Annotated in this window: 103 protein-coding genes and 1 tRNA gene (1 of these 104 cut by a window edge); 51 read left to right on the top strand and 53 right to left on the bottom strand. The window is 71.3% G+C overall.

The genetic code is table 11. The features are described from left to right. The first annotated feature begins 53 nt into the window (after positions 1-53). On the top strand, positions 54-188 hold the full coding sequence (locus ELR47_RS19105) for a hypothetical protein (RefSeq protein WP_268234449.1): 135 nt from the start codon (positions 54-56) through the stop codon (positions 186-188). Between the two features lie 176 nt (positions 189-364). Here ELR47_RS19105 and ELR47_RS08155 read toward each other — a convergent pair. The 3 genes from ELR47_RS08155 to rsgA all read right to left on the bottom strand — a co-directional run bounded on the left by ELR47_RS08155 (position 365) and on the right by rsgA (position 1,927). Next, a tRNA-Cys gene (locus tag ELR47_RS08155) sits at positions 365-435 on the bottom strand. A gap of 32 nt (positions 436-467) precedes the next feature. After that, complete coding sequence (locus tag ELR47_RS08150) at positions 468-893, bottom strand: hypothetical protein (protein WP_130649447.1); 426 nt, start codon at positions 891-893, stop codon at positions 468-470. A 38-nt stretch (positions 894-931) separates the two neighbouring features. After that, positions 932-1,927, bottom strand: coding sequence for a ribosome small subunit-dependent GTPase A (gene rsgA, locus ELR47_RS08145; protein ID WP_165403945.1), 996 nt, complete (start codon positions 1,925-1,927; stop codon positions 932-934). A 202-nt stretch (positions 1,928-2,129) separates the two neighbouring features. On the opposite strand from rsgA, the gene ELR47_RS08140 reads away from it, so the two are divergent. From ELR47_RS08140 to ELR47_RS08110, 7 genes are all read left to right on the top strand, one after another. Continuing rightward, positions 2,130-3,569 (top strand): TldD/PmbA family protein, encoded by a 1,440-nt coding sequence (locus tag ELR47_RS08140; protein WP_130651277.1) that lies wholly within the window; start codon positions 2,130-2,132, stop codon positions 3,567-3,569. Between the two features lie 4 nt (positions 3,570-3,573). Next, on the top strand, positions 3,574-4,956 hold the full coding sequence (locus ELR47_RS08135; RefSeq protein WP_130649445.1) for a TldD/PmbA family protein: 1,383 nt from the start codon (positions 3,574-3,576) through the stop codon (positions 4,954-4,956). Then, on the top strand, positions 4,953-5,759 hold the full coding sequence (locus ELR47_RS08130; RefSeq protein ID WP_130649444.1) for an SDR family NAD(P)-dependent oxidoreductase: 807 nt from the start codon (positions 4,953-4,955) through the stop codon (positions 5,757-5,759). The genes ELR47_RS08135 and ELR47_RS08130 overlap by 4 nt, the downstream gene beginning before the upstream one ends. A 126-nt stretch (positions 5,760-5,885) precedes the next feature. Further along, positions 5,886-7,841, top strand: a complete 1,956-nt coding sequence (gene acs / locus ELR47_RS08125) for an acetate--CoA ligase (protein ID WP_130649443.1) — start codon at positions 5,886-5,888, stop codon at positions 7,839-7,841. Positions 7,842-7,927: 86 nt separating this feature from the next. Beyond that, positions 7,928-8,317: a four-helix bundle copper-binding protein gene (locus ELR47_RS08120; protein ID WP_130649442.1), complete on the top strand. Its 390-nt coding sequence runs from the start codon at positions 7,928-7,930 to the stop codon at positions 8,315-8,317. 3 nt (positions 8,318-8,320) lie between these two features. Further along, entirely contained in the window at positions 8,321-8,872 is a 552-nt protein-coding gene (locus tag ELR47_RS08115; RefSeq protein WP_205745513.1) for a DUF421 domain-containing protein, read from the top strand. A gap of 162 nt (positions 8,873-9,034) precedes the next feature. Continuing rightward, positions 9,035-10,213 carry an MFS transporter gene (locus tag ELR47_RS08110; protein WP_130649441.1) on the top strand — a complete coding sequence of 393 codons (1,179 nt, stop codon included), beginning with the start codon at positions 9,035-9,037 and terminating at the stop codon, positions 10,211-10,213. Here ELR47_RS08110 and ELR47_RS08105 read toward each other — a convergent pair. Continuing rightward, the gene (locus ELR47_RS08105; protein ID WP_205745512.1) at positions 10,210-10,752 is read right to left on the bottom strand and encodes a hemerythrin domain-containing protein; all 543 of its coding nucleotides are present in this window, start codon (positions 10,750-10,752) and stop codon (positions 10,210-10,212) included. The two genes, ELR47_RS08110 and ELR47_RS08105, sit on opposite strands and share 4 nt — an antisense overlap. A gap of 256 nt (positions 10,753-11,008) precedes the next feature. On the opposite strand from ELR47_RS08105, the gene mbhE reads away from it, so the two are divergent. The 16 genes from mbhE (at position 11,009) to ELR47_RS08025 (ending at position 24,924) form a co-directional block, all read left to right on the top strand. Then, positions 11,009-13,954, top strand: coding sequence for a hydrogen gas-evolving membrane-bound hydrogenase subunit E (mbhE, locus tag ELR47_RS08100; protein ID WP_130649439.1), 2,946 nt, complete (start codon positions 11,009-11,011; stop codon positions 13,952-13,954). After that, positions 13,951-14,331, top strand: a complete 381-nt coding sequence (locus tag ELR47_RS08095) for a sodium:proton antiporter (RefSeq protein ID WP_130649438.1) — start codon at positions 13,951-13,953, stop codon at positions 14,329-14,331. Before mbhE ends, ELR47_RS08095 begins: the two co-directional genes overlap by 4 nt. After that, positions 14,328-15,875, top strand: a complete 1,548-nt coding sequence (locus ELR47_RS08090) for a monovalent cation/H+ antiporter subunit D family protein (protein WP_130649437.1) — start codon at positions 14,328-14,330, stop codon at positions 15,873-15,875. The genes ELR47_RS08095 and ELR47_RS08090 overlap by 4 nt, the downstream gene beginning before the upstream one ends. Then, complete coding sequence (locus tag ELR47_RS18280) at positions 15,872-16,216, top strand: Na+/H+ antiporter subunit E (protein ID WP_165403944.1); 345 nt, start codon at positions 15,872-15,874, stop codon at positions 16,214-16,216. The genes ELR47_RS08090 and ELR47_RS18280 overlap by 4 nt, the downstream gene beginning before the upstream one ends. Then, positions 16,213-16,470, top strand: a complete 258-nt coding sequence (locus ELR47_RS08080; RefSeq protein ID WP_130649436.1) for an MrpF/PhaF family protein — start codon at positions 16,213-16,215, stop codon at positions 16,468-16,470. Before ELR47_RS18280 ends, ELR47_RS08080 begins: the two co-directional genes overlap by 4 nt. After that, complete coding sequence (gene mnhG / locus ELR47_RS08075; protein ID WP_165403943.1) at positions 16,467-16,820, top strand: monovalent cation/H(+) antiporter subunit G; 354 nt, start codon at positions 16,467-16,469, stop codon at positions 16,818-16,820. The genes ELR47_RS08080 and mnhG (ELR47_RS08075) overlap by 4 nt, the downstream gene beginning before the upstream one ends. Positions 16,821-17,084: 264 nt before the next feature. Next, complete coding sequence (locus ELR47_RS08070) at positions 17,085-18,575, top strand: complex I subunit 5 family protein (protein ID WP_130649434.1); 1,491 nt, start codon at positions 17,085-17,087, stop codon at positions 18,573-18,575. After that, entirely contained in the window at positions 18,572-18,925 is a 354-nt protein-coding gene (locus ELR47_RS08065; RefSeq protein ID WP_130649433.1) for a hypothetical protein, read from the top strand. Before ELR47_RS08070 ends, ELR47_RS08065 begins: the two co-directional genes overlap by 4 nt. Continuing rightward, positions 18,918-20,654, top strand: a complete 1,737-nt coding sequence (locus ELR47_RS08060) for a Na(+)/H(+) antiporter subunit D (protein WP_130649432.1) — start codon at positions 18,918-18,920, stop codon at positions 20,652-20,654. Before ELR47_RS08065 ends, ELR47_RS08060 begins: the two co-directional genes overlap by 8 nt. After that, complete coding sequence (locus ELR47_RS08055; protein WP_130649431.1) at positions 20,651-21,247, top strand: Na+/H+ antiporter subunit E; 597 nt, start codon at positions 20,651-20,653, stop codon at positions 21,245-21,247. Before ELR47_RS08060 ends, ELR47_RS08055 begins: the two co-directional genes overlap by 4 nt. Further along, a complete protein-coding gene (locus ELR47_RS08050) occupies positions 21,247-21,543 on the top strand; it encodes a monovalent cation/H+ antiporter complex subunit F (protein WP_130649430.1) in 297 nt (98 codons plus the stop codon). The genes ELR47_RS08055 and ELR47_RS08050 overlap by 1 nt, the downstream gene beginning before the upstream one ends. Then, entirely contained in the window at positions 21,540-21,941 is a 402-nt protein-coding gene (mnhG, locus tag ELR47_RS08045) for a monovalent cation/H(+) antiporter subunit G (protein WP_205745511.1), read from the top strand. The genes ELR47_RS08050 and mnhG (ELR47_RS08045) overlap by 4 nt, the downstream gene beginning before the upstream one ends. After that, a complete protein-coding gene (locus ELR47_RS08040; protein ID WP_130649429.1) occupies positions 21,938-22,588 on the top strand; it encodes a DUF4040 domain-containing protein in 651 nt (216 codons plus the stop codon). Before mnhG (ELR47_RS08045) ends, ELR47_RS08040 begins: the two co-directional genes overlap by 4 nt. After that, the gene (locus ELR47_RS08035; protein ID WP_130649428.1) at positions 22,585-23,022 is read left to right on the top strand and encodes an MnhB domain-containing protein; all 438 of its coding nucleotides are present in this window, start codon (positions 22,585-22,587) and stop codon (positions 23,020-23,022) included. The genes ELR47_RS08040 and ELR47_RS08035 overlap by 4 nt, the downstream gene beginning before the upstream one ends. After that, positions 23,019-23,447, top strand: a complete 429-nt coding sequence (locus tag ELR47_RS08030) for a cation:proton antiporter subunit C (protein WP_130649427.1) — start codon at positions 23,019-23,021, stop codon at positions 23,445-23,447. The genes ELR47_RS08035 and ELR47_RS08030 overlap by 4 nt, the downstream gene beginning before the upstream one ends. Position 23,448: 1 nt before the next feature. Then, the gene (locus tag ELR47_RS08025) at positions 23,449-24,924 is read left to right on the top strand and encodes a complex I subunit 5 family protein (protein WP_130649426.1); all 1,476 of its coding nucleotides are present in this window, start codon (positions 23,449-23,451) and stop codon (positions 24,922-24,924) included. A gap of 213 nt (positions 24,925-25,137) precedes the next feature. Here ELR47_RS08025 and ELR47_RS08020 read toward each other — a convergent pair whose 3' ends face one another. From ELR47_RS08020 to ELR47_RS08010, 3 genes are all read right to left on the bottom strand, one after another. Further along, entirely contained in the window at positions 25,138-27,339 is a 2,202-nt protein-coding gene (locus tag ELR47_RS08020) for an acetyl/propionyl/methylcrotonyl-CoA carboxylase subunit alpha (protein WP_130649425.1), read from the bottom strand. Positions 27,340-27,346: 7 nt separating this feature from the next. Continuing rightward, on the bottom strand, positions 27,347-28,948 hold the full coding sequence (locus tag ELR47_RS08015; protein WP_188584378.1) for an acyl-CoA carboxylase subunit beta: 1,602 nt from the start codon (positions 28,946-28,948) through the stop codon (positions 27,347-27,349). A gap of 132 nt (positions 28,949-29,080) precedes the next feature. Beyond that, positions 29,081-30,013 carry a right-handed parallel beta-helix repeat-containing protein gene (locus ELR47_RS08010; RefSeq protein WP_130649424.1) on the bottom strand — a complete coding sequence of 311 codons (933 nt, stop codon included), beginning with the start codon at positions 30,011-30,013 and terminating at the stop codon, positions 29,081-29,083. A gap of 316 nt (positions 30,014-30,329) precedes the next feature. Here ELR47_RS08010 and ELR47_RS08005 point away from each other — a divergent pair, with 316 nt between their 5' ends. After that, positions 30,330-31,205, top strand: coding sequence for a glycosyltransferase family 2 protein (locus tag ELR47_RS08005; protein WP_165403942.1), 876 nt, complete (start codon positions 30,330-30,332; stop codon positions 31,203-31,205). A gap of 235 nt (positions 31,206-31,440) precedes the next feature. Next, entirely contained in the window at positions 31,441-33,552 is a 2,112-nt protein-coding gene (galE, locus tag ELR47_RS08000) for a UDP-glucose 4-epimerase GalE (RefSeq protein ID WP_130649422.1), read from the top strand. On the opposite strand, the gene ELR47_RS07995 is transcribed toward galE, so the two are convergent. Beyond that, positions 33,524-35,332, bottom strand: a complete 1,809-nt coding sequence (locus ELR47_RS07995; RefSeq protein WP_130649421.1) for an ABC transporter ATP-binding protein — start codon at positions 35,330-35,332, stop codon at positions 33,524-33,526. The genes galE and ELR47_RS07995 overlap by 29 nt on opposite strands. Before the next feature lie 153 nt (positions 35,333-35,485). Further along, on the bottom strand, positions 35,486-36,685 hold the full coding sequence (locus ELR47_RS18650; RefSeq protein WP_188584379.1) for a right-handed parallel beta-helix repeat-containing protein: 1,200 nt from the start codon (positions 36,683-36,685) through the stop codon (positions 35,486-35,488). A gap of 249 nt (positions 36,686-36,934) precedes the next feature. Between ELR47_RS18650 and ELR47_RS07985 the strand changes: the two genes are divergently transcribed. Continuing rightward, positions 36,935-37,882: a glycosyltransferase family 2 protein gene (locus tag ELR47_RS07985; RefSeq protein WP_165403941.1), complete on the top strand. Its 948-nt coding sequence runs from the start codon at positions 36,935-36,937 to the stop codon at positions 37,880-37,882. On the opposite strand, the gene ELR47_RS07980 is transcribed toward ELR47_RS07985, so the two are convergent. After that, positions 37,873-39,891, bottom strand: a complete 2,019-nt coding sequence (locus ELR47_RS07980) for a hypothetical protein (RefSeq protein WP_130649419.1) — start codon at positions 39,889-39,891, stop codon at positions 37,873-37,875. The genes ELR47_RS07985 and ELR47_RS07980 overlap by 10 nt on opposite strands. A gap of 125 nt (positions 39,892-40,016) precedes the next feature. Between ELR47_RS07980 and ELR47_RS07975 the strand changes: the two genes are divergently transcribed. Both ELR47_RS07975 and ELR47_RS07970 read left to right on the top strand, forming a co-directional pair. After that, positions 40,017-41,516, top strand: a complete 1,500-nt coding sequence (locus ELR47_RS07975) for an oligosaccharide flippase family protein (protein ID WP_130649418.1) — start codon at positions 40,017-40,019, stop codon at positions 41,514-41,516. Between the two features lie 7 nt (positions 41,517-41,523). Further along, positions 41,524-42,699, top strand: coding sequence for a right-handed parallel beta-helix repeat-containing protein (locus ELR47_RS07970; RefSeq protein WP_130649417.1), 1,176 nt, complete (start codon positions 41,524-41,526; stop codon positions 42,697-42,699). A gap of 28 nt (positions 42,700-42,727) precedes the next feature. Here the strand turns inward: ELR47_RS07970 and ELR47_RS07965 are convergent, their stop codons facing one another. The 6 genes from ELR47_RS07965 to ELR47_RS07945 all read right to left on the bottom strand — a co-directional run bounded on the left by ELR47_RS07965 (position 42,728) and on the right by ELR47_RS07945 (position 49,252). Then, complete coding sequence (locus ELR47_RS07965) at positions 42,728-43,639, bottom strand: glycosyltransferase (RefSeq protein WP_165403939.1); 912 nt, start codon at positions 43,637-43,639, stop codon at positions 42,728-42,730. Next, positions 43,632-44,957 (bottom strand): DUF2218 domain-containing protein, encoded by a 1,326-nt coding sequence (locus tag ELR47_RS18270; protein ID WP_165403938.1) that lies wholly within the window; start codon positions 44,955-44,957, stop codon positions 43,632-43,634. Before ELR47_RS18270 ends, ELR47_RS07965 begins: the two co-directional genes overlap by 8 nt. Positions 44,958-45,026: 69 nt before the next feature. Then, positions 45,027-46,475: an O-antigen ligase family protein gene (locus ELR47_RS07960; protein WP_130649415.1), complete on the bottom strand. Its 1,449-nt coding sequence runs from the start codon at positions 46,473-46,475 to the stop codon at positions 45,027-45,029. Continuing rightward, positions 46,472-47,182, bottom strand: a complete 711-nt coding sequence (locus tag ELR47_RS07955; protein WP_130649414.1) for a hypothetical protein — start codon at positions 47,180-47,182, stop codon at positions 46,472-46,474. The genes ELR47_RS07960 and ELR47_RS07955 overlap by 4 nt, the downstream gene beginning before the upstream one ends. Before the next feature lie 67 nt (positions 47,183-47,249). Next, entirely contained in the window at positions 47,250-48,188 is a 939-nt protein-coding gene (locus tag ELR47_RS07950; protein ID WP_130649413.1) for a glycosyltransferase, read from the bottom strand. Further along, positions 48,185-49,252 (bottom strand): glycosyltransferase, encoded by a 1,068-nt coding sequence (locus ELR47_RS07945; protein ID WP_165403937.1) that lies wholly within the window; start codon positions 49,250-49,252, stop codon positions 48,185-48,187. The genes ELR47_RS07950 and ELR47_RS07945 overlap by 4 nt, the downstream gene beginning before the upstream one ends. A 189-nt stretch (positions 49,253-49,441) precedes the next feature. Between ELR47_RS07945 and ELR47_RS07940 the strand changes: the two genes are divergently transcribed. Then, entirely contained in the window at positions 49,442-50,425 is a 984-nt protein-coding gene (locus ELR47_RS07940; RefSeq protein ID WP_165403936.1) for a glycosyltransferase family 2 protein, read from the top strand. Beyond that, positions 50,422-51,297, top strand: a complete 876-nt coding sequence (locus tag ELR47_RS07935) for a glycosyltransferase family 2 protein (RefSeq protein WP_130649410.1) — start codon at positions 50,422-50,424, stop codon at positions 51,295-51,297. Before ELR47_RS07940 ends, ELR47_RS07935 begins: the two co-directional genes overlap by 4 nt. 22 nt (positions 51,298-51,319) lie before the next feature. Here ELR47_RS07935 and ELR47_RS07930 read toward each other — a convergent pair whose 3' ends face one another. Then, entirely contained in the window at positions 51,320-52,999 is a 1,680-nt protein-coding gene (locus ELR47_RS07930) for an S-layer homology domain-containing protein (RefSeq protein WP_130649409.1), read from the bottom strand. 284 nt (positions 53,000-53,283) lie between these two features. On the opposite strand from ELR47_RS07930, the gene ELR47_RS07925 reads away from it, so the two are divergent. Next, positions 53,284-53,787, top strand: coding sequence for a VanZ family protein (locus ELR47_RS07925; protein WP_165403935.1), 504 nt, complete (start codon positions 53,284-53,286; stop codon positions 53,785-53,787). A gap of 19 nt (positions 53,788-53,806) precedes the next feature. Here the strand turns inward: ELR47_RS07925 and ELR47_RS07920 are convergent, their stop codons facing one another. Then, complete coding sequence (locus ELR47_RS07920) at positions 53,807-54,769, bottom strand: mechanosensitive ion channel family protein (protein ID WP_165403934.1); 963 nt, start codon at positions 54,767-54,769, stop codon at positions 53,807-53,809. 237 nt (positions 54,770-55,006) lie between these two features. Beyond that, entirely contained in the window at positions 55,007-55,873 is an 867-nt protein-coding gene (locus ELR47_RS07915) for a hypothetical protein (protein ID WP_130649406.1), read from the bottom strand. Positions 55,874-56,306: 433 nt separating this feature from the next. Between ELR47_RS07915 and ELR47_RS07910 the strand changes: the two genes are divergently transcribed. Next, the gene (locus ELR47_RS07910) at positions 56,307-57,176 is read left to right on the top strand and encodes a glycosyltransferase family 2 protein (RefSeq protein WP_130649405.1); all 870 of its coding nucleotides are present in this window, start codon (positions 56,307-56,309) and stop codon (positions 57,174-57,176) included. Between the two features lie 41 nt (positions 57,177-57,217). Here the strand turns inward: ELR47_RS07910 and ELR47_RS07905 are convergent, their stop codons facing one another. The 3 genes from ELR47_RS07905 to ELR47_RS18265 form a co-directional block, all read right to left on the bottom strand. Then, on the bottom strand, positions 57,218-58,006 hold the full coding sequence (locus ELR47_RS07905; protein ID WP_165403933.1) for a glycosyltransferase family 2 protein: 789 nt from the start codon (positions 58,004-58,006) through the stop codon (positions 57,218-57,220). A gap of 910 nt (positions 58,007-58,916) precedes the next feature. After that, positions 58,917-61,514 (bottom strand): right-handed parallel beta-helix repeat-containing protein, encoded by a 2,598-nt coding sequence (locus ELR47_RS07900; protein WP_130649403.1) that lies wholly within the window; start codon positions 61,512-61,514, stop codon positions 58,917-58,919. Between the two features lie 256 nt (positions 61,515-61,770). Beyond that, complete coding sequence (locus tag ELR47_RS18265; RefSeq protein WP_165403932.1) at positions 61,771-62,094, bottom strand: hypothetical protein; 324 nt, start codon at positions 62,092-62,094, stop codon at positions 61,771-61,773. Positions 62,095-62,204: 110 nt separating this feature from the next. Here ELR47_RS18265 and ELR47_RS18260 point away from each other — a divergent pair, with 110 nt between their 5' ends. Further along, entirely contained in the window at positions 62,205-62,738 is a 534-nt protein-coding gene (locus ELR47_RS18260; RefSeq protein WP_165403931.1) for a YdcF family protein, read from the top strand. Positions 62,739-62,750: 12 nt separating this feature from the next. Here ELR47_RS18260 and ELR47_RS07890 read toward each other — a convergent pair whose 3' ends face one another. The 8 genes from ELR47_RS07890 to ELR47_RS07855 all read right to left on the bottom strand — a co-directional run bounded on the left by ELR47_RS07890 (position 62,751) and on the right by ELR47_RS07855 (position 71,085). Continuing rightward, positions 62,751-63,575, bottom strand: coding sequence for a polysaccharide deacetylase family protein (locus tag ELR47_RS07890; RefSeq protein ID WP_130649401.1), 825 nt, complete (start codon positions 63,573-63,575; stop codon positions 62,751-62,753). A gap of 18 nt (positions 63,576-63,593) precedes the next feature. Beyond that, a complete protein-coding gene (locus ELR47_RS07885; protein WP_130649400.1) occupies positions 63,594-64,553 on the bottom strand; it encodes a GNAT family N-acetyltransferase in 960 nt (319 codons plus the stop codon). Beyond that, on the bottom strand, positions 64,546-65,199 hold the full coding sequence (locus ELR47_RS07880; RefSeq protein WP_276319920.1) for a sugar transferase: 654 nt from the start codon (positions 65,197-65,199) through the stop codon (positions 64,546-64,548). The genes ELR47_RS07885 and ELR47_RS07880 overlap by 8 nt, the downstream gene beginning before the upstream one ends. A 1-nt stretch (position 65,200) precedes the next feature. After that, a complete protein-coding gene (locus ELR47_RS07875) occupies positions 65,201-65,842 on the bottom strand; it encodes a NeuD/PglB/VioB family sugar acetyltransferase (RefSeq protein ID WP_130649399.1) in 642 nt (213 codons plus the stop codon). Beyond that, a complete protein-coding gene (locus ELR47_RS07870; RefSeq protein WP_205745510.1) occupies positions 65,839-67,005 on the bottom strand; it encodes a glycosyltransferase family 4 protein in 1,167 nt (388 codons plus the stop codon). The genes ELR47_RS07875 and ELR47_RS07870 overlap by 4 nt, the downstream gene beginning before the upstream one ends. Continuing rightward, positions 67,002-68,054 carry a glycosyltransferase family 4 protein gene (locus ELR47_RS07865; protein WP_165403930.1) on the bottom strand — a complete coding sequence of 351 codons (1,053 nt, stop codon included), beginning with the start codon at positions 68,052-68,054 and terminating at the stop codon, positions 67,002-67,004. Before ELR47_RS07865 ends, ELR47_RS07870 begins: the two co-directional genes overlap by 4 nt. Beyond that, entirely contained in the window at positions 68,051-69,298 is a 1,248-nt protein-coding gene (locus ELR47_RS07860) for a glycosyltransferase (RefSeq protein ID WP_165403929.1), read from the bottom strand. Before ELR47_RS07860 ends, ELR47_RS07865 begins: the two co-directional genes overlap by 4 nt. A gap of 83 nt (positions 69,299-69,381) precedes the next feature. Then, positions 69,382-71,085, bottom strand: a complete 1,704-nt coding sequence (locus tag ELR47_RS07855) for an ABC transporter ATP-binding protein (protein WP_276319923.1) — start codon at positions 71,083-71,085, stop codon at positions 69,382-69,384. A gap of 232 nt (positions 71,086-71,317) precedes the next feature. On the opposite strand from ELR47_RS07855, the gene ELR47_RS07850 reads away from it, so the two are divergent. Continuing rightward, the gene (locus tag ELR47_RS07850; RefSeq protein WP_130649395.1) at positions 71,318-72,634 is read left to right on the top strand and encodes a hypothetical protein; all 1,317 of its coding nucleotides are present in this window, start codon (positions 71,318-71,320) and stop codon (positions 72,632-72,634) included. A 125-nt stretch (positions 72,635-72,759) separates the two neighbouring features. On the opposite strand, the gene ELR47_RS07845 is transcribed toward ELR47_RS07850, so the two are convergent. The 8 genes from ELR47_RS07845 to ELR47_RS07810 all read right to left on the bottom strand — a co-directional run bounded on the left by ELR47_RS07845 (position 72,760) and on the right by ELR47_RS07810 (position 80,955). Then, positions 72,760-73,869, bottom strand: a complete 1,110-nt coding sequence (locus tag ELR47_RS07845; protein WP_165403928.1) for a glycosyltransferase — start codon at positions 73,867-73,869, stop codon at positions 72,760-72,762. A gap of 107 nt (positions 73,870-73,976) precedes the next feature. Then, positions 73,977-75,008, bottom strand: coding sequence for a nucleotidyltransferase family protein (locus tag ELR47_RS07840; protein ID WP_420811107.1), 1,032 nt, complete (start codon positions 75,006-75,008; stop codon positions 73,977-73,979). A 53-nt stretch (positions 75,009-75,061) separates the two neighbouring features. Then, positions 75,062-75,331 (bottom strand): PqqD family protein, encoded by a 270-nt coding sequence (locus ELR47_RS07835; RefSeq protein ID WP_130649392.1) that lies wholly within the window; start codon positions 75,329-75,331, stop codon positions 75,062-75,064. Further along, positions 75,328-76,995 (bottom strand): tyrosine-protein kinase family protein, encoded by a 1,668-nt coding sequence (locus ELR47_RS07830; RefSeq protein WP_130649391.1) that lies wholly within the window; start codon positions 76,993-76,995, stop codon positions 75,328-75,330. Before ELR47_RS07830 ends, ELR47_RS07835 begins: the two co-directional genes overlap by 4 nt. Positions 76,996-77,002: 7 nt before the next feature. After that, complete coding sequence (locus tag ELR47_RS07825) at positions 77,003-78,811, bottom strand: nucleoside-diphosphate sugar epimerase/dehydratase (RefSeq protein ID WP_165403926.1); 1,809 nt, start codon at positions 78,809-78,811, stop codon at positions 77,003-77,005. Between the two features lie 83 nt (positions 78,812-78,894). Further along, a complete protein-coding gene (locus ELR47_RS07820; RefSeq protein ID WP_130649389.1) occupies positions 78,895-79,221 on the bottom strand; it encodes a PqqD family protein in 327 nt (108 codons plus the stop codon). Then, positions 79,218-80,231, bottom strand: coding sequence for a response regulator transcription factor (locus ELR47_RS19100; protein ID WP_268234450.1), 1,014 nt, complete (start codon positions 80,229-80,231; stop codon positions 79,218-79,220). The genes ELR47_RS07820 and ELR47_RS19100 overlap by 4 nt, the downstream gene beginning before the upstream one ends. A gap of 364 nt (positions 80,232-80,595) precedes the next feature. Next, positions 80,596-80,955, bottom strand: a complete 360-nt coding sequence (locus ELR47_RS07810) for a PqqD family protein (RefSeq protein WP_165403925.1) — start codon at positions 80,953-80,955, stop codon at positions 80,596-80,598. Positions 80,956-81,134: 179 nt separating this feature from the next. Here ELR47_RS07810 and ELR47_RS07805 point away from each other — a divergent pair, with 179 nt between their 5' ends. Further along, on the top strand, positions 81,135-82,064 hold the full coding sequence (locus ELR47_RS07805) for a hypothetical protein (RefSeq protein WP_165403924.1): 930 nt from the start codon (positions 81,135-81,137) through the stop codon (positions 82,062-82,064). Between the two features lie 50 nt (positions 82,065-82,114). On the opposite strand, the gene ELR47_RS07800 is transcribed toward ELR47_RS07805, so the two are convergent. From ELR47_RS07800 to ELR47_RS07790, 3 genes are all read right to left on the bottom strand, one after another. Then, a complete protein-coding gene (locus ELR47_RS07800; RefSeq protein ID WP_130649386.1) occupies positions 82,115-82,630 on the bottom strand; it encodes a twin-arginine translocation signal domain-containing protein in 516 nt (171 codons plus the stop codon). A gap of 136 nt (positions 82,631-82,766) precedes the next feature. Continuing rightward, on the bottom strand, positions 82,767-83,909 hold the full coding sequence (locus ELR47_RS07795; RefSeq protein WP_229730533.1) for a DegT/DnrJ/EryC1/StrS family aminotransferase: 1,143 nt from the start codon (positions 83,907-83,909) through the stop codon (positions 82,767-82,769). A gap of 1 nt (position 83,910) precedes the next feature. Next, complete coding sequence (locus ELR47_RS07790) at positions 83,911-84,894, bottom strand: NAD-dependent epimerase/dehydratase family protein (protein ID WP_130649385.1); 984 nt, start codon at positions 84,892-84,894, stop codon at positions 83,911-83,913. 265 nt (positions 84,895-85,159) lie between these two features. On the opposite strand from ELR47_RS07790, the gene ELR47_RS18255 reads away from it, so the two are divergent. Then, positions 85,160-85,600, top strand: a complete 441-nt coding sequence (locus ELR47_RS18255) for a twin-arginine translocase TatA/TatE family subunit (protein WP_165403923.1) — start codon at positions 85,160-85,162, stop codon at positions 85,598-85,600. 15 nt (positions 85,601-85,615) lie between these two features. Here ELR47_RS18255 and rfbF read toward each other — a convergent pair whose 3' ends face one another. Both rfbF and rfbC read right to left on the bottom strand, forming a co-directional pair. Continuing rightward, positions 85,616-86,419, bottom strand: a complete 804-nt coding sequence (rfbF, locus tag ELR47_RS07780; RefSeq protein WP_130649383.1) for a glucose-1-phosphate cytidylyltransferase — start codon at positions 86,417-86,419, stop codon at positions 85,616-85,618. A gap of 78 nt (positions 86,420-86,497) precedes the next feature. Next, the gene (gene rfbC / locus ELR47_RS07775; RefSeq protein ID WP_130649382.1) at positions 86,498-87,043 is read right to left on the bottom strand and encodes a dTDP-4-dehydrorhamnose 3,5-epimerase; all 546 of its coding nucleotides are present in this window, start codon (positions 87,041-87,043) and stop codon (positions 86,498-86,500) included. Positions 87,044-87,099: 56 nt separating this feature from the next. Here rfbC and ELR47_RS07770 point away from each other — a divergent pair, with 56 nt between their 5' ends. The 3 genes from ELR47_RS07770 to ELR47_RS07760 all read left to right on the top strand — a co-directional run bounded on the left by ELR47_RS07770 (position 87,100) and on the right by ELR47_RS07760 (position 90,407). Continuing rightward, a complete protein-coding gene (locus ELR47_RS07770) occupies positions 87,100-87,900 on the top strand; it encodes an IspD/TarI family cytidylyltransferase (protein ID WP_130649381.1) in 801 nt (266 codons plus the stop codon). Positions 87,901-87,972: 72 nt separating this feature from the next. Then, entirely contained in the window at positions 87,973-89,073 is a 1,101-nt protein-coding gene (locus ELR47_RS07765; RefSeq protein ID WP_205745509.1) for an NAD-dependent epimerase/dehydratase family protein, read from the top strand. Between the two features lie 2 nt (positions 89,074-89,075). Beyond that, a complete protein-coding gene (locus tag ELR47_RS07760; RefSeq protein ID WP_130649379.1) occupies positions 89,076-90,407 on the top strand; it encodes a UDP-glucose dehydrogenase family protein in 1,332 nt (443 codons plus the stop codon). Here ELR47_RS07760 and ELR47_RS07755 read toward each other — a convergent pair. Beyond that, entirely contained in the window at positions 90,392-91,642 is a 1,251-nt protein-coding gene (locus ELR47_RS07755) for a saccharopine dehydrogenase NADP-binding domain-containing protein (protein ID WP_130649378.1), read from the bottom strand. The genes ELR47_RS07760 and ELR47_RS07755 overlap by 16 nt on opposite strands. 233 nt (positions 91,643-91,875) lie before the next feature. Between ELR47_RS07755 and ELR47_RS07750 the strand changes: the two genes are divergently transcribed. Together ELR47_RS07750 and ELR47_RS07745 are read left to right on the top strand one after the other, a co-directional pair. Then, positions 91,876-93,792 (top strand): DNA gyrase/topoisomerase IV subunit B, encoded by a 1,917-nt coding sequence (locus ELR47_RS07750; protein ID WP_130649377.1) that lies wholly within the window; start codon positions 91,876-91,878, stop codon positions 93,790-93,792. A gap of 54 nt (positions 93,793-93,846) precedes the next feature. Next, a complete protein-coding gene (locus ELR47_RS07745) occupies positions 93,847-94,920 on the top strand; it encodes a glycosyltransferase family 2 protein (RefSeq protein WP_130649376.1) in 1,074 nt (357 codons plus the stop codon). An 18-nt stretch (positions 94,921-94,938) separates the two neighbouring features. Here ELR47_RS07745 and ELR47_RS07740 read toward each other — a convergent pair whose 3' ends face one another. The 4 genes from ELR47_RS07740 to gmd form a co-directional block, all read right to left on the bottom strand. Continuing rightward, positions 94,939-95,139, bottom strand: a complete 201-nt coding sequence (locus tag ELR47_RS07740) for a hypothetical protein (protein ID WP_130649375.1) — start codon at positions 95,137-95,139, stop codon at positions 94,939-94,941. 15 nt (positions 95,140-95,154) lie between these two features. Further along, the gene (locus ELR47_RS07735; protein WP_130649374.1) at positions 95,155-95,538 is read right to left on the bottom strand and encodes a phosphomannose isomerase type II C-terminal cupin domain; all 384 of its coding nucleotides are present in this window, start codon (positions 95,536-95,538) and stop codon (positions 95,155-95,157) included. Between the two features lie 160 nt (positions 95,539-95,698). Next, the gene (locus ELR47_RS07730; protein ID WP_130649373.1) at positions 95,699-96,652 is read right to left on the bottom strand and encodes a GDP-L-fucose synthase family protein; all 954 of its coding nucleotides are present in this window, start codon (positions 96,650-96,652) and stop codon (positions 95,699-95,701) included. After that, positions 96,649-97,683: a GDP-mannose 4,6-dehydratase gene (gene gmd, locus ELR47_RS07725; RefSeq protein ID WP_130649372.1), complete on the bottom strand. Its 1,035-nt coding sequence runs from the start codon at positions 97,681-97,683 to the stop codon at positions 96,649-96,651. Before gmd ends, ELR47_RS07730 begins: the two co-directional genes overlap by 4 nt. A 134-nt stretch (positions 97,684-97,817) precedes the next feature. Here gmd and ELR47_RS07720 point away from each other — a divergent pair, with 134 nt between their 5' ends. The 5 genes from ELR47_RS07720 (at position 97,818) to ELR47_RS07700 (ending at position 104,603) form a co-directional block, all read left to right on the top strand. Continuing rightward, positions 97,818-99,431, top strand: a complete 1,614-nt coding sequence (locus tag ELR47_RS07720; RefSeq protein ID WP_130649371.1) for a polysaccharide biosynthesis tyrosine autokinase — start codon at positions 97,818-97,820, stop codon at positions 99,429-99,431. A 72-nt stretch (positions 99,432-99,503) separates the two neighbouring features. Next, positions 99,504-101,123, top strand: coding sequence for a polysaccharide biosynthesis tyrosine autokinase (locus ELR47_RS07715; RefSeq protein ID WP_130649370.1), 1,620 nt, complete (start codon positions 99,504-99,506; stop codon positions 101,121-101,123). After that, the gene (locus ELR47_RS07710) at positions 101,120-101,914 is read left to right on the top strand and encodes a WecB/TagA/CpsF family glycosyltransferase (protein ID WP_130649369.1); all 795 of its coding nucleotides are present in this window, start codon (positions 101,120-101,122) and stop codon (positions 101,912-101,914) included. The genes ELR47_RS07715 and ELR47_RS07710 overlap by 4 nt, the downstream gene beginning before the upstream one ends. Then, a complete protein-coding gene (locus ELR47_RS07705) occupies positions 101,911-103,422 on the top strand; it encodes a lipopolysaccharide biosynthesis protein (protein WP_130649368.1) in 1,512 nt (503 codons plus the stop codon). Before ELR47_RS07710 ends, ELR47_RS07705 begins: the two co-directional genes overlap by 4 nt. Further along, a complete protein-coding gene (locus tag ELR47_RS07700) occupies positions 103,419-104,603 on the top strand; it encodes a glycosyltransferase family 4 protein (protein ID WP_130649367.1) in 1,185 nt (394 codons plus the stop codon). The genes ELR47_RS07705 and ELR47_RS07700 overlap by 4 nt, the downstream gene beginning before the upstream one ends. Positions 104,604-104,759: 156 nt before the next feature. On the opposite strand, the gene ELR47_RS07695 is transcribed toward ELR47_RS07700, so the two are convergent. Continuing rightward, positions 104,760-105,866: a glycosyltransferase gene (locus tag ELR47_RS07695; RefSeq protein WP_130649366.1), complete on the bottom strand. Its 1,107-nt coding sequence runs from the start codon at positions 105,864-105,866 to the stop codon at positions 104,760-104,762. 102 nt (positions 105,867-105,968) lie between these two features. Next, complete coding sequence (locus tag ELR47_RS07690; protein WP_130649365.1) at positions 105,969-108,143, bottom strand: S-layer homology domain-containing protein; 2,175 nt, start codon at positions 108,141-108,143, stop codon at positions 105,969-105,971. Positions 108,144-108,302: 159 nt separating this feature from the next. On the opposite strand from ELR47_RS07690, the gene ELR47_RS07685 reads away from it, so the two are divergent. Continuing rightward, positions 108,303-109,460, top strand: coding sequence for a glycosyltransferase family 4 protein (locus tag ELR47_RS07685; protein ID WP_130649364.1), 1,158 nt, complete (start codon positions 108,303-108,305; stop codon positions 109,458-109,460). On the opposite strand, the gene ELR47_RS07680 is transcribed toward ELR47_RS07685, so the two are convergent. Together ELR47_RS07680 and ELR47_RS07675 are read right to left on the bottom strand one after the other, a co-directional pair. Continuing rightward, complete coding sequence (locus tag ELR47_RS07680; RefSeq protein ID WP_130649363.1) at positions 109,461-110,453, bottom strand: glycosyltransferase family 2 protein; 993 nt, start codon at positions 110,451-110,453, stop codon at positions 109,461-109,463. It lies immediately after the preceding gene. Between the two features lie 27 nt (positions 110,454-110,480). Beyond that, positions 110,481-111,362: a hypothetical protein gene (locus tag ELR47_RS07675; RefSeq protein WP_130649362.1), complete on the bottom strand. Its 882-nt coding sequence runs from the start codon at positions 111,360-111,362 to the stop codon at positions 110,481-110,483. A 181-nt stretch (positions 111,363-111,543) separates the two neighbouring features. On the opposite strand from ELR47_RS07675, the gene ELR47_RS07670 reads away from it, so the two are divergent. From ELR47_RS07670 to ELR47_RS07660, 3 genes are read left to right on the top strand one after another with little or no spacing between them, the layout of a single operon-like run. After that, positions 111,544-113,334, top strand: a complete 1,791-nt coding sequence (locus ELR47_RS07670) for an ABC transporter ATP-binding protein (RefSeq protein WP_165403922.1) — start codon at positions 111,544-111,546, stop codon at positions 113,332-113,334. Further along, positions 113,331-114,380: a glycosyltransferase family 2 protein gene (locus ELR47_RS07665; protein ID WP_130649360.1), complete on the top strand. Its 1,050-nt coding sequence runs from the start codon at positions 113,331-113,333 to the stop codon at positions 114,378-114,380. The genes ELR47_RS07670 and ELR47_RS07665 overlap by 4 nt, the downstream gene beginning before the upstream one ends. Continuing rightward, positions 114,373-115,134: a hypothetical protein gene (locus ELR47_RS07660; protein WP_130649359.1), complete on the top strand. Its 762-nt coding sequence runs from the start codon at positions 114,373-114,375 to the stop codon at positions 115,132-115,134. The genes ELR47_RS07665 and ELR47_RS07660 overlap by 8 nt, the downstream gene beginning before the upstream one ends. Here ELR47_RS07660 and ELR47_RS07655 read toward each other — a convergent pair. Continuing rightward, a protein-coding gene (locus ELR47_RS07655; protein WP_205745508.1) for a glycosyltransferase family 4 protein crosses the window boundary here: on the bottom strand, positions 115,067-115,343 show its end. Its footprint extends 1,052 nt past the window's final position; the window shows 277 of its 1,329 coding nt (coding positions 1,053-1,329); its start codon lies beyond the right edge, outside the window; its stop codon occupies positions 115,067-115,069. The two genes, ELR47_RS07660 and ELR47_RS07655, sit on opposite strands and share 68 nt — an antisense overlap.

The raw sequence follows: 115,343 nt of genomic DNA, 5'->3' as shown, positions 1-115,343 counted from the left end.
GGGTAAGCGGACGACAAGACGTACGGTACAGGCTGCCACGCAAGAGCGACCCGATGCTGGGTGGCCGCCCTCCTGGCCGCCCCCACCTGCCTGACGCCGCGCTCGGTGAGACGATCACCACCCTGGCCGAGGGCTGGACCGGCACCGCCGAGGAGCTGATCGAGGCGGCCCAGCCGCTTGCCTGCTGACGGCCGTAGGTGATCCCGTGCCGAGCTGGTCCCGCGCACGCTGACGGTCGTTGACGCAGCGTGACCAACTGACCGCCATCGGGCACTTGATCGGAACACGCCTGGAACGCAGAGAACCGGCCGCCAAGGGCCGGTTCTCTGGTGTTCGCTTGTGTCAGTCGCTGTCAGACTGGCAGAGGCGGGGACGGGAATCGAACCCGTGATAAGGGATTTGCAGTCCCCTGCCTTACCACTTGGCTACCCCGCCGGGGGCGGGCGCAGGGTAGCGGCCACCGGGCCTCACGACACATCGGCGGTGCGCGCGCCGGTCAGACCCGGTCGAAGCCCCCCGCGCCAACCGGGGTCCTCGCTGGCCAGCACGGCCAGCGTCCCACGCCCCCGACTCGAGCCGATCCACCACGACACGCCCACCGCCGCGCCCCACACGAGCAGTCCCAGCGCCGGGCCCGGCCGGCTCCAGGCCTCGTCGACCTGGCGCGGGTCCACGTGCCGCCACGGGCCGGGCCGGCCGACCTCGATCGTCGTGCGGCTGTCGAGCCGCTTCGCACGCCCGTCGACGACCTGCCGCCAGTCGGGATCGACCGCCCAGGTGGCGGGCAGGACGCTGGTGTCCTCGCGGGCCGCCCGGACGCTGGGACTGCTGAGCGCCCGCCACACGCCGCGACGGGTGTACCGCCACGAGCTGCGCCTCCAACCGACCGCCACCGGTGCCTCCTCGTCGCATCCCGGCGCTGCGGACGGTCTCAGGCCGCCTCGCGCAGCGCCGCGAGCAGCCGACGATAGCTCTCCAGCCGTGCCGGGTGGAGCGTCGTGTCGCGGAGCACGCAGCCGGGCTCGCCCTCGTGCAGGCAGTCGTCGAGTCCGCAGTCGAGCGCCGCCAGCTCCGGGAAGTGGTCGGCCAGCTCCTCGGGGCGCAGCGTCCCCAGGCCGAACGAGCGCACGCCGGGCGTGTCGACCAGCCAGGCGTCCAGGGCCGGGATCAGCATGGCGCGCGCCGACACGGTGGTGTGGCGCCCGCCGAAGCGCCCGATCTCGCCCACCGCGCGGCCCGCCTCTGGCACGAGCCGGTTGAACAGCGAGGTCTTGCCCACCCCGGAGTGGCCCGTGAACGTGGTCCAGCACCCGGTGAGGACCTGCGCCAACGCGTCGAGGCCTTCGCCGGTCTCGGCCGAGGTGACCTCCACCCGGACCCCCATCGCCTCGTAGCGCGCGGCCACCTCGGCGACGGTGCTGCGGTCCTCGACCAGGTCGACCTTGTTGATGCACAGCACCGTGTCCATGCCGCCGACCGACGCCGCGACCATCACGCGGTCCAGAAACCGGGTGCCGACGTCGAGGTAGTCGGCGGCGAGCACGACCGCGACGGTGTCGGCGTTGGCCACCACGACCCGCTCGTCGTCGAGCGCGTCGTCGGCGGTCCGCAACAGGACGGTCTCGCGCGCCAGCAGTTCGACGATGCGGGCCTCGTCGGTCTCGTGCCGCGGCGGGCGGACGCGAACGCGGTCACCGACGACGAGCTTGGTGCCGCGCATCGCGCCGGAGAAGCGGGCGGGCAGGATCTCCCCCTCGAACAGCACCCGGACCTGGCCCTTGTCGACCGCGACGATGCGACCCTCGTCGTAGTCCTCGATCCGGTCCTTGGCGGCCTGCGACAGCGGGTCGGAACGACGGCGCTGGGAGAGGAGGTGGTGGTCCTCCTCCCATTCGTCCTCGAGGGATTCGATGTCGATGCGTGGCATGGGCTGCATCCTGCCACCTGCCGCTCCCCCGGCCCACTTCGCGCGCGTCCCCACCACGCCGGCCGACGGTGCTGACCGCACCATCGGCCAGGCCCCCCGACCCAGGGCCGGAGGAACGCGACACGACGCGAACACGGTAGCGTCCGGCGCGACGTCGACCTGGAGGTCGTAGCAGGTGCCCAACGCCAGCGCCGGGGACGAGATGTTCGACTACGCACGGGCCGCGGTCGAGGCCGCCCTGGCCGCCGGTGCGACCTACGCCGACGCGCGGGTGGTGATCCGCCGCCAGGAGCGCATCGCCGCGCACAACGGCGAGGTGGAGTCGGTCACCCACGCCGAGGACGCCGGTGTCGGCGTGCGGGCGCTGATCGGATCGTCGTGGGGATTCGCGGCGACCGGGGAGCTGACCGACGTGGCGGCGAAGAAGGCCGGCGCCGAGGCGACCGCCACGGCGAAGGCGTCGGCGCTGGTGCCCGGCGCGGCGATCGAGCTCGCGGACGTGCCGGTGGCGCAGGACGTCTACGAGACCCCGCACGCGGAGAACCCGTTCGACGTGCCGCTCGGGGACAAGGTCGATCTGGTCGTCGGTGTGACCCGCACGATGTCGGAGGTCGAGGGCATCGCGGTCGCGACCGCCCATCTCGGCTTCTGGGACACCGACAAGTGGTTCGTGTCCTCGCAGGGCCACCGCATCCACCAGCACCTGGTCGAGGCCGGCGGCGGCATGGACGCGACCGCGGTCGGCGAGTCGGAGACCCAGCGGCGCAGCTACCCGCAGTCGTTCGGGCACTACGAGACCGGCGGTTACGAGGTGATCCGCCGGTTCGACCTGCCGGGCAACGCGGCACGCATCGCCGAGGAGGCGGTCCAGCTGCTGAGCGCACCGGACTGCCCGGCCGGCGAGATGGACCTGGTGCTCGAGTCGAGCCAACTGGCGCTGCAGATCCACGAGTCGGTCGGCCACGCGATCGAGCTCGACCGCATCCTGGGCTGGGAGGCCGCGTTCGCCGGCACCAGCTTCCTCGACCTCGAACAGCTCGGGAGCCTGCAGTACGGCTCGGAGCTGATGAACATCACCGCCGACGCGACCATCCCGGGTGCGCTGGCGACCTTCGGCTACGACGACGAGGGAACGCCCGCCAGGGCGGTCGACATCGTCCGCGAGGGCACCTGGGTCGGGGTGCTCTCGGGCCGCGACACCGCACACCTCGCCGGGCTCGAGCCGGGCGGGATGGTGCGCGCGGACGGCTTCAACCGGCTGCCGATGGTGCGCATGACCAACGTCGGGCTCAAGCCGGGCGAGGGCAGCCTGGACGAGATCATCGCGGACACCAGGCGCGGCGTGTACCTGGCCACCAACCGGTCGTGGTCGATCGACGACCGACGGCTCAACTTCCAGTTCGGCTGCGAGATCGGTTGGGAGATCGTCGACGGCAAGCTGGGTCGGATGGTGAAGAACCCGACCTACACCGGGATCACGCCGCGGTTCTGGGCGTCGCTGGACCGGCTCGCCGGCGAGGACGAGTGGGTCCCGTGGGGCGTGCCCAACTGCGGCAAGGGCCAGCCGATGCAGGTCGGTCACACCGGCCATCCCGCCTCCCCCGGGCGGTTCACGAACGTCCGTGTCGGCGTGAAGGGTTGAGACGATGACGACCGACGAGCACCCCGTCCGTGACCTGACCGATCTGCAGGCACTCGCCGACCGCGTGGTCGAGCTGGTGCGGACGAGCCCGCGCGCGCAGCACGCGACGGTCGAGGCCAACGTCCTGGTCGGCCGCACCCGCCACGGCCTGACCCGGTTCGCGAACTCGTTCGTGCACCAGCACGTCGGCGAGGACACGGTCTCGGTCGCGCTGACGTTGGCGGTGGACGGACGCACCGCGACGGCGGCGACGACCGACACCCGCGACGACGCCCTGCGCTCGCTGATCGCCTCGACGCTGGACTCGGCCTCGTTGCAGCCGGTCGACCCGCACTGGCCGGGGGCGACGCCGCCGGCGCCGGTCACCCGGGAGGGCAACTTCGACGCGGCGACGGCCGACGCGCGTCCCGAGGAGCGCGCCGAGCGGGTCAAGGCGTTCGTGGACGCCGACCGCGACCTGCGGGCCGCGGGCTACCTCGACACGGAGGCGACCTGGGCCGCGTTCGCTTCGACGGCCGGGCAGCGCGTCGTCGGGCGTACGTCGCGCGCGACGGTCGACGGCATCCACCAGACGGGGTCGTCGGCGGGCTCGGCGCACCAGACCTCGCAGCGGTTGACCGAGCTGGACGCGGCGGCGGCCGGTGCGCTGGCGGCCGACCGTGGCCGACGCTCGGCCGAGTTCGTCGACGTCGACCCCGGGATCTACGAGGTGGTGCTCGGCCCGGAGGCGGTGGCGACGATCCTGACGTTCCTGGGCGTGTACGGCTTCAACGCCAAGATGCACCTCGAGGGGGGTTCGTACGCCAAGATCGGCGAACAGCAGCTCGACGCGCAGCTGACGATCCTCGAGGACCCGGACGACCCGCGCTCGGTGGCACTGCCCTTCGACAACGAGGGCACCCCGCGCCGGACCTACCCGCTGGTCGAGGCGGGCGTCACCCGCAACCTCGCCCACGACCGCCGCACGGCCAGGCGCGCCGGGACACAGACGACGGGCAGCGCGGTCCCGGGCGGCGCCGGGTTCGGCGCGGTGCCGACGACGATGCGCCTGGTGGCGGGCACCCCACCGGCCGAGCAGCTGGTCGCCGACGTCGGGCGCGGTCTGCTGGTAACCCAGTTCCACTACTGCCGGGTGCTCGACCCGAAGACGTTGGTGGTGACGGGGCTGACCCGCAACGGCACGTTTCTGGTCGAGGACGGTGAGGTGGTCGGCGCGGTCGGCAACCTGCGGTTCACGCAGTCGTTCGTGCAGGCCCTGGCGCAGGGGCAGGTCGCCGCGATCGGCAACGACGACCGCTACGCCGACGCGGAGTTCGGTCCGGGCGCGGTGATCGCGCCGTCGCTGCGACTCAAGGCGTGGAACTTCACCGGCGGTGCACGCGGATGACGCTGCGGCGGTTCTCCCGGGCGCTGGTCACCGGCGCGTCGTCGGGCATCGGCACCGAGTTGGCCCGACAGCTCGCGGCGCGCAACGTCGCCACCGTCCTGGTCGCCCGCGACGAGCAGGCCCTGACGGCGCTGGCCGACGAACTGCGCGCCTCGGCGCCCGACGGTCCCGGCCGGGACGTCGAGGTGCTGGCCGCCGACCTGACCGACGAGACGGACCTGCGCCGGGTGTGCACGCGTCTGCAGGACCGTGACGCGCCGATCGACCTGCTCGTCAACGACGCCGGCACGGGACAGGTGGGACCCTTCGCCGAGCTCGACGTCGACGAGGCCGAGCAGTCGGTCCGCCTCAACGTGCTCGCGCCACTACGGCTGACCCACGCGGCGTTGCCGTTGCTGCGCGAGCGGCAGGGGGCGGTGCTCAACGTGGCGTCGGTCGCGGCGTTCGAGCCGGTCGCGAACATGGCCACCTACGCCGCCACCAAGGCGTTCGTCTCGAGCTGGTCGCAGGCGCTGCACGAGGAGCTGCGTTCCACCGGGGTGACGGTCACCGCCCTCGCCCCGGGCTTCACCCGGTCCGGCTTCGTCGACGCCGCCGACGCCAACGAAATCGCCGCGCGCATCCCCGGCTTCGTGTGGGACCGGCCGGGCGACGTCGCCCGGGCCGGCCTCGACGGCGTGGCCCGCGGACGCGCCCTGGTGCTACCGAGCTGGTGGTACCGGGTCGGGGTGACCGCGACGACGCTGACCCCCACCCGGCTCACCCGACGCATCGTCGGCGAGGTCACCCGCCGGCTGCGCTGAGCCGGCCCCGCGGTCGGGAGCACGCCTTCGTCGGTCCGCGGGTGGGCGGTCCGACCGGCGCGCCCGGGCACGGCAGGGACTAGCGTCGACCTCGACCTCGACCGCCAGACGTGGGAGCACGAGATCATGGGAGCCGATGCGATCGAAGGCCTGCTCGACGAGTCGCGCACCTTTCCCCCACCGCCGGAGTTCCAGGCGAACGCGCTGGTCACCGGCGCGGAGATCTACGACGACGCCAACGCCGACTTCGAGGGGTTCTGGGCCCGCGAGGCCGCCCAGCTGGACTGGTCCCGGGAGTGGGACACGATCCTCGACTGGCAGCCGCCGCACGCGAAGTGGTTCGTCGGCGGCCAGCTCAACGTCGCGCACAACTGCCTGGACCGCCACGTCGAGGCCGGTCACGGCGAGCAGGTCGCCTACCACTGGGAGGGTGAGCCGGGCGACACCCGCACGATCACCTACCAGCAGCTGCTCGACGACGTCCAACGCACCGCGAACGCCCTGAAGGAGCTCGGTGTCGGCAAGGGCGACCGGGTCGCGATCTACCTGCCGATGATCCCCGAGCTGCCGACGATCATGCTCGCCTGCGCCCGCATCGGCGCGATCCACTCGGTGGTCTTCGCCGGCTTCTCCTCGGCCGCGCTGCGCGACCGCATCAACGACTCGTCGTGCAAGCTGCTCGTCACCGCCGACGGATCGTGGCGACGCGGCAACGTGTTCCCGCTCAAGGACAACGCCGACGAGGCGCTGGCCGAGACCGACTCGATCGAGCACGTCCTGGTCGTGCGCCGGACCGAGAACGACGTCGCGATGACCGAGGGCCGCGACGTGTGGTGGCACGAGCTCGTGCCCGGGCAGTCCACCGAGTGCCCGCCCGAGCCGATGGACGCCGAGGACCTGCTCTACCTGCTCTACACCTCGGGAACGACCGGCAAGCCCAAGGGGATCATGCACACGACGGGCGGGTACCTGACGCAGGTCGCGTTCACCCACCGGTACGTGTTCGACCTCGAGCCGGACACCGACGTCTACTGGTGCGCCGCCGACATCGGCTGGGTGACCGGTCACAGCTACATCGTGTACGGCCCGCTCGCCAACCGCGCCACGAGCGTGATGTACGAGGGCACGCCCAACCACCCGGCCGAGGACCGGTTCTGGGAGATCGTCGAGAAGTACGGCGTCACGCAGCTCTACACCGCCCCCACGGCGATCCGCTCGTTCATGAAGTGGGGCGACGAGCACCCGGCGCGACACGACCTGTCGAGCCTGCGCCTGCTCGGCACCGTCGGTGAGCCGATCAATCCCGAGGCGTGGATGTGGTACCGCGAACAGATCGGTGGCGGTCGCTGCCCGATCGTGGACACCTGGTGGCAGACCGAGACCGGCGCGATCATGATCGCCCCGCTGCCGGGGGCCACGACCACCAAGCCCGGTTCGGCCACGTTCCCGCTGCCGGGCATCTCGGCCACGATCTACGACGACCGCGGCAACGAGGTCGGCGTTCCCGGCGGTGGCTACCTCGTGCTCGACCGTCCGTGGCCGTCGATGCTGCGGGGCATCTGGGGCGACGAGCAGCGGTTCGCCGACACGTACTGGTCGCGCTTCGGCGGCGGGATCTACTTCGCCGGGGACGGGGCCAAGCGCGACACGGACGGCTACTTCTGGCTGCTCGGTCGGGTCGACGACGTCATGAACGTCTCCGGCCACCGGATCTCGACCACCGAGGTCGAGTCGGCCCTGGTGAGCCACCCCTCGGTCGCCGAGGCCGCGGTCGTCGGCCGTGCCGACGCACAGACCGGGCAGGCCATCGCCGCGTTCGTCACGCCGCGCGGCAACGTCGAGGGCGACGAGGCACTGGCGAAGGAGTTACGTGAGCACGTGGCGAAGATGATCTCGCCGATCGCCAAGCCCGCGTCGCTGCTGTTCACCGCGGACCTGCCCAAGACCCGGTCGGGGAAGATCATGCGGCGCCTGCTCAAGGACATCGCCGAGGACAAGGAACTCGGCGACACCACGACGCTGGCCGACGCCGGGGTGGTCGACACCATCAAGGGCCGCTACCTCGACCAGCCCAAGGACTGACGCCGTTCGGTCGGGGCGCCCCCGCCCCGACCGGCCGCTCCCCCGGTTGGGTGTGTCCTTCCACACCCGACGAAGGGAGCACGGACATGGCGATCAGCGAAGTGCTGCGCGACCACGGCGACGACCTGCGTGTCGACCTGCTCGCGAAGGTGGTCGAGGCCGCACTGGACTGTGCCGGTCACTGCACGGCCTGCGCCGACGCCTGCCTCGAGGAGGGCGACCCGGGCCTGGTGCGCTGCGTACGTTCCGACCTCGACTGCGCCGACATCTGCGCGGCCACGGCGAAGGTCGTCGCCCGCGCCGGCGCGTCCGGGGCGCCGTGGTTGGAGCTCGTGCGGGTCTGCGCCGAGGCCTGCCGTGCCTGCGCCGAGGAGTGCGAGCAGCACGCCGAGCACCACGACCACTGCCGCGCGTGCGCCGAGGCCTGCCGCCGGTGCGAACAGGCCTGTCGGGACCTGCTCGACGCCGTCGCCTGACCGGTGGCGGACATCTGGCGCTCCCTGACCGCGCAGCTCGGTGCCGGCGCGGGCGAGCTGGTGGCGGTGCTGGTCTCGGTCCTGGCGATCTACGCCTGGGTCGTGCTCGCCAACCGGCTGCTCGGCCTGCGCAGCTTCGCGAAGCTGTCGGCGTTCGACTTCGCGATGACCGTCGCGGTCGGCTCCATCATCGCCGGCGTCGCGCTCGGCAACGCCCCGGTGGCGTCCGGGCTGGTCGCGGTCGCGGTGCTGTTCTTCTCGCAGTGGGCGATCGCCAAGCTGCGGCAGCAGAGCCGGTTCGACCGCACGGTCGACAACGAGCCGCTGCTGCTGATGCACGAAGGACAGGTGATGCACGAGGCGCTGGCCGCCGCCCGCCTGACGCCCGACGACCTCACCGCCAAGCTGCGGGCCGCCAACGTCCTCGACCCGGCCGAGGTCCATGCCGTGGTCTTCGAGACGACCGGGGACATGACGGTGCTGCACGGCAAACAGCCCCTGGACCCGTCGCTGCTGAACGGTGTCCGCCGCGCCTCCGAGCATCCCCGGACGTGATCCCGTCCCCGCCTGCCCCCGTGGTGCCCTGACGTCGTGTCGGCCCCGACGTGGACATGCCTCGGCTCCCGCGACCGCGCGCGTCGCGGCGGGACGTATCCTCCCGCGGCTCGGTCCTGCCCGGGACCGCCTCGCTGATCGTCGGAACCGTGCAGGGCCGCCATGACCGTTCCCGCCGCGCTGGTCCCCGACCGTTCCGCCCGGCTCGCCGTGACGGCCGCGTTCCTGGCCAACGGCGCGGCGATGGCGTCGTGGATCGCCCGCATCCCCGACGTGCGCAGCGGGCTGGGCATGAGCGAGGCGACGCTCGGGATGGTCCTGCTCGGCATGGCGCTGGGCACGATCGTCGCCCTGCCGCTGGCCGGCGGCCTGGTCGCGCGCATCGGCAGCCGGGCCGTCACCGTCACCGGCGCGATCGGCATCGTGGTCGTCCTGCCGCTGCTCGGGCTGGCACCCTCGCCGTGGTCGCTGGCGGCGACGCTGGCCGCCTTCGGCGCGTCGGTGAGCACGATGGACATCGGCATGAACGCCCAGGGCGTGGGCGTCGAGCGCGGCTACGGGCGCTCGATCCTGGTCGGGCTGCATGCCGCCTGGAGCGTCGGCAGCCTGCTCGGCGCGCTGGCGGCCACCGTGGCGGTGCGGGCACGGGTACCGGTCGAGGTGCATCTCACGGTGGTCGCCCTGGTCGTCGCCGCGACCGTGGCGGTGCTCGCGCGCTGGCTGCGGGTCCGCGACCGGGCCGTGGCGGGGACCTCCTCACCGCGCTTCGCCCTGCCACGCGGCGCGCTGGTGCCGGTCGCGCTGATCTGCTTCGCGTCGGCGCTCGGTGAGGGGACCGCCAGCGACTGGAGCGGGATCCACCTCGACGACGTCGTGGGGGTCGCCCCCGAGCGGGTGACCTGGGGCTACGTGGCCTTCACCGCCGCGATGACCCTCGCGCGACTGCTGGGCGACCGGGTGACCCGGCGGTTCGGCCCTGCGGCGGTGGTCCGTGCCAGCGGCGCGGTCGCCGGCCTCGGGTTCGTCCTGGTCACGCTGGTCCCGACGCTGCCGGCCGCGGTCGCCGGCTTCGCCCTGGCCGGCGCCGGGCTGGCCCCGATCGTCCCGCTGTGCTTCAGCGCCGCCGGCCGCCTCGCCCGCTCGCCGGGCGAGGGAGTGGCCGCCGTCGCCACGATCGGCTACGGCGGGTTCCTGGCCGGCCCCCCGCTGATCGGCGTGCTAACCGAACAGCTCGACCTGCGCGTGCCGCTGTTCGCCGTCGGCGTGTTCGTCCTCGTCATGACGCTGCGCCCGGCCGTCGTCGCCGCCGAGGCGGCGCCCGTCGAGGCAGGTGAGCGCTAGAGCTCGCCCTTCTCGCGGGCCTCGTCCACCAACCGGCCCACGTTGTCCACGTCACCCGGGGTGCCCTCCAGCAGGCGGTTGCGGACCGCGAGGAAGGCGCGACCGAGCTCGGCGCGCTCGTCGTCGCCGACGTTCTCCCGGGCCGCGTTGAGGATGTCGCGCTCCTCCTCGTCGATGTGGTGGTTGAGCGCCTCGACGAGCTCCTCGAGCTTGTCCTCGAACGTGTCGTGGTCGTCGACGTCGGCCACCTCGAGCAGTTCGAGCAGGGCCTCGTGGCCCTCGCTGTGCTCCTCGGAGCCGTGCTCGATCTCCTCGGCCTCCTCGGGCGCCTTGCGGCGCAGTGCCGGGTAGACCTCCTGTTCCTCGGCCTCGGCGTGCGCCACGAGCAGGTCCGCGAGCTGCCCGCGCAGGGCGGCGCGGTCCTCCTCGCGGTTGCGCAGCAACCGGAACAGCCGCTCGAACTCGCGGTGGTCGGCGAGGATCAGACCGACGACGTCCTCGGTGTCGGCGGTGCTCGCGCCTGCGTACTGCTGACTCACGGGTGCTGCTCCCTGCTCGCGGGCGCCGGAGTGCGCCCTGCCGCCGGTCATCCTCCCAGAGCACCGTGCGAGCGGCGGACCGTCCGTCGCGACCGGACGGACACCGACACGTTGCCCGCGACGTCGCGGGATACCGTGCCAACAATCCTGACACGTCGCTGAAGTCCCCGCTGAGGCGACCGACCGGATGTCGGAACTCGACTTCGCCCGCTGAATTGGTTGCCGGCACCGCCGGCGGAGCAGACGGATCTCGCTCGTGACCCTCGCCCTCGCCGTCGGCGCCGTGTTCGTGCTCGCCGCACTGACGCCGCTGCTCGTCCGCCTCCTCGACCGCAACGCCGGCTATCTCGGCGGCGCGGTGCTGCTCGCCGTGGCGGGCTGGATCGGTGTCCAGGCTCCGGCCGTGCTCGACGACGAGCACGTCACCCAGTCGCTGGCCTGGCTGCCCGACGCGGGCATCGACTTCGCCCTGCGCCTCGACGGTCTGGCACTGCTGTTCTCGATGATCGTGCTGGTCGTCGGGGCGATGGTGCTCGCCTATGCGGCCCGCTACTTCGGGCCGGACAGCCCCAAGACCGCCCGCTACCTGTCGTTGCTCACCCTGTTCGCCGGCGCGATGCTCGGCCTGGTGCTCGCCGACGACGTGCTGCTGCTGTTCGTGTTCTGGGAGCTCACCAGCGTCTCGAGCTTCTTCCTCATCGGTGGGCTGGGCGAGGGCAAGCAGGGCGCGACCCGGGCGTTCCTCACCACCGGGCTGGGCGGGCTGGCGCTGCTGGCCGGCGTGACGCTGCTCGCGGTCGCCGCCGGCACGGGGTCGCTGCACGAGATCCTCGCCTCGCGCGAGACGATCCTCGCGTCGGGCGTGGCCTCCGCGGCGATCGTGCTGCTGCTGCTGGCGGCCTTCACCAAGTCGGCGCAGTTCCCGTTCCACTTCTGGTTGCCCGGGGCCATGGTCGCCCCGACGCCGGTGTCGACCTACCTGCACGCCGCGACGATGGTCAAGGCCGGCATCTACCTGCTGTTCCGGTTCACCCCGCTGTTCGGCGGCGTGCCCCTGTGGCAGGTCACGCTGGTGCTGGTCGGCATGGGCACGGCCCTGTTCGGCGCGGTCGTGGCCACCAAGCAGAACGACCTCAAGGCGCTGCTGGCCTACTCGACGATCAGCCAGCTCGGCCTGATGGTCGGCATCATCGGCATCGGCACGTTCTACGCCCTGGCCGCCGCCAGCCTGCACGTGCTCGCCCACGCGCTGTACAAGGCCGCGCTGTTCATGACCGTCGGCATCGTCGACCACGAGGCCGGCACCCGCGACCTGCGCCGGCTCGGCGGCCTGCGTCGGACCCTGCCGCTGACCGCGCTGGCCGGTGGCCTCGCCGCCGCCTCGATGGCCGGCATCCCGCCGCTGCTCGGGTTCGTGTCGAAGGAGGAGATCTTCGCCGCCTTCCTCGAGGCGAACGACCCGGCCTGGCTCGGGGTCGTCGGCATCGTCCTGGCGGTGCTGGCCAGCATCGGCACGGTGGCCTACAGCGCCCGCTACTACCTCGGCACGTTCGAGGGACCGGAGCGCACCCACGCCCACCGGGCACCGCGCTCGTTCGCTGCGCCCGCGGCGCTGCTCGGCCTGCTCGGACTCGGCCTGTCGGCGGTCGTCGGCCGGTTCGACCCGCTGGTCGACGCGGTCGGCGTCGTCACCACCGGCAACCACGAGTCGCACATGCACCTCGCGCTGTGGCACGGGTTCGGTCTGCCGCTGCTGCTGTCGAGCATCGTGCTCGGCCTCGGACTCGGCGCCGTGCTGCTGCGCACCCGCATCGAGACCTGGCAGCAGCGGATCACGCTCCCGCGCGGGGCCGACGTCTTCGACCGGATCTACGACGGGGTGCTGGCGCTGGGCACCCGGGTCGGCAGCCCCTCGGTCCCCCACGGCGCGGCCTTCTACCTGATGCCGGTGGTCCTGACCCTCGCCACCGTCGGCGTCGCCAGCACGTTGCGGGTCGGCACCGACGGGCTCGGCGACCCGGCCCCGTGGCTGGCGGCCGACTGGGCGATCGTGGTGCTGCTCGCCGCCGCCATCGTCGGCACCGTCCAGGCCCGCAGCCGCCTCGCGGCCATCGCGACCCTCGGCATGGCCGGGTTCACCGTGGCCGGCTGGTTCATCCTGCTGGGCGCGCCGGACCTGGCGCTCACGCAGATCCTGGTCGAGACGCTGTCGGTCGCGCTGTTCGTGGTCGTCTTCCGCCGCCTGCCCTCGACCTTCCCGAAGGTCAGCCAGGTGCGCAAGGTCACCGCGGCGGTCGTCGCCGTCGTCGTCGGCACGCTGGTCGGCGTCGGCACCTACCTGTTCACCGGCCGCCGTGAGCTGTCCGAGGTCGGTGCCCAGTTCCTCGCCGACGGCGAGGGGCTCACCGGCGGCGCCAACGTCGTCAACACGATCCTGGTCGACTTCCGTGCCCTGGACACCCTCGGGGAGATCACCGTGCTGGCCGTCGCCGGCGCCGCCATCTTCTCGCTGGTCCGGTTGTCCTCGCGCAGCGCCGTACCGCGTCCCGGCGTCGACGGCGAGCCGCTGACCCCGACCCAGTGGGGCGGCATCGGCGTGATCGACAGCCCGATCCTGCGCACGTGCGCCAGCCTGCTCGCCCCCGCGATGGTGCTCGCCTCGCTGTGGCTGCTGCTGCGCGGCCACGACGCGGTCGGCGGTGGCTTCATCGGTGGCCTGGCCGTGGGCGCCGCGGTCGTGCTGCTCTACCTCGCCCGTGGCCACCAGCGCATCTGGCAGAGCCGCCTGCTGCGGACCCTGCCGCTGGTCGGTGTCGGGCTGCTCGTCGCCGTCGGCTACGGCGTGGGCGGCCTGGTGTCGACCGGCGCCTTCCTCGACGGTGCGAAGTGGTACCTGCCCTTCCTGCCCTTCCACCTCGAGGTGGCGGCGTCACTGGTGTTCGACATCGGCGTGTACCTCGTGGTGGTCGGCCTGGTGGTCGCCATCGTGCGCCACCTCGGCCAGGGCATCCCCGAGCCGCCGCCGGACCCCAACCGCATCGGCATCCCCACGTGGGCGTCCGACGCCGGCGAGACCCGTCCCCGCGACCGCCAGGTCCTCCCGCCGGCCCGACCGGGCCACTCCGCGGACGCCCCCGCGTCGCCTGCCGAAGACCACTCCTACAGCACGGCCGGCCCTTCGGGCCGACAGGAGCACCAGTGACCGCCGCGATCATCGTCGGCCTGCTCGCCGCCGGCGGGACCTATCTCGTGATGCAACGCGGCATCGTCCGCGTCGCGATCGGGTTCGGCCTGCTCGGGCACGTCGCCACCACCATCCTGGTCACCTCGGGTGGCATCGCCCGCCGCGGGGTGCCGTTCATCGGCGAACCCGGCACGCCCGCCGACCCGCTGCCGCAGGCGTTCGCCCTCACGGCGATCGTGATCTCGTTCGGCATCACCGCCTTCCTCCTGACTCTCGCGTTCCGCGGGCGTGACGTCCTCGGACACGACGACGTCGAGGATCTCGAGCAGTCCGACGAGGACGACCTCGACGAGTACGCCCTGCCTGCCCACGCCACCCCGGAGGAGCGCCCGTGAGCGCCCTGCTCCCCCTCCCCTTCGCGCTGCCGCTCGTCGCGGCCGCCCTGGGTCTGCTCTTCCGCAGCCAGCGGGCGGTGCAGCGGGTGATCACCGCCGCCCTGCTGACGACGCTGGTCGTCTTCGGCGGGGCGCTGGTCGCCGCCACCTCGGGCGGGCGGGCCGTCGCGGTCGACATCGGCAACTGGCCGGTCGAGCTGGCGATCGCGTTCGCCGCCGACGGGTTCTCCGCGCTGGTGCTGCTGACCGTCAGCGTCTCGGCGGTGCTCGCGCTGGTGTTCGCCGTCAGCCGCGGCGAGGACGCCCACCCACTGTTCCACCCGATGGTGGCCGTCCTGCTCGCCGGCGTGCTCGGTTCGCTGCTCACCGCCGACCTGTTCAACCTGTTCGTCACCTTCGAGGTGATGCTGATCGGCAGCTACGTGCTGCTCACCCTGCGCGGCGGTCGCCGCCAGGTCCGCGCCGGCGTCATCTACGTCACGGTCAGCCTGCTCGCCTCGACCACGTTCCTGGTCGGGATCGCCCTGCTGTACGGCACGGCCGGCACGGTCGCGTTCGCCCAGCTGTACGGCGTGGTCCAGACCACCCCGACCGCGGCCGTCGGCGCGTCGATGATCGCCGCCGCGATCGCCGTCAAGGCCAGCCTGGTACCGATGCACGCCTGGCTGCCTCGCACCTACGTGCAGGCCGGTCCCGGCGTCACCGCGCTGTTCAGCGGCCTGCTGACCAAGGCGGGCGTGTACGTGCTGTTCCGCCTCTACAGCGTGCTGTTCGCCGGCGACCCGGGCTACCGCAGCCTGTGGTTGGCCGTCGCCGGCGTCACGATGGTGGTCGGGGTGCTCGGCGCGGTCGGCCGCGGGGACATGCGCGGCATCCTCGCCTACCACATGGTCAGCCAGGTCGGGTACCTGATCCTGCCGCTGGGTCTGTGGAGCCTGGCAGGGGTGACCGCCGGCATCGTCTACCTGATGCAGTACGTGCTGGTGAAGGGGGCGCTGTTCGTGGCCGTCGGCGCGGTCGAGACGCTGACCGGGACCGGCAAGCTCCAGGAGCTCGGCGGCATGGTCCGGACCCGACCCTGGCTGGCGCTCGGGTTCCTGTTCCCCGCGCTCGCCCTGGCCGGCATCCCGCCGACGTCCGGCTTCGTCGGCAAGTACCTGCTGATCCGGGCCGCCTTCGTCGACGCGCACTGGGTGGCGGGCGGCGTGGCCGTGCTGGTCAGTCTGTTCACGCTGCTGTCGATGGTGAAGATCTGGAACGGGGCGTTCTGGGGCGAGCTGACCGACCGCTCGCGTCAGGAGCCGGCCGGCCGGGCGCTGGGCCTGCGGCCGGTACCTGCCGGTGGCGCCGGGGACAGCGAACCGCCGGTCGCCCGGGCCCCGTCGAACCGTCGGGTGGCCGGCATGGTCGGTCCGACCCTGCTCGTCGCCGTGGCCGTGTTCGTGCTCGGCATCGGCGCCCAGCCCCTGATCGAACTGGTCGAACCGGCAGCGCAGTCGCTGCTCGAGCCGACCGCCTACCTGGAAGCGGTGAGGTCCCTGTGAAGCGCGTGATCGGCGTCCTGCGCCGCCTGCCCTACATCGTCTGGGCCCTGCTGGTCTTCCTGTGGGCGCTCGTGCTCTCCAACGTCCGCGTGGCCTGGGAGGTCCTCACCCCGGGCCTGTCCATGACGCCGGCCATCGTGCGGGTCCCGACCCGGACCCGATCCGACTGGGAGACCACGTTGCTGGCGAACATGATCACCATGACGCCGGGGACGCTGTCGATCGAGGTCGACGAGGACACCCGCGACCTGTACGTCCACACCCTGTACTACGAGGGACGCGAGGCCTTCCTGGCCGAGATCGCCAGCCTCGAGCGCACGTTGCTGAAGGCCACCCGATGACGCTGATCGACCTCGGACTCGCCGTGCTGGCGCTGTCCTTCGCCCTGGGCATCGTCCGGGCCGTCCGCGGCCCGAGCGTGGCCGACCGGGCGATCGCCGCCGACCTGTGCCTGTACGCCATCGTCGGGGCCATCGCCCTGCTGACGCTGCGCACCACCTACCGGGAGTTCCTCGACGTCATCCTCATCGCGACGTTGCTCGGCTTCCTCGCCACCATCTCCCTCGGGGCCCTCGTCGGAAGGCGCGACTCGTGATCCTCGACCTCATCGGCGCCGTCCTGATCGGGCTGGGCATCTTCCTCGTGCTGCTCGCCGGCATCGGCCTGCTGCGCTTCCCGGACGTGTTCATCCGCTCCTCGGCCACCACCAAGGCCGCCGGCCTGGGTATCGCGCTGGTGCTCGCCGGCACCGCGTGCGCGATCGGGACCGGCGAGGCCGCCGTCAAGATGGGCATCGCCATCGTGCTGCAGTTCATCGGCGCGCCGGTCTCCGGCCACGTCATCGCCCGCGCCGCCTACCGCGCCGGGACCCCGCTGTGGGACCGGACCACGGTCGACGACCTGCAGGGCTTCGTCGAACGACCCCACGAGCTCGAGGCGCGCTGAGGTCGGTCGTCCACCTCGACGGCCCCGTCCGCACCCCGGTGCGGACGGGGCCGCTGAAGTTCGGGTGAAAGTTCCCGGGTACGTCGCGGCAGACGGCCGGGAGGCCGGGACCTCGGTTCCCGGCTCCGGGAAGCTCCGCTAGGTTCGCAGGCCACCGCGACCCCGAGGTCGGTGACCGGCAGCTCGACGGGCACCGGCCGGCAGCTGCCCTGCCTGCCACGGACGTCGTCTCCCCTCACCCACCGTGCTCGCTCCCGGAGGCCGATGAGCCCCCAGGCTTCGCTGTTGCCGCTCGCCGCTGTCGGCGTGCCGGTGTTGACCGCCGTGGCGATCCTCGTGACCCGGCGGCTGCCGGCCGTGCGCGACGCGCTGCTGGTCGTCGGCGCCGTCGCGACCCTCGCGGTCGTCGCGCCGCTGGTCCCGGCCGTCCTCGCCGGTGAGGTCCCCACCACGTCGTTGGGGCAACTCGTGCCCGGCGTGGAGCTCTCGCTGCGTGCCGACGGCATGGGTCTGCTGTTCGCGCTGCTCGCCGCCTTCCTGTGGGTGCTGGCCGGCTCGTACGCGATCGGGTACATGCGCGGCGACGCCGCCCGCAACCAGACCCGGTTCTACGCCTTCTACGCGCTGTGCCTGTCGACCGCGTTCGGGGTGGCGTTCGCCGGGGACCTGTTCACGTTCTTCATCTTCTACGAGCTGCTGACGATCGCGACCTATCCGCTCGTCACCCACAAGGGCGACGACAAGGCGATCGCGGCCGGTCGGCTCTACCTCGGCATCCTGCTCTCGGGCGGCGTCCTGGTCCTCGCGGCCATCCTGCTGACCTGGGCCAACGTGGGCGAGCTCGCGTTCACGCCGGGAGGGCTGGTCGGCGACACGATGGGCGACGGGCTGACCATCCTGGTGTTCGCGCTGTTCGCCGCCGGGTTCGCCACCAAGAGCGGCATGATGCCCGTGCACCGCTGGCTGCCTGCCGCGATGGTCGCTCCGACCCCGGTCAGTGCCCTGTTGCACGCCGTCGCGGTCGTGAAGGCGGGCGTGTTCGCCTTCGGACGCGTCGTCGGGTTCGTGATCGGGCCGGACGTCCTGCTCGGGCTGGGCGTCCAGGGCTGGTTGTCCGTCGTCGCCGGCGTGACCATCGCCGTGGCCAGCGTCGTGGCCCTGCGCCAGGACCACCTCAAGCGACGGCTCGCGTACTCCACGATCGCGCACCTGTCGTTCATCGTGCTCGGCTTCTCGTTGCTGTCCCCGACCGCCTTCGAGGGTGGGCTGCTGCACATCGTCAACCACGGTCTGCTCAAGATCACGCTGTTCTTCTGCGCCGGCGCGATCCACATCGCCGCGCACAAGGACCATGTCAGCGAGCTCGACGGCATCGGCCGCCGGATGCCGTTCACGATGCTCGCGTTCGGTCTGGCGTCCTACGGGCTGGCGGCTCTGCCACCGATGGGTGGCTTCGTCAGCAAGTGGTACCTGACGCTCGGCGCGCTCGACGCCGACCAGCAGGTCTACGCGGCGCTGATCGCCGGCTCCGGGCTGTTCACCGCCGGCTACCTGTTCCCGGTCGTCTACCGCGCCTTCTTCAAGCCGCTGTCCGACGAGGCGCGCGCCCATCCCCACGGGGAGGCCTCGCCGCTGATGGTGGTGCCACTGTGTGTCACCGCCGTGACCGGGCTGCTGCTCGGTCTGGGTGACCTCGGCGGGGTGTACTCGATCGCGGCCGACGTGGCCGCCGCCGTGACGGGAGGTGCGCCGTGAGCCGATCGCGCATCTGGATGGTCACGGGCGCGGCGTTCGTCGTCGTGCTCCTGCTCGACCTCGTCGTGCAGTACGCCCGCTTCCCCGGCTACGGCGCACTGCTCGGCTTCGGCGGCTGCTACCTGCTGGTGTACGTCGCGAAGTTCCTGGGCCAGAACGTCCTGCAACGCCGCGAGACCTACTACGCCGACGACGTGATCCCCGACGACCAGCGCGACGTGCGTCCCGACGTCTCGCCGCAGGTCGGCGGGCGCGGCGGCGTCGGCGGCGGCGCCACCGGCGAGGGCGGACGTCCCGCGGCCGGCGAGCGGAGGCCGGGCTCCGGCGAGGGAGGCGGCGCCCGTGGCTGACCTGCTGCTGCACCCCGTGCTGCCGATGCTCGTCGGGGCCGTGCTCGTGCGCGTGCTGCCGCGGGTGATCGGCAACGTCGTGATGTTGCTGGCACCGGCGGTCGCCCTCGCGCAGGTGTGGCTGCTCGAACCCGGCACCACCGTCACCGTGCCCTGGCTGGCGTGGGAGCTCGAGGTGCTGCGCGCCGACACGCTCTCGCGCCCGTTCGGGATCATCTTCGCGATCGCCGCCGTCTGCGCCGGCCTGTACGGCATGCGGACCCAACAGGCCTCCGAGCGGACCTCCGCACTGGTCTACGCGGGCGCGGCGATGGGTGTCGTGCACGCCGGTGACCTGGTCACGTTCTTCGTGTTCTGGGAGATCAAGGCGATCGCCAGCACGCTGGTGATCATGGCCCGCCGCAACGCCCGCTCGGGCCGCTCGGGCATGCGCTACCTGTTCGTCCACGTGCTGGGCGGCAAGTTGCTGCTGGCCGGCATCCTGTGGCACTACACGGCCACCGGATCGCTGTCGTTCGAAGCGTTCGAGCCCTCGGCCGGCACGATCCTGATCCTGCTCGCCTGCCTGCTCTCGGCCGCCGTGCCGCCCCTGCACGCCTGGCTGCCCGACGCCTACCCGGTCGCGACCGTGGCCGGCACGGTGTTCCTGTCGGCCTACACCACCAAGGCGGCGGTCTACGCGCTGGCCCGCGGGTTCCCCGGCTGGGAGCCGCTGGTGTGGCTCGGCGTGTTCATGGCCGTCTACGGCGTGACCTACGCCATCCTCGAGAACGACATCCGTCGGCTGCTCGCCTACCACATCGTCAGCCAGGTCGGCTTCATGGTGACCGGTGTCGGCATCGGCACCGAGGTGGCCATCAACGGCACCACCGCGCACGCCTTCGCGCACATCCTCTACAAGGCGCTGCTGCTGATGGGTACCGGCGCCGTGCTCTACGCGACCGGTCGCAGCAAGGCGAGTGCGCTCGGCGGGATCGCCAACCGCATGAAGCTCGTCCTGGGCCTGTACCTGGTGGGGGCGCTCAGCATCTCGTCGCTGCCGTTCCTGTCCGGCTTCGTGTCCAAGGAGCTGGTCGTCGAGTCGGCCTACGTCGACGAGCGCGCCCTGGTGGTGCTGATCCTGCAGATCGTGTCGGTCGGTACGTTCCTGTCGACCGGGCTCAAGCTCCCCCACGCCGCCTGGTTCGGCAAGGACGGCGCCGGCCCGCGCAGCAACGACGAAGGCCACCCCGTCCACGTCGCCCCCGTGCCGCACACCATGATCGCGGCCATGGGCATCGTCGCCGCGCTCAACCTCGCCATCGGTCTGCTGCCGAACCTGCTCTACGACCTGATGCCCTACGCCGTCGACTACAACGCCTACTCGCTGGGCAAGGTGCTGGAGAAGACCCAGATCCTGCTGTTCACCGCGCTCGCGTTCTTCCTGCTGCTGCCCAAGCTGGCGGCCAAGGCGATGATCACCGTGGACACCGACTGGGTCTACCGCCGCCTGCCGCTGCTGGTGGGCGCCGTCGGTCGCCGCGAGCGCACCGACGCGCCACCGGTCGAGCACGCCGCCCCGTCGCGGCCACGCGTGGCCGCGCGCTTCGAGGACGCCCGCACGTCCGCCCTCGCCCGCTTCGGGCGGGGCGGTGACGGGCCGCCGCCCGTGGCCGCCACCTGGACACTCGGGTCGGTGCTGCTCGCGGCCGGGATCGTGCTGTTCCTGCTCAGCGTGGTGCCGTCATGACCCGACTGCGCGCTCCGGTGCTGTTCGTCCTGCTGCTCGGGTTCTGGATGCTGCTGTCGTGGCGGCTGGACCCTCTGTTCGTGGTCATGGGCGTGGGCTCGGCCGCGCTCGTGACCTGGTTGAGCCGGCCGCTGCTCGACGCGGTGCTCGGTGCCCCGCCCGAGGACGAGGACCGTGCCGTCGAGCACGCGTCGCGGCACGTCAACCTCTGGCACCTGCTGCGCTACTCGGTGTGGCTGATCGGCCGGCTGCCGCCGGCCGGTCTGCACATCCTGCGGGTGGTGCTCGACCCGCGGGTACCGCCCCGCCCGGGCGTGGCGCGCTTCCGCACCAACCTGTCCTCCCCCGCCGCCCGCACCATGCTGGCCACGTCGATCACGATGGTGCCCGGCACCATGACCCTCGACGTCGACGGCGACGAGTTCACCATCCACGCCTTCACCCCGACCGCGGTCGCCGACCTCGCCAATGCCGCCACGCAGCGGCGGATCGCGAAGGTCTTCGGCGACCCGCCCGACGACCCACCGACCATCGTGTGGGACGAGCGGCGCCTGCAGGCGCCGGTCGACCCCGACGACCTCGGAGGCCGCTGATGGGTGAGCTCGACCTGTTCCTCGTCGGCGTGCTGCTGGTCGTCGCGGCACTGATCGCGCTGGGGTTGACCCGGGTGTGGTCGGGGCCGACCGTCTTCGACCGCCTGGTCGCCGTCGCGCTGGTGTCGGTCAACGGTGTGGTCGTCATCGTCGTGTTGGGCTTCGTGCTCGGTCGGCCCGGGTTCTTCCTCGACATCGCGCTCGGCTTCATGCTGCTGGCCTTCCTGCTGCCGATCGCGCTGGGGCGGTACTTCCAGGGCCGCGAGACCCGCGACCGGGAAGCGGGGGGCCGATGAGCTGGATGCTGCTGGTGTCCACCCCGCTGATCGTGCTCGGGATGCTGTTCCTGATCGCCTCGACCGTGGGGCTGCTCAAGCTGCCGGACCTGTACACCCGGGCCCACGCCGTCGCGAAGTCGGAGACGCTGGGGCTGCTGCTGCTGTTCGTCGGCCTGCTGTTCCGCCCCGAACTGGAGATCGACGCGAGCTTCCGCCTCGCGTTCGTGCTGGTCGCCTCGCTGATCCTCAACCCGACCGCCGTCCACGCGTTGGTGCGTGCCGCCCACCGTTCGGGGGCCCTGCCGGTGCAGACCGTCGACCAGCAGGCGGCCGAGACCGAGATCACCGAGGCGCTCGGCGGCCCACCCGGCCCGCACGGCCCGCACGGCCCGGACGACGAGGAGGAACGCGCGTGATCGTCCCCCTCGACATCGTCCTGTTCGTGATCCTGATCGCCACGGCGTTCCTGGCCCTGCACGTCAAGGACCTGCTCGCCGCCGTCGGCCTGCTGTCGGCCTACAGCCTGTTCGCGGCGTTGCTGTTCGCCGGGCTGAGCGCCCTGGACGTCGCACTGGTCGAGGCGGCGCTCGGCGCCGGTCTGACCGGGGTGCTGTTCATCGCGGCGATCCTGGCCACCACCCGCCGTTCGGCGCCCCGGACCGACTCCCGTCGGCGCCTGGTCGTGATCCCGCTCATCCTCGGCTTCGTCGGCCTGATGCTCTACGCCAGCGTCGACCTGCCCGACCGGGGCGATCCGGACGCCCCGGCACACCAGGGCGTCGCCACCGCCTACATCGAAGGGTCGCTGGAACAGACGCAGACCCCCAACGTGGTGACCGCCATCCTGGCCGACTACCGCTCGCAGGACACCCTCGGCGAGACGCTCGTGATCGTCACCGCCGCCCTGTCCGCGGCGCTCGTGCTGGTCCGACGCGGGGACGACGAGGACGAGGACGAGGTCGCGGTCGGCAGCACCGATGCCCGTGACGGCACGGGCCCGACCGGTGGGCCTGTCCCGACCGACGACGCGGGGCCGACCGACGACGTGGAGGGCGAACGATGACCGGCGCCTATCCCTCCGAGGTCGTCCGCGTCATCTGCGCGGTGGCCAGCCCCTTCATCGCCCTGTTCGGCCTCTACGTGATCGCCCACGGTCACTACGGACCCGGTGGCGGGTTCGCCGGCGGTGTGTTCGTAGCCGTCGGGGCGATCCTGCCCCGCCTGACCATCGACGAGCGGCTGGCCTACCGGCTGATCCCGCCGGCGGCCGGCCCGCTGACCGCCGGCATCGGGCTGCTGGCGTTCCTCGTCGTCGCCGTGCTGCCGCTGTTCGCCGGTGGGGCGTTCCTCGACTACGGCGCGCTCGAGATCCCCGGCATGGAGCCGGCCCGGGTGCGCTACCTCGGGATCCTCGTGGTCGAGGTCGCCGTCGGGCTGGCCGTCTTCGGCGCGATGGTGCTGATCTTCGACACGATCACCGGACGGAGCGAGCGATGATCGAACTGTTCCTCGCGCGCTACATCTACGTCCTGGTCCTGGCACTGCTCGCCATCGGGCTGTACGGCATGCTCGCCAAGGGTGACCTCGTGAAGAAGGTCATCGGCATGACCATCTTCACCACCGCGATCTACCTGTTCTTCATCGAGGGCAGCGTCCAGGAGGGTGCGACCGCCCCGATCATCGACCCGGCGTTGGGCTCGGACCCGGCGCAGTACGTCGACCCGCTGCCCCACCTGCTGATCCTGACCGCCATCGTGGTCGGTGTCGGCGTCGTCGGCGTGGCCCTGTCGCTGCTGGTGCGCCTCTACCGCGCCCACGGCACGCTCGACGAGGCCGTGATCGCCGACCGGCTCTCCGGCCGGGCCGATCCCATCGGCGCGCCGACCGAGGACACCCGCCCCGACGACCAGACGGGGCGCTGACGTGGGCAACCTCCCGATCCTGATCCTGCTGCCCCTGCTCTTCGGAGCGGTCCTGGCGATGATCGCCGGGTTGTGGCGCCCCGCCGCGGCCCAGGTCATCGCCGTCGTCGCCACCGCCTGCTCGCTGGTCCTGTCGGTCGTCGGACTGGTCCGCGTCGCGCCCGACGGTCGGATGACGCACGACCTCGGTGGCTGGTCGCCCCAGATCGGCATCGAGTACGTGCTCGATCCGCTCTCCGCCTACCTGTGCGTCATCATCGCGCTGGTCGGCCTGCTGGTGAGCATCTATCCGGTGTCGGCCGCCTTCAACCTCGCGCCCCGGCGCGGCGCCCCGCTGTACCCGCTGGCGCTGCTGCTGCTGACCGGGTTGACCGGCGTCGTGCTCAGCGGCGACCTGTTCCACCTGTTCGTGATGCTCGAGATCTACGCGATCGCGACCTACGGGCTGGTGTCGCTGGGTGGCGACCGGGGGGTGCTGGCCTCGCTGCGCTACCTGCTGCTCGGCACGATCGGCAGCGGCCTGTACCTGCTCGGGGTCGGGTTCCTGTACTTCTCCACCGGCACCCTCAACATGGCGGACATGGCGGAGCTCCTGCCGCCGCTGGCCGAGTCGCCCACCGTGCTGGGCGCGATGGCGTTGATCGTCATCGGGCTCGCGCTGAAGATGGCCCTGTTCCCACTGCACGTGTGGCTGCCCGACGCCCACAGCTACTCCCCGCCGGGCGTTGCGGCGCTGCTCGCCGCCGTGCAGGTCAAGGCCGGCGCCTACGGACTGGTACGGATCCTCTACGACGTGTTCGGTCCGGCCTACGGCGGTGGCACCGAGCTGCCGGTCGCGACGGCGCTGGTGTGGTTCGGGCTGGCCGGCATCCTGGTCGGCTCGATCCTCGCCATCCAGCAGACGGACCTCAAGCGGCTGCTGGCCTACTCCACCGTGGCGCAGCTCGGCTACATCGGCGTCGGCATCGGGCTCGCCAACCCGTTGGCGCTGGTCGGCGCCCTGCTGCACGTCCTCAACCACGCGGTGATGAAGAGTGGGCTGTTCCTCGTCGCCGGTGGCGTGATCCAGCAGACCGGGCTGAAGACCATCGCGAAGTTCGCCGGACTCGGCAAACGCATGCCGCTGACCATGACCGGCTTCGCCATCGCCGGCCTGTCGATGGTCGGCATCCCGCCGACGGCCGGGTTCTTCAGCAAGTTCTACCTCGTCTGGGGCGGCATCGAGACCGGCAACTGGGCGGTCTTCGTGGTCGTGGTGTCGTCCAGCCTGCTGACCGCCGTGTACTTCCTGCGCCTGTTCGAGCAGATCTTCGTCCGCGAGCCCGAGCTCGAGGTCGTGGCCAACGCCCGGGAACCGGGCCCGCGGGTGGTGGGCACGGTGGCGGTGCTCGGCGCGGCGGTGCTGCTGATCGGCCTGTTCAACGCGGTGATCGTCGACAACGTCCTGATGCCGGTCGCCGACCGCCTGCTGGGCTGATCTGCGCCGGACACCAACACTTCCGTCGCATACGCGGGAAACCGCCAGCGAACCGGTCCCCCACCTGCGCCGGACACCACCGTTTCCGTCGCAGACGCGGGAAACCGGCCAAAGCGAGCGGAGAACCTGCGGAAGTCGGGGGTAGCCGGGGTCGGGGGGGCGTGGAGGCGGGGTCGGGGGAGGCGTGGCGCCGGGGTTCGCGGGGTCCGGGAATCAGGCCGGGTCGGCGAGGTCGAGCACGACGAGCACGGCGTCGGCATCGACCCGGTCACCGGGGGCCACGGCGACCTCGGCGACGGTGCCGGCCGCGGTGGCGGTGACCCGGTGTTCCATCTTCATCGCCTCCAGCGTCACCAGCAGGTCGCCGGCGACGACCTGCTCTCCCGGCGCAACGTCCACGGTGGTGACCGTTCCCGGCATGGGGGCGCTGGTCGCCCCGGGATCGAGACGGCGCTCGGGCACCGGGAACCGCGCCGGGAGCACCAGGTCGACCCACCGTCCGTCCACCAGCGCAGCGGTGTGCTCGTCGGCGTCCGCACCTCCGCCGAGGCGGGTCCGCACCGCGACCGTGCGGCGATGCCCGTCGAGCTCGAAGGTCACCGCGTCGTCGGTGCGGGCGTGCAGCCGCGCCTCGAACTCCTCGAGCACCTCCTGCGGGTCCTGCCAGATCCCCGCGGGTGCATCCGCGGCCACCTGCACCCGCCACCAGGCGCCGGCGCGGCGCAGCGGCGACACCCGGAGCACGGCCCCACGGCCGTGCGACGGATCCACGATGCGCAGCTGCAGCGGCAGCGCGGCGGTGTTGGAGAAGCCCGGTGGGACGCGGGCCGGCACCTGTCCCGGCGGCGGCCCGAGCAGCCGGTGCAACGCCGACGCCACCTGCGCCGTGCGGACCGTTGCCTCGTCGGGCACGAACCGGCGGAGGGCTGGCGTGCCGAAGCGCTCGTCGAGGAACGCCGTGGTGGTGTCGCCGGCGAGGAACGCCTCGTCGCGCAGGATCGCGACCAACAGGTCGCGGTTGGTGGTCCGACCCAGCAGCGTGCGCGCCAACGCCCCCGACAGCCGCGACGCCGCCTCCTCCCGGGTGGCGCCGGTGGCGATCACCTTGGCCAGCAGCGGGTCGTACTCGTGCCACACCTCGTCGCCCGCGCGCACCCCGACGTCCCAGCGCACGCCGGGCAGCCGCGGCGGCGCGAAGGCGTGCAGCGGCCCCGGGACGGGGCGGTGGTCGGCCACCGGGTCCTCGGCGTAGAGGCGGGCCTCGATCGCGTGGCCGACCTGGACCAGCTCGTCCTGGGCGAACGGCAGCGGCGCACCGGCGGCGATCGCCAGCTGCAGACCCACCAGGTCGAGTCCGCGGTGGTCGTCCGGACCGCCGTCGGACGCGACGGTGCCACGTACCCGGACGGTCTGCTCGGTGACGGGGTGTTCGACCTGCAGGCGGGTGTTGACCTCGAGGAAGGCGAACGCCGTGCGCGGGTCCACGTCCTCGCCGGCCCGTCGGCGGGCGAGCACCGTCTCGTCGGCCACGAACTCGACCGTGCCGGCGTTGACGTAGCCGATCGCGCGGGCGGCGTCGACCGCGGCGCCGGTCAGCGCCGCCCGCACCTCCGGGTCGATCGCGACCGAGGGGGCCTCCTCGACGACCTTCTGGTGCCGACGCTGGATCGAGCACTCCCGCTCGAACAGGTGCACCACCGTTCCGTGCACGTCACCGAACACCTGGACCTCGAGGTGGCGCGGGCGGGCCACGAAGCGTTCGAGGAAGACCCGTTCGTTCCCGAACGCCGCGGCGGCCTCCCGCCGGGCGGCGTCGACCGCCGCCGACAGCTCGTCGGGTCCGGCCACCAGCCGCATGCCACGACCGCCACCGCCGGCGGCGGCCTTCACCAGCAGCGGGTACCCCACCTCGTCGGCCCGTTGCGCCAGCTGCGCGGCGGACAGCTCGTCGTCGAGGTCGGCGCCGGGGACCACCGGGACGCCGGCGGCGGCCAGGCGCCGCTTGGCCGCGAGCTTGTCACCCATGGCGGCGATGACGTCCGGTGACGGGCCGACCCAGGTCAGCCCCGCGTCCGCGACGGTCCGCGCCGCCTCGGCGTTCTCCGACAGGAAGCCGTAACCGGGATGGACGGCGTCCGCGCCGGTGCGCCGTGCGGCGGCGACGACCGCGTCGACACGCAGATAGCTGTCGGCCGGTGCGCTACCACCCAGACGGACCGCCTCGTCGGCGACCGTCACGTGCAGCGCGTCGGCGTCGGCATCGGAGAACACCGCGACGGTCGCGATGCCCATCGCCCGGCAGGTCGCGGCGATGCGCACGGCGATCTCGCCCCGGTTGGCGACCAGCACCTTGCGTGGCAGCCGCAGCGGGCCCGTCGCTGCGGGTCGTGGATCCGACGTCGGCGAGGAGGTCATGGGCAGCTCACATCCGGAACACGCCGAAGCCGGTGGCACCCCGGACCTCGGCGGAGCAGACGGCGGACAGCGCCAGCCCGAGCACGTCGCGGGTGTCGCGCGGGTCGATCACGCCGTCGTCCCAGCCCTGGCCGGTGGCGAACAACGCGTGCGACTCGGCGGCGACCTGCTGCTCGACCATCGTCCGCACCGCGGCGTCCTGCGCGTCGTCGTAGGGCTCGCCGCGATCGGCGGCCGCCTTGCGGGCCACGATCGAGAGCACCCCGGCGAGCTGCTGCGGTCCCATCACGGCGATGGCGTGGTTGGGCCAGGTGAACAGCAGCCGCGGGTCGTAGGCGCGACCGCACATGCCGTAGTTGCCGGCGCCGTAGGAGGCCCCGGTCATCACCGTCAGGTGCGGTACCTCGGAGTTGGTCACGGCGTTGATCAGCTTGGCGCCGTCCTTGACGATGCCGGCCTGTTCGTAGCGGGTGCCGACCATGAACCCGGTGACGTTCTGCAGGAACAGCAACGGGACCGGCACGCGGTTGGCGAGCTGGATGAACTGGGCGCCCTTCTCGGCCTCCTGGTTGAACAGCACGCCGTTGTTGGCGAGCACGCCGATCCGGTGGCCGTGGACGGAGGCGAACCCGCACACGAGGTTGGGTCCGTAGACGGGCTTGAACTCCGCGAAGCGGGAGCCGTCCACGACGCGGGCGAGGACCTCGCGGCTGTCGAACGGCTCGCGCAGGTCGACCGAGGCGATGCCGAGCAGCTCCTCGGGGTCGTGCACCGGCTCGTCGGCCGGTCCGCTCGGCGACGGTCCCGCCTTGCGCCAGTGCAGGTGGGCCACGATCCGGCGGGCGATGCGGATCGCGTCGTACTCGTCGTCGGCGAGGTGATCGGCGAGGCCTGAGGTGCGCGCGTGCATCTCGGCGCCGCCGAGCTCCTCCTCGTCGGCCTCCTCACCGGTCGCCATGCGCACCAGCGGCGGACCACCGAGGAACACCCTGGAGCGCTCGCGGACCAGCACCGTGTGGTCGCTCAGACCCGGCACGTACGCGCCGCCGGCGGTCGACGAGCCGAACACCACGGCGATCGTGGGCACCCCGGCCTTCGACAGCGCCGTCAGGTCGTGGAAGGTGCGCCCGCCGGGCACGAAGATGTCCTTCTGGTGGCGCAGGTCGGCACCGGCCGACTCGGTGAGGTTGACCACCGGCAGTCGGTTCTCGGCCGCGACCTGCAACCCGCGCAGTGCCTTGTGCACCGACCAGGGATTGGACGCACCACCCTTGACGGTCGGGTCGGTCCCGGTGACCAGGCACTCGGTGCCGCTGACCACGCCGATGCCCTGCACGACCGAACCGCCCACCAGCGCGTCGCTGCCCCAGCCGATCAGCGGCTGGAGCTCGAGGAACGGGCTGCCCGGGTCGAGCAGCAGCCCGATGCGCTCCCGGATGGTGAGCTTGCCGCGCCGACGGTGCCGCGCGAGCTTGTCCGGACCCCCGCCCGCCGCGGCGAGCGCGAGCTGGTGTTCGATGTCGACCAGCGTGGCGAGGTTGCCCTCGCGGTTGCGCACGAAGGTGTCCGAGGTCGGGTCGACCCGGCTGTCGAGCACCTCGGTGTCCACGTGCCTCCCCGCCGCGGCGGCCACGCGGCGATGGGGCCGCCGCCGCTGCACGGAACGCTAGCGAACGGATCGTTCCGAACCGACGTCGGCGGCGCGGGACCGCGTCTTCCTCAGCGCGGGACCGCGATCTCCTCAGCGCGGGACCGCGACACCGGTCGTGGTGGTGTTGCCCGACCAGGTGATGCGCGGGTTGTTGGCGGTGCGCAGGTAGCCGTAGAGGGAGGAGCTCGGCACGAACCGGTTGTTGCGGACCGTGACGTTGGTCGGCCCCGGCTGACCCTGGACGCCTTCGACGTAGAGGTTGTAGCTGCCGCCGCTCAGCAGGTTGTTCTCCACGAGGACCTGGTCGACACGGCCGTGGATGGCCTGCAGGAACACCGCCGAGGTCTGCCGGCCCCACACCCCGAGCAGGGTGTTGTTGCGGATCCGGATGTTGGTACCACCGGAGGTCTGCACGGCGTCGTTGTGCTCGTTGCCCCTCGACTTGCGCAGGTTGTGGACGTAGCTGCGCTCGATCGTGGTGTTGTTGCCGACCCGGAACCCGTCGTCGCAGTTGCGCACCTGCACGCGACGGGCGGTGTACTCGGCGAAGCCGATGCCCGCGACACAGGCGTCACCCTGGCCGACGATCTCGGTGTCCTGGACCACGAGGTTGCGCGCCCCGAGCTTGGTGTTGACGTGGATGCCCCACTCGCCCGCCGCCTCGACGCGCACGTTGCGGATCACGACGTTGGGGGCGACGACGAAGACCTGACCCCGCACGAGCGTGTTCTCGAGCACCTGGCCGGACTTGTTGAGCATGACCGAGCCGGTGCGCACGGTCAGCTGGGCGTTCGCGACGGTCACCCCGGTGTTGCCGGGGCCGGGGAAGCCGGACGCCTGCGGGTTGGTCAGCACCGACGGGACCGGGCCGGTGAGCGGGTAGCTGGTGGAGACGGCACCGAGGATGGCGGTGCTCGCGTCAGCGGGGGCCGGGGCGGCCGCCGAGGACGCACCGAGCAGCAGCGTGGCGCCGACGACGAGGGCCGCCGCGCGCCGCAGGGGGACGAGTCGAAGAGCAGTCATGATCGTGGTTCCGCCGGTGAGAGGGAGGCAGGCGCACGCAGGTCGGCGTGCGTGGACACGCACCGTGGGTGGTGCGGCGTCAGGCGTTCCTGTCGGGAGGACGGCGGCCCGGCTCGACTCCGCCTCACGAATCTCTCCCCGGTTGTCCCGGGGGGCGCACATCCCACACCGTGCTTCTTCAGTCGACCCGGACTCGGCCGAGGATCCCGCCGCCTAGGCTTGCGCGCCCACGGGGGACCCGCGGGTGACGCCAGCACCGTGCACGCCGGCACACCGCCTACCGGCACCGCTACCGGGCCGATGGAGACGACGCGACGTGCAACGACCGCAGGTGGCCGTGGTGATCCCGGTCTTCAACGGCGCGACGACGATCGCCGCCCAACTCGAGGCGCTGGCCCGGCAGGACACCGACATCGCCTTCGAGGTCGTGGTGGCCGACAACAACTCCACCGACGACACCGCGCGGGTCGTTGCCCACGTGGCTGCCGAGGTCGGCGCCGACGTGCCGATCCGACGGGTAGCGGCCCCGACGCAGGGGTCCAACGCCGCCCGCAACGCCGGTGTGCGGGCCACCGATGCCCCCAAGCTGCTGTTCTGCGATGCCGACGACGTCGCCGAACCCGGCTGGGTCGGGCACATGGCCAAGCTGCTGGAGGACCACGACGCGGTGTCGGGGGCCCTCGATCCGTTCACCCCCGACGGTGGGGTGCTGCCCCCGGCCCCCACCGGGTCGGTCCGTCCGCCGCGGCCGCCGTCGTTGGACTTCCTGCCGCTGGTGCTCGGCGCCAACTGCGCGGTCCGACGCGACGTGTGGGAGGCGGTGGGCGGCTTCGACGAGTCCTACAGCGCCGGCGGCGACGACGTCGAGTTCTTCTGGCGGGTCCAGCTCGCCGGCTACTCCCTGGTCGTCGACACGGTGCCGCTGATGGCCTACCGGCTGCCGTCCTCGCTCGGCGAGGCGGTGCGCAAGGGGTTCCGCAAGGGCAGGGTGTCCGCCCGACTCTACGAGGAATTCCGCCCCCGCGGTGCGCGGTTCCGTCCGTGGCGCGCCGTCGGTTCGTGGGCCGGCCTGCTGTACCGGGCCCCGGCGCTGGTGCGGGGCCGCGATGCCCGCGGCAACTGGCTGATCCGCGCCGGGCAGTGCTCCGGCCGACTCGTCGGTGGCCTGCGCCGAGGGCTGTGGTACTTCTGATCACGAGCGGCGGGTGGCCGACGCCGCAGCGGCGGCCGTGCTCACCTTCCGCAGACCGACCACCACGTCAGGTGATGGACGCGCCGCCGCCCCGCCGGGACACGGGCACAGATGATCGTTCCCCGCACAACTGGGCTGTACGGCGGACGGTGGCGGACATCATCCGGACCCTCCCTAGTGTGTTGCCGGCGCACGAGCCGGGGACAGGCTCGGACACCCACGACGGAGTCGACCCATGCCGCAACGCTCGACAGCGGACCCGCGCGTCCTGGTGACCGGTGGCGCCGGCTACATCGGTAGCCAGACCTGCAAGGCGCTGCGCGCCGCCGGCTTCGAACCGGTCACCTACGACGACCTGTCGACCGGACACCTCGACGCCGTCCGTTGGGGACCGCTCGAGATCGGCGACGTCACCGATCCGCAACGGCTCGAGGACGTCCTGCGTCGCCACCGGCCGGTCGCCGTGCTGCACTTCGCCGGTCGGGCCTACGTCGGTGAGTCGGTGACGGACCCGCAGGGTTACTGGCACACCAACGTCACCGGCTCGGTCACGCTGCTGCGCGCCCTGCTCGCGACCACGCCGGTCCCCCTGGTGTTCTCGAGCACGTGCGCGACGTACGGCGTCCCCGCGCAGGTCCCGATCGCCGAGGACACGCCGCAGCAGCCGATCAACCCCTACGGCCGATCGAAGCTCGTCGTCGAGCAGGCCATCGCCGACTTCGGCGCTGCCTACGGGCTTCCCAGTGTGATCCTGCGCTACTTCAACGCGGCCGGGGCGGATCCGGACGGCGAACTCGGTGAACGGCACGACCCCGAGCCGCACCTGGTACCGCGCCTGCTCGACGTCGCCGCCGGCGACCTGCCGTCCGTGTCGGTGTACGGCACCGACTTCCCCACCGAGGACGGCTCCTGCGTGCGGGACTACGTGCACGTCGCCGACCTCGCCGACGCGCACGTGCGTGCGGTCGAGCACCTGTTGCGCGGCGGCGCCTCGGTCCAGCTCAACCTCGGAACGGGGACCGGGACCTCCGTGCTGGCCGCGGCGCGCACCGTCGCGGCCGTGACGGGCCGCGAGGTGCCGGTCACGCCCGACGCACGGCGCGCCGGTGACCCGCCCGCCCTGGTCGCCGACGGCGGTCGCGCCCGTACGGTGCTGGGGTGGCAGCCGACGCGCTCGGACTTCGCCACCATCGTGCGGGACGCCTGGGCGTTCCGACAGGCGCCGCCTCCGCCCCCGGCCTCCGGCGCCCGGCGGCCCCGTGTCGCGGTGACCGACGCCGTCGCCGAAGCCACCACCTCCGGTCCGCGGCCCGTGGTCAGCGTCGTCGTGCCCACCCACAATCGGGTGCGCCTGCTCGCTCAGACGCTCACGTCGGTGCTCGAGCAGCGCGACGTCGAGCTCGAGGTGATCGTCGTCGACGAGGCGTCGAGCGACGCGACGCCGGAGGTGCTGGCGCGCCTCGACGACCCACGGGTACGGGTGCTGCGCCACGAGCGCTCCCAGGGACTCTCCGCGGCGCGCAACGCCGGCGCGTCGCTCGCGACCGGGCGGTGGCTGGCCTTCACCGACGACGACGACCTGTGGTTCCCCGACAAGCTCGCGTCCCAGCTCGCCGCCGTCGAGCACGACGGCGCCGACTGGGCCTACGGCGGCGCGCTGCAGTTCTCCGACGGTCCCGTGCTGCACGGGCTGATGCTGCCGGCGCCGTGGGCACCCGACTTCGCCGAGCTGCCTCGCCGCAACGTCGTGCCCGGGGGCGGCTCGAACGTGCTCGTGCGACGCGAACTGCTCGACACCGTCGGCGGGTTCGACCCGACCATCGACATGGTGGCGGACTGGGACATGTGGATCCGCCTCGCCCGCGAGGGGGATCCGGCGCTCGTCGCTCGGCCGGTGGTCGCCTACCGGCTCCACAGCGGCAACATGTCCAACGGCGTGGACGAGGTGCTGCGCACCGCCGCGGTGCTCCAGGACCGCTACGCCGAGCTGCGCGGGGACGACCCGTTCGACTGGGAGGCGATGTTCACCTGGCTGTGGTTGCGGGCCATGCGTGCCGGCGACCACGCCACCGCCCGGCGCGTGGCGCTGGCTTCGACGCGCAGGGGCCATCCGGGCGCTCCGGGACGGTTGCTCCGGGCGGGGCTGCCGATGCGTCAGCGTCCGCCCGCCGAGACCCGCGTGCAGGTCGCCGACGGCGTGATGGAGTCCCTGCGGCCGCGGCGGGTGCTGCCCTGGCCCGAAGGGGCCAAACCGTGGCTGTCCGCCCTGCTGGCCGTCGGTCCCGACGAGCTGCTGCGCGGCACCCGCGGGTCGGCTCCTATCCGGGCTCCGCAGACGGTGTCGTGAGCTCCTGACGCAGCGCCAGGCGCCGGAAGGCCGCATCGCGTTCGAGCAGTTCGTCGTAGCCGCCGTCGGCACGGACGCGACCGCCCTCGACGAGCAGGACGCGGTCGCAGGCCTCCACCGTCGACAGGCGGTGGGCGACCACGAGGACGGTGCGTCCGGCGCGGACCGCGTGCAGGGCCTGCATCAGTCGGGCCTCGGTGAGGTTGTCCAGCGCCGAGGTGCCCTCGTCGAGCAGCAGCACGTCGGCCTGCCGGTACAGCGCCCGGGCGATCGCGACGCGCTGCCGCTGGCCGCCCGAGAGCCGCACGCCGCCCTCGCCGACGGTCGTCTCGAGCCCGTCGGGCAGGGCGGCGAGGACGTCCTCGAGCTGTGCGAGCTGCACGGCCTCGTGCAGCTGTTCCTCGTCGAGCTCGTCGTCGGGGACGCCCAGCGCGATGTTGCGACGGATGGTGTCGTCGACGAGGAACACCGACTGGGACACGACCCCGAGGTTGCGCTGCCAGCCCCGGCGGTCGTCCTCCAGCGGGACGCCGTCGACGAGCACCTGCCCGTCGGTGGGCGGCAGCAACCCGGTGATCACGTCCATCAGGGTGCTCTTGCCGCTGCCGGTCGCACCGCAGATGCCGACCATCGTGCCGGCGTCGAGCACCAGGTCGACGTCGCGGAGCGCGTCCTCGGCCGCGCCGTCGTAGCGGAAGCTCACCCGCCGCAGCTCGATGTTCGACCGCAGCGGCCGCGGGGACGCCGCGGTATCGGGCAGCTCGACCGACGCCACCAGCTCGAGGTCGGCCAGCACGTCGTCGACGGCCGCGCTGGCGTAGCGCAGTTCGTTGAGGCCGGAAACGACCGCGGTCAGTGACGGCTGCACACGAAGGCCGACGTAGGCGAACATGCCCAGCACCGAGACGACCTGACCCGACGCCTGACCGAGCGCGGCCGAGACGGCGAAGAACAGCAGGATGAACACCAGCAGGGCGGTCTCCATCACCAGACGGGGCAGCTGCCCGAGGGTCGCCCGCAGGTAGGCCATCCGGGAGAACTCGTCGACGCCCTCACCGAAGCGCGCGGTGAAGGGTTTCTCCCGGCCCAGCAGCTTGATGTCCCGCAGTCCCTGCAGGGCCTGCTGGATGGCCTGGAGCATCTGCTGGCTCATCTGGTGGGCGGTCTGCCCGTACCACTTCAGCCGCGGCTGGATCAGCCGCAGCAGCACCAGCATCGCCGACCCGACGACCACCACGGCCAGCGCGGTACCGAGCGGCGAGATCACCACCATCACCACGAGCAGCCCTGCGGTGACCACGGTCGCCGCGAACACGTTGATCAGCGGCGCGAGCCCGCCGTTGACGACCTGGGCGGTCGCGGCCTGCACGTTGCGGATGCTGGTCGAGGAGTTGCGCCGCAGGTGGAACGCGTAGGGCAGGGCGAGGTACCCGGCCGTCAGGCGTTTCGCCAGGTTCGCGCCCGTGGTGGCCGCGAGCCGGGCGTGCAGGTAGCCGACCAGGGCCTGGAACGCGGCCCGCAGCACGAAGAAGACCGCCATCGCCAACGCGACGGTCACCAGCACCCGGTTGTCGTCGGGATCACCGAGCCGGTCGACGATCGCGACGGGCAGCGGCAGGTCCAGTCCCTCGGCGGCGACCAACGACAGCATCGAGTAGACCATCAGCGCGCCGAGGATCTCCAGGCCGGACGACACCACGGCCAGTCCGGCGAGCCCGAACCAACGCGTGCGGTGGCGGGGGTCGATGAGGCGCAGGCAGGACCTGGCAGTCTCGAGCAACGGGCTCCCTTCGGGTGTCGGTGGCCGCGGCAACGGGCCGTGGTACCCGCGCAGGCCCAGCGCGGTCGAAGCGTAGGCGGACGCGCAGGTGTGCTCGCGCCGACGCGCGTCCGGGCCGACACGCGGTCGGCCCGGAGGCGACGTCGACCGGGCTCAGCGCCCGATCACCCGACCGGTCAGGTCGGTGTTGCCGCTCCACGCCAGCTGCGGGGAGTTCTGCGTCCGCAGGAAACCGTAGATGGCGGACTGCTCGACGAAACGGTTGTCGCGGACGGTGACGTTGGTCGGACCGGGCTGGCCCTGCACGCCCTCGACGTAGAGGTTGTAGCTGCCACCGCTGAGCAGGTTGCCCTCGACGACGACCTGGTCGATCGGTTCGAAGATGGCCTGGAGGAACACCGCCGACGTCTGTCGACGCCAGACGCCGATCAGCGTGTTGTTGCGAATGTGGATGTTCGTCCCGCCCGTCGCCTGCAGGGCGTCGTTGTGCTCGTCCCCCCTGCTCTTGCGCAGCCCGTGCACGAACGAGTCCTCGACGGTGGTGCTGGTGCCGATGCGCAGGCCGTCGTCGCAGTTGGTCACCTCGACGCGCCGGGCGGTGTAGTGGGCGAAGGCGATACCGGCGATGCAGGTGTCGCCCTGTCCGACGATCTCGGTGTCCTGCACCAGCAGGCCGCGGGCACCGAACTTGGTGTTGACGTGGATGCCCCACTCGTAGGTGGCTTCGATCCGCACGTTGCGGATGACGACGTCCGGGGCGGCGACGACGACCTGACCACGCACGAGGACGTTCTCGAGCACCTGGCCGGGCTGTCCGAGCGTGACCCGCCCTTCGCGGACGGTGAGCTTCGACGGGTCGGTGACGCCGGTGTTGCCCGGACCGGGGAAGCCGTACTTCTCCGGGACCAGCAGGACCTCGGGTACGGGCCCGGTGGCAGGCAGGTCGGTCGCCACGGCCTGCCGGGGCGTCCAGACCGGTTCGGGGGCGGGGGCCGGTTCGGGGGCGGGGGCCGGTTCCGGGGCGGGGGCCGGTTCCGGGGCGGGGGCCGGTTCCGGAGCGGGCGCCGGAACCGGCTCGGGGGCGGGCGCCGGAACCGGCTCGGGGGCGGGCGCCGGCTCGGGGGCGGGCGCCGGTTCGGGCGCAGGCGCCGGCTCGGGTGCGGGGACCACGGAGCGGTTGGCCTTGCTGTTGCCGTTGCCGGGGGTGGTGGTCTTGGTCGCCGCGGCGACGGTGGTCTTCGGGGCGGCCTCGGCCCGGGCCGTGGTGGTCAGGGTCTGACCGCCGAGCACGAGGCCGGCCGCGAGGCTCAGGGCGAGTGCACGGCGGAGCGGCACGGATGGGGAGACGGGCATGGCTGGCTGGCCTTCCTGACGGAGGGAAGAGGGAGGTGCGATGCCGTCGGGCCCGTTCGGACGTCGCTCCCGAGGTGTCGGTGCGCCATGCCCCGAGCTTGATGCGCCGACGTCGCCGAGCGGGCGCGCTGCGGCGTTTGCGCGCAGCGACCGGCCCATCCCTTCAGTCGTGACCGCCCCGGCCGAACCGGGTCGCTGCGATCTACCTTCGCGTGGTCCGACCCCGTCACTCGCTCCGAAGGAACCGCCGTGTCGTCGACGCCCCCGACGCCAGGTGCCGGGGTGCCCGCACACGGGGTGCCCGCGCCGCGGGTGTCCGTGGTCATCCCGGTCAGGAACGGCGCCCCCACCATCGCCGCGCAACTCACCGCGCTCGCCGGCCAGGACGTCGACGAACCGTTCGAGGTGGTCGTCGCCGACAACGGATCGACCGACGCGACCGTCGACGTCGTTCGGAGGTTCGAGGCGTCGATGCCGGTTCGCGTCGTGCCGGCACCCGAACCGGGCATCAACGCCGCTCGCAACGCCGGTGTCCGCGCCGCCCGGGGACAGCTGTTGCTCTTCTGCGACGCCGACGACGTCGTGCGGCCCGACTGGGTCGCCCGCATGGCCACGCGGCTCGGCGACCACGACGCCGTCTCCGGCGGGCTCGCGCCCGTACCCGCCGAGGCATTCGGCTCCGCCCCGACGGCGACGAACCGTCTCCGGCGGCACCGCCCGGACCAGGGTCGTCCCCGCCGGCCGCTGCGTCCACCGGCACTGGAGTTCCTTCCTCGTGCCGTGGGTGCCAACTGCGCCGTCCGACGCGACGCCTGGGAAGCGGTGGGTGGGTTCGACCCGTCCTACCGGGATGGCGGTGGCGACGACGACGAGTTCTTCTGGCGCGTGCAGCTGGCGGGCTACTCGTTGACCGTCGACCCGGAGCCGACGGTCGTGTACCGCCTTCCCGAGACCCGGCGACAGGCGCTGGTGAAGGGCTACCGCAAGGCCAGGAGCAGCGCCCGGCTGTACGCCGAGTTCCGACCCCACGGCGCGCGCTTCCACCCCCGGCGTGCCATCGCCCGGTGGGCGGGTCTGCTGTACCGCTCCTACCAGCTGCTCCGTGGGCCCGACGCCCGCACCGACTGGTTGGTCCGGGCCGCCCACGCGGCCGGCCGCCTGGCCGGTGCCCTGCGCCAGCGCATCGTCTACTTCTGAGCGCTGGCCTTCGACCCACGGGCGAGCCGCGTCCGCAGCCGGCGCGTCCGGGCGTGCAGCCGGTCGAGGTGGTCACGGCGGTGCTTGGCCAGCCGAAGCAGCGCGAGCACCCGCCGCAACCCGGGCGTGGTGCGGGCCTCGGCGCCGGCCCGCCAGCCGAACCAGGTCCGTGAGGGCAGGCCACCGGCACGTGCCGCCTGCACCACCTCGCCCCAGCCGTAGGGCGACGCGAGCTCGCCGGCCGCGCCGTCCGCTCCCGAGGCCCCCTCGAACGGGAAACGGCCCCAGGCGTCCGCCTCGCCCGGGGTCGGCCGCTCCCAGAACCGCCGAGCCACGTCGACGACCGCCTCACGCACGTCGTCCGCGGACGCCACCGCCCGCCCCTCGGGCCACTCCAGCGCCTGCGCGAACGCGTCCAGCGTCCGCCGCTGGGTGGTCGCCCCCCACCGTTCGAGCGCCGTGGGATCGTGCTCGGCGAGCACCGGCACGACCTGCTCGCCCTCGTCGCGGTAGTCGAGCACGGTGCCGTGGTCGGCGGTGCAGAACACCTCGATCAACGCCGATCCGCCGGGCGGACGACCGACGCCGAGCTGACGGACCTCGTCCTCGAGCCAGGCTTCGACCGGCAGCGCGTCGAGCAGTGGATGGGGCCGCAACCGCCGGCGGTACAACAGCAGGTGCAACGGCGCGGGTGCCCCGACAGCGGTGCAGAGTCGGGTGAGCGCGAGTTGTTGACTGCCGGTCCCGGTGGTGTCGACGAAGGCGACCGGCCCGTCGGGGAGCACCCCTTGCTGTTCGAGATGGCGGCGCACCCGTGCGCGGCGCACGGCGACGGCCGCGTCGAGTGCCGGCCGGAGCCCGCCGTCGACGAGGTCGTCGAGCAGCGCCTCACGACGGTCCTCGTCGGGCACGCTGGCCAGCGCCTCCGCGTCGAGGTCCAGCCGCCGCAGGGGCGCCGCCACCGCGGCCGGTTCGAGCCCGAGCCGTCGCAGGATGGTCCCGACGGTGTTGGTCTCGACGTGGGTCAGCACCCAGGACAGCTCCGCGCGCGACACCCCGTCCATCGCCGCCACGTTGAGGGACTGGCGACTGACGTGCAGGTAGCGCAACGACAGCTCGGCCGCGTCGGCCGGCCTCAGGTGGTCCGCGAGCCGGTGCAGGACCTGCCCCTCGCGGGCGAGGAAGAACACCGACCGGACCTCCCGCTCGACGGCGCGCTCGAGGCTCCAGCGGGTGAACGTGGCCAGCAGCGGTCCGGCCACGTCGGCCGTGACGTCCCGCACGGCCCGCTGGCGACCCTCCGCCGGCGTACGCAGGCGCGCCAGCCGGGCGGCGCCGGCCAGCGCCTGCGCCAGTCCGTGCGCATCCCGTCCGGCGACCAGTCGCCGCTCGTCGCCCGTGAGATTGGCGGCGGGCAGGTGGGTCGCGGCCAGCCCCGCCTCGGCGGCACGCCGGACGTCGGCGAAGGCGTCGTTGCCGAGGTGGCGCACCACCTCGCCGTCGCGGTTCTCGACCGCGACCACGGCCGCGAACGCGTCCCCGCGACGTTTGCTCGCGCCGAGCTCGCAGGAGGCGTACACCCGGTCGTCGGCACCGAGCAGCCCGCGCTCGTCGAGCCAGCGCCGCAGCGTCGAACTCGCGTGCGAGGTGTCGGAGAGGAACGCGATGCGGTGGCCGTCGGCACGCAGACGGGCGAGCCGTTCGACCATGCCGGGAACCGGGTGCAGCAGCCGACCCTCGAGGTCGATCTCCCGTTCGAGGACCGCCCGGGCCCGCTCGGCGGTCCAGCGCCGGGCCGCCGCCACCTCCGTGTAGATCGCCGCCAGCGGCGGGTCCACGCCGCCGCAGCGGCGCCAGGCGCGGTCCGCGGCCCGCTGCCGGGTCTCGGCGAACGCGGCCGCCTCCCCCGGCGTCCCGTCCTGCTCGAGCAGCCGGCCGAGCATGGCGGGTACGGCCTCGGGACTGGCGACCGAACGCACCAGGACGGTGTCGAAGACGTCGACGGTCACGACCCGGGTCCCCACGCGCGCGTCCCCCTCGTCGAGTACCGGGTCGAGTGCCGGAAGGTGTCGGCTAGCGTGCGCCCGGCTGCGCGCAGTCGACTGTAGTCCGCGGACCGAGCACGGGGGCGGCCCTGACCAGCCACGACGGCACCGGCGACGCCGGGCCCGAACGCCCCGACGACGGCGTCGATCTGCGCACCACCGCGATCCGCGGGGCGGCATGGTCGGCGCTGGAGAAGTGGGGCGCCCGGCTGTTGTCGACCGCCGTGTTCATCGTGCTGGCCCGGCTGCTCGATCCGGCGGCGTTCGGTCTGGTCGCCCTGTCCGCGGCGATCGTGGACGTGACCGAACGCCTGCGCGAGCAGGGACTCACCCTCGCCGTGGTGCAGCGCAAGGACCTCACCGACCGGCAGGTCCACAGCGCGTTCTGGTTCAGCATCGTCTTCGGGGTGCTGCTCGGCGGGATCGTGGCCGCGCTCGCGGGTCCCTTCGCGATCCTGTTCGGCGAGCCGGGCATCCGTGACGTGCTGCCGTGGCTGGCGCTGGGCATGGTGCTCGCCGCGTTCGGGCGCATCCCGACGGCACTGGTGATGCGCCGTTTCGAGTTCCGGGCGCTGGCGCTGCGAGGGATCCTCGCCAACACCGTGGCCGGAGCCGTCGCCATCGGGCTCGCGTTCCTCGGGGCCGGGGTGTGGGCGCTGGTGGTGCAGAACCTGCTGCAGGCGCTCGTCACGACGGTCGTGGTCCTCACGATCGCGCGCTACCGGCCACGCGCCAGCTTCGACCGGACGGAGTTCCGGCCGCTGTGGCAGGTCGGCAACCGGGTGCTCGGGTTCGACCTGCTGACCCTGGCCCACAAGCGTGGCGACGACCTGGTGCTCGGCGCACTGATCGGTTCGGTCGCACTCGGCTACTACACGATCGCCTACCGGCTGCTGGCGGTCATGTCGGAGGCCCTGAGCAAGACCGTGCAGCAGGTGGCGGTGCCGACCTTCTCGCGTCTGCAGGACGAGCCGGTGCGGCTCGCGCGTGCCTTCTCGCAGGCCACGACCATGACCCTGACGGCGGCGATGCCGGCCGCCGTCGGCCTGGCCCTCGTGGCACCCGAGATCGTGCCGTTGGTGTTCGGAGCGCAGTGGCTGCCCGCCGTACCGGCCATGCAGTGGCTGTGCGTGGTCGTCGCCGTGCAGAACTTCGACTACTTCGTCTACGACGTGCTGTTGGCCTCGGGACGGGCCGGACTGCGGCTGTGGCTCCAGCTGGCCCGTGCCGTCACGTCGTTGACGTTCTTCGTGACGGCGGCCCTGGCCACGCAGGACTTCGTGGCCGTGGCGGCCAGCCAGGCGGCCGTCACGACCCTGTTCGTGCCGGTCAGTCTGGCGGTCATGCGCCGCACCGTGCGGCTCGACGTCGGCGCGTTCGCCCGACAGGTGGCGCCCGTCGTGCTCGCCACCGGCATCATGGTCGGCGGCGTGCTGCTCGTGCGGGCCACGATGGCCGGCGCGACGGATCTGGCCGTGCTGGTGGCGTGCGTCCTGGCCGGCGCCGCGACATACTCGCTCGGTCTGCTGCTCGTCGGCCGCGAACAGATCCGCGAGGTCCTCACCGCTGGCCGCTCGTTGCGCCCGTAGGAGTTCCATGCCCGCCGCGCACCCCGACGACCGCCCCGCCGCCGACATCGACACCCGGCGGCGGCAGGCCATGGCCGCCGCGCCGTTCGTCGTCGTCGCCGTGGCCCTGTTCGTCGCGCTGCTCCTGGTCCTCTTCGACGACGACGGGGACGGCGCGGTGCCCGCCGGTGACGCTCCGCCGTCGGCGCAGGAGGCACCTCCGACGCCGACGGACGGTGGGCCCGCCGCCGACCACGACCCGGACGGGGGAACCGAGGACGCGGCGGACCCGGCGCCGCCGTCTCCGACCTTCGCGCTCGACGACACCGTCGACGTCGACGAACTGTCGCCGACCGACCCACCCGACGACCGACCCGGGGACTTCGTCGAGGTCGACGGTCACGTGCGCGCCGCGACCGACTTCCCGTCCGAGGGCGAGGTCCCGGTGGCGCTGCTGCACCCGGAGGCGTTCGGCTTCCCCGGTCCCCGGACCACCGGCGTGCGCGAGGCGGAACTGCTCGAGGAGATCGACGGACGGGTCGATCTCGACCAGGACGGGCAGGTGTTCGAGAACGCGCTCGTGCGCGGCAACATCCGGGTCACCGCCCAGGACGTCGTGATCCGCAACGTACGGCTCGAGACCCGTGCCGAGTGGGGTATCGCCGTCGACCCCGAGGCCGGCGGCGGCAACCTCCTCGTCGAGGACACCACCATCGTCGGACAGGGCGACACCTGCATCGGCGGCATCGCCCATGCCCGGTTCACGGCGCGACGCGTGCAGGTCACCAACTGTGACGACGGGATGCGCATCGGGCCCGACACCACGGTCGAGGACAGCTTCGTCCACGGACTGCGCAAGTCCGACGGTGACGAACACAACGACCCGTTGCAGACCACCGGTGGCAGCAACATGGTGCTGCGCAACAACACTCTGATCTCGGTGTGGCAACGGCAGACCTCGTCGGTGTTCCTGCAGGCCATCTTCGGCACGATCGACGACGTCGTGGTCGAGGGGAACCTGCTGGCCGGCGGCTCGTACACGCTGTACGTCGAGTCCGTCGACCAGCCACCGGCGACGCGGGTGGTCGTCCGCGACAACGTGTTCGTCGCGGACTCCTCGATCTACGGCACCCACCGACTCGACGGCGACGCGGAGGTCACCTGGGAGGGCAACACGACCACGGACGGGGCGACGCTCGAGTGACCCTGGTGCGCCGCGGACGGCCGTGGGCTCAGAGGGGGACGCCAGCGCGTCGCAGCAGGCGCCGGACCCGCTTGCGGGCCTGGATGACCTTTCCGGGCAGACCGTCGTGGCGCGCCGGGTTCAGTGGCGCCCGTTGCACGCGCAGCGCCGAGATCGTCATCTCCCGTCGCCACTGGTCGACGGTGTGGACGCCCTCCATGCGGGCCGACAGCGGCGCCTCCCGGGCGAAGACCTCCGGGTCGCGCAGGGCGCTGAGGCGGAATCGAGGGTCGTCGAGGTGCTGCTCGCGCACGAACGGGTACAGCCAGCCGTTGAGCCATCCAGCGGCCGCCGCGCGGCGGCAGTACTGGGGGAAGGTCACCCCCTCGGGCAGTGGCCCGAGCCGCTCGACGATCTCGCGCTTCATCACGTAGCTGCTCCCCTGCACCCACAGGTTGCGCAGCAGCTGGTGTTCGCCGGGCAACGTGACCATCTTGCGGCGGGAGGCGAACCGGCGGTAGTCCTCGTCGAGGAAGCGCCATGCCCCGACCACCCCGAGCCGCGGGACGTCGACGTGGGCCGCGAGCATCGGGTCGGTGAAGGCGTGGTCGACGAGGCAGTCGTCGTCGACCTTGGACACGTAGGGGGCGTCCGACTCGGTCCACAGCCAGTTGGTCGGTGCACGCAGACCGAGGTTCTCGCGGCTGTGGTGGAAGCGGGCGAGCCGGGGGTGGTCCCGGTGGGCCTGCACCACCTCGAGGGTCTCGGCGTGGTCGCCGTTGTGCCACACCCACACGTTGACGTGTGGTCCGGTGGCCTCGAGCAACCGTGGCAACGCCAGGCGGGTGTAGTCGGGCCGCCGGTGGGTGATCATCAGCACGTCGACACGCGGCGGCGCGGCCCGGTCGGCGGTGTCGGCCGCCGGGTCGGCGGACGGAGGCGTCGAGGTCGCGTCAGACACGCTCGCGCCGCTCCTCCACCGGTCCGTCGTCGCTCGGCGTCCGCACGGCGGGATCATCGACGTCCCAGCGCTCGTCGACCGGCTCGTCGACGTCCCCGACCGGCTCGTCGGCATCCCCGACCGGCTCGTCGGCGTCCCCGACCGGCTCGTCGACGTCCCCGACCGGCTCGTCGGCATCCCCGACCGGCTCGTCGGCGTCCCCGACCGGCTCGTCGGCGTCCGCCAGGGCACGGCGACGGGCGGCACCGTCGACCGCGAGGCCGGCGGCCAGCGCGAGCAGACCGAAGATCCCGAGGGCGATCATCGCCAGACGGCGGCCCTCGGACGTCGTCAACTCCTGCGGCGGGTCGCGGACCAGCTCCGCGAAGCCGAGCCACTGCTCCTGGGGGACCCCGTGCACCTGCTGGAGACGCTCGAGGCGCTCGTCGGCGACGTCGCGGACGGCGACCCAGACGCGTTCGGCGTCCTCCTCGGACGGGGCCTCGACGGTGATGTCGAGCAGCGGCGCCTGGTCGGCCGCGAGCTGCGCCACGGTGTAGTCGAACTCGACGCCACCGGTGGCGGCCTCGACGGCGGCGTACGACTCCGCGGCGAGCATCAGCTCGGTCACGACCTGCAGCGCATAGCCGCTGGCGATCGGCTCGCCCCCGCCGACGTCGAGTTCCCGGATGCGCAGCAGCGCGGACGACTGGAACGCTCCCCGGCCGTCGCTCGACGGCGAGGCCTCCTGCGGGAACACGACCTGCTCGAGGACCCGCTGCTCACCGATGATCTGCGCCGCCTCGACGTACTTCTCCTCGAGCAGCGCCTGTGCCTCGGCCGGGTCGTCGCTGAACACGTCGATGCGCAACGTCGTGTTGGACACCCCGTTGGCACGCAGGCTGGCACCGCTGCCCTCGTCGGGGTTGGTCGTCGCGCGACCGTCGAGGTTGATGATCTCGGCCAGCAGCCCGGCGCTGATGCCCTCGTCCTCGTCCTGCTCGTTCGCTGCGGCCCCCGCCGCGTCGCCGTCCTCGCCTTCGAGGGCACCGTCGACCGTGCCGTCGTCGACCGTGTCGTCGTCGAGCGCGTCAGCGACCGTCCCGTCGCCCTCGGGCACGTCGCCGTCGGGCGGGGTCTCGTCACGGGCGGCGCCGAAGTCCCCGCCGGCCTCCGCGTCCAGTACGGCCCGGTCGGCGAGCAGCACCGAACCGTTCACCTCGTGCACCCGTTCGGCGTTGACGAGGATGAAGACTGCGGCCACGACGCCGAGCGCGAGCAGTGGCACGGTCACGTACCAGCGTCGGACGCTGACACGGACGAGCTCGACCGGATCCAACGAGTCCCCTTCGACTCAGCAGTACGACGGCCCAGCGAAGTGTGCGGGGCCGTCGTCGACGGCGCCACCTTAGCGATCAGCCCCCGGGTGTCGACGTGGACCGTGCGCCCGGTCCGCAGCGCGCCCATCGTCCCCGTCGGTTCCCGGGGCAGGGACGTCGGCGACCGCGACGGCGTCGGTCGTGGTCGGCTCGCCGCTGGTGACCAGCGTCCACAGCGCACCCAGCAGCCCGATCACGAGGAACAGCAGGCTGAGGTGGATGCGATACCAGAAGGCGGTGTAGGTGGCGCTCGAGACGGCCAACGCGGCGATCGCGCCGACCAGGGCCATCGCCAACGAGGCATCGGCAGCGGTGCGTCGCCGGTCGAGGAAGATCGCGATGCCGACGCCGACCGCGATGCCGACCAGCAGCACCGTCAGGGCGAGACCCACCAGGCCGAGCTCGATCGCGCTCTGGTAGAGCTGCTGGTCGAGCAGCGTGCCCTCCTCGACGGTGTAGGTGCCCAGGCCGCGACCGAGCCAGGGCCGCTGCATCGTCGTCTCGAAGGCGATCGGGAACCGCTCGAGCCGGGCCTGCGCGCTCGGGTCGGTCTCCAGCGTCCCGAACAGCGACCGGAACGTGCTGATGAGGTTGGGAAGGGCCAGCCAGGACACGACCAGGCCGGCCATGGCGACCAGCAACGTGTTGGCGCGACGGCGCCAGTCCCAGTGCAGCAGCAGTGGCAACAGGGCCGCCCCGGCAGCGAGCACCCCGGACCGCGATACCGACAGCAGCACCCCGCTGGCGATCAGTGCGACCGCGATCCACCATCGGACGCGACGTCGGTGCGGGGCCGCCAGGGCGACGTGCAACGCCGGCGGCAGCGCGGCACCCAGGACGACGCCGTACTCGATCGGGTGCAGGGTGGTCCCGGCGGGTCGGTTCATCCCGCTGCGGGAGAACACCCCGTCGAACGGGGTGCTGTAGTCGAGCCCCGGGAGGTCCAGCAGCGCCGGCAGGTCGAATCCGGTGAAGAACTGCACGTGGCCGACCACGGCGCAGGCCGCAGCACCCACGACGACCGCCTTGAGCACCGCATGCAGCTGACGACGCCCGGGCAGGGTGTCGCTGACGAACAGCGCCACCCCGATCATCGTCAGGTTGATGATGAGGATGCGGGTCGAGGAGCTGGCCTCGAGGCCGGTCTGGGGTCGCAACTGCAGCACGAGGTGGTTGAGCAGCAACAGCACCGCGTAGGGCACCAGCGCCCAGCGGATCGGGTTGGGCCCCCGGTGCAGGTCACCGCCGGGGACGACCTTGTCCATGCACCACATCAGCGCGAGCAGGATGCCCAGCAACAGCGCCGGCTGGCCGATGCCGCCCATGGCCATCACCGTCAACCGGGCCGGGAGGACGAACAGCAGCAGCACGTAGGCGATGACCAGCGGCGTGGTGACGTCACGGCCGGTCCGCAGCGTGGTCGCCGGACCGAGCCCGTCCTGCCGACGACGTTCTCCAGGGCGGATGGCGAGGCTCATGGATGCGCCCCCGGCGCGTCGGACGCGTCCGGCGCGTCGCGTCGACGGTCGCCGGCAGGACCGGCGATCCAGCGGGCACCGTCGAGGCCGATCCAGATCCCGATGGCGAACACCGCACCGACGAGCCAGAAGAACGGTTCGAGCAGCCCCTCGGGATCGAGCCGCGGCGGCGCCTCGGCCGGCAGGGCCATCAGCGACAGCGACGACTGCCCGGCGTCCTCCCGCGCGACCTGGAGCGCGGCCAGGTCGCCACGCAGACCGGCCACCGTGGCGGCGAGGGCGGGGGCGATCTGCTCGCGCTCGACCCCGCGGACGGTGAGCCCGAGCAACGGGGCCGCGTCCCAGCGGTGGTACTCGATCGTCACCTCGCTGCCGGGGACGCCCGTCAGTCGCGCGGCCACGCCCGGTTCCTCGGTCCTGGCCCGCAGCAGTTCGGCGTAGTAGCCCGTCCCCGTCCGACCCTGGTACTGCGGTTCGACGGCCGGGACCCCCTCGCCATCGGCCGTCACCGTGGCCGTGCTCGACAGCTCGAGCTCGTCGTGGACGAAGAGCAGGTCCGCCGACGCCTGGTAGCGCACCTCGGCCGTCACGAAGGCCATCACCAGACAGAGCAGCGCCACCGCCAGCAGCAACCGGCGCAGCAGGCGCGCCGACACCCGCCGGCGGGGAGACGCGGCGGCGCGCAGGACGGTCAGCGACGTGCTCATCGAGGGGACGACCAGGACTGGGAAGGGGCGTCGGACGTGGCGTTGGCAGGGTGACCCACGGCGGCGGTCAGGTCAACGGGAATGGGCGGGTGTCCCCGAGGCGGACCGCCTCGAACGACGCCGCCTCGGTCAGGGTGTCCAGGGTCAGTTCCTCGACCCTCCGGACGATCCCCAGACCAGCGGCCGCGAGCCGCTCGGCGATCTCGAACTGGTGACCGTCGACGTGCTCACCGTGCAGCGGGTCCCGTGGTACCAGCACCGGAGCCTTGCCGTTGGCCAGCGCCGTGAGCGCCGAGCCGGTGCCGGCGTGCGAGACCACCACGTCGGCGGCGACGATCGCGGCCTCGAGTGCGGTTGCGGGCAGCTCGACGGTCGGTTCGATCGGCAGGCCCGTCACGTCGGTGGTGCCGGTCTGCCACAGCACCTCGACGTCGGCGGGCAGGATCGTGAGCAGCCGCTCGCACAGCCGCCGGAACCCGCCGAAGGTCGACGTGCCCAGGGTGACCACGACCCGGCGGATCCCCCCGGTGGCCCGCGGCCGCAGGGTGAAGCCGTCGAACACGTCGCCGACGTAGCGCCAGCGGTGGTCCGCCCAGTCGGTGCTCTGGGTGTAGAGGTGGACGGCGGGCAGCCGTTGCAGGAGCTGTCCCGCCCGCGACGGACCGGCGGTGCGGGTCGCCGACTCGATGTAGTGGACCTCGGCCCCCCGTGCCGCGGCCAGCGGCAGCACCGACACCGCCAGGCTCGACCCGGTGGACACGGCGACATCGACCGACCGGCCCCGCAGGGCCCGCGCGGCGATGCGCGCGTTGCTGACCGCGTCCCCGATGCTGCCCGCCCGTGGATAGGGCAGGTAGCAGACGGTCTGGTCGGCCAGCAGCGAGCGACTCTGCTCGCCGTCGTTGGTCATCCACAGCACGTCGCCCTGGACGTCGAGCCGGGGCAGCAACTCGAGCAGCTGCCGCAGGTGGCCGCCGAGGTTGGCGACCGCGAGGATGGTCGTCATGGCACGCGGACCTCCGCGTCCGGAGCGGTACCGAGCACGGCGGCGTACGCCTCGAGCAGTCCGCGGCGCTGCGCCTCGCCGGAGTGGCGGGCGTCGAGCTGGCGCGAGGCGTCACTCGCCGCACGCAGCGCGTCGGGATCTCCGAGCGCCCGGATCGAGTCGGCGACCTCCGCCGGGGTGTCCCCGAGCCCCTCGACGCCGAGCGAGGCCAGTGCCGGGATGCGTCGGCCGACGATCGGGCGTCCCAACGCCGCCGCCTCGAGCAGCGTGACCGGGGCCCCTTCCCACGCGGCGGTGTGCAGGTAGACCGCCGAGGAGGCCAGGGTGTCCAGGACCTGCTCCCGGGTACGCCAGCCCGGCAGGGCGACGCCGTTGGCCTCGAGCACGGACCGGTAGGCGTCGGGCCCGTCCCCGATCCAGGTGAACCGCCACCCCTCGTCGCGCAGGCGTCCGGCCACGTCCGCGAAGAAGTACGGGTCCTTCTGCGCCGAGAACCGGCCGATGCCGAGCACGGTGCGCTCGACGGGTTCCGCGGGAGACACGTCGGCGACCCGCGCGACGTTGGGCACGTACACGATCCTGGCCGCGCCGTTGCTCAGGTCGGAGGCCAGTTCGGCCTCACGTGGACTGACCGCGGCGACGACCCCGGTGCGGGGGGCCAACGCCCGCTCGACGCCGTGGACGGTCCGTCGCACCAGCGGGGACAGGTCGACCCGCTCGAAGGCGTAGCAGTGGGGCGTGTAGACGATCCGTCGGGTCGGGATGGCCGAGGCGCGGACCCATACCCCCGCGAACGAGGAATGGGCGTGCACGACGTCGGGCCGCAGGCGCCGGTGGATCCGGTGCAGCGCGTACGCGGCCCGGTCGAGACGGCGCGGGCAGGGCACCCAGCGCTTGGCCGGCGGCACGAGCGCCTCGCCGGTGGCGTGTCCCGGACGTGGCGGTCCCAGCACGACGTGGTCGAACTCCGGCACCGATCGCAGGTGGTCGATCAAGGCCGACTGGACGCCACCGCCGAGCGCCTCGACGACGTGCAGCACCAATGGACGGTCACGCTCGCGCAAGGTTTCGACTCCGGAGGCCCCAGCAGGCGCCGAGACTAGCGACGGTCGCCCCCGGCGGATCGCGACCGTGCGGCACCGCTCGGAACCGCTGGGACGTGGTGCGCGCATCGGCCGGGCGGGCGGCCCTGGACCGGGCGCCGGATCCGGACGGCACCTAGGTTCTGCGGCCCGCCCAGAAGAGGACACTGCGTGAGCGACCTCGCCGTCAGCGTCATCGTGCTGACCTTCCACTCGCGACGCACGATCGACGCCTGTCTGGACGCGCTGGCGCCGCAGGTCGCCGAGGTCGGCGGCGAGCTCGTGGTGGCCGACAACGGCTCGACCGACGGCACCGTCGAGCACGTCCGTGGCCGCGGTGACGCGCGGGTGCTGGCCTTCGGCGAGAACCTCGGGTTCGCCGGCGGCTGCAACCGGGCCGTCGCGGCGACGGCCTCACCGGTCGTCGTGCTGGTCAACCCCGACGCGGTGCTCGCACCCGGCGGCCTGGCACGTCTGGTGGCGGCCGTGCGATCGCGCCCGCGGATCGGGCTCCTGGGCGCCCGCGCCGTCCATGCCGACGGTCGCTACGACGAACGCTGCGTGCTCGGCCTGCCGAACCTCTCCGGAGCGGTGGCGTTCGCCACGTTGCTCGACGTTCCCCTGCGCCGCCGGGTGCCGACGCTGGTGGGTCACGGTCCGGTCGAACTCGCCGCCGGTGCGGGGGTTCGACGCGTCCCGGCCGTGTCGGGTGCGGTGCTGGCCGTACGCCGGGAGGCCTGGGAACAGCTGGGCGGCTTCGACGAGGCGTTCTTCCTGTACGGCGAGGACGTCGACCTCGCCGCCCGCGCGGCCCGGCACGGTCGGCCGACCGCGGTCCACACCGACGTCGACTACACCCATGTCGGGGCGGCGTCGTCGTCCGATCCGTTGCGTCGCGACGTGCTGTTGTTCCGGGGCAAGGCGCAGCTGTACCGCACCCATCTCGGTCCGCTCCTCGGCCCGCTGGCGGTCGCCCTGCTGGTCGTCGGCGCGGCCGTCCGCGGCCGGATCGGTCGACTGCTGCCGGGCCGACGGCGAGCCGCCGCCAACTGGCAGGCCCTGTTCGAGCACCGTCGGGCGTGGACCGGTGGGCACCCGACGGTCGGCGACCGCACCGCCGCCGAGCTCACGGCGGCCCGTGCGGCGGCGGCATGAGCAGCGGCGGCAGCAGCAGCAGCGGCGGCAGCGGTCCGTCGGCCAGCGTCGTCATCCCGGCGCATGACGAGGGGGCGGTCATCGACCGGTGCCTGCGGGTGCTGCTCGAGGACGTCCGCCCCGGCGAGTTCGAGGTGATCGTGGTCTGCAACGGCTGCGGCGACGACACCGCCGAGCGCGCCCGCCGCCATCCGGGCGTGCGCGTCGAGGAGATCGCCGAACCCTCCAAGCAGGCCGCCCTGCAGCGCGGTGACGACGTCGCGAGCGTGTACCCGCGCATCTACCTCGACGCGGACGTGCAGATGCACGGTCGCACGGCACGGGCGCTGGCCGCGGAGCTGCGCGAACGGGGCCTCGCCGGGGCGCCGGCACCGCGCTTCGACGCGTCTGCCGCGAGTGCCGCCGTGCGGTCCTACTTCGGCTTCCTGTCCCGGCATCCGGTCTACGGGGCCGGCTACGTCGGTTCGGGCGTGTTCGCGCTGACCCGTGCGGGGCGGGAGCGGTTCGGGCCGTGGCCTCGTGACCTTCCCGACGACGCGTTCGTGCAGCGGTTGATCCCGCCGCAGGACCGGGTGCGCTCCCCCGGGACGTTCGTGATCTCGACGCCACGGACGATGCGGGCGCAACTGCAGCGCAGCGTGCGCATCCAGCGCCTGAACCGGCGCCTCGAGCGCGTCGACGACGCGTCGGTGTCGGGCTCGACGACCGATTCGACCCGCACGTTCCTGCTCCGACACCTGCGGCAGCCGCGATGGTGGCCGGGGGCGGCGTTGTTCGTCCTGGTCGCGGTGGTCAGTCGCGTCCTGGCCCGACTCGCCGAGCGCCGCGGCCAGGACCGCTGGCTGCGCGACGAGACCAGCCGCGCCGCGTGACCGGCGCGACCGGCGCGGCCGGTCAGGACAGCCGTTGGCCACTCGAGGTGACGTTGTCGCGCCAGGTGACCTGGGCGTCGCGGAACCGTCGGTGGCCGTACAGCCACGAGTCCTGCACGAACACGTTGTCGCGGATGTGCACGTTGGTCGGTCCGGGCTGCTCGCCGACGTTCTCGACGTAGACGGTGTAGGTGCCGCCGCTCATCAGGTTGCCCTCCACCACGACGTTGTCGATCGGGCCGAAGATCGCCTGGAGGAAGACCGACGAGGTCTGCCGCTTCCACACGGAGATCAGCGTGTTGTTGCGGATGCGGATGTTGCTGCCGCCGGTGGTCTGCAGCGCGTCGTTGTGCTCGTCGCCCTTGGACTTGCGCAGGCCGTGGACGAAGGAGCCCTCGACGGTGGTGTCGGGCCCGATGCGCATGCCGTCGTCACAATTGGTGACCTCGACCCGTCGGGCGGTGAAGTTCCCGTGGGCGATGCCGGCGATGCACGTGTCGCCCTGGCCGATGATCTCGGTGTCGACCACGAGCAGTCGGCGGGCGCCGTTGCGACTGTCGACGTGGATGCCCCAGTCCGCACCGGTCTCGAGGCGCACGTTGCGGATGGTGACGTCCTTGCCGGTGACGTAGATCCGGCCCCGGACCAACGCGTTCTCGAACACCTCGCCGTCGCGGGAGAGGTTCACGCGGCCCTCGACCAGCCGCAGGCGGGACGGGTCGGTCACCCCGGTGGTCGAGGGCCCCGGGAAGCCGAGGGCCTCCGGGTCGCGGATCGGCTCCGGCAGGGTGCTGTCGCGGGGGCCGTCGGTCGGCACCACGACGCGAGGCGCGGCCGGGGCGGCCGGCAGGGGCGCCGTGGGGGCCGACGGCGCGGGTGCGGCGGGGGTCGACGGCGCCGGCGCCGACGGGTCGGACGGTGGGATGTCGGGGTCGGCGATCGCCTGCTGCAGCCGGACCAGGAAGGTGGCCATCTGCTCCCGGGTGACCTGCACGCCGGGACGGAACGTGCCGTCGGCGTGACCGGCGGCGATGCCGGCGCCGATGACCTGCCGGACCTCGTGTTCGAACGTGGTTCCCACGACGTCGCGGGGAGCGGCGGCGAGAGCCACCGGTCCGGCCGTCGCCGGTTGCAGGTGGCGGTGGGTGCGCGCGAGCAGCGCCGCCATCTGGCCACGGTTGAGTTGCCGGTCGGGGGCGAAGGTGGTGGCGCTCGTGCCGCTGACGATGCCGGCGGCGGTGAGTGCGCCGATCGCCTCGGCGTGGGTGGAACCGGCCGGGACGTCGGTGAACGGGACCGCGGCGGGCGCCGGGCGGCCACGCTCGACGGTGACGAGCCGGTGGAGGAAGGTCGCGAACTGCGCGCGGCTGACCGGGTTCGTGGGACGGAACGTGCCGTCGCCATAGCCGACCACGACCTGCTGCGCAGCGAGGCAGACGACGTTGTCGCGGTGGACGCCGGCACCCACGTCGGCCAGACGCACCGCACCGACGTCCCGGGGGCAGCTGCGGGCGACGCCGCCCGCGGTGAGCGACGTGGCGCCGGCCGCGGCCAGCGGCGTGGCGGGAGCCGCGGTCGGCGGCGTGGCGGGGGCCGCGTTCGGCGGCGTGGCAGCGGCCGCGGCGAGCGGTGTCGCCAGCAGTGCCGCCGTGATGGTCAACGCCGGCAGCAGACGAGCGCGGCGGCGGAAGGATGGGCGCATGGTGACCTCGGTGACGTCCCTGTCACCGGATCCCGTCGGCCGGACGCCTCCGGGACCTTGCGTTGCCCGTCGCCGGGTGCAGTCCTCGCGCGGGATCCGCTGCGGTCGGCCCGGAACCTGAGATCTCGATGAGCGGTGCTCAAGCGTTCGGTCCGACGTGCCGAAGCTCCGCGGGACGCGTGATCGCGCGCATGGCGGTCCGCGGGTCGAGGGCCGCACCGGCCGCCGGCGACCGCAGTAGCATCCGCCGGCCGGAACGACGTAGGGGCGAAGGGCGGGGCGGCGTGACCGACGATGCCGGACCGGGGGTCGACCGTGCTCCGCGTGCCGACGAGTGCCCACGGGACGGCAGCCTGCGCGAGCAGCTGCGGATGCCCTCGCCGGGCCTGGTCGGGAACCTGCTGTGGTTCGCGGCGGGCATCGCCGTCGGCGCCATCGTCACGCTGACGCTGTTCCCCGGGTCGCCGGCCCCGTTCCTGTGGGCCGCGGACCGTCTGGCCCCGAGGGGCGTCGAGCCCGGCGAGCTGGCCTTCGTCCTCAACGTGGCCCTGTTCGTACCCGTCGGGCTCGTGCTGGGACTGGCCTCCCGCCCACGTCTGCTGTGGCTCGCTCCGGCCGCCTCCGTGATGATCGAACTGACGCAGTGGCTCGTCCCGCAACGGCAACCGAACGTGTGGGACGTCGTGGCGAACACCGGTGGTGCGCTGCTCGGGTACGTCGTCGGCGCGCTCGTGCTCCGACTGCTGCAACGGGCTCGGGACGGCGGGACGGCGGGCGCCGGAGGGTGAACCCGACGTCCCGGGACCGTCACCGCTCGGTGTGCTCCGGACGGCTCGCGCGGCTCCCAGGTCCCAGCTCGAGCCCGCTGCGGCCCCACTCGAGGGTGCGGATCGGCCAGGGAATGGTCATCCCGGCCGCCTCGACGCCCGACTTGGCCGCACGCAGGACGCGGTCGCGGACGTGGCGGACGGTGCGCATGTCCGGGGCGGTCCAGTAGGCGAGCTCGAAGTCGACGCTCGAGTCACCGAGCTCGATGCACAGCACCTCGGGTGCCGGGTGCGCCAGGACCCCGTCGACGGCGGCCACCGCGTCGTGGAGCACCTCGCGGGCGCGGTCGTGGTCGTCGCGGTAGTCGATGCCCACGACGACGCGGGTGCGGCGGGCGCCGAGCCGTGTGAGGTTGATGATCGGCTCGGTGAACACGGTCGCGTTGGGGATCAGGACCAGTTCACCGTCGAAGTCGCGCAGGCGCGTGACCCGCAGGTCGATGTCGTCGACCGTGCCGGCGTATTCGTTGGTCTCGATCTGGTCACCCGCACGGAACGGGCGCCGCATGAGGATCAGGATGCCGGCGACGAAGTTCTCCAGGATGTTCTGCAGCGCGAACGCGAGCGCCAGGCCGGCGAGTCCCAGACCGGCGAGGACCGCGCCGACCTCGACGCCGGCGATGTTGAGCGCGAACAACAGGACGGAGACGACGAGGAAGACGCGGAGCAGGTTGATGACGAGGCGTTCGGCGGAGCGCTCGATGCGGGCGCGCCGCAGGCCGTGCTCGGTCCAGCGCAGCAGCAGTTTGACGAACAGCAGGCCGACGACCAGCAGCAGCAGCCCGAGGACGATCAGCGGCAGCCGGGACAGGAAGCCTTCCGCGAGTGTGCGGGACGCCTCCCCCAGCACGTCGAGGATGCTGCCCGGATCGGTGATGTCCACGTCGACGTCGCGCAGGATCGGCTCGGTCGGCTCCGTCGGCTCCGCCTCGAGCTCCTGCACGATCTCCCTCGCCGTCGTGACGCCGTCCGCGACGCTAGGAGGTTTCGCGGGTCATCACCCCTGACCGTCCGCCCGAAGGGCCGTTGCCGCTGCGGGGTAGCGCGCGAGACGACGCGCCGCTGAGCTGTCGCCCTGCGAGAAGACGGGCAGCGCCATTCGATGGGCATCGCACGGGTCGGCAGCGGAAGAGATCGCACCGTCGCAAGGAGTCAGCAGCAGCCGGCTGCAACCGCGCCTTCAGTTCGGTCCGACCGGCAGGCGGACCACGACGCCACGGATGCAACGCTTGCTCCCCATCCGCCATCGCTTGAGCTGCAGACGCCGTGGCTCACCACCTGCTCGGAGCAGCGCGACAACACGCCCGGCTTCGACGAGAAACGCCACGAGCGCACGATCCGGGCGTCTCCAGACCCTGCCCACCGTTCGCGGCGCGCGAAGCTGCTGCAGTCCGTGCTGCTCTCGCACCCGCTCCCAATCGGCGATTCTCTGCGCCTTGCTCTGCAGGCGTTCGATCTCGCGCTGGCCTTCACGGTCGAGCGGATTGATACACACGACCTCGTCTACGACCGCGAACATCCGAGCGCCGCTACAAAGCACCTCGGTGTACCACCAGTCGACCCCCCAGCCGGTCAGGGATCCGTCATAGACGTCGAGGAACGTGATCAGTTGCTCTGCGGCGAACAACGGGGCATTGACCTCCACCAGTTCGACATACCGCAGCGACGTCCAGGGTGAAGGCGTCGAAATTGCATAGCTCACTCTGCCGCGGCGATCGAAGGCCGGCTGGGCGATGCAGAGGTTGTAGTGTTCCCGAACATCGAAGAGGCGAAGCACTTCGATGTTCGTCAGTGCAAGATCGTCATCCAGTACGAGAACGGCATCATAGCTACCCAGATTCGCCACATTCGACCGGTGCGCCGCCAACAGGTTCGGCCACTTGCCCCCCTTGCGCTCGACAAGTTGGCCTCGACGGGCGAGGTCGTTCTGGACGCCCCGGTCGTCGCCGTAGAAGTAGATCAAGACGTCGAAACCGTTGCCGCTCACCAGCGACGGGTCGAGTCGGTGGCGGTCGCCGGCCGAGACGAACACCAGTCTACGTTCCACCTTGCACCCCTCTCCCCAGCCGCACTGTACGTCGCGGTTGCACCCAGCAAGGTCGTGCTGACGAAGCAAGTCGCACACTTGGTCCCATGGCATCGGCGGAGTCCGCCGACGACCAGGACCTGACACCACCGTAGGGGCGGTCGATGATCTCCCCGATGGCGCCAGTCCGACGGCACGGACGCCGGTTCGACGGCATCCGGCCCGCCGGCGTCGCAGCGCTCAGCGATGCCGGCGTGCCGTACGCCTTCCCGACGCCCGCGACGGCGGCCACTGCGCGCAACGGCTGCAGCCCCCGAGTGCTCGGAACCCTCTCGGGTTCAGCATCCCGCCGTCCCGGAACACCGGTGACGGGGACATTCGCAACCCATGACGGCGCCACGTGAAGTGGTTCCGTCTAAGCTGCCACCGAACTGTCGCGGAAGTGGGGCTCCCGATGAAGGTCGTTTCGGTCGTCATACCGGCGCGAAACGCTGAGGCCACTATCGGACTGCAGTTGGATGCGCTGCAGCGGCAGGAGCTCCATCATGGATTCGAGCTTGCCGAGATCCTCGTTGCTGATAACGGTTCCACGGACGGAACCGCAGCTGTCGTCAGAACATTCTCGATCGGAGATCCGCGAGTACGACTGGTGGATGCTTCGAAGCGGACGGGGATCAATTTCGCAAGAAATACCGGAGTCGAGATTGCCCGCGGCGACCTGATTCTCCATTGCGACGCCGATGATGTCGCTGATGTCCGCTGGGTCCTCTCGATGGCTCGAGAACTCGAATCCGCAGACCTCGTTGGCGGAGCGCTCTCCGTCGAACAGTTGAACACTTCGATGCAGCGAGAGTGGCAAGGCGGGGAGAGGAAATCGCTACCCGTCAGCGCGTCCTTCCTTCCCTACGCCGTAGGCGCGAGTCTCGGATTTCGACGCGAAGTGTATGAATCGATCGGCGGTTGGGACGAGACGTTCGCGGCGGGGGGCGACGAGATCGACTTCTGCTGGAGAGCCCAGCTGGCAGGCTTCCGTATCGCTTTCGCGGAAGACGCAATCATGCACTACCGCCTACCGGGGACGCTCGGTGAGCTCCGCAGGAAGGCCTATAGGAAGGCAAAGGCGGGTCCGAGACTCTACCGGAAGTACCGACAGGATGGGGCGGCACGTCGACCACTTCGAGAAGTGATTCGAGCGATAGCCTGGCTCGTTTGGTTCCTCCCCCGTTTACCCAATAGGCGGACCCGCGGCGTGTGGGTCCGAAGCCTGAGTTCACTCTGCGGACGAGCGGCTGGCAGTTGGGAATCCCGAGTCCTCTATCTTTGATTGCTCTTTCGATCCAGCGTCAGAGTCCCCTCAACTCTCTGTTATCCGCGAAACGTCCGGCCATAGTGCGCAAGCGACGCGAGGGTCGGACGAATCCTGATCGAACGCAGGTACGCCGATCGTGCTTGATCCCTTTGGCCCAGCTTGTCATGCATCAGCCCGATTCTCTTCCAGCGGAAGGAAGCGGCTCTGGGATGCATGTCGAAGTACCCTCGTCGTTCCTCCAGCAGACGTAAGCTGGACGTTATCCGCTTGTCTGCTCCGTAGCCGCGACGCACTCCGTCATGCTCACGTACGAACAGTCCTTGAGCCGACACCGTAGCAACCGCGAAACTTTCGCTGAGGTCAAGCCACCATGCCAGGTCTTCAGCAGCGCGATAGCTCTCGTCCATCGGCACCCACGCCGACCGACGCAGTGCGGTGGCACCCGGATTCGGCGTCAAACCGTCGAGCACTACGTCATGAACGAACCCCTCGAGCCTTCGAATCCCCGTAGGTGACTGCCCACAGATTGCGATCGGTGCGCGCCCGAACGCGGCCAGCGCCATAGCCAACCGCTCGGGATGCCAACGATCGTCATCGTCAAGAAGGGCTACGTACTGACTGTCAGACATCGCGACCCCGTGATTCCGAGCAGCGGCCGGGCCACTGTTGACGGGCAAGCGCACCACCCTGACTCTTGCATCGTCGACCTCGACAGGCTCGGGGGACGCGTCGTCGACGACGATGACCTCGAAGTCACGCACCGTTTGCTGAAAGATCGTCTTGATGGCATCCGACAGGTAAGCGGGCCTGCCGAAAGAAGGAACGACGACCGTAAACAACGGCATGTGTTGGATCCTGTGCATCTCTGGTAGATCGAGTGCGATTCGTTCGTTCTCATCTCGAGATGATTGGTCGCCCGCCCGGCGTAGCACAGGAGCGAACTCCGTGTCCGCTGCAGCGGCTTCGGCTGGACCGTACGAGCCGGCAGACGGGCATCGGCAGGATGCCACGACCGTTTGGCTTGCGGGGCGTCAACGGACACCGAACTTCCTCGGGCGCCACGAAACCCCTCGCACTGGGCGGATGGCCGAGCAGCCCGGGCCTCACCATGGTGGTGGGTACATCGCTCGGTGACGCTCGGCGAGATCCCGTACGACCTTGGTGCTCGAGGTGTCCACCCACCGAGCGACCGAGCCCGTACGTGCGCCCCAACACCGCTTTTCTGGAGGTGGGGCGAGGCGCTGCTCGCCCCGGCCCTGGTCCGGCCCGGCCGACGCCCACCTCGACGACGGCTGCGAGCTGCTCGCCGAGGTCGAGTACCTGCTCGCCAGGAAGAGGCAAGGAGTACACCACACGCGGTCACGAACTGCCGACGGCTTGTGTAGGCGGCGAATGTCCGGCTCCGCCGCCTCCAGCAAGCGCGCGGGCGGGATCCACGGCAGGTGTTCGACGAAGGATCGATGCCCTGCCACGCCGGTCATCAGCTGCCTGCGCGGCCGGATCCGGCACGCTCGGCTCGCGGACAGACGGTGCGGACGGTCACCGCAGAGATGGACGCGGTGGCGGGACGTTGCCACGAGACCGTGCAGGGCTGCCCGTCACGCGGGATCGACGGAGCCCGTCCAGTCTCGCGGGGTGATCCTCACCCGCCTCGTCCAGCGAACGGAACCGGTTCGCCCGCACGTCCACGGTGAACACGGACAGAGAACCCACTGACGGGTGGCGGGCCGGGTCGGCCCTTGCCCGTCCACCGGGTCAGAAGTTGGGGATCACCTCTCGGCGGGCGTTCCACTCAGGGACAAGGGTGCCACGCTTGCTGGACACGGGGTGCAGCCGGAAGGTCGATCCATCCTTGAGCTTGACGCGGATGACGGACGACTCCGGCACCTGATTCGCCAGGTGGAACCACGTCCCCTGTGCTCCCTCGAACGTCGGATTGACGACATCGAGCTGGACCCGTTCGGCAGCCAGGAAGGCGATCGCGCGAGTCCGGTAGCCGCGGAAGGTGCCGTTCTGGACAACGGTCGGGCCAGCATCCGTGCGGTGTTTCGCCGTTTGGAAGGCGAACGCGCTCACGCCCGCACCGTCGAAGACGATGTCCGCGAACCGCATCCCACCCTGGGCATGGAGTTCGACGCCACTTCGTCCGTTGCCATGCAGCGTCAGACCTCGATACTGATAATTGTTCGAGTACGCACCATGGTTGATGCCGTCTTGTCCGTTGTGGTACAGGATCGATGACGCGATGACGTGGCGGCGATCATCGGTGTTCTGCCAGACGAAAATGCCATTCATTGCGTTGTTGTGAGCCACGTTTCGCTCGAACTGCCAATGGTCCTCGAGCGATGGGTCGAACTCCTTGACAACGCCTTCCGGCCAGTTGAAACCGGCTGCGTGCACACTGCCCTGTACGCCGACGGCGACCGAGTCGGTGATCTTGAGGTCCTTGCCGTGGCCAAGTTCAAAACCCGACAGTCGGAAGCCACGGAACGGGGGATCGGCCTTCACGTACGACGCGATGGCTCGCTCATAGGTGATCGAGAGGCTTCCGGGCTGCCATTGGGCGTTCTGGCCACAGCAGCCGGTGGTTCGGTCCCACCAGTACGGCGTATCGAAGACGTCGTGGGCGATCGTTCCCCGGAAGGTGATGCCGTCGGACGCGTGAGCGACGAAAGCGCGTCCGCCCGAATCACGTACCACGACGTTCTCGACCAGGGTTCCGCGCGAACCAGCGCCATTGTGGTGGAAGTGCAGGGGGTACCGGCCGGTGACACTCGCGGTGATCGGGACGAAACTGCTGCCGGACCGGTAGGTCTCACTGGTGGCCTGACGCGGGCCGAGGTGCCGAAGTTGCAGGTTACGCAACTCCTGGGAACCGCTCGTGTGGTTGAACAGCACATGCGCTCGACCTGACGGCGTACCCTCGATCCGGACGTTGCGCGTGAGGTTCATGACCTCGGCGCCCCACTGCCCCGCGACGCGAGGATGATCGAATTTGGTCGCCGTGTCGAGATGCACGGTGTTGCCGGAGATCGAGGAGACGCGGGCGTAGCTGTAGCCGTCCTTGAAACCGCTGACTCCCGGCGCGGCGGTCGGGACGACGGCGATCTCGTCGCCGACGCGCCAGCCAGCCGGCGCCTGCTCCAGGCTGATGTTGAGGGCTCCCTTGGCCACGGTCGTGGAAGCACGCGTCCAGGGCAGCACGTCGGCGCCACGGATCTCGGCCTTGCCAGCGCCGCTGAACCAAAGTCCTACGTCACTCGCCACCACGTGGTGGCCGCCGCCGACGTAACGGGACTCGTCGACGCCGACGAAGCGCAGGACGTGCGTCGAAGTTGCTCCAGCAGGCTTCATACGCAGCGTGCCGCGGATCTCGACATTGCCACTCACTTCTAGCGTCGCAGAATGTCCGCCGGAGAACTCGAGGACCGCGCCGGGCTCCACCACCACGGACCCGGCCTGGGCGGGCCCGTCGATGACCACGTGACCGGTCACCTTGACGTCGGTGTTCCCAGACGGGATGGAGCGGCTCGGCCACGTGCCGGCCTCACTCCACCGTTGCGTGGCGAGCGGCGCCGGAGACGGCTCTTCGTGCTCGTGATCGTGCGTCGGCGTGGGCGTCGGCGTGGGCGTCGGCGTCGGCGTGGGACCTTCGCTCGGCTCGATCAGCAGGAGGCGACCGACGGCACCGCCGCGCTGTGACCTCGTCGCCGTGCGCGAGCCGGTGTCCGAGGCCGTCGGAACGACTTCCGCCCCGATGGCGACACTGATGCCGGCGGTGACGCTTCGTCGGTCTTCGAGCGACTGCGGAAGCCGAATGAGCTCGTCGGCGTGGACCGAGTATGCGCCGAGAAGGAGCGAGCCCTGCTTCGTGGCACGGAGAGAGGGGACCTCGATCGGTGACGTGCCCCCGACCAGCGCTCGGCTGGACGGCGAAGAGGTGGAGACGTTGGCGGCGCCGGCGACCGTGAGGATCAGGCCGGACTTGGCTTCGCGGGTGACTCCGTTGAAGGTGTGCGCGGCGGGCTCGCCCTCCTGCGCGCGGCGGACCCACAGGGATTGGGTCACCTCCCGCGCGAACGCCTCGCGATGAAGAGGGGCCCACCCGGCCGGAGCACTCACCGCCAGATCGTCCTTGACGCTGACGATGGCGAGCAGGAGATCACCCGGTCGCGTCAACGGCGGCGTCTTGATGGTCAGCGCTACCCCGTCACGCGTGGAGGTCGCGCTGGTGCTGTCCGTGATGCGGACCGTAGCGGCGTCGGCCGGCTGCGGCGCGGCGGACCAGAGGCCAGCCAGCAGCGCGACCAGAAGGAGAATGGTCGTGGCCGTACGGCGCAGAGCGCGTGGCATGGCTGAGATCCAGAGATGGGGGTGTCCGGCTCCCTGACGACGCGTGAACTGCGGCACTTGAGTGTTCGAGAAAAAACCCCCAACTCAGGGTGCGCCCAGTGCACCGACTCGGCCGCGAGCAGACGCGAAGGAGGACTAGCGCCATGACCCTAGGCCGGGCCGTGTCTCTCGGGCAGGCCTCCTGTGGCAGTTCGCCTCGCCGAAGGAAGGACGCTGCCGTGGCTACCTCTTCGACGTTGAGGTCAGCCCCAGCCCCTCAACCCGCTGGTGCAATCGCTGATGGACCGACGGTCCCAGCCGACCCGCCATCGTCCTGGTCCCCCAGGTCGGTTGCGCGATCCCCGCGGCGGCGACGCTCCAGAGTGTCTGCGCCGCCTTCGGTGTTGTCGGGGCGCAGGCTCTTCATGGGGTGGGCGATCCCGCAGTCGGGGCAGACCAGGCGATCGTTCCTGCGCCGGAACTGGTATTCCACCCCGTCGATCACCACGGACCTGCCGGAGATCGAGTCGGCCAGGATCGCCCCGCACGAGCAGCGGATTCGCGCCGGAGACATCGGCATCGAATCGGACGCGCGGGCCATATGCTCTCCTCGACTGCAAGGTGTGTCATCGTAGCGAGCCACACCCCGAGCCCGACCGTGCCTCGAACCCCCTCGGCAGCGACGGGACAGGAGTCGACTGGCCAGGAGCGATGACGACCACCACGCAGCGATGGCATCCAGTCAGCGTCGTTGCTGCTGCCTTCATGGCGGCAGTCGCTGGCGTGCTGATCTACGTGGTCGTTCCGTACAACGACGCAGTCGAGGCCCCGGACGCCGTCATCGTGCTCGGCGGCGCCGGCAGTGAGCGCGCCCGGCTCGGGATTGCGCTGGCCGAGGAGTACGACGCGACACTGGTGCTGTCCTCCTCCGCTGCACACTTCGGTGAGCAACTCGGGCGGCGTTGCGCGCAAAGCGCGATCTGCATCATGCCCGAGCCGGAGAACACCGCAGGCGAGGCCGTCGCCGTGCGTCAACTGATGCAGGAAAGGCAGTGGGAGCGCGTTGCCGTGGCCACCTCTCATTTCCATACGGCCCGGGCCCGGCTGCTGTTCCGCCAGTGCCTGGGCGACCGCGTCGCCGTGGTCGGTGCCGTGAGGTCAGAAGGACAGTCCGTCGGGACCGCCCGCTGGCTGAAGGAGGTCGCCGGCGTCCCCGCCGCCATCACCTTTCGCCGCGCCTGCTGAGCTTCGGGCCGGTCAGCCGGCGCCAAAGCGTTTGGCGGTCTGGACGACGCGCTCGTACGCACGTTCGACGGTGAGGTCGCCGCCGAGCTTGGCGCGGAAGAACGGCAGCGGATCGGTGCCGCGGACGGGGACCCGGTGGAGGCCGAGGGGATCGGTGCCCGGACGGTTGAGTCCGACGATGCCGGTCGCAGCGGAGCGGAAGCGGGCGGCCAGCAGCTCGTTCGCCGCCGGCACCGGCACGCCCCAGGTGAAGCAGTAGTGCTGGGGCACGACGCCGAGGCGGGCCTCCAGCAGCGCCGAGCAGGTGTCGAACTCCTCGGCGGTCAGCGCCTCGGGCCGGGCGTGCGTGTGGGTGTGGTTGCCGAGCGTGACCAGCGGTGAGGCGGCCAGTTCCTCGAGCTGCCGCCACCGCAGCGCCGGACCGGGATGGTTCGAGGTCGACCCAGGCCAGTGCATCGTCCCGTCGAGGTAGGCCGTGGTCACGTAGAGCGTGAACGGCAGGCCGGCCTCGCGTAGCAACGGCCAGGCGACGGCGTGGACGTCCTCGAACCCGTCATCGAAGGTGAGCACCACCTTGGGTGAGTCGTCGCCGGCGGCGAGTTCGTCGAGGGCGGTGTCGAGGGCGACCACGCGGTGGCGCGCCAGCTCCGCGACCTGGGCCTCGAAGTCGGCGAGCGCGAGGTCGCGCTCGTCGGGCGTTCCACCACCGACCCGGTGGTAGATCAGCACCACCGTGCCGCTGGGACCCCGGCCGCCAGCTGGCCGGCGCACCGTCGCCAGTCCATGCTTGAGCCCCCGCCGCAGCTGCGGGCCGGTCAGCCGGTCGAATGCGCCCACATCGGGTCCTTTCCGAGGTCAGAAGAGCTCGACGTCACCCATGGTGAGGTCCCAGGCCCCCAGCGGCGGCATCGGCGTGCTGGCCAGCGCCCGCCAGGTCAGGATCGGGCCACCGCCGGACAGCGGCAGGAAACCACCGCGCAGGTGGGGTCGGGCGGCGATCTGCAGCACCTGGTCGGCGCGCGTCTCCCTGGCCATCCTGCGCAGCAACCGACCCGCGACCGCGTCGTCGGTGGCCAGCAGGTGCCCGACCACGCACTCGGTCGCCGGCCCGCGTCGGCGCAGCCGGAACAGCACCAGCCCGTCGTCCTCCTGCAGTCCGCGGTAGTGCAACGGGCCGAAGCCGTAGCGCCAGCGCAGGAACGCGGGCGACAACTCGGTCGCGATACCGCGTAGGCGGGTCGCCGCGAGCAGGCGTCCGAGCCGCACGTCGTCGGCCAGCACCTCGGCGGCCCTCTCGCCGACGGTAGCGGGCAGCGACCACTTGTCGGCGGGCACCCGGGCCCGCACGGCACCGAGCGCGGCGGCCGGCGAACGGAAGCGGACGCCGACCGGCAGCCTGCCGACCTGCTGCCAACCCATCTTGAGGTAGCCGGGGCGGGACTGCTCGTTGGGGGTGTTGAAGACGTGCGCCACCCCCTGCTCGCGCAGCACCTCGAGCGAGGAGGTGGTCAGGCGGCGGAAGATGCCCCGCCCCTGGTGGTCGGGATGGGTGGCCGTGTCGACCGCCCGAACGGCGTCCCACGTCCGTTCCCCGTCGGTGAACCGCCAGCGCAACCACACGCGCAGCCCGACGATGCGATCGCCGTCGGTCGCGACCCACGCCGGCGAGCGCCCGAACGGGTTGTCATGGTGCTTCCAGTGGTAGAAGTCGGCGTACTGGGCGTCGGGCACCCAGCCGAGCGACGACTGCAGCAGCTCGAGCAGCTGCGGCAGGTCGGTGTCGACGGCCTCGCGGACCTCGAGTTCGTCAGCCACGGGCGTCCTCGTCGTCGGCGGGCGGCGTCGATCCGACGCCGCCCTGGAACGGGATGGTGGTCGCGTGCCCGTCGAGCGACACGCCCCGACGGGTGACGACCACGGCGAGGGTGCGCACGACGATGCGGACGTCGAGCCACAGGCTGCGGTGGTCGACGTACCAGACGTCGAGGGCGAGTTTGTCCTCCCACGTCTGGTCGTTGCGGCCGTTGACCTGCGACCAGCCGGTCAGCCCCGGACGCACCTCGTGGCGTCGCGCCTGCGTCGGCGTGTAGCGGTCGAGGTACTCGGGCAGCAGCGGCCGCGGGCCAACCAGCGACATCTCACCGCGCAGGACGTTGAGCAGCTCGGGGAGCTCGTCCAGAGAACTCGCCCGCAGGAACCGTCCCAGCGGGGTCAGCCGCGCCTGGTCGGGCAGCAGGTCGCCTCCGGCATCGCGGGCGTCGGTCATGGTGCGGAACTTGCGCAGCGTGAACTGCCGGGCGTGCCGTCCGGGGCGCTGCTGGCGGAACAGCACCGGCGTGCCGATCTCGCGGCGGACGCGCACCGCGACGAGGGCCATGACCGGGGCGAGGACGACCAGCCCGATCAGGGCACCGACGACGTCGATCAGCCGCTTCAGGGGGTCGTAGCGTTCGCCTCGCACGTCAGCCTCGCCGGATGGGTCGCGCGGGCACACCGACGACGGTGGTGGCCGGGGCGACGTCGCGGACGACGGCGGCACCGGCGCCGACGACCGCGCCGGCGCCGATCGTGATCCCCTGCCGGACCGACGCGCCGATCCCGACGTCGGCGCCGGCCTCGATCGTGACGTTCCCGGCGAGATGCACCCCGGGCGCGAGGAACGCGTGGTCACCGACGACGCCGTCGTGTCCGAGCATGGCGCCGTAGTTGACGATCACGGCCCGGCCGAGCCGGATGTCACAGGTCAGCACGGCCTGGGGGCAGACGATGGTCCCCTCCCCCAGCTCGACCCGCGGGCCGACGACGCTCGAGGGGTGCACGACCTGCGCGAGGTCGACGCCCCACGCGTCGAGGCGCTGAACGATGTCGGCCCGGGTCGCCGGGGCGCCGACGGCGACGACCGCCTGCACCTGCGGGTGCTCCTGCAGCCAAGTGAGCGGGCCGAGGACCGGCAGGTCGGCGACGGTGGTGGCCGGTGCGGCGTCGTCGACGAAGCCGAGCAGGCGGTACTGCCCGGACAGGTCGTGCACCCAGGCGGCGGCCTCGCGTCCCATCCCGCCCGTGCCGACCACGACCACGTCGACGCGCGACGCCCCGGCGCTCATCGCGACCCGCCGTGTGCGCCGAGGAGCCGCTCGTAGACATCCAGGGTGACGCGGATCTGACGGCGGTCGTCGAACTCACGCTCGGCCTTGCGCCGACTGGCCGCCCCCATCGAAGCCCGCAGGATGGCCTCGTCGGCGAGGCGGGCGATCGCCGCGGTGAGCGCCACCGGGTCGCGGACCGGGACCAGCACACCGTTGGTGCCATGGTCGACGACCTGTCGGCAGCCGCGGATGTCGGTCGCGATCACCGGACGCCCCATCGCGGCGGCCTCCATCGCCGAACGCGGGAAGCCCTCCCGATGCGAGGCGAGGACGTACAGATCCATCGCCAGGTAGAGCCGCTCGACGTCGGACCGGGCGCCGAGGTGGCGCAGACCCGTGGCGGCGGCCACGGCAGCCAGCTCGTCGGTGGTGATCGCGTCCGGCTTGTCGGTGTCGGTCGGTCCCACCACCACGAACCGCACCCGCGGGTGGGTGTGTCGCAGCGCCCGGGCCGCCTCGAACACCTCGCGGTAGCCCTTCTCGGCCACCAGCCGGCCGACGAGACCGACGACGACCTCGTTGTCGCCGACGCCGAGCTCACGACGTACCTCGGCGCGCTGCGGTGCGAGCCGGTCGAGGTCGAAGCGGGCGAGGTCGACCCCGTTGCCGAGCACCTGCAGCTTGCGTGCCGGCGTGCGCAGCCGCCGCAGCACCGGCAGGTCCTCGGGGTTCTGCAGCAGCTCGGCGTCCGAGAACGTCGCGGCGGCGCGCTCGAGTCCGTAGACGACCGCCCGCTTCCGCCAGGCGTCGTCGGGCTGGGCGTACAGGCCGTGGACGGTGTTGACGACGTGCGGCACGCCGGCCAGCCGGGCGCCGATGCGGCCGTACACGCCGGGTTTCGGGTTGTGGGTGTGCACGAGGTCGGGGCGCAGGCGCCGGCACAGCCGCACGAACTCACGTGCGGCGACGAGGTCGGCCCGCACGTCTGCGGAGCGTGTCGAGCCTTCGAGCGCGACGTGGCGGATGCCGGCGTCCTCGAGTTGCGTGACGTACGGACCGGGCGCCGAGACCCCGATCACCTCGTAGCCGGCCTCACGGAAGGCCACGAGTTGCGGGAGCAGCAACAGCACCAGCGACATGTCGACGGTGGTGAGATGCACGACGCGGGGCTGACGCTTCACGATGCTGTCATCAGCATCGTGGCCCGCCACAGTTCGCAGACGGTCCCCATCGTGTACCGCCGCTCGAACGCGGCCTGGGCCCGACGGCCAGCGTCAACCGCGCCCGACAGGGCGTCCGAGACGCGGGCGACGAACGCGTCGGTCCGATCGGGCTCGACCAGGAATCCGGTTTCACCGTCGACGATCATGTCCGGCAGGGCGCCGACCCGGGTGGCGACCGTGGCGACACCGGCGAGCGCTGCCTCGATGACGACCGCCGGCATTCCCTCCGATCGGCTGGGTAGCACGAGAACGTCGCTGGCCCAGTACACCTCGCGCGGGTCGCCCAGGGTCCCGAGGAACGCGACGCGTCCGGGAGCGAGCCGTGCGGCCAGCGTCTCGAGTCGTGTTCGTTCTGGGCCGTCCCCGGCCACGAGCAGATGAGCGTCGCTGCGCGCAGCGGCGACGATGGCCACGTCGAGGTTCTTCTCGGGGGCGAGCGCGCCGACGAAGCCCAGACAGGGCCTGCCGGGCGGGATGTCGAAGCGCACCCGCAACCGTTCCCGCTGGCCGTCAACAGCGGAGAAACGCCCTTCCGGAACGCCGTTCGGGATGACGCCGATCCGACCGCTGGGTAGGCCGTACCGCTCCGCGAGCTGGGTCCCTGCCCCCTGCCAGAGGGCGACGTAGCGTGCGGGCCGGCGTAGCAGGAGGCGCACGAGCTGCTGCTTGTGCCAGGACGCGGTCCAGTAGCTGGGGTCCCCGATGAAGCGGTAGACGAAGGGCGTGCCGCTGCCGGCCAGGGCGACGCTGCATGCCTCCAAGGTCGACGAGCCATGGGCGACGACCACGTCGACGTCTTGGGCGGCCTGCCGCAGGGCACGCAAGGTCGCCGGCGCTCGCCGGCCGGTGCCGAGCACCCGCATCGCGTAAGGGTTCTGCGACGGTGTCGGATGCAGTGCCGCGATGTCGGCGTCGTCACCGCGATCGTGCAGGGCCGCCACCAGCTCGATCGCGAAGGTTTCCGCACCGCGCCTCGCGGGACTGGTGACCACGTGCAATGACTTCACCACGACACCCGAACCGGAGGGACCCGGTGCCGCACACGGCCGTGCCCGACATCAGCGGCGGCCACGTCCTCGTAGAACTGGACCATGGCCTGCACGGTCGCGTCGAGTTCGAAGCGGTCGCGGAAACGGGCCTGCTGCCTCGCTGCAACCCTCTCGGCCGTGGCCGGTGACGTCAGCACCTCACCGATCGCGTCGGCCAGGCCCGCCGTGTCGCCCAGGGGCACGAGCCACGGGTGGGCATCACCGACGACCTCCCGAACCGCCGGCACGTCGAAGGTGACCACCGGGGTGCCGATGCCGCAGGCCTCGACGACCGCCCCGCCGAGCCCCTCGTAACGGGACGAAGACGCGAAGACGTCGGCCGCGGCGACGAGGTCAGCCACGTCTTGACGCACTCCCAGCTGCACGACCGCGTCCCCAACGTCGTGCTGTTCGATCGCCCGGTTGACTTGGGGTGTGCTGCGACCGCTGCGCCCGACCAGGACGAGCAGCGCATCCCCATGCGCCGCGCGCATCCTCGCGAAGGCCTCCACCAGATACACGTGTCCCTTCTGCGGTTCCTGTCGCGCGACGTTCACCACCACCGGGCGACTGCCCCAGTCGAGCCGCGCTCGCACGTCCTGACGGCGAGCTGCCGTGCGGTGATCGAGCAGTGCCGCGCTGCGGCCACGAGGTACGCATCGCAGACGTTCGGGCGGCATGCCGAGGTGCGTCCGTGCGTGCTCTGCCGTGGCGTCGCTGATGGCATGGACGGCGCTGGTGGCATGACGCGCCAAGGCCCGGTCCACCGACCTCACGACCCAGAGCTTCCGCGGCGACACACGCTCGGCGGCACGCGCTTCCGGCGCGTACGGCGTGTTGACGACGCTACTCACCACGCGCTGGCCACCTCGGATCCAAGCAGCCAGGCGACCGGCGAAGTCAGCATCGAACAGGGTCGTGTGCAGCACATCGGGCGAGAACGCCCGGCAGGCTCCGATGACGTGCCTGACCGCGCCGGCCCTGGTCAGCGTCCTGTCGGGAGAGAAGACGGGCACGCCTGCCGCGTGCAGTTCTTCCAGCCCGTCCTTCTCCGAGCGGAGGACGACGACGGCATGAGCGAGGTCGGTTCGCGATCCGAGGATGATGCTGCGTATCGACACCTCCGCACCAGCCTGGGCGCCGACTTGATTCACGACGTGCAGCACACGAGTTCGAGACACCGCCGGATGCTCCCGTTGCGACATGAGAACCTGCTGCGCCATGCTCGACGTCCCACCGCCGGTGAGGTGCGGCGTTCCATCCGTGCTGCTGAACATTTGTGGTGGCTTGCCGAAGTGCGGTGACCTCAGTGGCTGCCGGCGAGTGCCCGGAAGCCCCGACTGTCGCGCCGAAGGTCGTCGTAGGTTCCCAGTCCGGCGACACGGCCGTTCTCCATGAACACGATCCGGTCGCACTTCTCGACCGTCGAGAGGCGGTGGGCGATCAGGATGATCGTGTGGGAACCTTTCAGGCGTTCGATCGCGTTCATGAGGGCCGCCTCCGTCATGTTGTCGAGGGCGGAGGTCCCCTCGTCGAAGATCAACACCTGCGGACGGCGGTACAGCGCGCGGGCGATCGCGATGCGCTGACGCTGGCCGCCCGAGACCCGCACCCCTCGCTCACCGACCTGTGTCTCGAGTCCATCAGGGACCGAGTCGACGAACTCCCGCAGTTGCGCGAGCTCGATCGCTTCATCGAGCGCGACTTCGTCGACGTCTTCGTCCGCGACACCGAGGGCGATGTTCGCGCGCAGCGTCCCGTCGACCAGGAACACCATCTGCGGCACGACGCCGAGGTTGCGCTGCCACGCGCGGCTATTGCGGTGCACGTCCCGCCCATCGACGAGCACCTGGCCGGCGTCCGGATCGAGGAGACCGGCGATCACGTCGACGAGCGTGGTCTTCCCGCCACCCGTCGCGCCACAGATGCCGATCTGTTCACCAGGTCGGATCGTCAGATCGACACCGGCCAGCGCGTCTCGGTCCGCGGTCGCGTAGCGAAATGCGACGCCACGCAACTCGATGCCGACGTCGAACGGCAGCGGTGCCGGCTCGCGAGCCGATCGCTCCAGGCCCTCGATGGCCTGCAGGTCGGCGTGCAGGTCGGCCAGTGGTGCGGCGGAGAATCGGATGTTGTTCAGGCCGCTGATGATGCGCTGCAGGGACGGCTGCAAGCGCAACCCGGCGTAGGCGAACAGGCCGAGTACCGAGAGCGCCGACTGCGCGTCGGTTCCCCGCATCAGGGTGAGCCCGAAGAACAGCAGGATGAATCCGATGAGCGCGAGCTCGATGATGGAGTGCGGCAGCTCGGTGAGGGTCGAGCGCAGATAGTGCGAGCGCGCCAGCTGCAGCCGGCTGCGCGCATAGACGCGCGAAAAGTGCCGCTCACGACCGAGTATTCGGATGTCACGTACGCCGTGCAGCGACTGCTGGAGGGATGCGTAGGCGTCCTTGGACGCGACGTGCGCACGGCTACCGAGTGCCTTGAGCCGCGGCTGCACGACGAACAACAGCAACGCGGCCGCAGCGCCGACCACGACGACGGCCATCCCGGTCGCCCCGGGGGCGATCGCCAACAGCACGAAGAGCATGCCGAGTGTCAAGAAGCCCTCAGCCGTCACCCGGACGACGGGCAGGAACACCTGGGAGATCAACTGATCGACGGCCTGATGCCCATTCCGGATCAGCTCCGCGGACGGGCGGCTCAGGTGCCAACTGTAGGGCCAGCGGAGGTATCCCTCGACCATACGGATCGACAGGCGGGCACCGGCGTTGTGGGCGACCCGTTGCTGAACGTAGGTGACACCGACCTGTACGGCCGTCCTGACCACGAAGAACACTGCCATCGCAATCACCAGCCACAGCAGCAGCCGCTCCTGTGCCACTCGCGGGAACAGCGCGCGAAGGTCACCGAGCATTGGGAGTTCGACATCCCCGCTCGGGTCGACCACGAGCGCGAGCAGGACGTAGACGAGCACCGCACCGAGCATCTCGAAGCCGCTGGCGATCACCGCCAGCACGACGAGACTGAGCCAGCGTCGCGATTGCCCACGCCCGACCAGGTGGAACGCCTGTCGAAGTGTCTGCCCCACGTCCGACCCCACGCTTCGGGTGCTCGTGCGCCCTTCGCACGACCCGGTCCCGGCAACAGCCCCGCCCCGAGACGTGGGCGAGCGTAACGCCTACGGCCCACGGTGGCCCGCGGCTCGCCGTATTCTTCGACGCATCGTCACGAGGGGCACGGTGGGGGCATCGCAGGTTCTGGCGCTCGGCATGGGCGGTGTCGCGGCGGTCGGGATCCTGTTCGCATTGCGTTGGGCCCTGCGCCGAGAGGACGACGCCCGTCTGCGGCGCATCCTGGTGCTCGGCCTGGGCGCGAAACTGGTCGGCGCCATAGCGCGATACACCATCATGGGCGACCTCTACGGCGGACGCGGGGACTTCAACCGCTACGTCGAGAACGGCCGCAGGCTGGCAGGCGTCATCCGATCCGGTCAGTTGCCCGAGCAGGCCCGGGAGACCGGTACGCCCTTCATGGACTTCCTCTCCGGTGTGCTCTTCGCCGTCGCGCCGGCGCACGTGCTCGTCGGCTTCGCCGTCTTCTCCCTGCTCGCCTATGTCGGTGCCTACCTGTTCGTGCAAGCGGCGAAGCTGGCGGCTCCCGGGGCGGATCTGCGCCGCTACGCCATGCTGGTGATGTTCCTGCCCACCATGGTGTTCTGGCCCTCCAGTCTGGGCAAGGAGGCCTGGCTCGTCTTCGGACTCGGACTTGCCACCTACGGGGGAGCCCGTGTGTTGGCGCGACAACGCTTCGGTTACCTCGTGTTGGTGCTGGGCACCCTCGCGACCTATCAGGTTCGCCCACACATGGGAGCGCTGTTCGGCCTCGCGTTCGCAGGCGCCTTCCTCGTGAGAGCCCGTGACCGCAGCATCAAGCAGAGCGCCGCAGGGTTCCTGATCGGACTGATCATCGCCGGCACGGGCGCCGTCGTGCTGATCATGAACTTCGGCGACCGACTACCCAAGGACGAGTCGGTGGAGGGTTCGACGACCGATCAGATCTTCGCCGAAACCGATCGCCGCACCAGCCAGGGAGGCTCGGGATTCGAGAGCCGGCCGGTTCGCAACCCCGTTGACTTCGTGCATGCCGCGATCACCGTCCCGTTCCGCCCGTTCCCGACCGAGGCACACAATCGTCAAGCGCAGCTGACCTCCCTGGAAGGGGTGTTCCTGCTCGGCCTGTTCGCGGTGTCCCTCCCTCGGCTCTCCAGCGTGCCACGTCGCATACTCAAGCAACCGATGGTGACGCTCGCGGCGGCCTACAGCATCGGGTTCATCACCGCGTTCTCCAACGTCGGCAACTTCGGCATCCTGACCCGACAGCGTGCGCAGCTGCTCCCGTTCGTCGCGCTGCTGCTCGTTCTGCCCGTCGAGCAAGGTCACCGAGCGCCGGCGGCGCCGTCCAGGGAGAACATCCGGTTCCGCCGCCAGCCATCGCCAGCGCTCGTGTACCTCCCTCCGAAGGGCGAGCAGCAGGGCGGAGACGAACCCGCGACCTGAGTCGCGAGTCCAGCCCTGCCCTGCATCGCGGGCGCGAGCTCAGCCGTAGTCGGCGGTCCGCCCGCCGACGGCCATCCGGCAGATCTCGGCGCCATCGACGTCGGACCACGACGACGGTGTCCGACTCACGGCCGCTCCCCACGTGCGAGCAGCGCGGTGTAGAGCTCGGTCGTCCGCTGTACGGCCCGGTCGATCGAGAAGTGCTCGGCGACATGCTCTCGACCCGAGTGGGCCAGGCGATGCCGCTGTTGCTCGTCGTGTAGGAGCTCGAGCAGTACACCGGCCAACGCTGCCGGCCGACGGGCAACCACCAAACGACCGGTGACGCCGTCTCGGACAGCTTCCGGCACACCACCGACGCGAGTGGCCACACACGCCACTTCGGCGGCCATCGCCTCGATCAGCGCAATTGGCAGTCCCTCGAAGCGCGAACCGAGCACGAACACATCGAGGGCCGGTAACAGATCGAGCGCGTCGTCGCGTCGCCCAAGAAATCGCACCGCCGCAGACAACCCGAGGTCCGTCACGCGACTTCTGAGCCCCACCTCGAGCGGTCCGGTCCCGACGAGGAGCAGACGGGTCCGCGGCAACTCGACGTGGACCTGCGCGAAGGCCTCGAGCAGGCCGGCATGATCCTTCTTGGGGGTGAAGTTGGCCACACAGCCGATCAACAGGTCGTTGTCGGCAAATCCGAGGCGGGTCCGCGCGTCCTGCCTCGCCACCGGCCCGCGCGGCGCCGTCTCCGGCACGACGCCGTGCAACAGCGTCTCCGTCTCAGGTGCTCGACCGCCAAGACCGACAGCCGGCGGGCGGATCGAACCGGTCACCCCGTCGCTGACCGACAGGACGGCATCGTTGCGACCGTAGGTGACCGCGTTGGCCAGACGCGTCGGTAGTCGGTACCGCTCCCACTGATTGTGTTCGGTGTGGACCACGGTGACGGACCTCGGCACGCTCAGGCGCACGACCGCGGCCGGCACCGGACTGTGGGTGTGGACGAGGTCGTACCCCTCGCGCCGGACCAGCCGCGCCAGTCGTCGCATCCAATGTCCGGGCCGGTCCTCCGGTCGGGCCAGCGCGGCCACGCGGACCCCGTGTGCCCGCAACCCCGGGACGAGTGCGTCCTTGTGCGGCAGCACGTAGGCGACGTCGACCACGAAGCGGTCGGCGTCGAGGCGCGGGACGACCAGGGAGAGCAGCCGTTCGGCACCGCCGAGGCCCAGCCCCTTGATCACCCACAGGACACGAGACCGGCTCAATGCAACGGCCCTTTCCATGGCGGACGGATGACATCCCAGATCGCTCAATCGTGCCCCGACTTCGCACCCGCAGCTGCATGCGCTCAGACATCGAACATCGCTCGCACGCCACGAAGGAGCCAGCTGCGGCGCGGCTCCTGACCGACCTGTTCGACGAAACCGGATGACGGAAGCGCCGCCCGGACGAAACGGAGCTTCGTCCGCGGACCCGGGAGAAAAGGCAAGGAGGCGCGCAGCTTGACTGCGTGATGCCGGTTGCGTCCGACATAGGCCTCGATGGCCCGGCGTTCGGCACGGGTGGATTCGTGCCGCTCCGCCCAGTCGACGAGCGGTCCACCGACCTCCAGATCGAGGTGTTGACGGCAGAGCCGGAACGCGCGTGCAAGCACCGCTTGGGCACGCCACTGGTGCGCGAGCCATTGCACGTGCGGGATGCTGTGGGTGCCGAACGCCAGCAACTGTGCGACGTCGCGCAGACTGCTCAACCGCGGGTCGGGATCACCGAGCGCCGCGTGATAGCACGCGTGGAGCAGACGGGTCTCGGCACCCAGGGTCCGGACGTCGTGTCCCCCGAGGACGAAGGTGCGACTCGACCGGAACAACTCGTCGAGTTCGATCCGCAGACCGAACGTGGCGAACACCAGATTGCGATGCGCGTCGAGCTCGTCACCTCCCCTGCCTCGCAGGGTGGCACCCTTGCCGAAGTGCCGGTCGAACGCCGGGCTGGTGGGCGGGAACAGGCGCCGGTAGCCGGTCGCCACGAGCATCCCCATCGCGTCGTCGAACTGTTCCGAACGGAACAGCAAGTCGTTGTCGTTGAACGTGCGCACCGCCGGGTCGGGATACATCAGGTGCGCCGAGGACGTCCCCTTCAACACCACCGCCTCGACCCCCCCGGTTTCGAGCACGTCAAGGATCCGCAACAGGCGGCGCTCGAGATGGATGCCCCAGATCATCGCCTGCAGGTGCGCATCCTCGACCTGCTCGGCCTGCTCGTCGGTTGCCGGGAAGACGCCGTCCTCGATCGCGGACTGCAGGAACCCCAGCACGCGATGATGCCGCACGGCGGCGAGCATCTCCGTCCATGCGTCAGCGGGCAACGGGGCAGCAGGCATCGGTGCGCGACCGCCGGGAAGGCCGTGGCTGGAGGCCGCCCGCAACCACGGGATCACGTCGTCACCACTCCCAGGCCACGGAGCTCGTGCAGGAAGGACGTCAGCGCTGGCTGGATCGCACCGACCTCCTCGGTGTAGAACGTCGACAACTCGCCGGCCAGGGCATCCGCCGATCGTCCGTCGTCGCCGAGCAGGAGCCAGATGAGGGCGCTGCTGCCGTCGAGCACCAGTGCATGTTCCTCGCCGGGTGGGATCAACACGATCCGGACCCCCGACCGACGCCAGAGCGCCAGCGGATTCCGCCGCCACTCGGCGGAACTCATACCCGCTCGGCCGGGGTGACGTCGTCCAGAGCCTGCGTCGCTGCGGCCTTGCGCAGCGGCTCGTAGTAGTGGCCATAGCGCCGCGGCGAGTCGTCGCCACCGAGGAGCACGATGCCGGCCACCGTGGCCTTGAGTTGCGTTAGCGTCTCGAGGGCACGGCGCGCAAGTGACGCGGCCAGACGTCCGCTGCAGGTGACGACGAGCACCGAGTCGACGTGCGGGACCAGCGCCGCTGCCTCGTTGGTCGCGAGCAGAGGGCCGGCGTCGAAGACGACGATGTCGGCATGCTCACGTGCTTCGGCGACCAGATCGGCGCATCGGCTGAAGAACCACACCGGCGCGACCCCGGGTGTTCCGGCACGGACGGTCGTGACGCGCGGCACCGCCGAGGACACGATGAGGCCCTGGAGTCCGTCGAAACGCGGGTCGGCGTAATCGCGCAGACTCGGCCCCTTCTCGGCGCCGAGGAGATCGGCGACGGCGGATCGGCGGAAGTCACAGTCGACCACCAGGACCCGCTGCCCCGTCTCCGCGAAGCTGGCGGCAAGATTGCCGACGATGGTGGACTTGCCTTCGCCCGCCCGTGCCGAGGTGACCAACAAGGTCCGCGGTGGGCCGCTGCCCTCGATGCGTTCGGCGGACCCGACGGCCGCACTGCCCGTCGGCGTGCTGCGGTCGAGCTGCCACCGCAACGCCAACGCGAGCGTCAGTTGCAACGAGCGGTAGACCTCCGCCGCGCGGGAGCCGGGTCGTGTCAGTGCTGGCAACGGGTCCTGGTGCACCTCACGTCGTCGCATCCGGGGCAACTCGGCGATGACCGGCAGGCCGTAGGCGTCCTCGACGTCCTGTCGGGTGCGCAGCCGGCTGTCGAGCCAGTCGATGGCGAATACGGCACCCAAGCCGGCGAACAGTGCGGCGAACAGTGCGAGCACGAACCGAAAGCCCCGATTGGTCGGCATGCTGAACAGCTGGCCGGTCGCGATCGGGGTCGGCACCGGCTCCTGCAGCGTCGTGAAGGTCGGGTTGTCGCCGATGGTGCGCGCGTTGAGCGACTGCACCTCGGCCTGCAGCAGGCCGTACTGCTCGACGAGCACGTCGAGTTCCGCCTCGAGCAGTCGACGCTCGATGCTCGACTCGGTCAAGCCGTTGATCTCGTCCTCGAGGCCGCGGATGCGCTCTCCGAAGGCGAGCAGGCGCTCGACGGCCGCGTCGAAGTCCCGCTGCACACCCGCCGCCGCGCGGCCGTCGAAGAACTCACGCAGCACCTCGGCGTAGGTGTTGACGACCAGGGCGGCCTGGTCGGCCGTCGGCTGCACCGTGGTGAGCTCGAGCGTCCCGAGCTCCTTGTTCGGCGCGATGGAGACCGATTCGGCCGTGCCCACCGGGAAGCCGTCCCCGAGTGCCCCCGTGACCCTGGTGCGGACCTCGCCCTGCTGCGCGAGCAGAACGACCAGATCGAGGTTGCCGGTCTCCACCGTCGGGTTCTCGCTGAGCAGCAGATGCGTCGCCGTGTAGTTCACGCCAGGCTCGACGTCCGCCTGGGGGGCGTGAGCGGGCAGGGTGAGCCACGTACCGACGAGGGCGACCACGACGAGGCCGGCGACCACCGTCCACCAGCGTCGCAGCGCGAGGACGAACCGGATGATCGGCGCATCGACCGTCATCGAGCCGTCACTCCCGCAGCCTGATGAGGTCTGGCGAGGTCAGGTCGAGACATTGCGGGAGCTCCCCGTCGAACAGCAGGCGGATCGTTTCCTGGTCGTCACGCTCGGCGGCGGCCACCGACAGCCCCTGCACCGTCGCCGACACGATGCCAGGGTCGACGGCCGGAGGATGCAGGCGCAGGATCTTCGGGTGGCTCGTGTGCTCAGCGCGCTCGTCCGAGGTCCGCAGCTCCTCGGTGATCTTCTCGCCGGGGCGCAAACCGGTGACCTGCACCTCGATGTCTGTCCCGACGCGAAGGCCGGCCAGGGAGATCATGCGGTGTGCGAGGTCGACGATGCGCACGGGAGCGCCCATCTCGAGCATGAACACCTCGCGGTCCTCGGCCAGGGCTGCCGCCTGCAACACCAACTGCACGGCTTCGGGGATGCTCATGAAGTACCGCGTCATGTCCTGGTGGGTGACCGTGACCGGTCCGCCACTGCGGATCTGCCGGACGAAGGTCGGCACCACACTTCCCCGACTGCCGAGGACATTGCCGAAACGGACGGCACACCAGGCCGCACCCTGCGGCGCGTTGGCGTGGACCAGGCGCTCGCCCATTCGCTTGGACGCGCCCATGACGCTCGAGGGATTGACGGCCTTGTCCGTGGAGATGAAGACCACCCGCGGGGTGGCCACGGAGCGGGCCGCGGTCACGAGGTTCTCCGTCCCGAGCACGTTGTTGGTGACGGCCTCGCGCGGGTGGGACTCCAGCAACGGCACGTGCTTGTTGGCAGCCGCGTGGAACACGATGTCCGGACGTTCGCGCTCGAACAGTTCCCGCACGGCTCGTCGATCGCGGACGTCGAGCAGGATGGGAACCGCCCGCCCTTCGATGGCCGCCATCGCGTCGAACAGGTGGGTCTCGTCGCGGTCGAGCACCAACAGTCGCGCCGGGGCGTAGGCCGCGACCTGACGTACGATCTCCGAACCGATGGATCCGCCACCCCCGGTCACGAGCACACACCGTCCCTTGACGAGCGCCTGGACCGAGGCGAGATCGGTCGAGATGGGTTCGCGCCCGAGCAGGTCGTCGATGGACAGGTCACGCACGTCCCGCAGGTGCGGCTGGTTGTCCATCAACTCGGAGACGCTGGGCAACACCTTCAGCGGGACACCCAGCCGCGCGGTCGCGTCCGCGACCCGGCGCACCAGGGTGGAGTTTGCCGACGGGATCGCCAGCAGCACCTGCTCGGCTTGCACCTGGCGGCCGACCTCGACGAGTTCGTCGATGGAACCGAGGATCGGCACGTTCCCGAGCAGCCGGCCGACCTTGCGCGGGTCGTCGTCGACGAACCCGACGATGGTCGCGTTGGGGGTCGGCATCCGTGAGAGCTCACGGAGGATCGATCCGGCCGACTCGCCGGCCCCCGCGACCAACACCCGGGTCCCGCCACCCCCACCGCGGCGGTGGAAGGCGAACAGGCGCGACTGGAACCGGAGGACGCCGAGCAGCGCGGTCGTCAGCAGGCCGCCCGCGAGCACCACCAGCAACGGAACCGCGCGATCGATCAGGTACACGCCGGCGAGCAGGCTGCCCATCGCGACGACGCCGGCGGCGGCGATGCGCTGGGCTTCGAGGATCGATGCCTGCTGCCAGACCGGCCCGTACACCCCCGCTACACGGTTGGTGACGACGTGGGCGACCACGGCGATGGGCAGGAACCGCAGCAGACCGTTCCACGCCGCGGCGGGAACGGCCAGTTCGTAGCGCAGGACCAGTGTCGTCGCGTAGGCGACTCCGACGAGCGCGACATCGAGGATCGTCAGCGCCACGTCGGAAGGCCCTCGTACGCTGCGTCGCGCCGCCGACGTCCACCACGCGGCGCGCCCGTGCACGCGCACGTCCCCATCGAGCATCATGTCCGCCCCTCGTTCCCTGTCCATGCCACCAGTCCGGCTCGCTCGAGCGCCCCGAGAACCACCTCGATGTCGTGCAACGCCGCGCCGTACGACACCGAGAACACGGTGCAGATGGCTCGGACGAGCTCCTCGATCGTGGTGGTGCCGTCGCAGGCCTCCCAGATGGCGCGTGCCGGTGCATTCAGGACGTGCCGCTGACTGCTACCAGCAACGAACAACACGCTCTCGGTTCCGCCGTCATACCGTTCGACGTCACCGCGCCGGGACGGAAGCGTCTGCGTCACGCCCCGGTGAGCCGCCAACGACGGGACGGGATCGTTCACGACGCAGCCTCCACGATGCGTCCCAGGCGCTCTGCCATACCGGTCTGCTCCACCAGAGCGACCGCCTCCGCGCGGGAGCGGACGCCGAGCTTGCGCAGGAGGCGCTGCAGGTGCGTGCGCGCCGTCTCCGGTGAGATGAACAGCGCGCTGGCGATGCCGAGCTGGTCGCTCCCCTCCACGAGGAGCGCCAGTACCTCACGCTCGCGAGGCGTCAGCACCACGAGCCGCTCTGCGGCCTGTGCAGCATCGCGCTGACGACGGATCAGGCGTCGGAGCAGCGGTCCCAGCAGTACGGCCGGGACGACCGTCTCCCCTCGCGCGATCGCTTCGACCGCCCGAGCGACGCCGGTGATGCCGTTCTCGCCAACCGTGTAGCCATCGGCGCCGGCCTCGATCGCATCGAGGAGGCGAACCTCATCGGCTGCGCGGTCCAGCAACAGCACGCGAGGGCGGCCGTCGGCGCGTGCAGCCGCGCAGATCCGCCCGGCGTCAGCGACTCCCACCGCCACGACGACCACCGCGGCACCGACACGCTCCATCTGCAACAGCGCCGTCGACGCGTCGTCGGCACAAGCCGCGACCTCGATACCGGGCTGCCGGTCGAGTGCGGCTGCGGTGACCTCACGCCGCAGTCGGTGCGGGTCGACCAACACGACCCGGACGCGCACCGGCGAGGCCGGTCGCTCCTCCGATCCGACGGCATCCACTTCGGGCGCCACCGCATGGAGGAACTGCCGAAGGCTGGCGTCGATGCCCAGGCGCACGGTCACCGACGAGTGCAGTCCGACATCCAGGGCGGCGCCGAGACCGATCACGGCAGCAGGTGCGCACCCCGACACCCGAGCCCAGGCAGCGTCGGAGTCGTCATGGCCGAGTTCGACCGCCAGAGCGGTCAGGTCCTGTGGCCATGCCGACGGATCGGGAGGCAGCAGTGTGGCCTCGACACCGCAACGTCCGAGCGCCGCATCAAGGCCCTCCGCGAAGGCACGATCAGCCGCAAGAATGCCCACTCGTACCGTTGCTTCGCCCCGAGCCATGGCTCGCCTGTCGCCCCTTGCGAGCCGCTCGACTCGCGCCCCTCCGCCGGCCTGCCCATCACCCCAACTGCTGACATCCGTCGGACAACGAGGAGCATGCATGTCCCTGCTCGACTCGTCAATCGAATCGGCAGAAGAGAAGTGCTTGCCGCAAAGGACCACATTCGAAGGACGAAGGAACTACATTGGTTCGATTTCACTTCGGAAGGCGACTGGAACACTTGCCACACGCGTTCGACCGAACCATGCAGTAACTAGTCGATGTGGTTCAAACCATCAAAGGCCAGACGGCCCCTTTTCGTCGGCCAGGAGTGCGCGATACACCTTCTGGTCGACGTCACGGACCGCACGCCCCGCCGGAATCGGGAAACTGGACGTCGTCTCCTTTGATCGCAGCGGGGGCGGGTTCCGGCTCCAGGCCATCGAGCAGCCCCAGCCGTCCGAACTCCTCCACGAGGGCCAGTACATCGCTGGCGACCTGATCACGGGGGGCTCCGAAGGCAGCAGCGAGTTCGTCGACCGCCTGATCGATCGACGTCTCACCGTCCATGCAGCTGCATACGGCCGCCCCGATGGGGTCGAGTTGGTGCAGCATGCCGCGTTGTTCATCGAAGAGCAGGGTCTCCTCCGCGACGGGCATTGCGATCACGCCGCTGCCGAGACTCGGAACGTAGGAACCATCGATAACGAATGACATGGCCCCTCCACGTCCGACCCACGCAGGCGCCGATTCCGCGACCGGACGCCGGACGGAGACCATGCCGCATCAGTGAAATGTTCGCACGTTGGTCGCCCGCATCGTTCGCCGAACGCCCTCTTCTGACGTTCTCGAGCTACCGACTGCGGCGATCTCTCGCTGCAGTATGGTGTGCGGTCGTGGGGATAGGGCGGGGGCTTTTGGTGCGGGAGTCACCATCGGACGGCAGGTCGGCGATTCTGTCCAGGCAACGTGACGAGCGGTGCCATCACCGAGTCGGGCCGTTCCAGTGCTTCGGGCGTAGCTGGAGCATCCGCACCTCCGACCCCGAACTGTCCACTCATCTCGACGCCTGTTACGCACCGATGCGGAGCTCGGACGCCGACGACCGATCGGCGTGCTTTTCGGTTCTGACGCCCGACCACGGCCGTGGCGGCGTCTGGCGCGACGACATCGAGATCGCCGTATCGGCGGACCCCGGGACCCTGGTTGCTCAACTGTTCTGGGCCGTGAACCGTCACGTGATCCAGCCCGTCCAGGACCGCGTGCTCCTGCATGCCGGAGCGGTCGCACGTGGCGACGCGGTCGTACTCCTGCCGGCTGCCATGGAGTCCGGCAAGACGACGTTGGTGGCGGGACTCCTGGATACGGGCCTGGCCTATCTCACCGACGAGGCGGTGGCCTTGTCCGCCGACGGACTGGTCCAGGGATATCGGAAGCCGCTCTCACTGGACCCCGGGTCCTGGCCGGTGCTTCCTCACCACGAGCCGGAACTTCCCCAGCGCCTCAAGCACTACCACCGTGACCAGTGGCAGGTCCTGGCAACGGGGTTCACCGATGTCGTCGCGGAGGGCTACCTCCGGCTGCTCGTGTTCCCCGAGTACGTCGCGGACCAGCCGGTGCGGCTCGAGCCGCTGTCAGGAGCTGATGCGCTCCGTCACGCCTCGTCGTGTGCCTTCGCGGTCGAAGAGACCTCGAGCGGCATCCGTGAACTGCGTGGTCTCAAGAACGCACTCACCGACGTGCCCGCCTTCCGTCTCTCGTTCGGACGACTCGACGAAGCGGTTGCAACCGTACGACGCCTGATGGCGGCGGCCGACGATGCTTGAGAAGCACCCGAGGCGGCGGCCCGAGACCGTCCCTCCACTGCCGAGCTGAATCAGGCTTGGAAGACCTGCACCGCCTGTCCATGCGGGTAGCCCGTCCCGGTGGGCCCGAGGAACGCCGTCGCCATGGACTTCGAGCCGCTCTTCACCAGCGCCCACTTGACGCGGTAGTTCGCGCTCGGGGTGATCGTCCACACCTTGTCGTCGGTGCACGAGAGGCTGACGCGCCCATCGGTGGGGCTGCCCTGCGGCGTGTTCTTCCACTCCTCTTGGAGCGCGGGGTAGCCGTCGAAGTGCTTGTTCAACTCCCCGCCGCCCTCGAACGTGCACTCCGTGTTCTTCCCGGCGTCCTCGTACTTGTAGCGGGTACTCGACCGGTTCTCGATGACGAAGGCGACGAACGAGATGTCCTGGCCTCCGGTCGGCGGAGGCGGCGACGTCTGGGCCGCGAACGCCGGTGCGCTCTGGATCAGTGGCGCAGCCCACACCATGCCCCCGACCACGGCGGTGCGCTTGAGGAAGTCGCGGCGTCCGGCGCCCGCGCCCTCGATCTTCTCGTCGTCGTGCATCTCGTCCCCTCGTGCCGACGGCCGCAGGTGACCGTCCCAGCAACCAGCACATTACGCGCGACCGCTGCGGTGACGGTCCTGCCCGCACGTAGATTTCGTACGCAGCGATCTCCGGGCGGTACACGCTGTCGGGCCTTCAACGACCTAGGACGTGGCCAATCTCGGTGACGACCTCGTCCTGCTCCGCCTCCGTGAGCGACGAGCCGCTGGGCAGGCAGAGTCCTTCCTCGAAGAGCCGCTCGGCCACCTTGCCACCGAGCACGTCGCAGTCGCCGAAGACCGGCTGGCGATGCATCGGCTTCCAGACAGGTCGCGCCTCGATGCCGCGTGACCGGAGATGCTGCCGCAACGCTTCCCGGTCGACCCGCGCAACCAGCGGGTCGACCGTCAAGCAGGTGAGCCAGTGGTTGCTCTCGTCAGGGTCGCCCATCGGCGCGAAGTGGACGCCCGGATGGTCCGTCAGCGCCTCCCGATAGCGGCGTCCTATCTCCCGACGACGGGAAACCCGTTCCTCGAGCTTGCGCAGCTGTGCCCGGCCGAGGGCCGCCAACAAGTTGCTGAGGCGGTAGTTGTAGCCGACCTCCACGTGCTCGTAGTGAGCGGCCGGCTCACGGGCCTGCGTGGCGAGGTGCCGGGTGCGCGCCGCCAGATCCGCGTCCGTGGTCACGAGCATCCCACCCCCCGAGGTCGTCAGGATCTTGTTGCCGTTGAAGGAGAACACGCCAGCCGCACCGAACGTGCCGGCGGCGCGACCACGATGGCGGGCGCCCAGCGCCTCGGCCGCGTCCTCGACCAGCGCCACGCCATGGTCGCGGCACAACGGCGCGAGACGCTCGTAGTCGCAGCAACGGCCGTAGAGGTCGACGGCCACGAGCGCCCGGTACGGCCGGCCGATGCGCGCTGCCTCGTCGAGCGCCTCGGCGACGAGATCGACGTCGAGGTTCCACGAGTCCTCGGTGGCGTCCACGAACACGGGCTCTGCGCCCAGGTAGCGAATCGGAGCGGCGCTCGCGACGAAGGTCATCGTCGAGCACAGGACCCGGTCACCGGGGCCCACCCCCACCTGACGGAGCGCGAGGTGCAGGGCGGCGGTTCCCGACGAGAGCGCCACGGCGTGCGGAGCGCCCAGCACGGCGGCGAACTCCGCCTCGAACGCATCGACGTCTGGGCCGAGGGGCGCGATCCAGTTCGACTCGAACGCTTCGAGCAGGTGCTCGCGCTCCTCCACCCCGACGTGTGGTGGTGACAGGTGGATCCGGATCGGTGGGTCGGCGGTCACGTCAGCGCACGCTGGCGCCGCCCAGGGCGTACTCGGGCAGCGTGCGGAACCAGTCGATGGTCTGCCGCAACCCCGTCTGCAGGTCGACGGGTTCCAGCTCGGGGAACAGGGCACGAAGTCGCGTCGCGTCGGCCTGCGAGTGGCGCACGTCCCCTTGGCGTGGTGCACGGTGTTCACGGACGAGCGGTGTTCCCACCTGACGTTCCAACTCGTCGATCAGTTCGAGCAGCGTGCAGCGGCTGCCGAAGGCGAGATTCACGGCCGTGTCGCTGGTCACGCGACGCTGCAGCGCATCGATGACCGCCATGCTCACCGACCCGACGTAGGTGAAGTCGCGGGTCTGGAGCCCGTCTCCCTCGATGGGGACCGGCACCCCACGCATGGCAGCGTCGAGGAACGCCGGGATCGCGGCGGCGTAGGCGTGCCCGGCGGCCTGCAGAGGACCGAAGACGTTGAAGAACCGGAACGGCAGGACGGGAAGGCCGAAGCAGTGGGCGTAGGCGAGCGCATACGCCTCCGTTGCCTGCTTCGACACCGCGTAGGGCGACATCGGTCGCAGCTGCAGGTTCTCGGACTTCGGCAGGGCGGGGTTCGCGCCGTACACCGACGAGGACGACGCGAGTACCACGTGCAGGTTCCCGGCACGACGTGCCGCCTCGAGCACCGACAGCGTGCCGGTCGCGTTGACGAGGTGACTGGCCATCGGATCATCGATGGAGCGCGGGACTGACGGCAACGCCGCCAAGTGCACGACCGCGTCAGCGCCGGCAAAGGCCGCCTGCAGCAGGCCCTCGTCGAGGATGCTCCCGATCCTGACATCGACCGGTGTCTCGACGTCCTCGTCGTCGATGCCTGCAAGATTCGCCAGTCCACCAGTGGACAGGTCGTCGACGACGACCACACCGGTGATCCCCGGCGTCGTCACCAGGCGCCTGACGAGGTTGGCGCCGATGAACCCAGCGCCTCCGGTCACCACGACCCGCATGTTCCACCCCCCACATCCCTGGGACGTGCCCCCACGCACGACACGGTTCCCCCGGATCGCCCCGATCCGCGTACAGGAACCGACTTGCCCGTCGGAGACGCTAGCCCGACGCAGGCGTCGTGTCTCGCCAACGGAGAAAGACGTCGATTCGCTCGTCCGAGCCCGGTCGGCGGGAGCCGTTCCCCGCCAGTTCCCGAGACAGGGCATGCCTGCCTCTGTACGGTTCGGCGTGGGGGCAGACGCATCCTCTCCGTTCGAGGTCCACGTGCCGGGGTTCCAGGAACTGTTGGTCATCGCGGTCGTGGCGGTGCTGGTCGTCGGTCCGAACCGGCTCCCCAAGTTGACAGGTGACGTGGCGAAGGTGTTGTCGCGCCTCCGTCAAGAGACCGGTACCGCGTTGGCCGAGCTAAAACGCGAGGCCGCGGTCGACGGATTCGGCGAGGATTTCCGCACGGTGAGACGTGAGGTTCGCGGCGCGCGATCGACCGCCCGCGAGGTACTGCAGTCCGAACTCCGCGCCGCGCTCGACGCGCCTTCCGATCCAGGGGCTGGTGGAGGATCCGCCGATCCGCTCGGCGCGGGCGGGGAGGACGGCGAGGCCGGCGTCTGCCTCAGCACCCGCTCGAGCGTCGAACTGCCAACCGATCCGGTCATCGAGGCCCGACCCAACTGCGGCCTCTCGCGACGTCGGGCTACGCCTCGCTGACTCGCCGCGAGCGCGTCAAGCTTGCAGGGGCACGGGCCAGGCGGCGGTCCACGGCGCCGACCCGCCGCTCCACAACTCCTCGAGCTGGTGCTTGTCGCGCAGGGTGTCCATCGGATGCCAGAAGCCGGCGTGGCGGTAGGCGGCGAGGTTGCCCTCGGAGGCCAACCGCTCCAGCGGCTCGCGTTCCCACACCGTGTCGGGTCCGTCGACGTAGTCGAGGGCCGACGGTTCGACGACGAAGTAGCCGCCGTTGATCCACGCCTCCCCGCCACCGTCGCCGCTGCTCGGCTTCTCGTGGAAGCGGGTGATCTTGTCCTCGTCGGGCGCGATCGTCAGCGCGCCGAAGCGTCCCGGCGGCTGCACCGCGGTGAGCGTGACCAGGGCGTCCTGGCGACGGTGGAAGGCGAGCAGGTCCGACATGGAGACGTCGGCGACCCCGTCGCCGTAGGTGAGGAAGAACGTGTCGTCGAGCAGATCACGCACGTGACGGACACGGCCTCCCGTCATCGTGTGCAGGCCGGTGTCGACCAGGGTGACCCGCCAGGACTCGCGCGGGGAGCGGTGGATCTCCACCTCTCCCGAGCCGAGGTCGACCGTGAAGTCCGACTCCCAGCGGCAGTAGTTGACGAAGTACTCCTTGAGCAGGTCCCCCCGGTAGCCGCAGCAGACGACGAAGTCGTCGATCCCGTGCGCGGCATAGGTCTGCATGATGTGCCAGATGATCGGCCGTCCGCCGATCTCGACCAGCGGCTTGGGACGTACCGAGGTCTCTTCGCTCAGTCGCGTCCCGAATCCGCCGGCGAGCAGGACCGCCTTCATACCGACTCCCCTCGTCCCCCGTTGCCGATGCCCGACGGTACCCGGCAGGGCGGCGTGGGACCTCGGTTTCGCGCCGGGTCACCCCGTCGTGTCCGCCGACGGCACGTGCGGCCAGGACGCGTCCTTGTCGGACACCGAGGCGACCGGCAGCGGCCAGGGGATCTCGAACATCGGGTCGGCGTGGTGCACGCCGCCCTCCGCCCCCGGCGTGTAGGGGTGGCTGGCGGTGTAGAGCAGTTCGGTGTCGTCGACCAGGGTCTGGAACCCGTGCGCGCAGCCGGCCGGGACGAACAGTGCCCGGCGGTTGTCCGCGGTCAGCTCGACCCCGACCCAGCGACCGTAGGTCGGCGAGTCGGGTCGCACGTCGGCCGCGACGTCGAAGACGGCGCCACGGACGCAGCGAACCAGCTTCGCCTCCCCGTGGGGCGCATGTTGGAAGTGCAGCCCGCGCAGCGTCCCTGCCCGCACGCTGTGGTTGAGGTTCATCTGCGCCACGTCCGCCTCGAGCCCGTGGGCCGCGAGTTCCTCGGCGCAGTAGGCGCGCGCGAGGCTGCCCCGCTCGTCGGCGTGCGGCTCGACGTCCACGACGAACACGCCGTCGACCTCGGTCGGGGTGAACCGCATCCGTCGGGCTCCTCTGTCAGACTCCGCGGCTCCGTCGACCGCCAGGGGAACGCTAGGTGACCTCGCCCCACCCGGCTACGCCGCACGCTCACACGCCGGCCGTCGACACGCCGGCCGTCGACACGGCTGCCGCCGACGGTCCCGTGTGGGCCGTCGTGCTCGCCGGCGGCAGCGGCAGCCGGTTCGGCCGCCCCAAGCAGTTCGTCACGGTCGCCGGACACCGGCTGGTCGATCTCGCGCTCGCCGCGGTGCGCGACTGCTGTGACGGTGTCGTGCTGGTCCTGCCACCAGGTGCCGACTGGGACGGCGCGCCGGTCGACGCGGTCGTCACCGGCGGCCCCGACCGGCCCGCCTCGGTGCGCAACGGGCTGGCCGCGGTCCCGGCGCACCGGGGCGTGGTCGTGGTGCACCAGGCCGCCAACCCGCTGGCCGACGCCGCCCTGGTCGAGCGGCTCGTGCGCACCGTCCGCGACGGTGCCGACGCGGCCGTCCCGGGTCTGCGCCCCGGCGACCTCGTGCGCCGGACCCGCGACGGCCGGCTCGACGAGGTCGTCGGCCGTGACGAGCTGGTGCTGGTCCAGACCCCCGCGGCGTTCCGCAACGACGTCCTGCGCCGGGCCCACGCCGCCGGCGCGACCGCACGCGCCACGGCGAGCGGACCGGCCGGCGGACCGGCCGGCAGGGCGGCCGGCGGGGCGGCCGGCGGGTCCGCTCCCCCACCGGCGCTCGAGGACACGGCGCTGGTCACCGCGATCGGGCACGACGTCGTCGTGGTGCCCGGCGACCCGCGCAACGTGCACGTCGTGACGCCGCACGATCTCGACGTCGTGGCCGCTCTGCTGGCCCGTGACCGTTAGCCTTCGCCGGCGTCCGCACCGGACGCCGACGGACGGACGACGGGGACAGGGCGGCAGACGATGGGCAGTGGCGTGAGCGCGGTACCGGACGTGACGGCCGATGACCTGCGCCGTCTGGCAGAGCGGCTCGACGGCGTCTTCACCCGCATGGCGGGCGACGACCTGCTGATCACCGGCGGTGCCGGCTTCCTCGGCTACTACCTGGTGCAGGCCCCGTTGGCCTGGAGCCGGGCGAACCCGTCCCGGCCGGCGATCCGGGTCACGGTGCACGACAACTTCCTGCGAGGCGTGCCGGCCTGGCTGACCGACCTCGACGACGCGTCGCTGCGGGTGGTCGAGCGCGATGTCCTCGCGCCGCTGCCGGCCGACGAGCCGACCTTCGACTGGATCGTGCACGCCGCGTCGGTGGCCTCGCCGACCTACTACCGCCGCTTCCCGATCGAGACGATGGACGCCAACGTCGACGGGCTGCGGCTGTTGCTCGACCACGCGGCCTCCCGCGCGCACGGTGACGACCCGCTGCGCGGCCTGCTGTTCTTCTCCACCAGCGAGATCTACGGCGATCCCGACCCGGCCAACATCCCGACGCCGGAGACCTACCGCGGCCACGTGTCGTGCACCGGGCCACGTGCCTGCTACGACGAGTCCAAGCGCTACGGCGAGACCCTGTGCGTGAACTTCGCCCGCCACCGCGGCGTCCCGGTCACGATCGCCCGCCCGTTCAACAACTACGGCCCGGGCCTCCGCATCGACGACCGCCGCGTGCTGCCCGACTTCATGCGTGACGTCCTCGCCGGTCGGGACATCACCCTGCTCTCCGACGGCTCGGCGTCACGGACCTTCTGCTACGTCGCCGACGCGGTCGACGGCTACTTCCGGATCCTGGTCGACGGCCGTCCCGGCGAGCCCTACAACATCGGGACCGACGCCTCGGAGATCTCCATGCGCGAGCTCGCCGAACGGGTCGTCGAGCTCGCCCGCGCGGAGCTCGGCTACCAGGGGCGGGTCGGCACCGCGACCTCCGACGACGTCGACTACCTGACCGACAACCCCAACCGGCGGCAGCCGGTCATCGACAAGGCGCGCGAGGAGCTCGGCTACGCCCCCGAGGTCCGCCTCGAGGAGGGTCTGCGCCGGGCCCTGCGCTGGTACCTCGCCCAGCAGGAGGCCTGAGCATGCGTGTCTCGATCGTCGGCACCGGTTACGTCGGCCTGGTCTCGGGCGTCTGCCTCGCGCACGTCGGCCACGACGTCGTGTGCGTCGACCTCGACGAGGCCAAGGTCGAGCGCATCAACGCGGGCCAGTCCCCGATCCACGAGGACGGGCTGCCCGAGCTGCTCGCCGGCGTCGTCGGCACCCGGTTCCGGGCCACGACCGACCTCGCCGACGCCGTGCGCGACACGGAGGTGACGATCCTCGCGGTCGGCACCCCCTTCGGCGAGGACCGCATCGACCTCGGCCAGATCGAGGAGGCCGCCCGGCAGGTCGGCAAGGTCGTGGCCGAGCTCGACCGCTACCACGTCGTCGCGGTCAAGTCGACGGTGGTGCCGGGCACCACCGAGGACGTCGTCGGCCCGGCGCTCGAGGCCGCGTCGGGACGTCGTGTCGGCGCCGAGATCGGGCTCGCGATGAACCCGGAGTTCCTACGCGAGGGTGTCGCCGTGCAGGACTTCCTCGAACCCGACCGGATCGTGCTCGGCGGCGTCGACGAGCGCACGCTCGACACCATGGCGGCGCTGTACGCCGTGTTCGACGACACCCCGGTCCTGCGGGTCGACCCGCGCACCGCCGAGATGATCAAGTACACCGCCAACGCGCTGCTCGCGACGCTGATCTCGTTCTCCAACGAGGTCGGCAATCTGTCCGGCGAGCTCGGCGTGGACGTGGTCGACGTGCTCGAGGGCGTCCACCTCGACCGCCGCTTCTCCCCGGTCGTGGACGGCACCCGGGTGCGTCCGGTAATGCTGACCTACCTCGCGGCCGGCTGCGGGTTCGGCGGCAGCTGCTTCCCGAAGGACGTCAAGGCGCTGGTCGCCCACGGCCGGTCCACCGACGCGTCGATGGACCTGCTCGAAGCGGTGCTGGCCGTCAACGCCCGCCAACCGTTGCAGCTGCTCGAGCGCCTCGAGCACCATGTGGCCCCGGCCGGTTCCCGCGTGGCGGTCCTCGGCGCGGCGTTCAAACCCGGCACCGACGACGTGCGCGAATCCCCGACGCTGACGATCGTCCCCGAACTCGTCGCCCGCGGCGCCGAGGTGGTGGTCCACGACCCGATCGCGACCGGCCCGGCCCAGGCGGTGCTCGGCACGGACGGTGTCGCCTACACCACCGAGCTCGCCACGGCGCTCGACGGCGCCGACGCGGTGCTGCTGGTCACGTCCTGGCCGGAGTACCGCGACGTGCCCGAGCTGCTCGCGGCACGCGACGTCCCGGTCGTCGACGGTCGCCGGGTGCTCCCCCCCGACGCGGTCGGACGCTACGACGGGATCGGCTACCCGCGCCTCTGACGGGCGAGGCGCACGAGCTCGGCGTCCTCGTCGAGCTCGACGTCCTCGAGCCGGACCGGCTGGTCGACGCCGACGTCGCGGCGCAGCGTCGCGTGCTGCGACAGCCCGATCGGCAGCAGCTCGGCGCCCTCCTCGACCGTGGCCGCGACCCCGTAGGCGGTGAAGCCGCCGATCCCGTCGAGCTGCTCGCCCGCCCGCAGGTCGCGCTTGGCGACCGCCACGCAGGTCGCCACCGGTGCCGGCGTGCGCGTGCCCAACGCCGGTCCGCCAGCCAGCACCTGGTCGATGGTGACCGGCACCTCCATGTGGATGAGGTGGTAGGGCCGGAACAGCGGGTACCAGGGACCGTCACCGAGCTTGCCGTAGCGCAGGTAGGGCGCGTCGAAGTCGGGATCGTCCGTGCCGGCCAGCACCAGCACGCCACCCCCGAAGTCGCCACCGAGGGTGAAGTGCACCGTGCCGGGCTCGATGCCGGCCGCGCGCACGTCGTCGGCCACCGCGGCCAGTTCGGTCCGGACGCCGGGCGTCCCGATCGGGGCGGGTCGCAACCCGCTGAGGTTGGCGGTCACCACGTTCTCGATGTGCATCTTGGTGCCATCGCCGAACGCGGTGGTCATCTCGACGCTGGTCCCGTCCCGTTCGGCGTAGGGCCGGCTGTCGTCGGGGTTCTGGTGGACGTCGAGGTTGCGCTTGCAGTTGAGGGCGACCGTCGGACGCAGACCGAGCTGCTCCGCCTCGTGCATCACCCGCAGCAGCACGCCGGGCTGGTCGCCGTCGCCGATGGTGTAGACCACCCCGGCCCGTTCGGCGACCGCCTGCAGGTGGTGGCCGAGCAGCGCATCCACCTCGGCGTTCATCGACACGACGTGGCGACCGCCCTCGAGCGCGGCGAGGATGGTCCGGGTACCGAACGTCATCGCGCCGGTGGCCTCGACGACCACGTCGATGCCGGGCACCTCGGGCAGGACCGACGCGTCCGCGAGGACGGCGGGCCGCCCCTCGGCCACCGCCTCCCCGACGCGGGCCGGATCGTCCTCGCGCACCACGGCGTCGGGGTCGACCCCGGCGTCGGCGAACGCCTGCACGGCGCGCTCGGCACGACGGTTGACGACCAGCAGACCCGCGACCGACGTGCGCCGCGCCAGGCGGTGGACCAGTCCCCGACCGACGAACCCCGCCCCGACGACGGCCACCCGCGCCTGCACGCCCGCGCTCTCGCCTTCCGACTGCCCCATGCCCAGCACCACGAACGATCCTCTGCCGTGTCGACGGCTGCGAACGCTAGCGGCCGGGACCCGCCGCGCGCGTGGGCGCCCGCCGTCGGCGACGGCCGGGAGCGGCGCGCCGGGTCCGGCGCGCCGTCGACCGGGCCGCCCTGCTCGGGGGAAGCACACCGGTGTCGTACCTTGTGGCCTGGAGCACGCCGTACGACGGCGCCGTTCGCGCGCCCTGCTGCCCGAGGCCAGACGTGACCGAGTACAGCGCACAGAGCATCAGTGTCCTCAAGGGACTCGAGGGGGTGCGCAAGCGTCCGGCGATGTACATCGGCTCGACCGACGTCCGCGGCCTGCACCACCTGGTGTGGGAGGTGGTCGACAACGCCGTCGACGAGCACCTCGCCGGCCACGCGAAGCGGATCGTCGTGCGCATCCTCGACGACGGCGGGGTCGAGGTGTCCGACGACGGCCGCGGCATCCCGATCGACCTGCACCCGACCGAGAAGCTGCCCGCGGTCGAGCTCGCGCTGACCACCCTGCACGCCGGCGGCAAGTTCGACCGGCAGTCCTACGCCGTGTCCGGCGGACTGCACGGCGTCGGTGTCTCGGTCGTCAACGCCCTGTCGACCCGTACCGAGGTCGAGGTGCTGCGCGGCGGGCACCGGCACACCATCGCCTTCTCGCAGGGCGCGAAGATCGAGGACCTGGCCAAGGCCGGCAAGGCCAAGGGGTCGGGAACGCTGGTGCGCTTCTGGGCCGACCCGGACATCTTCGAGACCACCGACCTCGAGCACGACCGCATCGCCGAGCGCCTGCGCGAGACGGCCCTGCTCAACCCGGGCCTGGAGATCATGCTCGCCGACGACCGCGACGGTCGCTCGCAGACGTTCCGGTTCCAGCACGGCCTGACCGACTTCGTCAGCGACCTGCTGCGTGGCAAGGAGCCGCTCGTCGCCCCGATCGAGGTCTCCGACGAGCGTGAGTACGAGGGCCAGCCGGTCGCGATCGACCTCGCCTTCACCTGGTCCGACGGGTTCCACGACGACCGGCTGCGCAGCTACGTCAACATCGTGCGCACCGCCGACGGCGGCACCCACGAGGAGGGCTTCCGCCGGGCGCTGACCACGACGCTCAACAAGTTCGGCCGCGACTCGGGCGCGCTGCTCAAGAAGGACCCGAACCTCACCGGCGACGACGTGCGCGAGGGCCTGGTCGCGGTGGTCTCCATCAAGCTGCCCGACCCGCAGTTCGAGGGACAGACCAAGGGGCGGCTCGGCTCCACGATCGCCCGCGGCTACGTCGAACAGGTCGTCGCCGAGGAACTCGCCGCCTGGCTCGCCAAGCACAAGGCGAAGGGCAAGCAGATTATCAAGCGTGCAGCGGTGGCCGCCAAGGCCCGGCAGGCCGCCAAGGCCGCGCGTGAGCTCACCCGTCGCAAGGGCCTGCTCGACACCCAGTCGGCCGGCCTGCCCGGCAAGCTCGCCGACTGCACCTCGCGCGACCCGTCGGAGACCGAGCTCTACATCGTCGAGGGCGACTCCGCCGGCGGCTCGTCGAAGTCGGCCCGTGACCGCCACACCCAGGCGATCCTGCCCCTGCGCGGCAAGGTCCTCAACGTCGAGAAGGCGCAGCTCAACCGGGTGCTCGAGAACGCCGAGATCCAGGCGCTGGTGAAGGCGATCGGCACCGGCGTCGGCGACGCCTACGACCACGACCGGCTGCGCTACGACAAGATCGTGCTGATGGCCGACGCCGACGTCGACGGCGGGCACATCACCACCCTGCTGCTGACCTTCTTCTACCGGCTGACGCCGAAGCTGATCGAGAAGGGCCACCTCTACCTCGCCCAGCCGCCGCTGTACCAGCTGCGCAAGGGCACCAAGGTCGCCTACGCGATGAGCGACAAGGAGCGCGACACGCTGCTGCGCACGGCGTTCAAGCGCAACAGCAACGTCGAGATCCAGCGCTTCAAGGGGCTCGGCGAGATGGACGCCGACCAGCTGTGGGCGACCACCATGGACCCGGGCCGCCGCACCCTGCTGCGCGTCAACATCGACGACGCCGCCCGCGCCGACGAGCTGTTCGTGCTGCTGATGGGCAACCAGACCGACCCGCGCCGCGACTGGATCGTCACCAACGCGCAGTTCGTCGAGAACGTCGACGTCTGACCGCACCCGGTCGCAGATGGTCGGTCGGCATCGAAAGAGCGCAGGAGGCTGTACATGACGGCAGACTCCAGGCCACGTGTCAGCATCCTGCTGCCCGCGTACAACGCGGAGAACTACTTGCAGGAGGCCCTGGACGACCTGTTGCACCAGACCTTCTCCGACTTCGAGCTGGTCGCCGTCGACGACGGGAGCACGGACGCCACCCTCGAGATCTTCGAGCGCGCCGCCAACGAGGACCCCCGCGTCGTCGTGCTGTCGGGCGAGCCCAACCGGGGCCTCTCCACCGCGCTGAACCGTGGCCTGGCGCGCTGTCGCGCCCCCTTGGTGGCACGGGCGGACGCCGACGACCGCTATGCCGCCGAGCGTCTCGAACGACAGGTTCGTTTCCTCGACGCTCATCCCGAGGTCGGACTGCTCTCCTGTGCCGCGCAGCGCATGACCGAGGACGCCGTTCCGCTCGGCGTCGCCCGCTTCCCCACCGAGGACGGGCCGATCCGTCTCCGCGAGCTGTTCGTCAACTCCTTCTGCTCGCCCGGTGTCGTCTTCCGCACCGACCTGGTCCGAGAGCTCGGCGGGTTCGACCCGGCCTATCGATTCGGCGAGGACGGCGACATGTGGGATCGGCTGCGTCAGGTCACCAAGGCGGCCAACCTGCCCGAAGTACTGGTGCACTACCGCATCCTTGCGTCCTCGCTCACCCGCTCGACGATGTCCGAGCGGGAACGGCAGGGACCCGTCGTCCGTCGACGGGCGCTCGCCCGCTACCTCGAACGTCCGGTGAGCCTCGAGGAAGCCGAGTCCATGGTCACGACCTTCCATGCGCGCCGCGAGAGCATGGGAACGGCGTCCCAGCTGCGTGTGGGACTGGCCGGCATGCAAGAGGTCCTCTCCCGCGCGAGCGTTCGCGAGGACGCGGCGACCGTGGCCTACTTCCGCCGTGCGTGCGCCCTCGCGCTCCTCCAGCACGCGGACTTCCGACGGGACAGGGAACCGGCATCGGCATGGCAGCTGTACGTGCGCGCGCTGCGGTGGTGGCCGCGCTTGGCGGCCAGTCGCCGTGGTCTGGGGCAGGCTCGCCGGTGCGCCTCGTCGACCGCACACCGGCTCCTCCCGATCGGCGGCCGCTGACCTCCGCCGGCGCCGCGGTCAGCGGCCGCGCGCGCGTCCCGGCGGGGGAACGTCGACCAGCTGGCGGTAGGGCCCGTTGCCGAGCCGGACCGACAGGTGCAGCCCGTTCCAGCCGTAGGGCTCGCCGAAGGTGTTCTGGTTCTCGCACGCCAGGTTGGCCGACGCGGCATGCCCACCGGGCCTCCCCGTCTCTGCGTACCCGTCGTGCCCGGCGGGCACGACGTCGTGCCCTGCTCAGGTACGCCCGTAGCAGTCGTCGAGACGCTCGATGTCGTCCTCGTCGAAGTGCCCGAGCGCGATCTCCAGGAAGCGACCACCGGTGCGGCCGCCCGACACCCGGTGCACGACGCCGCGCGGGACGAAGAACTCCTCGCCCGCGGAGGCCTCGACCGTGTCCTCGCCGACCTGGATCAGCAGCCCGTCGTCGAGGACCACCCACCACTCGTCCCGCGACTGGTGACGCTGGAGGCTCAACGACGCGCCCGCCTCGACGGTGATGATCTTCACCGTCGAGCGTTCGTTGTGGGTGTAGCGGTGGAACCGCCCCCACGGACGTTCGTCGACCAGCGGCTGCGGCTGCAGCGCCGCCCCCCCGGTGTCGAGTGCTGCGTCGGTCATCTCGTCCCCCGTTGCCCCATCTCGAACGGTCGCGGCAGCCTACGGCAGCCCGGCCGCGGGCGTGCGGCGTGCGAAGCGCCGTTCCGGGCACGCGCGCAGAACGCGACAGGCCCCGGACACGGACCGTCCGCGGCGTGCCCGGCGCGACGGGAGTCCATCCTCACACCCGTTCGGCGACGTGGTCGACGAACCAGCGGTAGGCGTCGGTGAGCCCCTCGCGCAGACCGATGCGCGGCTGCCAGCCCAGCGCCTGCATGCGGCTGGTGTCGAGCAGCTTGCGCGGCATCCCGTCGGGCATGGAGGTGTCGAACGCCAGCTCGCCGTCGTAGCCGACGACCTCGCAGATCAGCTCGGCGACCGCACGGATGGTGACGTCGTCGCCCCACCCGACGTTGAGGTGCTCCTCGCCGGCGTGGTGGCACAGCGCGTGCACCGTGGCGTCGGCGAGGTCGTCGACGTGCAGGAACTCCCGCCGCGGCGTCCCGGTCCCCCACACCGGCACGCTGGGCGCACCGGTGACCTTGGCGAGGTGCACCTTGCGCAGCAGCGCCGCGAGCACGTGCGACCCGGTCGGGTCGAAGTTGTCGTTGGGACCGTAGAGGTTGCTCGGCATGAGGCTGATCGCGTCCATGCCGTGCTGGCGCCGGTAGAACTTGGCGAGCTCGAGCGCGGCGATCTTGGCGACCGCGTAGCCCTCGTTCGTCGGCTCGAGCGGCCCGGTCAGCAACGACGACTCCGCGATCGGCTGCGGCGCCTCACGCGGGTAGACGCAGGAGGAACCGAGCACGACGAAGCGCTCCACGCCGACCCGGCGGGCCGCCTCGATCACGTTGGCGGCGATCATCAGGTTGTCGTAGAGGAACTCGGCCTGGGCGGTGCGGTTGGCCTCGATGCCGCCGACCTTGGCCGCGGCCAGCAGCACCACGTCGGGACGCTCGTCGGCGACGAAGCGCTCGGTGGGCTCCTGACGGCGCAGGTCCACCTCGGCGGAGGTGGCGGTCACCACGTCGGCGACCGGTTCCCGTGCGAGCCGTCGCACCAGGGCCGAGCCGACCATGCCGCGGTGTCCGGCGACCCAGACCCGCTTGCCGGTGAGGTCGTAGGGCTGGCTCATCGGCGGCCCGCGGTGAACTTCTCCGCCACGACGGCGCGCGCGGCGTCCAGCGTCAACCCCTCGGCCTGCAGGTCGGCCGCCACCATCTCCTCGATCAACTCCTCGAAGCCCACCTCCGGCTTCCAGCCGAGCAGGCTGTTGGCCCGGCTCGGGTCGGCCTGGAGCCGCTCGACCTCGACCGGGCGGAAGTAGCGCGGGTCGACCTCGACGAACGACTGCCAATCCAGCCCGACCCTGCCGAAGGCGACCTCGCACAGCTCGCGGATCGTGTGCGACTCACCGGTGCCGATGACGAAGTCGCGCGGCGTGTCCTGCTGGAGCATCATCCACATGGCCCGCACGTAGTCGCGGGCGTGGCCCCAGTCGCGTTCGGCGTCGAGGTTGCCGAGATAGACCTTCTCGTCCTTGCCGGCGATGATGCGGGCGACGGCCCGGGTCACCTTGCGGGTGACGAAGGTGGCATGGCGACGCGGCGACTCGTGGTTGAACAGGATGCCGTTGACGGCGTACATCCCGTAGCCCTCGCGGTAGTTGTCCACGACCCAGTAGGCGTAGAGCTTCGCGGCGGCGTACGGCGAGCGGGGACGGAACGGGGTGTCCTCGTGCTGCGGCGGCGGGGACGCCCCGAACATCTCCGAGGTGCCCGCCTGGTAGAGCCGGGTGTCGATGCCGGTCTCCCGGATCGCCTCGAGCAGGCGGACCGTGCCGAGCGCGCCGACGTTGCCGGTGTACTGCGGCTGGTCGAACGACACCGCGACGTGCGACTGGGCCGCGAGGTTGTAGATCTCGTCGGGGTTGATCGCGCGGATCAACCGTGCCAGCTGCGAACCGTCGGTGAGGTCGCCGTAATGGAGCGTCAGCCGCACGTCTTCCTCGTGCGGATCCTGGTAGAGATGGTCGATGCGGTCGGTGTTGAACGACGACGCACGGCGGATGAGACCGTGGACCCGATATCCCTTCTCCAACAGCAATTCCGCCAGGTACGAACCGTCCTGACCCGAGATACCGGTGACGAGCGCCGTGCGATCCATGCGTGAACTCCTCGAACCCGTGCGTCGGGCGCCGATAGGCTAACGACATCGACCCGTCGCACCGTCGGGTTGCAGAAAGTGGCCGTCCTGGTTGCGCAGAGCGACCATGTGGCACGACCGGGGATCGAGTTCACATGAGTCGCGTGACCGAGCGCGGGGCGGAGTCGCCCAGCGTGGTGGGCGCCCTGTGGCGGTTCCGGTGGCTCGTCCTGGCCGTGACCGTGGTCGCCGCCGTCGGGGGGTTCCTGCTCTCACGGGCGCAGCCGCCGGTGTACGAGACCTCGACGGTGCTGTACCTGACCGACCCGGGCTCGTCGGCGGTCTTCGGCGGCGGTGCCGGCACGAACCTCGACCGCTACGTGCCCCAGCAGGCCGAGCGGGCGATGTCCACCCCGGTCAAGACGCTGGCCGCCGAGGCGCTCGACGACGGCACCACCGCCGACGACCTGCACGAACTGGTCGAGGTCACCGGTGACGTCGAGCTCGCGACGCTGGAGATCACGGTCACCGGCGACTCGCCGGGCTTCACCGCGGCCGCCGCCGACGCCATGGCCGAGGCCTACCAGGAGGCGGTGCGCACGGCCGAGCTCGAACGGGCCGACCGGGCCGCCTCGGAGCTCGAGACGGCCGCCGCCGACATCGAGGCACAGGTCCAGGCGCTGGGCGAGGCGGGCGAGGACGAACCCGCCCTGCTCGCCCAGGTCAACGTGCTCACGCAACGGCTGCTGGAGGTGGAGGCGCTCTCGCAGCAGCTGCGGGTCGACGCGCGCCTGTTCGGTGCCGGGGTCGAGTTCGTCGAACAGGCCGAGGAGCCGCTGGCACCGGTGTCGCCGGCGCCGGTCCGTGACGCGCTGATCGCCGCCCTGCTCGGTGCCCTGCTCGGCGGTGCCGTCGCCTACTGGCTGGCCGGTCGCGGCCAGCGGGTGACCTCGTCCGAGCAGCCCAGCCAGGTGCTGGGGGTGCCGCTGCTGGGGTCGCTGCCGACCTACGACGTCGACGCCGAGGGCACGCTGCGCCACCGGGTCGACCTCGAGCCGCTGACCGCCGAGGCCTACCGGTTCGTCTACACCTCGCTGGAGCTGCTGCTGCGCGAGACCGGGGCCCGTTCGGTGATGGTGACCAGCGCCCGGCCGAAGACCGGCAAGACCGAGACGGCGCTGCAGTTGGCCGTCACCGCCCAGACCCGGGGCCGGCGCACGCTGCTGGTCGACGCGGACTTCCGCATGCAGGGCCTCACCCGCTTCCTGCGTTCGGAGCGCGAGCGTGGCCTGCTCGACCTCGAGGACACCACGCGCGAGCCGCTGGAGGCCGTCACGGCGTACCCGTACGTCGAGGGCGCCGACCTCGGCGTGCTGACCACCGGACGGGTGGGGGGCGAGGGCACCGAGCAGCTGCGCGAGTCGTGGTTCGGCCACGCCTTCCCGCAGCTCACCCAGCACTTCGACCTCACGGTCGTGGACAGCCCCCCGCTGCTGGCCATCGCCGACGCGGCGACCGTGGCCGCCTACACCGACGCGGTGGTGCTGGTCGTCCGCGAGGGCATGGACCTCGCCGACCTCGAGCGCGTCCGCGAACGGCTGCGCTTCGTCGGCCAACGGCTGGTCGGCTACGTGTACCTCAGCCCGTCCGCGCTGGAGAACAGCAGCTTCGACTACGGCCTGGTGCGGGCGCAGGCCAACCGGCCCGGCGCCAGTCGGCCCGCCAACCGGCCCGGCAGCCTGGCGCCCTCGGAGCCGACGCGCTCATGAGGCGACGGTGCGCGACGTGAGCTCGCCGCGGACACGACCCGTCGCCGGCAGCGGGCACCGCGGGCGGCGCCGATGAAGCCGGCGCCGGAACGGTGGGCCGACGGGCCGGGGCTGACCCTCTCCGTCTGGCGCCACCGCTGGCTAGTGCTCGCGGCGGCACTGGTCCTGGGCGGCGGGGTGTACGTCCTGTCGAGCATGCAGCCCGCGCAGTACCAGAGCAGCACCCGGCTGTTCCTCACCGCACCGGGCAGCACCGCGGTGTTCACGCCGACGGGCCGCCCGGTCAGCCTGGACCGCCACGTGCCCCAGCAGGCCCGCCGGGTGGTGTCGGCGCCCGTGCTGGCCGCGGCCGCCGAGCAGGTCGAGGGCCTCGACGCCGACGGACTCGAGCAGCGGCTGACGGTCGAGCACGACGAGGAGCTCGGGACGCTGACGCTGTTCGTCAGCGACGGCGACCCGGAGCGGGCGGCGCAGGCCGCGAACGCGCTCGCCGCGGCCTACCAGGACGCCGTGCGCACCGCGCAGGCCGAGCGGGTGGAGCGGGCCGTGACCGAGCTCGACGCCACGGTCGCGTCCATCGCGACGCAGGTCGATCAGCTCGAGACGGACGACCCGACCGACGCCGGAGCGCAGACGCAGGTGTCGCTGCTCACCCAGCGTCAGGTCGAGCTCGAGGCGCTGGCGCGGCAACTGCGGGTCGACACCCGGCTGTTCGGCGCCGGCGTGGAACTGCAGGAGGCCGCCCAGCCGGCGACCGGGCCGTTCTCGCCGAGCCCGCGTCGTGACGCCGCCGCCGCCGGTCTGCTGGGCGCGCTGCTGGCCGCCGCGGTCGCCTACTGGCTGGCGGGTCGTTCCCGTCGGCTGCGCACCGCGGCCGAGGTGCAGCAGGTCCTCGGGGTGCCGCTGCTCGGGGTGTTGCCGCTGTACCGGGTCCGCGACACCGGGACGCTGGCCGAACGGGTCGCGCTGGAGGCCCGGGTCACCGAGGCCTACCGCTTCGTCGCCGTCGCGCTCGAGGGCGTCCTCAAGGAGCTGCGCGGGACCAGCGTCATGGTCACCAGCGCCGCTCCCGGCGCGGGCAAGACGGAGACGGCCCTGCAGCTCGCGGCGACCGCCCGCCGGCGCGGCCGCGAGGTCCTGCTCGTCGACGCCGACGTGCGCATGCGGGCACTGACGAACTTCTTCCGGACCGAACGGCTGGCCGGCCTGCTCGACCTCGCGAGCGACCCGTCGCTCGCCGACCGCGAGTTCCGCCCGTTCCCGTACCGGATCGACGTCGAGCACCGGCTCGACCTGCTCCCGGCGGGTCGGCCGGACGCACACGAGGTGCCGCTGACCGGGGACTGGTTCGTGCCGGTGCTGCGTCGGCTCGAGGCCCGCTACGAACTGGTCGTGCTCGACGCACCGCCCATGCTCTCGGTCGCCGACACGGCCACCCTCGCCGAGCAGGTCGACGCCGTGCTGCTGGTCGTGCGCGAGGGCACCGGGTCCGCCGAGCTCGAACGGGCGCGCGACCGCCTGCAGTTCCTCGGGCGCCGCCTGGTCGGGTTCGTCCACCTGTCCAAGGGTGCCCTCGACGACACCAACTTCGACTATGGCCTGGTGCGCGCCCGCGCCTGGCAGCTGGGGAACGACCGGAACGCCGCGCGTCCCGCGTCCTCCCCGGTCCCGACCGGGGAGCGCTCGCCATGACGTCCGACCACGACCTGCCGCCCCTGGCGGGTGACACCATCCTCGGCACGCGCATCGACGCCACGTCCTACGACGACGTCCTCGCCCGTATCGAGGCGCGCCCGCGCGACCGCGTACAGCGATTCGCCTTCTGCAACGTCCACTCCGTGATGTCGGCACGCCGGGATCCGGCGCTGCGGGCCGCGCTCGACGCCATGGACGTGGCCACGCCCGACGGGATGCCGCTGGTGTGGACCCTGCGTCGCCGCGGCCATCCCGACCAGCCCCGGGTGTACGGGCCCGACCTGATGGAGCTGGCGCTGCCGCACGGGGTCGAGCGCGGCTGGCGGCACTTCTTCTTCGGCGCCAACGACGAGACGCTCGACCGGCTCCAGTCCCGCGCGCAGGAGCTCGCGCCGGGCGTCGAGATCGTCGGCCGGATCGCGCCGCCGTACCGGCCGCTGACCCCCGCCGAGGACGACGAGGTCGTGGCGCAGGTGTTGGCGTCGAGTGCCGACGTGCTGTGGGTCGGGCTCGGCATGCCCAAGCAGGAACGGTGGATGCACCGGGTCGCCGACCGTCTGCCCGGCGTGGCGGTCATGGGCGTCGGCGCGGCGTTCGACCTGTTGAGCGGCACCGTCCCGCAGGCGCCCGACTGGCTCCAGGAGCGGGGGCTGGAGTGGGCCTACCGCCTGTGGCGCGAGCCGCGGCGACTGTGGCGCCGCTACCTGTTCAACAACCCCGGCTTCGCCCTGCTGGTCACGCTCGAGACCGTCCGCCGTCGTCGCACGGCCGGCGAGGTACGGCGGTGAGCAATGAGTCCGCCACGGACTCCATGTCGAAGCGGACCTGGAGCGGATTGCAGTGGACCTACGGGGCCTCGATCTTCGGGGCGCTCCTGCAGGTCGGCTACACCGCCGCGATGGGCCGGCTGCTGCGGCCCGCCGACTTCGGCGTGCTGGCCGTGGCCACGGTCTTCCTGCGGTTCGGGCAGTACTTCGCGCAGATGGGGGTCGGACCGGCGCTGGTGCAGGCACCGTCGTTGACCGACCGCCGCATCAGCACGGCGTTCCTGACCAATCTCGGCTTGAGCACCGCGGTCGTCGCGGTGTTCGTCGCGATCGCCGGTTTGGCGCAGAACCTGCTCGACGACCCGGTGGTCGTCCCGGTCGCGCGCGTGATGGCGCTCGGTCTGCTGTTCTCCGCCCTCGGCGCCACGTCGAACGCGCTGTTGCGGAGAGAACTCGACTTCCGCCGCCTGGCGATCATCCAGCTGGTCAGCTTCGTGATCGGCTACCTGGTGGTCGGCCTCGGTGCCGCGCTGCTCGGTGCCGGCGTGTGGAGCCTGGTGGCCGCCCACCTCAGCCAGTCCCTGCTGAACACGATCCTGACCCTGCTCGCGCGGCCGCACCCGGTGCGCCTCGGCTGGAACCGGCGCGACGCCGGCGCGTTGCTGCGCTTCGGTGGACGCGTCAGCATCATCAGCTACGCCGAGTTCCTCGGTATGAGCCTCGACACGCTCATCATCGGTCGGGTCGCTGGCGGCTCGGCCCTCGGTCAGTACAACCGTGCCTACCTGCTGGTGACGCTGCCGCTCGAACGCCTGATGCAGGGCGTGCAGAGCGTGCTGTTTCCGGCCTTCAGCCGCATCCAGGACGAACGCGAGCGTCTGGCCCGGGTCTACCGCAGCGCGCTGGGCATCGCGGCGGCGCTGCTCATTCCGACCGCCGCCGGCATGGCCGTCGCGGCCGGGCCGCTCGTGCGCGTGGTGCTGGGTGACCAGTGGGACCAGGCGGCGAGCGTGCTGCCGTTCCTCACCGTGTCCGCCGTCGGCAGCCTGCTGGCACTGTTCGGCGCGGTCATCTGCGAGGCGACCGCCGACCTCAACCGCAAGCTCGCGCTGCAGGTGACCCACGTGCTGGTGCTGGCCGGGCTGCTGGCGCTGGCCGGCTCGGAGTTGCGCTGGCTCGCGTTGGCTGTCGCCGCGGCCCAGATGGTCCGCGTCGTGGGCTACTTCGGCCTCATGCGCAGGATCCTCGGCACGACCTACGCCGAGCACCTGCGGGCCCTGGCACCGGCGCTGATCACCGCCGCGGTGCTCGCTGCCGTTGGGATCGGCATCGAGCAGGGAGCAGCGGCCGTGTCGGCACTCCCCCGCCTGCTGCTGCACGTGGTCGCCGACGCCGTCGTCCTGGGCGCGTCCTTCCGCTTCGGTCCCCTCAGCGGCGTCCGCCGCGACCTCGCCGACTGGCTGGACAAGGCCGGCGCACTGGGACGCCTGCCCGAGAAGGTACGAACAGCGATGGGGTTGGTCACATGACGAAGCAGTCGATCGCCGTAGTGGGACCGATGAATGCGCAGCGGCTCATTCCCGCGCTGGATCTCGTGCCCCACGAGTCCGCGGAGGTCGCGGCGGTGGGCCACGGTGGCCACCCGGTGACCGAACTCGTTCTGGCCATGCAGCGAACGGTGGAGCGACTCGTTCTCGTGACGCTGCAACCCGGACTGCGGTCCCCCCTCGTGTACGAGAACGGTGCGGGCGTCCGCTTGCACATCGGCCCGTATCGTGAGCGGGCCCGGGACCGGGCACGGGACTTCTTCCGCACCGAGCGCGCCTACATCGAACAGGTGCTCTCGATGGAGCGACCACGGTCTGTCAGCGCCCACTGGACCTACGAATATGCACTCGGCGCGCTGCAGGCCGATCCACGCACCCTGGTGACCGTGCATGACTGGGCACCGGAAATCCTTCGTTTCGCCCCCGATCCGTACCGGGCGTGTCGTCTCGCCATGCAGGGTTGGGCTTTCGCCAAGGGCCGGCACTTCGCTGGCGTCTCTCCCTACATCACACATCGAGTTCAGCGCTACGCCCGCCGTTCCTGCGTCCTCCTGCCGAATGGGCTCGCAGACGAGTGGTTCCTTGCTCAGCCTGCTGAACGACGAGCAGACTCGCTTCGGTTCGTCGCCGTCAACAGCGGCTTCGACGCGAGAAAGAACGTCGGGACCTTGCTCGAGGCATGGCGCCTGGTGCAGCAGGTCTCCCCGCAAGCCCAGCTGCTGCTCGTGGGTGAGGGCTACGAACCGACCGGAGCTGCACAGCGATGGGCCGCGCAGCGTCGTTTGACGCAGCAGGTCGAGTTCCACGGCCCGGTGGACCGCCGCGGGCTGGCTGCGCTGCTCTCGACGGCGACCGCCTTCGTTCACCCGTCGCGGGAAGAGTCGTTCGGCATGGTCATCCTCGAAGCCATGGCGCAACGGGTGCCGGTGATCGCCGGCGCCGACAGTGGGGCCGTTCCGTGGCTGTTGCGAAACGGGGCAGGCCTACTCACGGACGTGCGTTCGCCGGCTGCCCTCGCTTCGAGCATCTTGGCCGTGGCCGACAGCCCTGAGCTACGGGCGGGACTGCGTGACCGCGCCAGCCGGCGCGCCCGGGAGTTCTCGATCTCGACTGTTGCCGACGACTACCTGCAGCACCTACGGCTCATCCGCGATGGCAGCTGACAGGGCAACGTTCGCCAAGGTCTCCCGTTCATCACCCGGCTGACGAGTTCTGTCTTTCCCCGCACGGCAGGCCCGGCTCCGCGTCCGCGCCTGCCCAGCACGTTCGCGCTACAGGAATACGCGCGTCAACTCGATGAGGTCCGTACCACCGGGCACTCACCCGAGGTGACGGGCGTTGTAGAGCCGGAAATAGTTCTCCGCGTGGTGCTGCGGGGAGAACGCCTCCGCGACGGCTCGAGCACCTGATCGACCGAGCGAGTCGCGCCCGTTCTCACCGGACTCGATCAGCGCGACAATGGCTGCAGCGATCTCGTCAGCGTATGGAGGGACCAGACGCACGCTCGGGATGGTCGGGCCGAGGTCTTTGAGTCCGGGCACGTCTGCGAGGACGAGCGGCAGGCCGCAACCGGCGGCTTCCAGCGCCGCGTTTCCCAGGCCCTCGTACAGCGACGGCATCACGAAACAGTCCGAAGCCCGCAGCAGCGGGGCAATGTCTTCGACGAATCCGAAGAAGTCGATGTGTTCTTTGAGCCCGAGATTCGCAGCCACCTGTCGTTCCGCGGATCCCACCTCACCTTCGATGCCAGCGTGCAGCAGGCGTACAGCGTGCCCGCCCTTGTGTAAGCGGTCCATGGCGAGGAGCAAGGCTTCGTGGTTCTTCACGTCGGAACAGTTCCCCACGACGGCGAGCACGAATTTGTCACCGATGCCGAACTCCTTCCGCAGCTCCTGACGCTCCTGCGGACCCGGGGGAACGAAACGCCTGCTGTCATACGTGTTGGGCACGATCTCGGTGCGGTGGCCAAAGCGACGCAATTCGTTGGCCGCCACCGATGGGCTGACAGCCGCCGCACGCACGCCCATGAGACGCTGCAGGAAGCGCTGCACGATGCGTTCGACACGAAGCGTGCCCTCGAACGCGAAGACGTTGTGAACGGTACGGACGATGCGACGACGCCCGGCCGCCCGGGCCAATACCGCAAGAGGGAAGTTGGCGCGCTCCATGTGCAGGTGAACGACATCGACCTCCTCGTCTCGAAGAAGTCGGACGAACTGCGCGATGAACGTCGCTCGTTGCGTCAGTGGCAGGTGGTGGATCAGCACGCCCGCACGCGCCAGGGTCGGTGCGTACGGGCCAGGTTCCGCTCCGGTCGCGAGCGCATGAACCTCTACACCTTGAGCCTGCCAGTACGGAGCAGCGATACGCAGCATCGTCTCCGCCCCGGAGGGTCGAAGTTCATCCAGGACGTGCAGCACCTTCATCGAGGAGCCTCATGACTGTTCGGAACCCGCCAGCATATGCCTAGGACGGACACCACCACGGATCGGCGCTGCCTGAGGCAGCACCGATCCGTGGTGCTGAGGTCAGCGGGGGGCTTTCTCGATCAGGCCGATCGAGGTGGCACCCTCGGAGAGGTGGGCGTGCCAGGGCCCCTGCGACTGCGGGCTCTGGGGGTAGGCCGGGAAGTTCGACCCGCTGCGACGCCACGCGTCACGGATCAGGGTGTCGTTGGGTGCGTACTTCGCGACCGTCGCCGCCGCGAGCACGTCGTGGTAGTAGTGCGGCAACGCCAGCGGCTGACTGCGGTTGGTCCGGTTCCAGCCGTTGTTGACGTAGCGGGACATCGACCAGGCGAAGAAGTGGATGTTCTTCTGGGAGAACCCACCCGCCACCGGAACCCCGGCCGTGCCGTCGTACCCGGCGGTCGTGCCGTAGTTCCACACGCTCATGTCGCCACGCTTGGCGTGGTACTCGGCGATGTCGACCAGGTTGAGCAGCACGTTGGCCGCGTACATCCAGCCCTGCTGCGGCGGGGCGTTGTGGAACCGCGAGTCGCCCCGCTCGAAGTCGCCCTGCACCCCTTGCGGGAACACCGAGAACCGCAGCGTCTCCTCCACGAACAGCCGGCTGTGCTCGAGCAGCTGGTCGACACTCAACCGCCCGTAGGCCGGTCCACCACTGCTCGGTGCCGTGTAGCCGTGCACCTTGAGGTAGTTCGCCGCCAGACTCCCGGCCGCCGCAACACTCGCGTGCCGGTTGGTGTAGCTCATCGCCATGTCACCGATAAGCGGACCACCGTCGAAGCTGCGACGGCTGGCGTTCGCCGGCCGGTTCACCACCCGGTAGTCCCGGTTGAGACGACCCGGCAGCGGCCGGCCCACCGCGGTCTGGTGCAACCAGCTGTACGACCAGTTCGCATACCCCCAGAACCAGCGGTCCAGGGTGGCGTTCTCCGCCGCGGTGAAGCTGTCACGACCCAACATGTCACGCATCTTCACCTGACGGTTCATCCACTGCGCCAGGTCGAAGATCGGGTTGGCCGCATGCCCGGGGAAGTTGACCGGATAGTTCGCCGCGTTCGAGAAGTCCAACGACGAGTGCGTCGCGTGGTGCAACAGCACCCCCTTGACCTCCCGACGCAACGCCTCACGCTGCGTGTGCTGCGGCTGGGTCATGTACACCCACGCCGCATGCATCGGACGCACGTGCTGCATCCCTTGCGGATAGGCGTCCCCCGACGCCAACGGCAGGTTCGGCTGCACCCAGTACGACGCCCGCGGGTTGGCCAGGAACTCGCTCGCCAACTGCACCGAACGCGCACCATCACCCGGCGAGAACGACCCACCATGCCCCGCATCACCCGTACGGAAGAACGGACCCGACTGCGCCATCGACGCCTGGAAACGCGCCACATCCCCCGCCGGATACAACAACCGCACCCCATCCGCCGGAGCAGGAGCAGGAGCAGGAGCAGGGACGGGCTCGGGAGCAGGAGCAGGGACGGGCGCGGGAGCCGGCGCCCTGGTGTTGCCGTTGCCCGGCTTCGGGCCCGCGTCCGGCTTGCCCGCCACGACGAGGCCGACGGTGCCGCCACCCGTCGCGCGGTACAGGAAGGTCGCGAACTGGGCCCGGGTGAGCGGACGCTCCGCGCAGAAGCGGGTCGCCGAGCAGCCGGCCGTCAGCCCGGCCTGCTGCAGCGCCGAGATGGCCGCGTCGTGGGTTCCTCGACCGGTGACGTCGGTGAAAGCGCCCGACGGTGCACGTCCCGCCAACCCGAGCACACCGGTGAGCAGCGTCGCCGCCTGCCCGCGCGTCAGCGTCCGGTCCGGACAGAAGCGATCGGTGTCGCAGCCCCTCGCCAGACCAGCGTCGACCAGGGCGTTGATCGCGCCGGCATGGGTCGAGCCCGACCGGACGTCGACGAAGCGATTCGCCGTCGACGGCTCCAGTCCGGTCGCCCGCAGCAGCGTCGTGGCCGACTGTGCCCGCGAGAGCCCTGCGTCCGGACAGAAGCGGTCGACGTCACACCCCAGGGTGATGCCGGCGCGGGCCATCATGGCGATGGCCGCCGCATGGGTCGAGCCGACCGCGACGTCGCGGAACGCGACACCGTCGGCCTCGCTCGCGCCGGCTGCGGACGTCGCGTCGGTGGTGGCCGCATCGGCTGCCGTCGCCGGCATCGTCGTCGCGAACAGGGCGACGGCGAGCACGGCGGCGAGGATCCGGAGCGCTGACGGGGAGCGGGTCGTGGTGTCCATGGCAGGGGTGACGACCGACCGACGCCGCCACTTGAGCCGTGCGCACGAAACTCGTGAAATGCTTCAGATCGGCTCAGCGCGACCGAATACCCGCGCAGACGAGGATCGACTGGGCACCGGGCTGCCGGCCGGTACGGTGCCGCCGTCCAGGGGGGCGACGTGCGCATCCTGCAGCTACACACCCGCTACCGACAGGCGGGCGGCGAGGACCGGGTGGTCGAGGCCGAGGCCGAGCTGTTGCGCGCCGCCGGGCACGAGGTGCTCCTGCACGAGGAGGCCAACGCCGAGGGCGCGGGTGCGGCGATCGCCCTCGGCGCCGCCATGTGGAACCCCGCCGCGGCCCGTCGGGCCGCCGCCGTCGCCGAGGCGTTCGCCCCGGACGTGGTGCACGTCCACAACACCTGGTTCTCGATGAGCCCGGCGGTGCTCCCCGCGCTGCGTGCCCGCGGGCTGCCGGTCGTGATGACACTGCACAACTACCGACTCACCTGCGCCGCGGCGACGTTGTTCCGCGACGGCGCCCCGTGCGAGGACTGCGTCGGCTCGCACCCGTGGCACGGCGTGCGGCACCGGTGCTACCGCGACTCCGCCCCGTCGTCGGCCGTCGCGGCGGGCACCATCGCCTTCCACGCGCGGCGAGGTACCTGGCAGCACGACGTCGACCGTTACCTGGCGCTGTCGGACTTCGGCCGGGACCGCTTCGTCGCTGCCGGACTCCCCGCCGACCGCCTCGACGTCAAGCCGAACTCGGTGGCCGACCCCGGCCCTCGACCCCGACCGCCCTCGTCCTCCGACACGGTCGTGTTCGTCGGGCGTTTGTCCCCGGAGAAGGGGCTCGACGTCCTGCTCGACGCCTGGCGACGTGCGGCGCCCCGTCTCCGACTCGTCGTCGTCGGGACCGGGCCGATGGACGACGACCTGCGCTCGCGTCGCCTCGACGGCGTCGAGTTCCGCGGCCGTCTCGCCGGCGAGGCGGTCGAGGAGCTGCTGCGCTCCTCGCGGGCACTGGTGTTCCCCTCGACCTGGTACGAGGGCCACCCGCTGGTGCCGCTGGAGGCGGCCGCCGCCGGGCTGCCCGTCCTGCTCTCCGACCTCGGCGCGATGACCAGCCTGTTCGCCCCGGGTGACGAGGAACTGCGCTTCCCGCCCGGCGACGCGCAGGCGCTCGCGGAACGGCTCCGGTGGCTCGAGGACGCCGATGTCGTCGACCGTGCCGGCCGCTTCGTCCGTGCGCGCTACGAGCAGCGCTACACCCACGAGCAGGCCGTCGCGACGCTCGAGGCGACCTACCGGCAGGTGCGGGCGCCGGTCGGCTGATCAGGACCGGCAGAGCCGCCGCACGAGCGGCTCCACGCCGTCCGGCCAGCTGACCACTCGCCTTGGGAAGCGTCGGTCGAGCCACGTCGTGACGTCCCGGTCGAGGTGCTGCACGGGTGCGCGCCGGCGGACGGGCAGCAGGCTACGGGCCGCGAGCTCGAGCCCGCCGGGATGCCGTCGACGCAGCGCCCCGAGCCCCATCCGCACGGCGGTCGACCGGTGTCCGTCGCGGAGCGCGTCGTGGCAGACCCACCGGTGCAGGTCCGGCCAGTCCAGCGGTCGGTCCGCCCGGCGCGGGGCGTGCCGCCGTTCGATCTCGCGGGCGGCGGCGAACAGGCCGTCGACCGCGCGTCGCTCGGTGTGCCAGCGCCGCCAGCGGGCGGCGACGACCGTCTCCACGACCACGGCGGGCGGCCCGTACTCGGCCAGCCGGATGCACAGCTCCCAGTCGGCGGCGCCCTCCACCGTCGGATCGAACCCACCGAGTCGATCGAGGACCGCACGCTCGACCAGGAGGTTCGACCCCGTCGCCGGCACGGCGTTGCGGTACGGCAGGCCCGCCACGGCGGCCTCGACCGACGGTGCGGGGAGCAGGGCCTCGAGCCGTGGCCCCTCGGAGAACACCAGCCCGGCACCGAACGACCAGGCCGCGCCGGTGTCGCGCATCACGGTGAGCTGCCGGGCCACCTTGCCGGGCAGCCAGAGGTCGCCCCCGTCGAGGAAGGCGACCAGGTCGTGCGCCGCCAGCTCGAGGCCGAGGTTGCGCAGGTCCGAACGGCGGGCGTCGGGCGCCTGCACGACCCGGATCCCGTCGATGCCGTCGAGATCGGCGCGGGCGGCCGGCGCCAGATGCGGGCTCGCCACCACCAGCACCTCGCCCGCAGCGGCCTGCGGACGCACGCTCGCGAGCGAGCCCGCCAGTCCCGGCGTCCCGTCGGCGATCACCACCACGCTCACGGGCGCGTCGTGCAGCGGCCCGTCACGCTCCGGCATCGTGCACCTCCCGCCGCGGGTGCGCCCTCACGCCAGCCCGCGCGCCCGGGCCCAACCCGCGGCGTCGAAGTCGAACAGATGGTCCACGTAGCGCCGGGCGGTGTCGCGGTCCCACGTGCCGCGCCGGACCTGCGGCCAGTCGTCGACGTCGCGGACGTCGACCTCCACCGGCTCCCGCAGCCGCACGGGCACGTCGCCGAGCGCGAGCGCCGCCATCGCCGCCGTGCGGTGGTAGCCGCCCCCGAACTTGACCACCACGTGCTCCGACCCGCGCCGGACGAGGTAGCCGAGGCTGTCACCGTGCGCCCGGTCCCAGCCGCCCGTCCGCTGCAGCGCCTCGGCGACCTCGTGCAGGCGCGTCGTCTCCGCCTGCCCATGCCGGGAACTCACCGGACCGTGGTACGGCGTGCCGTCGCGCTCGAAGTCGTAGTCGACCACCCCGGCCGACCGTGCCCCTCGCGCGACCCAGTCGCGCACGCTTCGCTCCAGCGCGTCGACGTCGTGCGCGAACCAGGGGGTCAACCAGAACAGGTGCGCCGGCAGTCGTTCCAGCGAGCCGGAGCGGGCCGAGAAGCCCGCCAGCGCGGCCAGCGCGGACGGCGGACGGAAGGTCCCGTGGAAGCGTTCCAGCAGCGAACCCGGGTAGGTGGCGTTGCCCCGGCGCCGCTGGTCGACGACCTCGGCCGTCCAGGGATGCCAACCGGCGCTGGCGAACGAGAAACCGCGCACGTCGCGCACGACGTCCGGGGAGGCGAGGAAGCTCGACGCGACCCCGCCCCGCGCGTAGTGGACGGCTTCTCGTGCGTCCTCGCGCAGGACCGCCGTCGCTCCGCCCGCCGCCCGGGGCCGTCGGCGGCGCACCTCCAGGCCGACGGCGTCCAGTGCCGACCGGACGAGCGAACGCACCATGCCCTTCCTCCGGCTCGGCGGCACGGCCATGGTAGGTCCGCGCCGGCACGTCCGTGACGGTCCCGCGCTGCGCGACCGGCCCTTGTCGCGCGGTCCCGGCGTCCGACAGGGATGGCACACTGTCCCGTCCGGCGCGCCCCGTCGGCGAATCGTCGGGGGCCGCCGCGGCCGAGGAGGAGCGATGGTCGAGGGAGCGCGGCGCTACCTGCGACTCATCGACCGCGACCTGCGTGCCCGGTGGGTCGGTGTCGTGGTGCTCGCCATCGTCGTCGGTGGCGTCGAAGCCCTCGGGGCCGTGTTGGTCTTCGGTCTGGTCTCGATCGCGACGGAGGCCGAGGGGACCATCGAGCTGCCGGTGCTCGGTGACGTCCGGGCCCTGCTGCCGCCGGTCGCCCACGAACGCCTCGTGGTCGGGGCCGCGATCGCCGTGGCGGGCTTCTTCCTGCTGCGCGCCGGCCTGGTGCTGTGGCAGAAGTACTTCCAGACCCGCGCGACCCAGCTCGTCGGCGTCCAGCTCGCCACCCGGCTGTTGCAGCGCTACCTGCGGTTGCCGTACGCCTTCCACCTGCAGCGCAACTCGGCCGAGCTGATTCGCAACACCAACGACTCGGTCGGGGAGATCCTCGGTTCGGTCGTCGTGCCGGCGGTGCGCATCCTCTCCGACGGGCTGCTCGTGCTCGCCATGGTGGCGGTCCTGCTGGTGACGGCGCCCGGTGCGACCCTCCTGGTGCTCGCCTTCCTCACGCCGTTGGTGTGGGTCACCCTGATGGTCGTGCAGCCGCGGATGAAGCGGCTCGGTCGGGCGGCCCAGCTCGAGGCGACCCGCAGCTACCAGACCCTGCAGCAGGGTCTGCACGGCTACCGCGACATCACCGTGCTGGGGCGTCAGGACTACTTCCTCGACCGTTTCGCCGACGCGCGACGCGAGATCGCCCGCATCCGCTGGCGACGGGCCGTGCTCAGCGACCTGCCGCGCGTGTCGATCGAAGCCGTCGTCGTGCTCTTCCTGGCCACGTTCATCGGCCTGTCCGCCGTCACCGGCGACGGCACGGGCAACACGATCCCGGTCCTGGGTCTGTTCGCCTACGCGGCGCTGCGCATCATGCCCTCGCTCAACCACATCGTGTCGTCGCTCAACTCGATGCGCTTCGGCCGGGCCGCTCTCGACGACGTCGAGGCCGACCTCGACCTGCCGCTGGCGGCACGGGCGTCCGACGACCAGCCGATGCACCTGCACGCGCAGTTGCGCTTCGAGCAGGTCACGTTCGTCCATCCCGGTGCCGACGAGCCCACGCTGGAGGACATCGACCTCGTCATCCGCCACGGCGAGTCGATCGGGCTGGTCGGCGCCACCGGCGCCGGCAAGAGCACGATGGTCGATCTGCTGGTCGGCCTGGCGCCCCCCACCTCGGGCCGGATCACGGTCGACGGGGTCGATCTCGCGGGGCGTGAGGCCGCCTGGCAGCGCAGCATCGGCCTGGTCTCCCAGCACGTCTTCCTGCTCGACGACACCCTCGAACGCAACGTCGCGTTGGGGGTGCCCGATACCGACATCGACGCGCGCGCCGTCCGTGAGGCCCTGGATCTCGCGCAGTTGACGGCGTTCGTCGACACGCTCCCCGACGGGCTCGAGACCCGGCTGGGGGAACGTGGGGTGCGCCTCTCCGGGGGCCAGCAACAGCGGGTCGCGATCGCCCGCGCGCTCTACCGCCGCCCCTCGGTCCTGGTGTTCGACGAAGGCACCTCGGCGCTGGACAACCTGACCGAGTCCGCGCTGATCGACGCGCTCGACGGCCTGCGTGAGACCCACACCATCGTCACCGTCGCGCACCGGCTCTCGACCGTGCAGGACTACGACCGCATCGTGTTCCTGGAGGCCGGTCGCATCGTCGCCGTGGGTCCCTTCGACGAGCTGACCCGGACCAACGCCGCCTTCCGGCGCCTGGCGCGCTGGTCGGACACCGCCGTATGAGCGCGCCGTCCATCGGGCACGAGCGCGCCGGATCGCTGCCGCCGACGTGGACGCCACCGGCCGTCGCGCCCGTGTCCGACGGCGCGCCGCGACCGTTCTGGTCGGTGATGATCCCGACCTACAACGGCCAGGACCACCTCACCGGCGCGCTGACGAGCGTCCTGGAGCAGGACCCCGGTCCGCAGCACATGCAGATCGAGGTCGTCGACGACTGCTCCCCGTCGCGGGAGATCGCCACACTCGTCGAACGCCTCGGGGGCGGCCGGGTCGGTTACCACCGGCAGCCACGCAACGTCGGGCACAGCGCGAACTTCAATGCCTGTGTCCGACGCAGCCGCGGCGAGGTGGTGCACCTGCTGCACGACGACGACGAGGTCCGTCCCGGTTTCTACGCAGCCCTCGAGGAGCCGCTGCGGCAGCGCCCCGAGCTCGGTGCCGCGTTCGTCCGCACCATCTACGCCGATGCCGAGGGCCACTGGCGGGCGTTCTCCCCGGTCGAGCGTCCGGAGCCCGGCGTGCTCGACGACTGGTTGCGCCGCATCGCCGCCGGTCAGCGCACCACGACCCCGGCGATGGTGCTGCGTCGCCGGACCTACGAGCGACTCGGCGGCTACCTCGAGGGGTTCCGTACCAGTGGTGAGGACTGGGAGATGTGGGTGCGCGTGGCCGCCACGACACCCGTCTGGTTCGAGCCTGCTCCTCTGGCCGTCTACCGCATGCAGCGCCCCGGATCGCTCTCCGGAGCCGCGCGCGGCAGCGACGCCCTGGTCCGCGACATGCTGCTCGCCACCGACCTGATCGCCCGCTACCTGCCCCGGGCCCTCGGCGAGCCGGCGGCGGCGACCGCGTTGCGCCGCGCACGCGACCAGTACGCGGCCTGGGCGCTGCAGGAAGCGGCCGCACTCGCGCACGCCGGCCGACGTGCCGACGCCTGGCGGGCGGGACGGCTCGCCGTCCGGGAGGGACGGGCCCGCCCGCTGCTGGTGGCCGGCCTGCGTGCCGCGCGACAGCACCGTCCCCGACGCCGGAGCGCGGGCGGTGGCTGAGACGGCCGACGTTCGCGTCGCGGCCCCGTTCACGGTGGAGCTGCTGGCACTGCCCGGGGCCGGCAAGACCACCGTCGCCGCCGGGGTGGTCGCCGCCACGGACTGGTCGGACGTCGCCGGCCTGCTCGACCGGGAGCGGCGGCGGCCGCGTCGGCGGCGCCGACACCGGCTGGCGGTCGCCGTCCTGCCGGCGGCGTTGCGGCGACGCCTGCTCGCGGCGGGCGGGCCCGACGCGAAGGACGCCGGCACCTTCGTCCTCGCCCACCGCCGTCATGCCGACGCCGTCCTGGACGCGGGCGAACGGCTCACCGATTCGGCGGCACAAAAGCTGGCGGTGGAACTGCTGTTCGAGAGCTGGTCCGAACGGGCCTACGTGCAGCGCGTGGGCGCTCCCGGCGACCGGGTCGTGCTGCACGAGGCCGTGCTGCAGCGACTGCTGTTCCTGCTCGCGCTGCTGCCCGCCGGCGACCCGGCGGCCGACCGCCTGCTCGCCACCTGTCCCCTGCCCGACGCGGTCGTGCACCTCGGCCTGCCGCTGTCCGTGGCCGTCGAGCGGGTGCATCGCCGCAACAAGGAGTTCACCGACGTCGCCGTGATGCCCGCCATGGACGCCGCCCTCGCCCGCCTGCTGACACACCTCGCCACCGCCGGGGTCCCGCTGGTCACCGCTGCGGCCGACGCGCCGGTCACCGCCGTCGTCGAGGAGGTGTCCTCGGCGCTGCGCGTGATGACGGCGGGAAGATCGCGTCCCTGAGCTGCCGACCGACGACGTCGAGCCCGTAGCACGCCTCGACCCGAGCCCGGGCACGCACGCCAACCCGACGACACAGCTGCGGATCGTCGAGCAGCCGCTGCAACGCCCGCGCCAGAGCGTCGGGATCCTCGCGGGGCACCACCAGCCCACCGGAGGCCTCCCCGTCGGGCAACAGGTCCGGTATCCCGGGCGCGTCACCGGCCACGACG

Source organism: Egicoccus halophilus (assembly GCF_004300825.1).
Classification (GTDB): Bacteria; Actinomycetota; Nitriliruptoria; order Nitriliruptorales; family Nitriliruptoraceae; genus Egicoccus; species Egicoccus halophilus.
This window is presented reverse-complemented; position numbering and strand designations above follow the sequence as displayed.

Coding starts and splice junctions, on each gene's coding strand:
- ELR47_RS19105 (WP_268234449.1), top strand. CDS start 54: ATGCTGGGTGGCCGCCCTCCTGGCCGCCCCCACCTGCCTGACGCCGCG.
- rsgA (WP_165403945.1), bottom strand. CDS start 1,927: ATGCCACGCATCGACATCGAATCCCTCGAGGACGAATGGGAGGAGGAC.
- ELR47_RS08140 (WP_130651277.1), top strand. CDS start 2,130: ATGTTCGACTACGCACGGGCCGCGGTCGAGGCCGCCCTGGCCGCCGGT.
- ELR47_RS08135 (WP_130649445.1), top strand. CDS start 3,574: ATGACGACCGACGAGCACCCCGTCCGTGACCTGACCGATCTGCAGGCA.
- ELR47_RS08130 (WP_130649444.1), top strand. CDS start 4,953: ATGACGCTGCGGCGGTTCTCCCGGGCGCTGGTCACCGGCGCGTCGTCG.
- acs (WP_130649443.1), top strand. CDS start 5,886: ATGGGAGCCGATGCGATCGAAGGCCTGCTCGACGAGTCGCGCACCTTT.
- ELR47_RS08120 (WP_130649442.1), top strand. CDS start 7,928: ATGGCGATCAGCGAAGTGCTGCGCGACCACGGCGACGACCTGCGTGTC.
- ELR47_RS08110 (WP_130649441.1), top strand. CDS start 9,035: ATGACCGTTCCCGCCGCGCTGGTCCCCGACCGTTCCGCCCGGCTCGCC.
- ELR47_RS08080 (WP_130649436.1), top strand. CDS start 16,213: ATGACGCTGATCGACCTCGGACTCGCCGTGCTGGCGCTGTCCTTCGCC.
- ELR47_RS08070 (WP_130649434.1), top strand. CDS start 17,085: ATGAGCCCCCAGGCTTCGCTGTTGCCGCTCGCCGCTGTCGGCGTGCCG.
- ELR47_RS08055 (WP_130649431.1), top strand. CDS start 20,651: ATGACCCGACTGCGCGCTCCGGTGCTGTTCGTCCTGCTGCTCGGGTTC.
- ELR47_RS08050 (WP_130649430.1), top strand. CDS start 21,247: ATGGGTGAGCTCGACCTGTTCCTCGTCGGCGTGCTGCTGGTCGTCGCG.
- mnhG (WP_205745511.1), top strand. CDS start 21,540: ATGAGCTGGATGCTGCTGGTGTCCACCCCGCTGATCGTGCTCGGGATG.
- ELR47_RS08035 (WP_130649428.1), top strand. CDS start 22,585: ATGACCGGCGCCTATCCCTCCGAGGTCGTCCGCGTCATCTGCGCGGTG.
- ELR47_RS08030 (WP_130649427.1), top strand. CDS start 23,019: ATGATCGAACTGTTCCTCGCGCGCTACATCTACGTCCTGGTCCTGGCA.
- ELR47_RS08020 (WP_130649425.1), bottom strand. CDS start 27,339: ATGACCTCCTCGCCGACGTCGGATCCACGACCCGCAGCGACGGGCCCG.
- ELR47_RS08010 (WP_130649424.1), bottom strand. CDS start 30,013: ATGACTGCTCTTCGACTCGTCCCCCTGCGGCGCGCGGCGGCCCTCGTC.
- galE (WP_130649422.1), top strand. CDS start 31,441: ATGCCGCAACGCTCGACAGCGGACCCGCGCGTCCTGGTGACCGGTGGC.
- ELR47_RS18650 (WP_188584379.1), bottom strand. CDS start 36,685: ATGCCCGTCTCCCCATCCGTGCCGCTCCGCCGTGCACTCGCCCTGAGC.
- ELR47_RS07970 (WP_130649417.1), top strand. CDS start 41,524: ATGCCCGCCGCGCACCCCGACGACCGCCCCGCCGCCGACATCGACACC.
- ELR47_RS07960 (WP_130649415.1), bottom strand. CDS start 46,475: ATGAGCCTCGCCATCCGCCCTGGAGAACGTCGTCGGCAGGACGGGCTC.
- ELR47_RS07955 (WP_130649414.1), bottom strand. CDS start 47,182: ATGAGCACGTCGCTGACCGTCCTGCGCGCCGCCGCGTCTCCCCGCCGG.
- ELR47_RS07950 (WP_130649413.1), bottom strand. CDS start 48,188: ATGACGACCATCCTCGCGGTCGCCAACCTCGGCGGCCACCTGCGGCAG.
- ELR47_RS07935 (WP_130649410.1), top strand. CDS start 50,422: ATGAGCAGCGGCGGCAGCAGCAGCAGCGGCGGCAGCGGTCCGTCGGCC.
- ELR47_RS07930 (WP_130649409.1), bottom strand. CDS start 52,999: ATGCGCCCATCCTTCCGCCGCCGCGCTCGTCTGCTGCCGGCGTTGACC.
- ELR47_RS07910 (WP_130649405.1), top strand. CDS start 56,307: ATGAAGGTCGTTTCGGTCGTCATACCGGCGCGAAACGCTGAGGCCACT.
- ELR47_RS07905 (WP_165403933.1), bottom strand. CDS start 58,006: ATGCCGTTGTTTACGGTCGTCGTTCCTTCTTTCGGCAGGCCCGCTTAC.
- ELR47_RS07900 (WP_130649403.1), bottom strand. CDS start 61,514: ATGCCACGCGCTCTGCGCCGTACGGCCACGACCATTCTCCTTCTGGTC.
- ELR47_RS18265 (WP_165403932.1), bottom strand. CDS start 62,094: ATGGCCCGCGCGTCCGATTCGATGCCGATGTCTCCGGCGCGAATCCGC.
- ELR47_RS18260 (WP_165403931.1), top strand. CDS start 62,205: ATGACGACCACCACGCAGCGATGGCATCCAGTCAGCGTCGTTGCTGCT.
- ELR47_RS07875 (WP_130649399.1), bottom strand. CDS start 65,842: ATGAGCGCCGGGGCGTCGCGCGTCGACGTGGTCGTGGTCGGCACGGGC.
- ELR47_RS07860 (WP_165403929.1), bottom strand. CDS start 69,298: ATGGCGCAGCAGGTTCTCATGTCGCAACGGGAGCATCCGGCGGTGTCT.
- ELR47_RS07840 (WP_420811107.1), bottom strand. CDS start 75,008: ATGCCTGCTGCCCCGTTGCCCGCTGACGCATGGACGGAGATGCTCGCC.
- ELR47_RS07835 (WP_130649392.1), bottom strand. CDS start 75,331: ATGAGTTCCGCCGAGTGGCGGCGGAATCCGCTGGCGCTCTGGCGTCGG.
- ELR47_RS07830 (WP_130649391.1), bottom strand. CDS start 76,995: ATGACGGTCGATGCGCCGATCATCCGGTTCGTCCTCGCGCTGCGACGC.
- ELR47_RS07810 (WP_165403925.1), bottom strand. CDS start 80,955: ATGTCATTCGTTATCGATGGTTCCTACGTTCCGAGTCTCGGCAGCGGC.
- ELR47_RS07800 (WP_130649386.1), bottom strand. CDS start 82,630: ATGCACGACGACGAGAAGATCGAGGGCGCGGGCGCCGGACGCCGCGAC.
- ELR47_RS07790 (WP_130649385.1), bottom strand. CDS start 84,894: ATGCGGGTCGTGGTGACCGGAGGCGCTGGGTTCATCGGCGCCAACCTC.
- rfbF (WP_130649383.1), bottom strand. CDS start 86,419: ATGAAGGCGGTCCTGCTCGCCGGCGGATTCGGGACGCGACTGAGCGAA.
- rfbC (WP_130649382.1), bottom strand. CDS start 87,043: ATGCGGTTCACCCCGACCGAGGTCGACGGCGTGTTCGTCGTGGACGTC.
- ELR47_RS07760 (WP_130649379.1), top strand. CDS start 89,076: ATGCGTGTCTCGATCGTCGGCACCGGTTACGTCGGCCTGGTCTCGGGC.
- ELR47_RS07755 (WP_130649378.1), bottom strand. CDS start 91,642: ATGGGGCAGTCGGAAGGCGAGAGCGCGGGCGTGCAGGCGCGGGTGGCC.
- ELR47_RS07745 (WP_130649376.1), top strand. CDS start 93,847: ATGACGGCAGACTCCAGGCCACGTGTCAGCATCCTGCTGCCCGCGTAC.
- ELR47_RS07735 (WP_130649374.1), bottom strand. CDS start 95,538: ATGACCGACGCAGCACTCGACACCGGGGGGGCGGCGCTGCAGCCGCAG.
- ELR47_RS07730 (WP_130649373.1), bottom strand. CDS start 96,652: ATGAGCCAGCCCTACGACCTCACCGGCAAGCGGGTCTGGGTCGCCGGA.
- gmd (WP_130649372.1), bottom strand. CDS start 97,683: ATGGATCGCACGGCGCTCGTCACCGGTATCTCGGGTCAGGACGGTTCG.
- ELR47_RS07720 (WP_130649371.1), top strand. CDS start 97,818: ATGAGTCGCGTGACCGAGCGCGGGGCGGAGTCGCCCAGCGTGGTGGGC.
- ELR47_RS07715 (WP_130649370.1), top strand. CDS start 99,504: ATGAAGCCGGCGCCGGAACGGTGGGCCGACGGGCCGGGGCTGACCCTC.
- ELR47_RS07710 (WP_130649369.1), top strand. CDS start 101,120: ATGACGTCCGACCACGACCTGCCGCCCCTGGCGGGTGACACCATCCTC.
- ELR47_RS07700 (WP_130649367.1), top strand. CDS start 103,419: ATGACGAAGCAGTCGATCGCCGTAGTGGGACCGATGAATGCGCAGCGG.
- ELR47_RS07695 (WP_130649366.1), bottom strand. CDS start 105,866: ATGAAGGTGCTGCACGTCCTGGATGAACTTCGACCCTCCGGGGCGGAG.
- ELR47_RS07690 (WP_130649365.1), bottom strand. CDS start 108,143: ATGGACACCACGACCCGCTCCCCGTCAGCGCTCCGGATCCTCGCCGCC.
- ELR47_RS07680 (WP_130649363.1), bottom strand. CDS start 110,453: ATGCCGGAGCGTGACGGGCCGCTGCACGACGCGCCCGTGAGCGTGGTG.
- ELR47_RS07675 (WP_130649362.1), bottom strand. CDS start 111,362: ATGGTGCGTTCGCTCGTCCGGTCGGCACTGGACGCCGTCGGCCTGGAG.
- ELR47_RS07670 (WP_165403922.1), top strand. CDS start 111,544: ATGGTCGAGGGAGCGCGGCGCTACCTGCGACTCATCGACCGCGACCTG.
- ELR47_RS07665 (WP_130649360.1), top strand. CDS start 113,331: ATGAGCGCGCCGTCCATCGGGCACGAGCGCGCCGGATCGCTGCCGCCG.